95 protein-coding genes, 1 tRNA gene and 1 pseudogene (1 of these 97 cut by a window edge) are annotated in these 115,343 nt (G+C 72.5%); 63 read left to right on the top strand and 34 right to left on the bottom strand.

What is annotated here, in order from left to right:
- The 3 genes from ACZ6KF_RS14165 to ACZ6KF_RS14155 form a co-directional block, all read left to right on the top strand.
- On the top strand, positions 1–26 hold the end of the coding sequence (locus ACZ6KF_RS14165; RefSeq protein WP_356637055.1) for an SAV_6107 family HEPN domain-containing protein. Its footprint begins 547 nt before the window's first position; the window shows 26 of its 573 coding nt (coding positions 548–573); the start codon falls outside the window, past its left edge; its stop codon occupies positions 24–26.
- Positions 27–593: 567 nt separating this feature from the next.
- On the top strand, positions 594–1,421 hold the full coding sequence (locus ACZ6KF_RS14160; protein ID WP_356637053.1) for a methyltransferase: 828 nt from the start codon (positions 594–596) through the stop codon (positions 1,419–1,421).
- Positions 1,422–1,699: 278 nt separating this feature from the next.
- On the top strand, positions 1,700–2,098 hold the full coding sequence (locus tag ACZ6KF_RS14155; protein ID WP_356637051.1) for a DUF3040 domain-containing protein: 399 nt from the start codon (positions 1,700–1,702) through the stop codon (positions 2,096–2,098).
- A gap of 79 nt (positions 2,099–2,177) precedes the next feature.
- Here ACZ6KF_RS14155 and ACZ6KF_RS14150 read toward each other — a convergent pair whose 3' ends face one another.
- The 4 genes from ACZ6KF_RS14150 to ACZ6KF_RS14135 form a co-directional block, all read right to left on the bottom strand.
- Entirely contained in the window at positions 2,178–4,670 is a 2,493-nt protein-coding gene (locus ACZ6KF_RS14150; RefSeq protein WP_469174195.1) for a transglutaminase TgpA family protein, read from the bottom strand.
- Positions 4,667–6,046, bottom strand: a complete 1,380-nt coding sequence (locus ACZ6KF_RS14145; RefSeq protein WP_469174193.1) for a DUF58 domain-containing protein — start codon at positions 6,044–6,046, stop codon at positions 4,667–4,669. Before ACZ6KF_RS14145 ends, ACZ6KF_RS14150 begins: the two co-directional genes overlap by 4 nt.
- Positions 6,046–7,077: an AAA family ATPase gene (locus tag ACZ6KF_RS14140; RefSeq protein ID WP_356634266.1), complete on the bottom strand. Its 1,032-nt coding sequence runs from the start codon at positions 7,075–7,077 to the stop codon at positions 6,046–6,048. The genes ACZ6KF_RS14145 and ACZ6KF_RS14140 overlap by 1 nt, the downstream gene beginning before the upstream one ends.
- 252 nt (positions 7,078–7,329) lie before the next feature.
- Positions 7,330–7,878 carry a beta-class carbonic anhydrase gene (locus ACZ6KF_RS14135; RefSeq protein WP_356634268.1) on the bottom strand — a complete coding sequence of 183 codons (549 nt, stop codon included), beginning with the start codon at positions 7,876–7,878 and terminating at the stop codon, positions 7,330–7,332.
- 424 nt (positions 7,879–8,302) lie between these two features.
- Between ACZ6KF_RS14135 and rsmH the strand changes: the two genes are divergently transcribed.
- From rsmH to ACZ6KF_RS14055, 16 genes are all read left to right on the top strand, one after another.
- Positions 8,303–9,271, top strand: a complete 969-nt coding sequence (gene rsmH / locus ACZ6KF_RS14130; RefSeq protein ID WP_356634270.1) for a 16S rRNA (cytosine(1402)-N(4))-methyltransferase RsmH — start codon at positions 8,303–8,305, stop codon at positions 9,269–9,271.
- Between the two features lie 6 nt (positions 9,272–9,277).
- Positions 9,278–9,727, top strand: coding sequence for a cell division protein FtsL (ftsL, locus tag ACZ6KF_RS14125; protein ID WP_356634272.1), 450 nt, complete (start codon positions 9,278–9,280; stop codon positions 9,725–9,727).
- A gap of 271 nt (positions 9,728–9,998) precedes the next feature.
- Entirely contained in the window at positions 9,999–11,939 is a 1,941-nt protein-coding gene (locus ACZ6KF_RS14120) for a peptidoglycan D,D-transpeptidase FtsI family protein (RefSeq protein WP_469238520.1), read from the top strand.
- A gap of 186 nt (positions 11,940–12,125) precedes the next feature.
- Positions 12,126–13,646 carry a UDP-N-acetylmuramoyl-L-alanyl-D-glutamate--2,6-diaminopimelate ligase gene (locus ACZ6KF_RS14115; RefSeq protein ID WP_356634276.1) on the top strand — a complete coding sequence of 507 codons (1,521 nt, stop codon included), beginning with the start codon at positions 12,126–12,128 and terminating at the stop codon, positions 13,644–13,646.
- Positions 13,647–13,650: 4 nt separating this feature from the next.
- A complete protein-coding gene (locus ACZ6KF_RS14110; RefSeq protein ID WP_356634278.1) occupies positions 13,651–15,081 on the top strand; it encodes a UDP-N-acetylmuramoyl-tripeptide--D-alanyl-D-alanine ligase in 1,431 nt (476 codons plus the stop codon).
- Entirely contained in the window at positions 15,081–16,151 is a 1,071-nt protein-coding gene (gene mraY, locus ACZ6KF_RS14105) for a phospho-N-acetylmuramoyl-pentapeptide-transferase (protein WP_356634400.1), read from the top strand. Before ACZ6KF_RS14110 ends, mraY begins: the two co-directional genes overlap by 1 nt.
- Positions 16,133–17,566, top strand: coding sequence for a UDP-N-acetylmuramoyl-L-alanine--D-glutamate ligase (murD, locus tag ACZ6KF_RS14100; protein WP_469238519.1), 1,434 nt, complete (start codon positions 16,133–16,135; stop codon positions 17,564–17,566). The genes mraY and murD overlap by 19 nt, the downstream gene beginning before the upstream one ends.
- 72 nt (positions 17,567–17,638) lie before the next feature.
- Positions 17,639–18,988: a putative lipid II flippase FtsW gene (ftsW, locus tag ACZ6KF_RS14095; RefSeq protein ID WP_356634283.1), complete on the top strand. Its 1,350-nt coding sequence runs from the start codon at positions 17,639–17,641 to the stop codon at positions 18,986–18,988.
- 6 nt (positions 18,989–18,994) lie between these two features.
- The gene (murG, locus tag ACZ6KF_RS14090) at positions 18,995–20,095 is read left to right on the top strand and encodes an undecaprenyldiphospho-muramoylpentapeptide beta-N-acetylglucosaminyltransferase (protein ID WP_356634285.1); all 1,101 of its coding nucleotides are present in this window, start codon (positions 18,995–18,997) and stop codon (positions 20,093–20,095) included.
- Between the two features lie 23 nt (positions 20,096–20,118).
- Positions 20,119–20,916 carry a cell division protein FtsQ/DivIB gene (locus ACZ6KF_RS14085; RefSeq protein ID WP_469238518.1) on the top strand — a complete coding sequence of 266 codons (798 nt, stop codon included), beginning with the start codon at positions 20,119–20,121 and terminating at the stop codon, positions 20,914–20,916.
- Positions 20,917–21,204: 288 nt separating this feature from the next.
- Complete coding sequence (gene ftsZ / locus ACZ6KF_RS14080) at positions 21,205–22,395, top strand: cell division protein FtsZ (protein ID WP_356634289.1); 1,191 nt, start codon at positions 21,205–21,207, stop codon at positions 22,393–22,395.
- Positions 22,392–23,120 (top strand): peptidoglycan editing factor PgeF, encoded by a 729-nt coding sequence (pgeF, locus tag ACZ6KF_RS14075; RefSeq protein ID WP_469238517.1) that lies wholly within the window; start codon positions 22,392–22,394, stop codon positions 23,118–23,120. The genes ftsZ and pgeF overlap by 4 nt, the downstream gene beginning before the upstream one ends.
- A gap of 6 nt (positions 23,121–23,126) precedes the next feature.
- Positions 23,127–23,846: a YggS family pyridoxal phosphate-dependent enzyme gene (locus ACZ6KF_RS14070; RefSeq protein ID WP_356634293.1), complete on the top strand. Its 720-nt coding sequence runs from the start codon at positions 23,127–23,129 to the stop codon at positions 23,844–23,846.
- 127 nt (positions 23,847–23,973) lie between these two features.
- The gene (locus ACZ6KF_RS14065; protein ID WP_356634295.1) at positions 23,974–24,615 is read left to right on the top strand and encodes a cell division protein SepF; all 642 of its coding nucleotides are present in this window, start codon (positions 23,974–23,976) and stop codon (positions 24,613–24,615) included.
- 50 nt (positions 24,616–24,665) lie between these two features.
- The gene (locus ACZ6KF_RS14060) at positions 24,666–24,956 is read left to right on the top strand and encodes a YggT family protein (protein WP_356634297.1); all 291 of its coding nucleotides are present in this window, start codon (positions 24,666–24,668) and stop codon (positions 24,954–24,956) included.
- A 52-nt stretch (positions 24,957–25,008) separates the two neighbouring features.
- Positions 25,009–26,139 carry a DivIVA domain-containing protein gene (locus ACZ6KF_RS14055; protein ID WP_356634299.1) on the top strand — a complete coding sequence of 377 codons (1,131 nt, stop codon included), beginning with the start codon at positions 25,009–25,011 and terminating at the stop codon, positions 26,137–26,139.
- A 133-nt stretch (positions 26,140–26,272) separates the two neighbouring features.
- On the opposite strand, the gene ileS is transcribed toward ACZ6KF_RS14055, so the two are convergent.
- Positions 26,273–29,410, bottom strand: coding sequence for an isoleucine--tRNA ligase (ileS, locus tag ACZ6KF_RS14050; RefSeq protein ID WP_469158129.1), 3,138 nt, complete (start codon positions 29,408–29,410; stop codon positions 26,273–26,275).
- A gap of 565 nt (positions 29,411–29,975) precedes the next feature.
- Here ileS and ACZ6KF_RS14045 point away from each other — a divergent pair.
- The 4 genes from ACZ6KF_RS14045 (at position 29,976) to ACZ6KF_RS14030 (ending at position 33,277) form a co-directional block, all read left to right on the top strand.
- Positions 29,976–31,166 carry a TraR/DksA family transcriptional regulator gene (locus tag ACZ6KF_RS14045; protein ID WP_469238516.1) on the top strand — a complete coding sequence of 397 codons (1,191 nt, stop codon included), beginning with the start codon at positions 29,976–29,978 and terminating at the stop codon, positions 31,164–31,166.
- Positions 31,167–31,231: 65 nt separating this feature from the next.
- Complete coding sequence (lspA, locus tag ACZ6KF_RS14040; RefSeq protein WP_356634305.1) at positions 31,232–31,813, top strand: signal peptidase II; 582 nt, start codon at positions 31,232–31,234, stop codon at positions 31,811–31,813.
- 43 nt (positions 31,814–31,856) lie between these two features.
- A complete protein-coding gene (locus ACZ6KF_RS14035) occupies positions 31,857–32,801 on the top strand; it encodes an RluA family pseudouridine synthase (protein WP_356634307.1) in 945 nt (314 codons plus the stop codon).
- Positions 32,798–33,277, top strand: coding sequence for a GNAT family N-acetyltransferase (locus tag ACZ6KF_RS14030; RefSeq protein ID WP_469238515.1), 480 nt, complete (start codon positions 32,798–32,800; stop codon positions 33,275–33,277). The genes ACZ6KF_RS14035 and ACZ6KF_RS14030 overlap by 4 nt, the downstream gene beginning before the upstream one ends.
- A gap of 207 nt (positions 33,278–33,484) precedes the next feature.
- Here the strand turns inward: ACZ6KF_RS14030 and ACZ6KF_RS14025 are convergent, their stop codons facing one another.
- The gene (locus ACZ6KF_RS14025; protein ID WP_469158132.1) at positions 33,485–34,609 is read right to left on the bottom strand and encodes a mechanosensitive ion channel family protein; all 1,125 of its coding nucleotides are present in this window, start codon (positions 34,607–34,609) and stop codon (positions 33,485–33,487) included.
- 107 nt (positions 34,610–34,716) lie between these two features.
- Between ACZ6KF_RS14025 and ACZ6KF_RS14020 the strand changes: the two genes are divergently transcribed.
- Positions 34,717–35,286 carry a dienelactone hydrolase family protein gene (locus tag ACZ6KF_RS14020; RefSeq protein ID WP_356634313.1) on the top strand — a complete coding sequence of 190 codons (570 nt, stop codon included), beginning with the start codon at positions 34,717–34,719 and terminating at the stop codon, positions 35,284–35,286.
- 38 nt (positions 35,287–35,324) lie between these two features.
- Here the strand turns inward: ACZ6KF_RS14020 and ACZ6KF_RS14015 are convergent, their stop codons facing one another.
- The 5 genes from ACZ6KF_RS14015 to ACZ6KF_RS13995 form a co-directional block, all read right to left on the bottom strand.
- Positions 35,325–36,329 carry a zinc metalloprotease gene (locus tag ACZ6KF_RS14015; protein ID WP_356634315.1) on the bottom strand — a complete coding sequence of 335 codons (1,005 nt, stop codon included), beginning with the start codon at positions 36,327–36,329 and terminating at the stop codon, positions 35,325–35,327.
- A gap of 339 nt (positions 36,330–36,668) precedes the next feature.
- Complete coding sequence (locus tag ACZ6KF_RS14010) at positions 36,669–38,330, bottom strand: alkaline phosphatase D family protein (RefSeq protein ID WP_469158134.1); 1,662 nt, start codon at positions 38,328–38,330, stop codon at positions 36,669–36,671.
- Between the two features lie 97 nt (positions 38,331–38,427).
- Positions 38,428–39,228 carry a DsbA family protein gene (locus ACZ6KF_RS14005; protein ID WP_356634319.1) on the bottom strand — a complete coding sequence of 267 codons (801 nt, stop codon included), beginning with the start codon at positions 39,226–39,228 and terminating at the stop codon, positions 38,428–38,430.
- Between the two features lie 78 nt (positions 39,229–39,306).
- Positions 39,307–40,002 carry a hypothetical protein gene (locus ACZ6KF_RS14000; RefSeq protein WP_356634321.1) on the bottom strand — a complete coding sequence of 232 codons (696 nt, stop codon included), beginning with the start codon at positions 40,000–40,002 and terminating at the stop codon, positions 39,307–39,309.
- Positions 40,003–40,156: 154 nt separating this feature from the next.
- Positions 40,157–41,485 carry a DUF2252 domain-containing protein gene (locus ACZ6KF_RS13995; protein WP_469238514.1) on the bottom strand — a complete coding sequence of 443 codons (1,329 nt, stop codon included), beginning with the start codon at positions 41,483–41,485 and terminating at the stop codon, positions 40,157–40,159.
- A 193-nt stretch (positions 41,486–41,678) separates the two neighbouring features.
- On the opposite strand from ACZ6KF_RS13995, the gene dnaE reads away from it, so the two are divergent.
- Positions 41,679–45,218 carry a DNA polymerase III subunit alpha gene (gene dnaE / locus ACZ6KF_RS13990; protein WP_356634325.1) on the top strand — a complete coding sequence of 1,180 codons (3,540 nt, stop codon included), beginning with the start codon at positions 41,679–41,681 and terminating at the stop codon, positions 45,216–45,218.
- Between the two features lie 159 nt (positions 45,219–45,377).
- Here dnaE and ACZ6KF_RS13985 read toward each other — a convergent pair whose 3' ends face one another.
- Positions 45,378–45,542 carry a hypothetical protein gene (locus ACZ6KF_RS13985; RefSeq protein ID WP_356634327.1) on the bottom strand — a complete coding sequence of 55 codons (165 nt, stop codon included), beginning with the start codon at positions 45,540–45,542 and terminating at the stop codon, positions 45,378–45,380.
- Between the two features lie 221 nt (positions 45,543–45,763).
- Here ACZ6KF_RS13985 and ACZ6KF_RS13980 point away from each other — a divergent pair, with 221 nt between their 5' ends.
- The 4 genes from ACZ6KF_RS13980 (at position 45,764) to ACZ6KF_RS13965 (ending at position 50,315) form a co-directional block, all read left to right on the top strand.
- The gene (locus tag ACZ6KF_RS13980; protein ID WP_469238513.1) at positions 45,764–46,993 is read left to right on the top strand and encodes an NYN domain-containing protein; all 1,230 of its coding nucleotides are present in this window, start codon (positions 45,764–45,766) and stop codon (positions 46,991–46,993) included.
- A gap of 716 nt (positions 46,994–47,709) precedes the next feature.
- Complete coding sequence (locus ACZ6KF_RS13975) at positions 47,710–48,684, top strand: ABC transporter ATP-binding protein (RefSeq protein ID WP_356634402.1); 975 nt, start codon at positions 47,710–47,712, stop codon at positions 48,682–48,684.
- A 121-nt stretch (positions 48,685–48,805) separates the two neighbouring features.
- Complete coding sequence (locus tag ACZ6KF_RS13970; RefSeq protein WP_356634331.1) at positions 48,806–49,627, top strand: ABC transporter permease; 822 nt, start codon at positions 48,806–48,808, stop codon at positions 49,625–49,627.
- A 34-nt stretch (positions 49,628–49,661) separates the two neighbouring features.
- Complete coding sequence (locus tag ACZ6KF_RS13965; RefSeq protein WP_469158137.1) at positions 49,662–50,315, top strand: AAA family ATPase; 654 nt, start codon at positions 49,662–49,664, stop codon at positions 50,313–50,315.
- Between the two features lie 174 nt (positions 50,316–50,489).
- Here the strand turns inward: ACZ6KF_RS13965 and ybaK are convergent, their stop codons facing one another.
- Genes ybaK through ACZ6KF_RS13950 form a run of 3 tightly spaced genes read right to left on the bottom strand, consistent with a single transcriptional unit; the run spans position 50,490 to position 53,387 of the window.
- Positions 50,490–50,990 carry a Cys-tRNA(Pro) deacylase gene (gene ybaK, locus ACZ6KF_RS13960; protein ID WP_356634335.1) on the bottom strand — a complete coding sequence of 167 codons (501 nt, stop codon included), beginning with the start codon at positions 50,988–50,990 and terminating at the stop codon, positions 50,490–50,492.
- Positions 50,991–51,006: 16 nt separating this feature from the next.
- Positions 51,007–51,747, bottom strand: coding sequence for an LON peptidase substrate-binding domain-containing protein (locus ACZ6KF_RS13955; RefSeq protein WP_469158138.1), 741 nt, complete (start codon positions 51,745–51,747; stop codon positions 51,007–51,009).
- 59 nt (positions 51,748–51,806) lie between these two features.
- Entirely contained in the window at positions 51,807–53,387 is a 1,581-nt protein-coding gene (locus ACZ6KF_RS13950) for an oxidoreductase (protein WP_356634339.1), read from the bottom strand.
- A 195-nt stretch (positions 53,388–53,582) separates the two neighbouring features.
- Here ACZ6KF_RS13950 and hisD point away from each other — a divergent pair, with 195 nt between their 5' ends.
- From hisD to hisF, 8 genes are read left to right on the top strand one after another with little or no spacing between them, the layout of a single operon-like run.
- Entirely contained in the window at positions 53,583–54,908 is a 1,326-nt protein-coding gene (gene hisD, locus ACZ6KF_RS13945) for a histidinol dehydrogenase (protein WP_469238512.1), read from the top strand.
- A gap of 14 nt (positions 54,909–54,922) precedes the next feature.
- Positions 54,923–56,029, top strand: a complete 1,107-nt coding sequence (locus ACZ6KF_RS13940) for a histidinol-phosphate transaminase (protein ID WP_469238530.1) — start codon at positions 54,923–54,925, stop codon at positions 56,027–56,029.
- Positions 56,026–56,619 carry an imidazoleglycerol-phosphate dehydratase HisB gene (hisB, locus tag ACZ6KF_RS13935; RefSeq protein WP_356634343.1) on the top strand — a complete coding sequence of 198 codons (594 nt, stop codon included), beginning with the start codon at positions 56,026–56,028 and terminating at the stop codon, positions 56,617–56,619. Before ACZ6KF_RS13940 ends, hisB begins: the two co-directional genes overlap by 4 nt.
- The gene (locus tag ACZ6KF_RS13930) at positions 56,616–56,780 is read left to right on the top strand and encodes a hypothetical protein (protein WP_356634345.1); all 165 of its coding nucleotides are present in this window, start codon (positions 56,616–56,618) and stop codon (positions 56,778–56,780) included. The genes hisB and ACZ6KF_RS13930 overlap by 4 nt, the downstream gene beginning before the upstream one ends.
- Complete coding sequence (gene hisH, locus ACZ6KF_RS13925; protein WP_469238511.1) at positions 56,777–57,421, top strand: imidazole glycerol phosphate synthase subunit HisH; 645 nt, start codon at positions 56,777–56,779, stop codon at positions 57,419–57,421. The genes ACZ6KF_RS13930 and hisH overlap by 4 nt, the downstream gene beginning before the upstream one ends.
- A 4-nt stretch (positions 57,422–57,425) precedes the next feature.
- On the top strand, positions 57,426–58,151 hold the full coding sequence (gene priA / locus ACZ6KF_RS13920) for a bifunctional 1-(5-phosphoribosyl)-5-((5-phosphoribosylamino)methylideneamino)imidazole-4-carboxamide isomerase/phosphoribosylanthranilate isomerase PriA (RefSeq protein ID WP_469158140.1): 726 nt from the start codon (positions 57,426–57,428) through the stop codon (positions 58,149–58,151).
- Complete coding sequence (locus tag ACZ6KF_RS13915) at positions 58,148–58,552, top strand: RidA family protein (RefSeq protein WP_356634351.1); 405 nt, start codon at positions 58,148–58,150, stop codon at positions 58,550–58,552. The genes priA and ACZ6KF_RS13915 overlap by 4 nt, the downstream gene beginning before the upstream one ends.
- Positions 58,549–59,304, top strand: a complete 756-nt coding sequence (gene hisF, locus ACZ6KF_RS13910; RefSeq protein WP_356634354.1) for an imidazole glycerol phosphate synthase subunit HisF — start codon at positions 58,549–58,551, stop codon at positions 59,302–59,304. The genes ACZ6KF_RS13915 and hisF overlap by 4 nt, the downstream gene beginning before the upstream one ends.
- Positions 59,305–59,317: 13 nt before the next feature.
- Here hisF and ACZ6KF_RS13905 read toward each other — a convergent pair whose 3' ends face one another.
- Entirely contained in the window at positions 59,318–59,953 is a 636-nt protein-coding gene (locus tag ACZ6KF_RS13905) for a TIGR03085 family metal-binding protein (RefSeq protein WP_469158141.1), read from the bottom strand.
- Between the two features lie 82 nt (positions 59,954–60,035).
- On the opposite strand from ACZ6KF_RS13905, the gene hisI reads away from it, so the two are divergent.
- The 11 genes from hisI (at position 60,036) to lgt (ending at position 68,931) form a co-directional block, all read left to right on the top strand.
- A complete protein-coding gene (gene hisI / locus ACZ6KF_RS13900; protein ID WP_356634358.1) occupies positions 60,036–60,431 on the top strand; it encodes a phosphoribosyl-AMP cyclohydrolase in 396 nt (131 codons plus the stop codon).
- An 11-nt stretch (positions 60,432–60,442) separates the two neighbouring features.
- Entirely contained in the window at positions 60,443–61,957 is a 1,515-nt protein-coding gene (locus ACZ6KF_RS13895; RefSeq protein ID WP_469238510.1) for an anthranilate synthase component I, read from the top strand.
- A gap of 25 nt (positions 61,958–61,982) precedes the next feature.
- The gene (locus ACZ6KF_RS13890; RefSeq protein WP_356634362.1) at positions 61,983–62,633 is read left to right on the top strand and encodes a TIGR02234 family membrane protein; all 651 of its coding nucleotides are present in this window, start codon (positions 61,983–61,985) and stop codon (positions 62,631–62,633) included.
- Positions 62,634–62,792: 159 nt separating this feature from the next.
- Positions 62,793–63,077, top strand: coding sequence for an HGxxPAAW family protein (locus tag ACZ6KF_RS13885; protein ID WP_356634364.1), 285 nt, complete (start codon positions 62,793–62,795; stop codon positions 63,075–63,077).
- A 104-nt stretch (positions 63,078–63,181) separates the two neighbouring features.
- On the top strand, positions 63,182–63,604 hold the full coding sequence (locus ACZ6KF_RS13880) for a DUF2752 domain-containing protein (protein ID WP_356634366.1): 423 nt from the start codon (positions 63,182–63,184) through the stop codon (positions 63,602–63,604).
- Positions 63,605–63,744: 140 nt separating this feature from the next.
- Entirely contained in the window at positions 63,745–64,554 is an 810-nt protein-coding gene (trpC, locus tag ACZ6KF_RS13875) for an indole-3-glycerol phosphate synthase TrpC (protein ID WP_356634368.1), read from the top strand.
- Positions 64,555–64,576: 22 nt separating this feature from the next.
- A complete protein-coding gene (gene trpM, locus ACZ6KF_RS13870; RefSeq protein WP_469158142.1) occupies positions 64,577–64,792 on the top strand; it encodes a tryptophan biosynthesis modulator TrpM in 216 nt (71 codons plus the stop codon).
- Positions 64,793–64,853: 61 nt separating this feature from the next.
- Positions 64,854–66,140, top strand: a complete 1,287-nt coding sequence (gene trpB / locus ACZ6KF_RS13865) for a tryptophan synthase subunit beta (protein ID WP_469238509.1) — start codon at positions 64,854–64,856, stop codon at positions 66,138–66,140.
- Positions 66,137–66,952, top strand: a complete 816-nt coding sequence (gene trpA / locus ACZ6KF_RS13860; RefSeq protein ID WP_469158144.1) for a tryptophan synthase subunit alpha — start codon at positions 66,137–66,139, stop codon at positions 66,950–66,952. The genes trpB and trpA overlap by 4 nt, the downstream gene beginning before the upstream one ends.
- A gap of 104 nt (positions 66,953–67,056) precedes the next feature.
- Positions 67,057–67,833 (top strand): DsbA family protein, encoded by a 777-nt coding sequence (locus tag ACZ6KF_RS13855; protein WP_356634374.1) that lies wholly within the window; start codon positions 67,057–67,059, stop codon positions 67,831–67,833.
- Between the two features lie 72 nt (positions 67,834–67,905).
- The gene (gene lgt, locus ACZ6KF_RS13850; RefSeq protein ID WP_469238508.1) at positions 67,906–68,931 is read left to right on the top strand and encodes a prolipoprotein diacylglyceryl transferase; all 1,026 of its coding nucleotides are present in this window, start codon (positions 67,906–67,908) and stop codon (positions 68,929–68,931) included.
- Positions 68,932–69,020: 89 nt separating this feature from the next.
- Here the strand turns inward: lgt and ACZ6KF_RS13845 are convergent, their stop codons facing one another.
- The 7 genes and pseudogenes from ACZ6KF_RS13845 to ACZ6KF_RS13815 all read right to left on the bottom strand — a co-directional run.
- Positions 69,021–69,830 carry an HpcH/HpaI aldolase/citrate lyase family protein gene (locus ACZ6KF_RS13845; RefSeq protein ID WP_469158147.1) on the bottom strand — a complete coding sequence of 270 codons (810 nt, stop codon included), beginning with the start codon at positions 69,828–69,830 and terminating at the stop codon, positions 69,021–69,023.
- Positions 69,827–71,071, bottom strand: coding sequence for a CaiB/BaiF CoA transferase family protein (locus tag ACZ6KF_RS13840; RefSeq protein WP_469158148.1), 1,245 nt, complete (start codon positions 71,069–71,071; stop codon positions 69,827–69,829). Before ACZ6KF_RS13840 ends, ACZ6KF_RS13845 begins: the two co-directional genes overlap by 4 nt.
- Positions 71,068–71,961 carry a ribokinase gene (gene rbsK, locus ACZ6KF_RS13835; RefSeq protein WP_469158149.1) on the bottom strand — a complete coding sequence of 298 codons (894 nt, stop codon included), beginning with the start codon at positions 71,959–71,961 and terminating at the stop codon, positions 71,068–71,070. The genes ACZ6KF_RS13840 and rbsK overlap by 4 nt, the downstream gene beginning before the upstream one ends.
- Positions 71,958–73,343 carry an ADP-ribosylglycohydrolase family protein gene (locus tag ACZ6KF_RS13830; protein WP_469238507.1) on the bottom strand — a complete coding sequence of 462 codons (1,386 nt, stop codon included), beginning with the start codon at positions 73,341–73,343 and terminating at the stop codon, positions 71,958–71,960. Before ACZ6KF_RS13830 ends, rbsK begins: the two co-directional genes overlap by 4 nt.
- Positions 73,331–74,506 (bottom strand): ADP-ribosylglycohydrolase family protein, encoded by a 1,176-nt coding sequence (locus ACZ6KF_RS13825; protein WP_356634384.1) that lies wholly within the window; start codon positions 74,504–74,506, stop codon positions 73,331–73,333. The genes ACZ6KF_RS13830 and ACZ6KF_RS13825 overlap by 13 nt, the downstream gene beginning before the upstream one ends.
- A gap of 8 nt (positions 74,507–74,514) precedes the next feature.
- A complete protein-coding gene (locus ACZ6KF_RS13820) occupies positions 74,515–75,645 on the bottom strand; it encodes an ADP-ribosylglycohydrolase family protein (protein WP_469238506.1) in 1,131 nt (376 codons plus the stop codon).
- Positions 75,646–76,232: 587 nt separating this feature from the next.
- Positions 76,233–77,243: pseudogene (locus ACZ6KF_RS13815) on the bottom strand (ADP-ribosylglycohydrolase family protein); the annotation flags it as partial.
- A gap of 231 nt (positions 77,244–77,474) precedes the next feature.
- Between ACZ6KF_RS13815 and ACZ6KF_RS13810 the strand changes: the two are divergent.
- The 3 genes from ACZ6KF_RS13810 (at position 77,475) to ACZ6KF_RS13800 (ending at position 84,665) form a co-directional block, all read left to right on the top strand.
- Positions 77,475–78,206, top strand: coding sequence for a VIT1/CCC1 transporter family protein (locus tag ACZ6KF_RS13810; RefSeq protein WP_356634390.1), 732 nt, complete (start codon positions 77,475–77,477; stop codon positions 78,204–78,206).
- A gap of 407 nt (positions 78,207–78,613) precedes the next feature.
- Entirely contained in the window at positions 78,614–83,209 is a 4,596-nt protein-coding gene (gene gltB / locus ACZ6KF_RS13805; protein ID WP_469158180.1) for a glutamate synthase large subunit, read from the top strand.
- Positions 83,202–84,665: a glutamate synthase subunit beta gene (locus ACZ6KF_RS13800; RefSeq protein ID WP_469158152.1), complete on the top strand. Its 1,464-nt coding sequence runs from the start codon at positions 83,202–83,204 to the stop codon at positions 84,663–84,665. Before gltB ends, ACZ6KF_RS13800 begins: the two co-directional genes overlap by 8 nt.
- 189 nt (positions 84,666–84,854) lie before the next feature.
- Here the strand turns inward: ACZ6KF_RS13800 and ACZ6KF_RS13795 are convergent, their stop codons facing one another.
- On the bottom strand, positions 84,855–85,769 hold the full coding sequence (locus tag ACZ6KF_RS13795) for a rhomboid family intramembrane serine protease (RefSeq protein WP_469238505.1): 915 nt from the start codon (positions 85,767–85,769) through the stop codon (positions 84,855–84,857).
- Positions 85,770–86,020: 251 nt separating this feature from the next.
- On the opposite strand from ACZ6KF_RS13795, the gene ACZ6KF_RS13790 reads away from it, so the two are divergent.
- Complete coding sequence (locus ACZ6KF_RS13790) at positions 86,021–86,746, top strand: VWA domain-containing protein (RefSeq protein ID WP_356634396.1); 726 nt, start codon at positions 86,021–86,023, stop codon at positions 86,744–86,746.
- Between the two features lie 94 nt (positions 86,747–86,840).
- Here ACZ6KF_RS13790 and ACZ6KF_RS13785 read toward each other — a convergent pair whose 3' ends face one another.
- Positions 86,841–87,746, bottom strand: coding sequence for a hypothetical protein (locus ACZ6KF_RS13785; RefSeq protein ID WP_469238504.1), 906 nt, complete (start codon positions 87,744–87,746; stop codon positions 86,841–86,843).
- 212 nt (positions 87,747–87,958) lie between these two features.
- Here ACZ6KF_RS13785 and ACZ6KF_RS13780 point away from each other — a divergent pair, with 212 nt between their 5' ends.
- From ACZ6KF_RS13780 to ACZ6KF_RS13755, 6 genes are all read left to right on the top strand, one after another.
- Positions 87,959–88,723 (top strand): S1 family peptidase, encoded by a 765-nt coding sequence (locus tag ACZ6KF_RS13780; protein ID WP_356634408.1) that lies wholly within the window; start codon positions 87,959–87,961, stop codon positions 88,721–88,723.
- Between the two features lie 487 nt (positions 88,724–89,210).
- A complete protein-coding gene (locus ACZ6KF_RS13775; RefSeq protein ID WP_469238503.1) occupies positions 89,211–89,678 on the top strand; it encodes a GNAT family N-acetyltransferase in 468 nt (155 codons plus the stop codon).
- Positions 89,679–89,689: 11 nt separating this feature from the next.
- Positions 89,690–90,022 (top strand): chorismate mutase, encoded by a 333-nt coding sequence (locus ACZ6KF_RS13770; RefSeq protein ID WP_356636895.1) that lies wholly within the window; start codon positions 89,690–89,692, stop codon positions 90,020–90,022.
- Positions 90,023–90,135: 113 nt separating this feature from the next.
- Complete coding sequence (gene pepN / locus ACZ6KF_RS13765) at positions 90,136–92,727, top strand: aminopeptidase N (RefSeq protein ID WP_469238502.1); 2,592 nt, start codon at positions 90,136–90,138, stop codon at positions 92,725–92,727.
- Positions 92,728–93,526: 799 nt separating this feature from the next.
- On the top strand, positions 93,527–94,885 hold the full coding sequence (locus ACZ6KF_RS13760; protein WP_356636899.1) for a pyridoxal phosphate-dependent decarboxylase family protein: 1,359 nt from the start codon (positions 93,527–93,529) through the stop codon (positions 94,883–94,885).
- Complete coding sequence (locus ACZ6KF_RS13755; RefSeq protein ID WP_356636901.1) at positions 94,882–96,309, top strand: lysine N(6)-hydroxylase/L-ornithine N(5)-oxygenase family protein; 1,428 nt, start codon at positions 94,882–94,884, stop codon at positions 96,307–96,309. The genes ACZ6KF_RS13760 and ACZ6KF_RS13755 overlap by 4 nt, the downstream gene beginning before the upstream one ends.
- 27 nt (positions 96,310–96,336) lie before the next feature.
- Here the strand turns inward: ACZ6KF_RS13755 and ACZ6KF_RS13750 are convergent, their stop codons facing one another.
- Positions 96,337–98,163 carry a bifunctional metallophosphatase/5'-nucleotidase gene (locus tag ACZ6KF_RS13750; RefSeq protein WP_356636904.1) on the bottom strand — a complete coding sequence of 609 codons (1,827 nt, stop codon included), beginning with the start codon at positions 98,161–98,163 and terminating at the stop codon, positions 96,337–96,339.
- A 251-nt stretch (positions 98,164–98,414) separates the two neighbouring features.
- Between ACZ6KF_RS13750 and pyk the strand changes: the two genes are divergently transcribed.
- Positions 98,415–99,842: a pyruvate kinase gene (gene pyk / locus ACZ6KF_RS13745; protein ID WP_356636906.1), complete on the top strand. Its 1,428-nt coding sequence runs from the start codon at positions 98,415–98,417 to the stop codon at positions 99,840–99,842.
- A gap of 29 nt (positions 99,843–99,871) precedes the next feature.
- Here pyk and ACZ6KF_RS13740 read toward each other — a convergent pair.
- A tRNA-Leu gene (locus ACZ6KF_RS13740) sits at positions 99,872–99,944 on the bottom strand.
- Positions 99,945–100,049: 105 nt separating this feature from the next.
- On the opposite strand from ACZ6KF_RS13740, the gene ACZ6KF_RS13735 reads away from it, so the two are divergent.
- The 3 genes from ACZ6KF_RS13735 to ACZ6KF_RS13725 all read left to right on the top strand — a co-directional run bounded on the left by ACZ6KF_RS13735 (position 100,050) and on the right by ACZ6KF_RS13725 (position 102,248).
- Entirely contained in the window at positions 100,050–100,706 is a 657-nt protein-coding gene (locus tag ACZ6KF_RS13735; protein WP_356636908.1) for an ANTAR domain-containing response regulator, read from the top strand.
- Between the two features lie 122 nt (positions 100,707–100,828).
- Positions 100,829–101,338, top strand: a complete 510-nt coding sequence (locus tag ACZ6KF_RS13730) for a peptidase inhibitor family I36 protein (protein WP_469238501.1) — start codon at positions 100,829–100,831, stop codon at positions 101,336–101,338.
- A gap of 145 nt (positions 101,339–101,483) precedes the next feature.
- The gene (locus ACZ6KF_RS13725; protein ID WP_469174155.1) at positions 101,484–102,248 is read left to right on the top strand and encodes a hypothetical protein; all 765 of its coding nucleotides are present in this window, start codon (positions 101,484–101,486) and stop codon (positions 102,246–102,248) included.
- Positions 102,249–102,334: 86 nt separating this feature from the next.
- Here ACZ6KF_RS13725 and ACZ6KF_RS13720 read toward each other — a convergent pair whose 3' ends face one another.
- The 7 genes from ACZ6KF_RS13720 to ACZ6KF_RS13690 form a co-directional block, all read right to left on the bottom strand.
- Positions 102,335–103,051 carry an ABC transporter ATP-binding protein gene (locus ACZ6KF_RS13720; protein ID WP_469158158.1) on the bottom strand — a complete coding sequence of 239 codons (717 nt, stop codon included), beginning with the start codon at positions 103,049–103,051 and terminating at the stop codon, positions 102,335–102,337.
- Positions 103,048–103,908, bottom strand: a complete 861-nt coding sequence (locus ACZ6KF_RS13715; protein WP_469158159.1) for an ABC transporter ATP-binding protein — start codon at positions 103,906–103,908, stop codon at positions 103,048–103,050. The genes ACZ6KF_RS13720 and ACZ6KF_RS13715 overlap by 4 nt, the downstream gene beginning before the upstream one ends.
- 5 nt (positions 103,909–103,913) lie before the next feature.
- The gene (locus tag ACZ6KF_RS13710) at positions 103,914–105,752 is read right to left on the bottom strand and encodes a branched-chain amino acid ABC transporter permease (RefSeq protein WP_469238500.1); all 1,839 of its coding nucleotides are present in this window, start codon (positions 105,750–105,752) and stop codon (positions 103,914–103,916) included.
- A 5-nt stretch (positions 105,753–105,757) separates the two neighbouring features.
- On the bottom strand, positions 105,758–106,687 hold the full coding sequence (locus ACZ6KF_RS13705) for a branched-chain amino acid ABC transporter permease (protein ID WP_469158161.1): 930 nt from the start codon (positions 106,685–106,687) through the stop codon (positions 105,758–105,760).
- 116 nt (positions 106,688–106,803) lie between these two features.
- A complete protein-coding gene (locus ACZ6KF_RS13700) occupies positions 106,804–108,036 on the bottom strand; it encodes a branched-chain amino acid ABC transporter substrate-binding protein (RefSeq protein ID WP_469158162.1) in 1,233 nt (410 codons plus the stop codon).
- Positions 108,037–109,386: 1,350 nt separating this feature from the next.
- Positions 109,387–109,878, bottom strand: coding sequence for a PaaI family thioesterase (locus ACZ6KF_RS13695; RefSeq protein WP_469158163.1), 492 nt, complete (start codon positions 109,876–109,878; stop codon positions 109,387–109,389).
- Positions 109,879–109,922: 44 nt separating this feature from the next.
- Positions 109,923–112,205, bottom strand: coding sequence for an FdhF/YdeP family oxidoreductase (locus ACZ6KF_RS13690; protein ID WP_469174151.1), 2,283 nt, complete (start codon positions 112,203–112,205; stop codon positions 109,923–109,925).
- Positions 112,206–112,486: 281 nt separating this feature from the next.
- On the opposite strand from ACZ6KF_RS13690, the gene polA reads away from it, so the two are divergent.
- Positions 112,487–115,213, top strand: a complete 2,727-nt coding sequence (polA, locus tag ACZ6KF_RS13685; RefSeq protein ID WP_356636927.1) for a DNA polymerase I — start codon at positions 112,487–112,489, stop codon at positions 115,211–115,213.
- Positions 115,214–115,343: the final 130 nt, after the last annotated feature.

The following is a 115,343-nucleotide window of genomic DNA, read 5'->3' as shown; positions in this document are numbered from 1 at the left end:
GGCGCGACATGCCCGACGCGGGCTGAGGCGGCCTGACGCGGGCCGCGGGGCTGCGATCGCCGGTCGTGCGATGGGTCGGCGGCCCGTCATGGGTGGCCAGGCCGCCGACTGTGGGTTCGGTCGGGTGTGCCGCCGGCCGCGGGACCGGGACCGGCGCCGACCGCCGCGGGCAAGGGCGGCCGGGCGGGGGCGCTCGGAGCGCGGGTCGTGGGGCTGCCGTTCACCGGTCGCGCCGCGGCGGCCGCCCATCCGTCGCGGGCGGCAGGGCCACCGCTTGCGGGATCGGCGGTGCCTGCCGCCGGTCGCGGTGCCGGCAGCGGGCACCGATCACCGCGCCGCCAACCGCGCCGCCAACCGCGCCGCCAACCGCGCCGCCAACCGCGCCGCCAACCGCGCCGACCGGTGCGGCGGCGGCGCGGCGGCCGCAGTGGCCGGCCGCGGGACGGGCCGGGCGGCCCGGAGTGGCCGGGCAGGGGGCCGGAGGCAATAGGGTGGAAGGCGCCTGAAGCCTTCCCCCGGACCGCCGCCGGCCAGGGAAGGCAGCCCGTTCGCTCCGCCCCGCGTGGCGGTGCCGCGCCGAGGAGTCAACTGCCGTGTCGGACCCGATGCGCCCGCCCGTATCCCAGCACAGCCCTCACCCGGCGTCGCTGCGCTCCGACCCCTCCCGCCCTCGCGCCTCGCTCCGTACGGCCGTGGTCTGGGACGTCCTGCGGGACGCCCTGGACCGCCGGGTCAAGGCCACCGGCCGGGAGACCCTGGACGTCCTCGACACCGGCGGCGGCAGCGGCAACTTCGCGGTGCCCGTCGCCCGTCTCGGCCACCGGGTCACGGTCGTGGACCCCAGTCCCAACGCCCTGTTCGCGCTGGAGCGCCGCGCCGCCGAGGCCGGCGTCGCCGACCGGGTGCGGGGCGTGCAGGGCGACGCCCACGGCCTGTTCGACGTGGTCGACCGCGGCGGCCACGACGCGGTGCTCTGCCACGGCGTGCTCGAGTACGTGGACGACCCCGCCGAGGGCCTGCGCAACGCGGTGGCCGCGCTGCGCCCCGAGGGCGTGCTCAGCCTGCTCGCCGCGGGCCTGGGCGGCGCCGTCCTCGCCCGCGCCCTCGCCGGCCACTTCACCGAGGCGAAGCGCGCCCTGGACGACCCGGACGGACGCTGGGGCGCGGGCGACCCGATGCCCCGCCGCTTCACCGCCGAACAGCTCATCGGGCTGGTCGAGGGCGCGGGCCTGAGCGTCGGCGCGGTGCACGGCGTCCGGGTCTTCGCCGATCTCGTCCCGGGCGTGCTGGTGGACACCGAGCCCGGGGCCGTGGACGCCCTGCTCCAGCTGGAGGCGGCGGCGGCCGAACTGCCCGCGTTCCACGCGGTGGCCACGCAGCTTCATGTGCTCGGTGAGACGCGGGGGACCGACGCGACCTGAGCGCCCGCTGTGACGCGCCGCTGATCAGCGCATTGGTTGCGGATGGAGTACGCCACAGGCCCCCCGATCGGGCGTATCCCGCCGTATGATCGAGGGAGACCGCCCGGCATGACGGGACGGCCGCCGGGGAATGGAAACCTCAAGGCGAGCCGGACCGCCCATGGCGGATTCCGGTTGGTCAATTGGCGCAGAGGGGCGGGTTTCACGGGGGCGATTCCCTGCCTATCCTGAAGAGACCCCCCGGGTCGCCCCGGCGACTGCACGATGAGGAGGACTCCGTGCCGCTCTCAGAGCACGAGCAGCGCATGCTCGAGCAGATGGAGCGAGCGCTGTACGCCGAAGATCCCAAGTTCGCGACAGCGCTTGAGGGAAGCGGGCTGCGCACGTACACCCGGCGACGGGTCTACCAGGCGGTCGCGGGCTTCCTCGTAGGTATCGCGCTCCTCATGGCCGGAATGGTCTTCAACGAGGTCTGGTGGCTCAGCGTCGTCGGCTTCCTCGTCATGCTGGGATGCGCGGTGCTCGCCGTGACCGGCTGGCGCAAGGCCCCGAAGCCCGGCGAGCAGGCGGCACCGGGCGCGGGCGCGCCCCCGGGCCGCCAGGGTCGGCAGCGGCGCTCGATGATGGACCGGATCGAGGAGCGCTGGCAGCGCCGGCGCGACGAGCAGGGTCACTGACACTTCCACAACGTGAGGGGTTGCCGCCCGGTGGGCGGCAACCCCTCACGCATGCTCCCGGCGCGGCGGAGCGGCCCGCTCAGCCGCCGCCGCGCTGACCGGACGGACGCAGCGCCGCCGACCTGGCGGCCAGGCCGTTCCTGACCGCCGCCCACCGGTCGCCGAGGTCCCACAGCGCACGAACGGCCGAACGGGGCGCGACCACCGCGCGCACCCGCGTCCGCCAGCCGGCCCTGGCCCGCAGCGCGCCGCGCAGCCCCCGCACCTCGTCGGCGAGCCCGGCCTCGGCCCGCGGCCGCGGCGCGAACAGCACCTGCTCCACGGCGCCCGCCACCCGGTGCACGCCCTGAGCCGTCGGACCGTCCAGCTCGGCCAGACGCGTGATCCGCTCCGCCGCCTTGCGCGGGGTCAGCGCGTCGTCCGGCACGATGCCGTAGTCCCAGGCCGTGTCGGTGAGTTCCCGCCACACCGCCAGGACATGGCCCGCCGCCGCCCGGGCTGCCTGCTCCTCCGAGGGCTGGACGGCGAGCGCCGTCACCTCGACCCCGTCGACGCTCCCCGAACCGCCGCGCTCCCCCCGGGCGAGCGCACCCGGCGCCGACGCCGTGTGCAGCGCGGAGCCCAGCCGCACGGACCGCCGCCTGAGCCGCCACAGCATCGGCAGCAGCAACAGCACGACCACCGTGACCCCCAGCAGCACCCAGGCCGCCGTGCGGTACCAGGGCGGACCACTGTCCTCGGGGGTCTCCGGGGTGAGCGGCAGCACCGCGCCACAGGTGGCCGCCCGCTGGTCCCCGGCCGCGCAGCTCGCGCTCGCCGACGCCTCGGCGGACGGAACCGGCTGCGCGGAGCGGGACGCCTCGGGAAGCTCGGGGGTGCCGGTGCCCGGCAGGTCCGGCATGGTGTACTCGGGCGTCGTGCCGCGGCTGGGGGTCGGCTCGAAGCGGGTCCAGCCCACCCCCTCGAAGTACAGCTCCGGCCAGGCGTGCGCGTCGCGCAGCCCCACCGCCACCGTGTCGTCGGCCTGCGGGGTGCCGGGCGCGAAACCCACCGCGACCCGGGCCGGTATGCCGAGCGTGCGGGCCATCGACGCCATCGTGAAGGCGAAGTGGACACAGAAGCCCCGCTTGTCCTGCAGGAAGGTGACGATCGCCTTCGTCCCGCTGTCGCCGTCCACCTCGGTGTCGTACTGGTACCCGCCGGTGATCGCGAAGTGCTCCTGGAGCGCGACGGCCTGCTCGTAGGGGTTGTCGGCCTCCGCCGTGATCTCCCGTGCCCTGCGCTCCACCACGCCCGGCAGATCGTCCGGCACTTCGGTGAACTCCCGCACCAGGGCCTCGGGCGGCTGAGCGGCCGAGGCCAGCTGATCCGCCGTCGGGCGCAGGTCGAGGCTGGTCACCTCGTAGGTCGCCCCGCGGGTGTTCTGGCCCCGGTCGCCGACGAGGGTCATGCCGACCGGCTCGTACCTCCAGCGGCCGTTCACCTTCACGTCGCGCGGCGGATACGGCATCGGCAGCCAGTCCTGGTCGTACGTGTCGGCGGCCGCGATCGTCGTGCGCACCTCGGTGCGCACGACCTCGGGGCCGAGCCCGGGTGGCGTCGGCAGATCCTCCGGCACGTCGACGACGTTGCGGTGGGACGGCCTCCAGTCCTTGCCGTCGAAGTCGTCCACGGAGACGATCCGCAGATACATGCCGGACCGGTCCTCGCTGTCGGTGCGCAGGGTCAGGACCTGGCGGTCCTCCTCCACCTTGAGGCTGTTGCTCAGACTCACCACCGGGTTGACCGAGGAGATGATGCCGCCGCCCCCGACGCCGGTGCCCGCACCGGTGCCCGCGGCCTCCAGCAGCCCGCCGCTCATCGTGGGCAGGCCGAGCGGCACCACCAGGGCGATGCCCAGCGCCACCACGCCGATCCGCCGCCCGGTGCGCACCGGCGCCACCGGGTCGCCGGGCTCCCGGCCCGGACCGCGCGACGCGCCGCCGAAGACCCGGCCCCACTGGGACAGCCGGTCCCGGCTCTCAGCCAGCAGCATCATCAGATAACCGGCCGCCGCGATCAGGAACCACAGCCAGCCGCCGGCGCCGTCGGCCAGCCCCGCCGCCACCGAGTACAGCGCGAGCAGCGGCAGCCCGGCCGGGGCCGCGCTGCGGAAGGTGACCGCGATGACGTCCACCAGCAGCCCGATCACCAGCACACCGCCGACGACCATCAGCTCGATGCCGTCCGACAGCGGCGCCGGAATGGCATACCGGCTCACGTCGTCGGCGCCCTGCCGGAGCAGGTCGCCGAAGTGCGCGAAGGCCTCGGGACCGGGCAGCACCCCGGCGACCGCGTGACGCCGCGCGAAGACCACGGTCAGCAGCAGCAGCGTGACCAGCGCCTGCACCGTCACCGTCAGCGCACGGGCCAGCGGCACCCGCCGGGCCGCCGCGCCCACACCGGTCTGAACCAGCAGCAGAACCGCCGCCTGGAGGAACCAGCCGGGTGTGTCGACCAGCGGCAGCAGGGCGCACGCGGCCATCAGCGTGGCCGCCATCGCGCACAGCGCCATCCGTGCCCGCGCGCTCATGACCTTCCCTCCCCGTCGGCGTCGTGCGCCGTCACGATGCCCGACCGCTCCCGGTCCGCCTGCCGCCACAGATCGTGCAGCGAGGCGCCCCGCGGCACCGGCACCACCGTCCAGCCCCCGCCGCGCAGCATCCGCAGCGACTCCTCGTTGCCGGCGGGCGGCGCGGCCGCCTCGCCCGGCTGCCGCGTCCAGGCCTCACTGTCCAGCACGAAGGCGACCGCGCCGCCGCCGCGCCGGCTCATCTTGGCCGCCATCGCGGCCTGCTCCTCGTCGAGGTCGCCGAAGAACGCCACCAGCAGCCCCTCGCTGCCGCCGCGCAGCACGTCGTACGCCCGCGACAGACTGGTGCCCTCGGAATGCTCGATCACCGCGAGGGTGTCCATCAGCAGCCCGGCCGCGTCCGCCGACTCCTGGCTGACGCCCGCGTAACCGTCGGCGCCCTCGCCCGGCACGCAGCCGCCGGTGTCCGTCAGCAGCCGCACCGAGAAGCCCCGCTCCAGCAGGTGCACCAGCGCGGACGCGCTGGCCGAGACGGCCCACTCGAAGGCCGAGCCCGGACCCGCGCCCTGGAAGGCCACGCCCCGGGTGTCCAGCAGCACCGTGCAGCGGGCGCGCTGCGGCTGCTCCTCGCGGCGGACCATCAGCTCGCCGTAGCGCGCGGTCGAACGCCAGTGCACGCGGCGCAGGTCGTCGCCGTAGCGGTAGCCGCGCGGGATGACGTCGTCCTCCCCGGCCAGGGCGAGCGAGCGCTGCCGTCCGTCGCCGTGCCCGGCGGAGGACTCGCCGGTCAGCCTGACCGGCGGCAGCGCCTCCACGCGCGGTATCACCGTCAGCGTGTCGAACGTCGAGAAGGCCCGGGTCAGCTCGCACATCCCGAACGGGTCGGTCAGCCGCAGCTGGAGCGGCCCCAGCGGATAGCGGCCGCGCAGGTCGGACCGGACCCGGTAGGACACCTCCCGCCGGCCGCCCGGCTCCACCCGGTCCAGCACGAAACGGGGACGCGGACCCAGCACGTAGGGCACCCGGTCCTGAAGCATCAGCAGGCCCGTGGGCAGCCGCGAGACGTTGTCCATCCGCAGGTGCACCCGGGCCTCGGAGCCGGCGGGCACCCGCGCGGGGGAGAGTCGGCGGCTGCCGGCGACCCGGTAGCGCGTGCGGTACAGCACCGTGGCGCACAGCAGCGGCAGCACCGCAAGCAGCAGCCCCACCCGCAGCAGATCGCTCTGCCCGAGCACGTAGGCGCTCACGGCGGAGGCGACCCCCGCGGCCAGGAAGGACCGGCCGCGGGTGGTCAGGCCGGCCAGCGCCGTGCGCGGGCCGCCGCGGTCGCCCCGGTCCTCGTCGGCGGGCGCCGCGGGCCCTGCCGCCGAGGTCATCACAGCCTCCGCGGCGGCTGCTGGCCGTAGGTCCCGGCGCCCAGGCCGCCGAAGGCGCCCTGCTGGGGCGCCGCGGGCACCGGGGTGCGCTGCAGGATCTCCTGCACGACCTGCTCCGAGGTACGGCGGTTGAGCTGGGCCTGCGCGGTCGGCAGCAGACGGTGGGCCAGGACGGCGACGGCGAGGGCCTGCACGTCGTCCGGCAGCGCGTACTCCCGGCCGCTCAGGGCGGCGGACGCCTTCGCCGCGCGCAGCAGATGCAGCGTCGCGCGCGGGGAGGCGCCCAGTCTCAGGTCCGGGTGGGTGCGGGTGGCGGCGACCAGGTCCACCGCGTAGCGCCGGACGGTCTCGGCGACGTGCACGCCGCGCACCGCCTCCACCAGCTTCACGATGTCGTGCGCGTGCGCCACCGGCTGGAGGTCGTCCAGCGGGCTGACGCCGCCGTGCACGTCCAGCATCTGCAACTCGGCCTCGGGGCTCGGGTAGCCGATGGAGACACGGGCCATGAAGCGGTCGCGCTGCGCCTCGGGCAGCGGATAGGTGCCCTCCATCTCGACCGGGTTCTGCGTGGCCACCACCATGAACGGGCTCGGCAGCTCGTACGTCTGCCCGTCCATCGTGACCTGCCGCTCCTCCATGGACTCCAGCAGCGCCGACTGGGTCTTGGGGGAGGCGCGGTTGATCTCGTCCCCGATCACGATCTGCGCGAAGATCGCTCCCGGCTTGAACTCGAAGTCCCGGCGCTGCTGGTCCCAGATGGACACCCCCGTGATGTCCGAGGGGAGCAGGTCGGGGGTGAACTGGATACGGCGCACCGAACAGTCGATGGACCGGGCCAGCGCCTTGGCCAGCATGGTCTTGCCCACGCCGGGGACGTCCTCGATCAGAAGGTGTCCCTCGGCGAGCAGCACGGTCAGCGAAAGCCGTACGACCTCGGGCTTGCCCTCGATCACTTCCTCCACCGCACTGCGGACCCGCTCCACGGTGGCAGTCAGATCTGTGAGGCTCGCTCGATCGTCATAGGTCGTCACCCGGCCCTCCTCGGCCCGTTACTTTCTCCGGGCCGACGCTCTGCGATGCGGACCGGCCCACCCCGAACACGGACGGCAGGCGGGAAAAGTTCCGCGCGACGTCCACCACCCGCATTCTTGCCGCCGTTATCGATTCGTGTCACTCGCCCGTGGACAACTGGCCGCGACACATCGGCGCTCACGACGTTTTGTCTTGTTCCGGGCCCGGGAATCCTCCGGAAAGCGATCCCGGGCCCGTTCCGTCGTCGGGGTTCAGGCCGGGTCGACCTCGCGCAGCAGACCCGTCTTCACGTCGAAGACGAACCCCCGCACGTCGTCGGTGTGCAGAAGGAACGGCGAGGTGCGCACGCGCTGCATGGACTGCCGTACGTCCTGGTCGACGTCGCGGAAGGCCTCCACCGCCCAGGCGGGGCGCTGGCCGACCTCCATCTCCAGGTCGTGGCGGAACTCCTCGGTGAGGGTCTCCAGGCCGCAGCCGGTGTGGTGGATCAGCACGACGCTGCGGGTGCCGAGCGCGCGCTGGCTGATGGTGAGGGAGCGGATCACGTCGTCGGTGACGACGCCGCCCGCGTTGCGGATGGTGTGGCAGTCGCCGAGGTCCAGGCCCAGCGCGGCGTGCAGGTCGAGCCGGGCGTCCATGCAGGCCACGACCGCCACCTGGAGCACCGGACGGGCGTCCATGCCGGGGTCGGTGAAGGCGGCGGCGTACCTCTTGTTCGCCTCGACGAGGCGGTCCGTCACGGTGTCGGCGCCCGTTATGGCGCCCTCGGAGCCGGCGGGAACCGATGCAGAAGTCGTCATGTCGATGACGTTACTGGTCACGCCACCCGCGGGCCTGCTGTGAGAGCGGACAAAGAACGTCATCACACCTTGTGTGTGACGTAACCCACAAGCGTGACCGTCGCGGGGCCGAGCGGGTGATTCGCCGTCCCCGGGAGCGTGATCCACCGCCGTCGCCGCCACGCGCGGGCCGGTTGATTGACCGCGAGACAGGGTGGACTAAAGTGACGCGAAGCGGGAGGCGAGGCTCTCCCCGCTGGACTGACATCCCGAGGACCCCGGCCGCGACCGGAGTCCTCCCACGTGCGCGGCGCGTACGTGCGGCTCGGCCTCCACCCGCTCCCGGCCGGCCGACGCTCTCGGCGCCGGCAGGTCTCCCCTTCACGAGCGGGCGGGGATCCGGCGGTGCGTACGGCCCGCCGGACCTGAGAGGGCCCCGAAGGAAATGGTGCGCGAAGCGCATTCGAGCCGACACGTCCCGGTGATGCTCCGGCGCTGCCTCGACGTGCTGGCCCCCGCGCTCCAGGAGCCCGGCGCCGTGGTCGTGGACTGCACCCTGGGACTCGGCGGCCACAGCGAGGCGCTGCTCCAGCGGTTCCCCGGCGTCCGGCTGATCGGCCTCGACCGCGACCGCGAGGCCCTGCGGCTGTCCGGCGAACGGCTCGCCCCCTACGGCGAACGCGCCTCGCTCGTCCACGCGGTCTACGACGAACTGCCCGACGTGCTGGCCCGCCTGCGCGTGCCGCGTGTCCAGGGCGTCCTGTTCGACCTCGGCGTCTCCTCCATGCAGCTCGACGAGGCCGGCCGCGGCTTCGCCTACGCGCAGGACGCCCCGCTCGACATGCGCATGGACCAGACGACCGGGATCAGCGCCGCCGAGGTCCTCAACACCTACCCGGCGGGCGAGCTGGTGCGGATCCTGCGCGCGTACGGCGAGGAGAAGCAGGCCAAGCGGATCGTCGCCGCCGTGGTGCGCGAGCGGGAGAAGGAGCCGTTCACCAACAGCGCGCGGCTCGTGGAGCTGATCCGGGACGCGCTGCCGCAGGCCGCCAAGCGCACCGGCGGCAACCCCGCCAAGCGGACCTTCCAGGCGCTGCGGATCGAGGTGAACGGCGAGCTGAGCGTGCTGGAACGGGCCGTCCCGGCGGCCGTGAAGGCGCTGGCGGTGGGCGGGCGGATCGCCGTGCTGTCGTACCACTCGCTGGAGGACCGGCTGGTCAAGCAGGTGTTCGCGGCCGGCGCGGCGACCACCGCGCCGCCCGGGCTCCCGGTGGTGCCCGAGCGGTACCAGCCCCGGCTCAAGCTGCTCACCCGGGGTGCCGAACTTCCCAGCGAGGAAGAGATCGCCGAGAACCGCCGCGCGGCGCCCGCGCGACTGCGCGCGGCCGAGCGCGTCAGGGAGGACGTCGGGTGAGGGCCAGTGAGTAGGAAACCCGAACTGAGGGGGCGGGCCGCCCGGCTCGCCCGGCTGCTGCCGGCCGGCCGGGGCCAGGCCGCGCGCACCCCGTTCGTCCTGCTGGTGGTGCTGCTCCTCGGCGGCGGGCTGATCGGGCTGCTGGTGCTGAACTCCGCGCTCAGCGAGGGCTCGTTCCGCCTGGACGACATCCGCAAGGAGACCAAGAACCTCACCGACGAGGAACAGGCCCTCCAGCGCGACATCGACGCCTACTCCGCCCCCGACGCCCTCCAGCGCCGCGCCCAGGAACTGGGCATGGTCCCCGGCGGCGACCCCGCCTTCCTGTCCCCCGACGGCACCGTCAAGGGCGTCCCGTCCCCCGCGGCCCCCACCCCGGCCGCGGCCCGCCCGCCCGCGGTCCTCCCCCCGGAGGCCCTCCCCACCGCCCCGCCCACCCCGACCTCCGGCAGGTGACGGACGTGACCGACAGGACTTCGCCGCGCCGCCCGGCCCCCGGTGCCGCCGGGCCCCCGGCCTCGCCCGCCGGACTGTGCCCTGCCGCCGCGCGGGGCTGCGCCGCGGCCCCGGTTCCCACCGCCGCGCCCGGCCGGCCCGCGGCCCGTGGCCGCAGGGCGGCCGGCCCGCTGCCGGCCCGTGTCCGTACGGCGGCCCGCCCGCCCGCGGCCTTCCCCCCGGAGGCCCTCCCCACCGCCCCGCCCACCCCGACCTCCGGCAGGTGACGGACGTGACCGACAGGCAACCGCCGCGCCGCCGGGTGCCCGGGCCCGCGCGGCCCGCTCGGCCGGTGCGGCCCGCTGCCGGACGCCGGCCGGGGCGGGCGCCGGCGCGCAGGCCCGCGCCCGCGCTGAGGCTGGGCAGCCCCCGGCCGCGGCTGCGCATGGTCGGGCTCGGGCTGACGCTCGTGCTCTGCGTCTTCGTCGTACGGCTGCTCCAGGTGCAGGCCGTCGACGCCGGCGCCTACGCCGCGAAGGCCGAGCGGAACCGGTACGTGGTGCACACCCTCGCCGCCCAGCGCGGGGAGATCACCGACCGCAACGGCGTCGCCCTGGCGACCAGCGTCGACGCGTACGACATCACCGCCGACCCCACCCTGTTCACCCCCGAGCAGCTCAAGGTCGACGACGGCCCCGAGCAGGCGGCCGCGCTGCTCGCGCCGATCCTCGGGCTCGACCAGCAGGAGCTGACCGACAAGCTCCGCCCCGCGGACAAGAAGCTGCGCTACGTCCGGCTCGCCGTGCGCCAGACGCCGCAGGTCTGGAAGCAGATCCGCGACCTGAGATCCGCGCTCGCCGCCAAGGCCGAGAGCGACCGCAGCACCGTCAACGTCCTCGCCGGCGTCCTCGCCGAACCCAGCAGCAAGCGCGTGTACCCCAACGGCGAGCTGGCCGCCGGGATACTGGGCTGGGTCAACGCCGAGGGCAAGGGAGGCGGCGGCGTCGAGCAGCAGCTGGACGAGCGGCTGGCCGGCGAGGACGGGAAGATCCGCTACGCCCAGTCCGGCGGCCACCAGGTGCCGACCGTCGGCTCCACCGAGACGCCCGCGGTCCCCGGCTCCGACGTCGAGCTGACCATCGACCGCGACATCCAGTGGGCCGCGCAGAACGCCATCGGCGAGCAGGTCGAGAAGTCCCGCGCGGACCGCGGCTACGTCATCGTCCAGGACACCCGCACCGGCGAGATCCTCGCCATGGCCAACTCGCCGGGCTTCGACCCCAACGACCTGTCCACCGCCGACGCCGCCGCCATGGGCAACGCGGCCCTCCAGGACGCCTACGAGCCCGGCTCCACCGCCAAGGTCATGTCGATGGCCGCCGTACTGGAGGAGAACGCCGCCACCCCCCTGACACACGTCGTCGTGCCCAACCGCCTGCACCGGGGCGACCGGTTGTTCAAGGACGACATCGACCACCCGACCTGGTACCTCACGCTCAACGGCGTGCTCGCCAAGTCCAGCAACATCGGCACGATCCTCGCCGTCGGCCAGCTCGGCAAGACCCAGGAGCAGGCCAACGAGGTCCTCTACCGCTACCTGCGCGAGTTCGGCATCGGCGAGTACACCGGCCTCGGCTTCCCCGGCGAGACGAGGGGCATCCTCGCACCGCCGGACACCTGGTCGACCTCCCAGCAGTTCACGATCCCCTTCGGCCAGGGCGTCTCCATCAACGCGATGCAGGCGGCCTCCGTCTACTCGACCATCGCCAACGGCGGCGTCCGCGTCGAACCCACCCTGGTGCGCGGCACCAAGGAGGCCGACGGCCGCTTCATCCCGGCGCCCGAGCCGAAGAAGACCCGGGTGGTGAGCGCCAAGACGGCCAAGACCCTCGCCCGGATGCTGGAGTCGGTCGTCGACGACGAGGAGGGCACCGGCACCCGGGCGCGCATCCCCGGCTACCGCGTCGCGGGCAAGACGGGCACCGCCAACCGGGTGGACCCGGACACCGGCAAGTACCACGGCTACACCTCGTCGTTCGCCGGGTTCGCGCCCGCCGACAAGCCCCGCATCACCGTCTACTGCGCCATCCAGAACGCCACCAGGGGCGACTACTTCGGCGGCCAGATCTGCGGCCCCGTCTACAAGAAGGTGATGGCGTTCGCCCTGAAGACCCTGCAAGTCCCGCCGACGGGAGCGAAGCCCGCCAACATCCCGGTCACCTTCCGACCGTGACACGACAGTGCCGGACAACGCCGTCCGGCACCGAGCCACCAGGAACCACCCGTGACGACGACCACCCCCGATCCCCGGAACCCCGGCACCCCCGGCCCCTCGCTTCGCTCCGGAGCGGGTGCGCCCGGTACGCTCACCGCCGTGCCACACCCTGATCAGTCCCAAACCACCCAGAAGGGCCATCCCGTGACCCATCCGGGACCGCCCCGGCCGGCCCGGGTCTCCGCCACACCCCTCGCGGAACTCGCCGATCAACTGGGTGTCACCGCGCCCGAGACTCCCGCCGAGGTCATGGGCATCACCCACGACTCGCGCGCCGTCCGCCCCGGCGACCTGTACGCCGCGCTGCCCGGCGCCCGCGCGCACGGCGCCGACTTCGTCACCCAGGCCGCCGGCCTCGGCGCCGCCGCCGTGCTGACCGACCCGGCCGGCGCCGAACGCGCCGCGGCGACCGGCCTGCCCGTGCTCACCGTCGACGACCCGCGTGCGCGGATGGGCGAGCTGGCCGCCACCATCTACGGCCGGCCGGGCCGCGACCTGCTGCAGATCGGCATCACCGGCACCTCCGGCAAGACCACCACCGCCTACCTGGTGGAGGGCGGCCTGAAGACCGCCCGCTCCACCGGACTGATCGGCACCGTCGAGATGCGCATCGGCGAGGAGCGCATCAAGTCCGAGCGCACCACCCCCGAGGCCACCGACCTCCAGGCCCTGTTCGCCGTCATGCGCGAACGCGGCGTCGAGGCGGTCGCGATGGAGGTCTCCAGCCACGCCCTGGTCCTCGGCCGCGTCGACGGCTGCGTCTTCGACGTGGCGGTCTTCACCAACCTCAGCCCGGAGCACATGGAGTTCCACTCCGGCATGGAGGACTACTTCCAGGCCAAGGCGCAGTTGTTCACGCCGGAGCGCAGCAGGCTCGGCGTGGTCAACGCCGACGACGAGTACGGCCGCAGGCTCGCCCGCGAGGCCGGCGTCCCCGTCGTCACCTACTCCGCCGAGGGCCACCCCGACGCCGACTGGCGGGCCGAGGACGTCCGGGTGGGGCCGCTGGACTCGCAGTTCACGGTCGTCGGCCCCCGGGGCGAGCGGATCGCCGCCAAGTCCCCGCTGCCGGGCCCCTTCAACGTGGCCAACACCCTCGCCGCGATCGTCGCCCTCGCCGCCGCCGGACTCGACCCGCAGGCCGCCGCCGACGGCGTCGCCGCCGTGCCGGGCGTGCCGGGCCGGCTGGAGCGGGTGGACGCCGGGCAGCCGTACCTCGCGGTGGTCGACTACGCCCACAAGACGGACGCCGTCGAGTCGGTCCTCAAAGCACTGCGCAAGGTCACCGAGGGCAGGCTGCACGTCGTCCTCGGTTGCGGCGGCGACCGGGACACCACCAAGCGCGCCCCGATGGGCGCCGCCGTGGCGCGGCTCGCCGACACCGCCGTACTGACGTCGGACAACCCCCGCTCCGAGGACCCCCTCGCGATCCTCGCCACCATGCTCCAGGGCGCGGCGTCCGTGCCCGCGCACGAGCGCGGCGAGGTCCAGGTCTTCGAGGACCGGGCCGCCGCCGTCGCCGCCGCGGTCGCCCGGGCACGGCCCGGCGACACCGTGCTGGTGGCGGGCAAGGGCCACGAGCAGGGGCAGGACATCGCCGGGGTGGTGCGTCCCTTCGACGACCGCCAGGTGCTTCGCGAAGCCATCAAGAAGACCCAGGGATGAACTTGTGATCGCCCTCTCTCTCGCCGAGATCGCTGAAGTCGTCGGCGGGCAGACGCACGACATACCGGATCCGACGGTGCGGGTGACCGGACCGGTCGTCCGGGACTCGCGGGAGGCGGGTCCCGGAAGCCTGTTCGCCGCCTTCGCCGGCGAGCGCGTCGACGGCCACGACTTCGCGCGGCAGGTGGTGGAGGCGGGCGCGGTCGCCGTGCTCGCCTCCCGGCCCGTCGGCGTGCCCGCGATCGTCGTGGACGACGTCCAGGCGGCCCTCGGCGCCCTCGCCCGGCACGTGGTGGGCAGGCTCGGCGCCACCCTCGTCGGACTCACCGGCTCGGCGGGCAAGACCAGCACCAAGGACCTCATCGCACAGGTGCTGCGCCGCAAGGCGCCGACGGTGTTCACGCCCGGCTCCCTCAACAACGAGATCGGGCTGCCGCTCACCGCGCTCACAGCCACCGAGGAGACGCGGTTCCTCGTCCTGGAGATGGGCGCCCGCGGCATCGGCCACATCCGCTACCTCGCCGGCCTGACGCCCCCGCGGATCGGCCTGGTGCTCAACGTCGGCTCCGCGCACATCGGCGAGTTCGGCGGCCGGGAGCAGATCGCCCAGGCCAAGGGCGAGCTGGTGGAGGCCCTGCCGCCGGCCGAGGAGGGCGGCGCCGCGATCCTCAACGCCGACGACCCCTTCGTGCGCGCCATGGCGTCCCGGACGAAGGCGAAGGTGGTCCTCTTCGGCGAGGCCGACGAAGCGGACGTACGCGCCGAGAACGTCCGACTCACGGACAGCGGACAGCCCGCCTTCAGGCTTCACACACCCTCCGGTGCAAGCGATGTGACCATGCGCCTGTACGGTGAGCACCACGTGTCGAACGCGCTCGCCGCGGCCGCCGTCGCCCATGAGCTGGGCATGTCCGCGGAAGAGATCGCCACCGCGCTCTCCGAGGCGGACTCCCTCTCCCGCTGGCGGATGGAGGTCACCGAGCGCCCCGACGGCGTGACGGTCGTCAACGACGCCTACAACGCGAACCCCGAGTCCATGCGGGCCGCCCTGCGCGCGCTCGTCGCCATCGGCAAGGCCGCACGGGCGAAGGGGGGGCGTACGTGGGCGGTGCTCGGCAAGATGGCCGAGCTCGGGGACGAATCGCTCGCCGAGCACGACGCGGTCGGACGGCTCGCCGTCCGGCTCAACGTCAGCAAGCTCGTCGCGGTCGGGGGCAGGGAAGCCGCCTGGCTGCAACTGGGCGCATATAACGAGGGTTCGTGGGGTGAGGAGTCGGTGCACGTGTCCGACGCACAGGCGGCGGTCGACCTGTTGCGCAGCGAGTTGCGCCCGGGGGACGTGGTGCTCGTGAAGGCGTCCCGTTCGGTCGGTCTGGAGAGCGTTGCCCAGGCGCTGCTGGAGACCGGTGCCGAGGGTGAGGTCAGCGCCCGATGATGAATCAGGTCCTGTTCGCAGGAGTCATTGGCCTCTTCCTGACGCTGATCGGCACCCCGCTGCTGATCAAGCTCCTGGCCCGCAAGGGCTACGGGCAGTACATCCGCGACGACGGCCCGCGCGAGCACGCCAGCAAGCGCGGTACGCCGACCATGGGCGGCATCGCCTTCATCCTGGCCACCGTGGCCGCCTACTTCCTCAGCAAGGTGATCAGCGGGGAGCCGCCGAGGTACTCGGGCGTGCTGGTGCTCGGCCTGATGGTCGGCATGGGCCTGGTCGGCTTCCTGGACGACTACATCAAGATCGTCAAGCGGCGTTCGCTGGGTCTGCGGGCCAAGGCGAAGATGGCCGGCCAGCTGATCGTCGGCATCGCCTTCGCCGTGCTGTCGCTGCAGTTCGCGGACAGCCGCGGGCAGACGCCGGCCTCCACCAAGCTGTCGTTCATCACGGACTTCGGCTGGACCATCGGCCCGGTGCTGTTCGTCGTCTGGGCGCTGTTCATGATCCTCGCCATGTCGAACGGCGTGAACCTCACCGACGGTCTCGACGGCCTCGCCACCGGCGCCTCGGTGCTCGTCTTCGGCGCCTACACGTTCATCGGCGTCTGGCAGTTCCAGGAGTCCTGCGCCAACTCGCAGACGCTGACCAACCCGGGCGCCTGCTACGAGGTGCGCGACCCGCTGGACCTCGCCGTGGTCGCCTCCGCGCTGATGGGCGCCTGCCTCGGCTTCCTGTGGTGGAACACCTCGCCGGCCAAGATCTTCATGGGCGACACCGGTTCGCTCGCGCTCGGCGGCGTGCTGGCGGGCCTCGCCATCTGCTCGCGCACCGAGCTGCTGCTGGCGATCCTCGGCGGCCTCTTCGTCCTCATCACCATGTCGGTGGTCATCCAGGTCGGCTCGTTCCGCATGACGGGCAAGCGGGTCTTCCGGATGGCGCCGCTCCAGCACCACTTCGAACTCAAGGGCTGGTCCGAAGTGCTCGTGGTGGTCCGTTTCTGGATCATCCAGGGCATCTGCGTCATCGTCGGACTGGGCCTCTTCTACGCGGGATGGGCAGCGGAAAAGTGACCTCGACGGCGTCTGCGGAGTTCCAGGGCAAGCACGTCACGGTAGCGGGACTCGGCGTCTCCGGAGTCCCGGCGGCCAGGGTCCTGGCCGGCCTCGGCGCGCACGTCACCGTCGTCAACGACGGCGACGACGAACGCGCCCGCGCCCAGGCCGCCGAGCTGGAGGCGCTCGGCGTCACCGTGCGCCTCGGCGACGGCGCCACCCTGCCCGCAGGCGCCGAGCTGATCGTCACCGCCCCCGGCTGGAAGCCCGACAAGCCCCTGTTCACGGCCGCCGCCGAGGCCGGCGTCCCGGTCTGGGGCGACATCGAACTCGCCTGGCGGCTCAGGGGACCGGACGCCGCCCCCTGGCTCGCGGTCACCGGCACCAACGGCAAGACCACCACCGTCCAGATGCTCGCCTCCATCCTCCGGGCGGCCGGCCTGCGCACGGCGGCCGTCGGCAACATCGGCGTCTCCCTGCTGGACGCGGTGCTCGGCGAGGAGACGTACGACGTGCTCGCCGTCGAGCTGTCGAGCTATCAGCTCCACTGGGCGCCCTCCCTGCGCGCCCACTCCGCCGCCGTGCTGAACCTCGCCCCCGACCACCTCGACTGGCACGGCTCCATGGAGGCGTACGCACGCGACAAGGGCCGTATCTACGAGGGCAATCGGGTCGCTTGCGTCTACAACGCCGCCGACAGGGCCACCGAGGACCTGGTGCGCGCGGCGGACGTCGAGGAGGGCTGCCGGGCGATCGGCTTCACCCTCGGCACCCCTGGCCTCTCCCAACTCGGCGTGGTGGAGGGCATCCTGGTCGACCGCGCCTTCGTCGAGGACCGGCACAAGAACGCGCAGGAGCTCGCCGAGGTCTCCGACGTCAACCCGCCGGCCCCGCACAACATCGCCAACGCCCTCGCGGCGGCGGCCCTCGCCCGGGCCTACGGCGTGCCCGCCGCGGCCGTGCGCGACGGGCTGCGGGCCTTCCGGCCGGACGCCCACCGCATCGCGCACGTCGCCGACGTGGACGGCGTCGCCTACGTCGACGACTCCAAGGCCACCAACACCCACGCCGCCGAGGCGTCGTTGGCGGCATACGAGTCGATCGTGTGGATCGCGGGCGGCCTAGCCAAGGGCGCCACCTTCGACGAACTGGTCGCCAAGTCGGCGAAGCGGCTGCGCGGTGTCGTGCTGATCGGCGCCGACCGCGCCCTGATCCGCGAAGCCCTGGCGCGACACGCCCCGGAAGTACCCGTCGTCGACCTCGACCGGACCGACACTGGGGCGATGCTCCAGGCTGTCCAGGAGGCGCGGCGGCTCGCCGTCGCCGGCGACACGGTGCTGCTGGCCCCCGCGTGCGCCTCCATGGACATGTTCGCCAACTACAACAAGCGCGGTGACGCGTTCGCACAGGCCGTTCGCGAACTCGGCGCCTGACCCGGCCGCCTGCCGGGCGACCTTGGGAGGGACGCGTGGGACCGACTGGGCCGACGTTTCACGGAGGCGCCGATGCCCGGTAGCCGCACCGGCCGCCCGCCCGTACAGCGGGCGGCCCGGCGTCCCGCCGTTCCCCGGCCGCCGCGCGAGAACCCCGTGCAGCGGCTGCACACGCGTCTGCGCAAGGCCTGGGACCGGCCGCTGACCGCCTACTACCTGATCCTCGGCGGCAGTCTGCTGATCACCGTGCTCGGTCTGGTGATGGTCTACTCGGCCTCCCAGATCACCGCGCTGCAGATGTCGTTGCCCGGCTGGTACTTCTTCCGCAAGCAGCTGCTGGCCGCCGTGCTCGGCGCCGTGCTGCTGTTCGCCGCCTCCCGGATGCCGGTCAAGCTGCACCGGGCGCTCGCCTACCCGATCCTCGCGGGCGCCGTCTTCCTGATGGCGCTGGTGCAGGTGCCGGGGATAGGAGTGGCGGTCAACGGCAACCAGAACTGGATCCCCGTCGGCGGCTCCTTCCAGCTCCAGCCCAGCGAGTTCGGCAAACTGGCGCTGGTGCTGTGGGGCGCCGACCTGATGGCCCGCAAACAGGACAAGAGGCTGCTGACGCAGTGGAAGCACATGCTGGTGCCGCTGGTCCCGGCCGCGTTCCTGCTGCTCGGGCTCATCATGCTCGGCGGCGACATGGGCACCGCCATCATCCTCACCGCGATCCTGTTCGGGCTGCTGTGGCTGGCGGGCGCGCCCACCCGGCTGTTCGTGGGCGTGCTGGCCGTCTCCGCGGTCATCGGCGCTTTCCTCATCAGGACCAGCGACAACCGCCTGGAGCGCTTCTCCTGCATCGGCGCCACCGAGATGGGATCCGACGGCTCCTGCTGGCAGGCGGTGCACGGCATCTACGCCCTCGCCTCCGGCGGACTGTTCGGATCCGGGCTCGGTGCGAGTGTGGAGAAATGGGGCCAACTCCCCGAAGCTCACACCGACTTCATCTTCGCCGTCACCGGTGAGGAACTGGGCCTGGCGGGGACGCTGTCGGTTCTCGCCCTGTTCGCCGCTCTAGGCTATGCGGGTATCCGCGTGGCCGGACGCACGGAGGATCCCTTCGTGAGGTATGCCGCGGGAGGTGTGACCACCTGGATCACGGCGCAGACCGTGATCAACATCGGTGCGGTGCTCGGCCTGCTGCCGATCGCCGGCGTCCCGCTCCCGCTGTTCTCCTACGGGGGCTCCGCCCTGCTGCCGACCATGTTCGCCATCGGGCTGCTGATCGCCTTCGCACGCGACGAGCCCGCTGCGCGGGCGGCGCTTGCGATGCGGCAACCCCGCTTTGGTAGAAAGCGGGGGGCTGGGGGCCCGCAGGGGTCCCGGAGATGGAACACGATGCGACGGCGCGCCCCGGCGCGCTCGTCCGGAGAGCGGTGAATTTCGGTGCATGTCGTACTCGCCGGCGGGGGGACCGCCGGCCACATCGAGCCCGCGCTCGCCCTCGCGGACGCCCTGCGCAGGCAGGACCCGACGGTGGGGATCACCGCACTGGGCACGGAGCGCGGACTCGAGACCCGCCTCGTCCCGGAGCGCGGCTACGAGTTGGCGCTGATCCCCGCCGTACCGCTGCCGCGCAAGCCGACCCCCGAGCTGATCACCGTGCCCGGCCGGCTGCGCGGCACGATCAAGGCGGCCGAGCAGATCCTGGAACGCACCAAGGCGGACGTCGTGGTCGGCTTCGGCGGCTATGTGGCGCTGCCCGGCTACCTGGCCGCCAAGCGGCTCGGGGTGCCGATCGTCATCCACGAGGCCAACGCCCGCCCGGGCCTGGCCAACAAGATCGGCTCCCGGTACGCCTCCCAGGTGGCCGTCTCCACCCCGGACAGCAAGCTGCGCGGCGCCCGCTACATCGGCATCCCGCTGCGCCGCTCGATCGCCACCCTGGACCGGGCGGCCGTACGGCCCGAGGCGCGCGCGGCGTTCGGCCTCGACCCCAACCTGCCGACCCTGCTGGTCACCGGCGGCTCGCAGGGCGCCCGCCGGCTCAACGAGGTCGTCCAGCAGGTCGCCCCCTGGCTCCAGCAGGCCGGGATCCAGATCCTGCACGCGGTCGGCCCCAAGAACGAACTGCCGCAGGTCCACCAGATGCCGGGGATGCCCCCGTACGTCCCGGTAAGTTACCTGGACCGGATGGACCTCGCGTACGCCGCGGCGGACATGATGCTCTGCCGCGCGGGCGCGATGACCGTCGCCGAACTCTCCGCCGTCGGGCTTCCGGCCGCCTACGTCCCGCTGCCCATCGGCAACGGCGAACAGCGGCTGAACGCCCAGCCGGTGGTGAAGGCGGGCGGCGGACTGCTGGTCGACGACGCGGAACTCACCCCCGAGTGGGTGCAGCAGAACGTCCTGCCCGTGCTCGCCGACCCGCACCGGCTGTACGAGATGTCCCGCGCCGCCGCCGAGTTCGGCCGCCGGGACGCCGACGAACTGCTCGTCGGCATGGTGTACGAGGCGATCGCCGCACACCGGGCGCATCGCCAGTAACGCTGGACGGAAGGCAGGGGAGCGTGGCCGGACCGACCACCGCCGAGCGCGGTGCACGTCAGCAGGGATCGTCCGGCCCGCCCCCGGCCGCCCGCCGGTGGCGACCGCCCCGGCTCCGTACGATCATCATCCTGGCCGTCGCGCTGGTCGTCCTCGCCGCCGGCGGCGGCTGGCTCCTCTACGGCTCGCAGTGGCTGCGCGTCGAGCGGGTGTCCGTCTCCGGCGCGGACGTTCTGACGCCGGCCCAGGTCCGCCGTGCCGCGGCCGTACCGGTCGGCGCGCCGATGGTCTCCGTCGACACCGGCGCGATCGCGTCACGACTGCGCCGGGAATTGCCCCGAATTGACGAAGTTGAGGTGGTGCGTTCCTGGCCGGACGGAATCACGCTGAAAGTCACCGAGCGCACCGCGGTCCTGGTCATGGAAAAGGGCGGCGAGTTCGTGGAGGTGGACGACGAGGGTGTCCGTTTCGCCACGGTTTCCCGGGCCCCGAAAGGCGTTCCCCTGCTGGAATTGACGGTCTCCCGGCAGGGTTCGGCCGCCGCCAGCCTGCGCCGCTTCGGCGAAGCGCGGCTGGTGCGCGAGGCGGTGCGCGTCGCGGGCGACGTCCCGGCCGCGGTCGCCCGGCTGACCCGGGCCGTCAAGGTCCGTTCCTACGACGACATCGCGCTGGAGCTGACCGACGGCCGAACCGTCGTCTGGGGCAGCGCCGAACAGGGGCGCGCCAAGGGCCGTACCCTGACCGCCCTGCTGAAAGCGGCCCCGCGGGCCCGGCACTTCGACGTCAGCGTCCCCACCGCGCCCGCGTCATCAGCGAGTTGACGCGCATCGGCGCAGGCCACCACCCTGGTTGGGCATCGCTATGCCTGATCACATAGGGTGAAAAGAAAAACGGGAGGTTCGGCGTGTTCGTTGAACGTGCGCCGCTTGTCGACTTAGTGTCCTGTTCAGAAGACTCCAGGGAACAGACACACTGGTAACCCTAAACTTCAACGTTAGGGTTCGGGTCGGCACAACGGACCGTCCCAATCGGCATCAGTCGTCGGATCGCGAGGCGCAGCTGCGTCCCGGTGAACCGGCGCACGTAACTCGAGGCGAGAGGCCTTCGACGTGGCAGCACCGCAGAACTACCTCGCAGTCATCAAAGTCATCGGTGTCGGCGGCGGTGGTGTCAATGCCATCAACCGGATGATCGAGGTCGGTCTCAAGGGCGTCGAGTTCATCGCCATCAACACCGACGCACAGGCGCTGTTGATGAGCGACGCCGACGTCAAGCTCGACGTCGGCCGCGAACTCACCCGCGGACTCGGCGCCGGAGCCAACCCGGCCGTCGGCCGCAAGGCCGCCGAGGACCACCGCGAGGAGATCGAGGAGGTCCTCAAGGGGGCCGACATGGTCTTCGTGACGGCCGGTGAAGGCGGCGGCACCGGCACCGGCGGCGCGCCCGTCGTGGCCAACATCGCGCGCTCCCTGGGCGCCCTGACCATCGGCGTGGTCACCCGCCCGTTCACCTTCGAGGGGCGGCGCCGGGCCAACCAGGCCGAGGACGGCATCGCCGAGCTGCGCGAGGAGGTCGACACCCTCATCGTCATCCCGAACGACCGGCTGCTGTCCATCTCGGACCGCCAGGTCTCCGTCCTCGACGCCTTCAAGTCGGCGGACCAGGTGCTGCTCTCCGGCGTCCAGGGCATCACCGACCTCATCACCACGCCCGGTCTGATCAACCTGGACTTCGCCGATGTGAAGTCGGTGATGTCCGAGGCCGGTTCGGCGCTCATGGGCATCGGCTCGGCCCGCGGCGACGACCGCGCGGTGGCCGCGGCCGAGATGGCCATCTCCTCGCCGCTGCTGGAGGCGTCCATCGACGGCGCCCGCGGTGTGCTGCTCTCCATCTCCGGCGGCTCCGACCTCGGCCTGTTCGAGATCAACGAGGCCGCCCAGCTGGTCAGCGAGGCCGCCCACCCCGAGGCCAACATCATCTTCGGCGCGGTCATCGACGACGCCCTCGGCGACGAGGTGCGGGTCACCGTGATCGCGGCCGGCTTCGACGGCGGCCAGCCGCCCGCCAAGCGGGACAACGTCCTCGGCTCGTCCTCGGTCAAGCGCGACGAACCCGCGCCCGTACGGCAGCCCGAGAGCCGGCCGTCCTTCGGCACGCTCGGCAGCGTCAAGCCCAAGGAGGAGCCGGAGCCGGCGCCCGAGCCGGTGAGCGAGCTGCCGGCCTCCCCGCCGGTCCCGCCGTCGCGGACCTACACCGACAGCGCGGCCGAGGAACTGGACGTACCGGACTTCCTGAAGTGATAGGACAGCGCGAGACCGTGAGCGGCGCGCACTTCGCCTTCACCGACCGGTGGGGCGGGGTGAGCGCCGCTCCGTATGAGGAGCTCAACCTGGGCGGCGCGGTCGGCGACGATCCGCGGTCCGTGCGCACCAACCGGGAACTGGCCGCCAAGTCGCTGGGCGTCGACCCCGGACGGGTGGTCTGGATGAACCAGGTCCACGGCAACGACGTCGCCGTGGTCGACGGTCCCTGGGGCGCGCGCCCGGCGCCGGAGGTCGACGCGATCGTCACGACGGCCCCGGGACTGGCGCTCGCCGTGCTCACCGCCGACTGCGTGCCGGTACTGCTCGCCGACCCGGTCGCCGGGGTCGTCGCCGCGGCCCACGCCGGCCGGCCCGGCATGGTCGCCGGTGTCGTCCCGGCGGCACTGCGCGCGATGGCGGAACTGGGGGCCGACCCAGCCCGGATCGTCGCCCGCACCGGACCCGCCGTCTGCGGTCGGTGCTACGAGGTGCCGGAGCCGATGCGCGCCGAGGTCGCCGCCCTCGAACCGGCGGCGCACACCGAGACGAGCTGGGGCACGCCGGCGCTCGACGTCGGCGCCGGGGTGCACGCCCAGCTCCAACGGCTCGGGGTGCGCGACCGGGCGCACTCCCCGGTGTGCACCCGGGAATCGCACGACCACTTCTCGTACCGCCGCGACCGGACCACCGGACGGCTCGCGGGCTATGTCTGGCTGGACTGATGGGGCATGACGGACCGTAGGGGTGAACTCGCCACGAACCTGGCGAAAGTAGAGGAGCGCATCGCCGCCGCCTGCGCGGCGGCCGGCCGGAAGCGCGAAGAGGTGACGCTGATCGTCGTCACCAAGACCTACCCGGCGAGCGATGTGCGGATCCTGTCGGAACTCGGTGTGCGTCATGTGGCGGAGAACCGGGACCAGGACGCCGCGCCCAAGGCCGCGGCCTGTTCGGATCTGCCCCTGACATGGCATTTCGTCGGTCAGTTGCAGACCAACAAGGTGCGATCCGTGGTCGGTTATGCCGACCTGGTGCAGTCGGTCGACCGGTCCCGGCTCGTCACTGCTCTGTCGAAGGAGGCGGAGCGCGCCGGGCGCGAGGTGGGGTGCCTGATCCAGGTCGCCTTCGACGCGGGGGCGAGCGGGCGTGGGGACCGGGGCGGCGTGGCCCCCGAGGGGATCGGGGAGTTGGCCGGTCTCGTGGCCGCCGCTCCGGGGTTGCGGCTCGACGGTCTGATGACGGTCGCGCCGCTCACCGGGGAGTACGCGGGACGTCAACGCGAGACGTTCGGGCGGTTGATGGATTTGTCGACCGACCTGCGCAGGGACCATCCGGCTGCCACCATGGTCTCTGCGGGGATGAGCGCGGACCTCGAACAGGCCGTCGCGGCCGGGGCGACACATGTGCGCGTCGGTACGGCGGTACTCGGAGTCCGTGCCGGGCTCGGGTAACGTCGCCAAGAAGTCGGACCACAGCAGAAAATATGGTCATTACCGTCGAAGGGCGGCGTAAGACCTCGTGGATCGCGGGCACTTGGCAGTCGTCAGCCGATCCACCACAGAGCGGAGGACTCAGAGCATGGCCGGCGCGATGCGCAAGATGGCGGTCTACCTCGGCCTCGTGGAGGACGATGGGTACGACGGCCGGGGATTCGATCCCGACGACGACTTCGAACCCGAACTCGACCCCGAGCCCGAGCGGGACCACCGGCGGCACGAGCCGTCCCACCAGTCGCACCTCGCACATCAGTCCCAAAGGGATGAAGAGGTGCGAATCGTGCAGCCTCCGGCGCCCCGTGAGCCGGTGGCGAGATCCTCTTCGCTGTCCGCGGAATCCGGACGTCCCGCGCGCATCGCGCCCGTGGCGTCCATCACACAAGAACGTCAGCCCCTGGAGAAGAACGCGCCGGTGATCATGCCCAAGGTCGTGTCGGAACGAGAGCCTTACCGGATCACCACGCTTCACCCGCGGACGTACAACGAAGCCCGTACCATCGGGGAACACTTCCGTGAGGGCACGCCGGTGATCATGAATCTGACTGAGATGGACGACACAGACGCCAAGCGACTTGTCGACTTTGCGGCCGGTTTGGTGTTTGGTCTTCACGGCAGCATCGAGCGGGTGACGCAGAAGGTGTTCCTGTTGTCGCCTGCTAACGTCGATGTCACGGCGGAGGACAAGGCCCGCATCGCAGAGGGCGGGTTCTTCAACCAGAGCTGAGACGTACCGACCAAGAAGCAGTGGGAACAGGGGAGAGGGAAACATCGGCCATGAGCGTGTTCGCGCAGGTGATCTACATCGCGCTGATGGTTTTCCTCATCGTGCTGATCTTCCGGTTGGTCATGGACTACGTCTTCCAGTTCGCCCGCTCGTGGCAACCCGGCAAGGCGATGGTGGTCGTTCTGGAGGCCACCTACACTGTCACCGATCCACCGTTGAAGCTTCTGCGGCGGTTCATCCCGCCGTTGCGTCTCGGGGGCGTGGCGCTCGACCTGTCCTTCTTCGTACTGATGATCATCGTTTACATCCTCATCTCGATCGTGGGAAGCCTCGCGAGGTGACTGTGAGCGATACGGTCTTGCCGACTGCCGATGACTACGTTGAGGTGAAGAGATGCCGTTGACCCCCGAGGACGTGCGGAACAAGCAGTTCACGACCGTCCGCCTCCGAGAAGGCTATGACGAGGACGAGGTCGATGCCTTCCTCGACGAGGTCGAAGCCGAACTGACCCGCCTGCTCCGCGAGAACGAGGACCTGCGCGCCAAGCTGGCCGCGGCGACCCGTGCGGCCGCGCAGAACCAGCAGAACATGCGCAAGCCCCCGGAACAGCAGGACCAGCAGGGCGGGATGCCCCAGCAGGGCGGCATGCCGCAGCAGGGCATGCGAGGTCCCGGCGCTCCCGTGCCCGCCGGGATATCGGGCCCGCCGCAGCAGCAGATGGGCGGCCCCATGGGTGGCCCGCCCCAGCTGCCGAGCGGTGCCCCGCAGCTGCCCGCCGGCCCCGGCGGTCAGGGTCCGCAGGGTCCCGGTCCGATGGGCCAGGGTCCCGGTCCGATGGGCCAGGGTCCGGGCCCGATGGGCCAGCCCCCCATGCAGCACATGGGCGGTCCGATGGGCGGCCCCATGGGTGGTCAGGGTCCCGGTGGCGACAGCGCCGCGCGCGTGCTGTCGCTGGCCCAGCAGACCGCCGACCAGGCGATCGCCGAGGCCCGTTCCGAGGCCAACAAGATCGTCGGCGAGGCGCGTTCGCGTGCCGAGGGCCTGGAGCGCGACGCGCGCGCCAAGGCCGACGCGCTCGAGCGGGACGCGCAGGAGAAGCACCGTGTCGCGATGGGCTCCCTGGAGTCCGCCCGCGCCACGCTGGAGCGCAAGGTCGAGGACCTGCGCGGCTTCGAGCGCGAGTACCGCACGCGTCTGAAGTCGTACCTGGAGTCGCAGCTGCGCCAGCTGGAGACCCAGGCGGACGACTCCCTCGCCCCGCCGCGTCAGCCCGCTGCCGCGTCCCTCCCGCCGTCCCCGGCGCCCTCGATGGCCCCGGCCGGCGCGAGCGCCCCGTCCTACGGCGGCGGCAACCAGGGCATGGGCGGCGCGCCCGGTCCCGGTGGTCCGTCCTACGGCGGTCAGCAGCAGATGTCCCCGGCGATGACCCAGCCGATGGCTCCGGTCCGTCCGCAGGGTCCGTCGCCGATGGGCCAGGCGCCCTCGCCGATGCGCGGCTTCCTGATCGACGAGGACGACAACTGACGGTCATCGGTACGGCGTAGCAGTCGGCAGTGTTCAGGGCGGGGCCCCGGATCTCGGATCCGGGGCCCCGCCCTTTCGCGTGCGCGTCCCGTGTGGGGGCGCCCTTTGGCCCGGGCGCCGGGGGCTTGTGCCGTTACGCCTTGCGCAGGCGGAACGCGAGCGTCAGGCCCTCGTCCGTGAACGGGGCGCCGTAGCTGTCGTCGGCCTCGCCCTGGGCGAAGTCCGTGGCGAGGACCTCGTCGGCGATCAGCCCGGCGTGCCCGGTGAGGGCCGCCACCGTCGCCGGGTCCGTCGCCGTCCAGCGCAGGGCGATCCGGTCGGCGACGTCGAGGCCGCTGTTCTTGCGGGCCTCCTGGATCAGCCGGATCGCGTCACGGGCGAGGCCCGCGCGGCGCAGCTCCTCGGTGATCTCCAGGTCCAGGGCGACCGTCGCACCCGCGTCCGACGCCACCGACCAGCCCTCGCGCGGGGTCTCGGTGATGATCACCTCGTCCGGGGCGAGGGCGACGGTCTCGCCGTCGACCTCCACCGAGGCCGTGCCCTCGCGCAGGGCGAGGGACAGCGCGGCGGCGTCGGCGTTCGCGACGGCCTTGGCGACGTCCTGGACGCGCTTGCCGAACCGCTTGCCCAGCGCGCGGAAGTTGGCCTTGGCGGTCGTGTCCACCAGGGAGCCGCCGACATCGCCGAGCGACGCCAGGGACTCGACGTTCAGCTCCTCCGTGATCTGCGTGTGCAGCTCGGGGTCGAGCGCCTCGAAGCCGGTCGCCGCGATCAGCGCGCGCCGCAGCGGCTGGCGGGTCTTGACGCCCGACTCGGCGCGGGTGGCGCGGCCCAGCTCCACCAGGCGGCGGACCAGGACCATCTGCCGGGACAGCTCCGGGTCGATCGCGGTGAGGTCGGCCTCCGGCCACGCGGACAGGTGCACCGACTCCGGGGCGCCCGGCGTCACCGGTACGACCAGGTCCTGCCAGACCCGCTCGGTGATGAACGGGGTCAGCGGCGCCATCAGCCGGGTGACCGTCTCGACGACCTCGTGCAGCGTGCGCAGGGCCGCCTTGTCGCCCTGCCAGAAGCGGCGCCGGGAGCGGCGGACGTACCAGTTGGACAGGTCGTCGACGAACGCGGACAGCAGCTTGCCGGCGCGCTGGGTGTCGTAGCCCTCCAGCGCCTGGGTGACCTGGTCGGTGAGCGCGTGCAGCTCGGACAGCAGCCAGCGGTCCAGCAGCGGGCGCTCGGCCGGGGCCGGGTCGGCGGCGGAGGGGGCCCAGTTCGACGTGCGGGCGTACAGGGCCTGGAACGCGACCGTGTTCCAGTACGTCAGCAGGGTTTTGCGGACGACCTCCTGGATGGTGCCGTGGCCGACGCGACGGGCCGCCCAGGGGGAGCCGCCGGCCGCCATGAACCAGCGCACCGCGTCGGCGCCGTGCTGGTCCATGAGCGGGATCGGCTGGAGGATGTTGCCCAGGTGCTTGGACATCTTGCGGCCGTCCTCGGCGAGGATGTGGCCGAGGCAGACGACGTTCTCGTACGACGACTTGTCGAAGACCAGCGTGCCGATCGCCATCAGGGTGTAGAACCACCCGCGCGTCTGGTCGATGGCCTCGCTGATGAACTGCGCCGGGTAGCGGCGCTCGAACAGTTCCTTGTTCTTGTACGGATAGCCCCACTGCGCGAACGGCATCGAACCCGAGTCGTACCAGGCGTCGATGACCTCGGGCACGCGCGTGGCCGTCTTCTCGCACTCGGGGCAGGCGAAGGTGACGTCGTCGATGTACGGGCGGTGCGGGTCGAGGCCCGACTGGTCCGCGCCGGTCAGCTCGGTCAGCTCCGCCCGGGAGCCGACGCAGGTGAGATGGCCGTCCTCGCAGCGCCAGATCGGCAGCGGGGTGCCCCAGTAGCGGTTGCGGGACAGCGCCCAGTCGATGTTGTTGTTCAGCCAGTCGCCGAAGCGGCCGTGCTTGACGGTGTCCGGGAACCAGTTGGTGTTCTCGTTCTCCTGGAGCAGACGGTCCTTGACGGCCGTGGTGCGGATGTACCAGGACGGCTGGGCGTAGTAGAGGAGCGCGGTGTGGCAGCGCCAGCAGTGCGGGTAGCTGTGCTCGTACGGCAGATGCTTGAAGAGCAGGCCGCGGTCCTTGAGGTCCTCGGTGAGACTCTCGTCCGCCTTCTTGAAGAAGACGCCGCCGACCAGGGGGACGTCCTCCTCGAAGGTGCCGTCGGGGCGCACCGGGTTGACGACGGGCAGGCCGTAGGAGCGGCAGACCTTGAGGTCGTCCTCGCCGAAGGCGGGGGACTGGTGGACGAGGCCGGTGCCGTCCTCGGTGGTGACGTAGTCGGCGTTGACGACGAAGTGGGCCTCGGCGTCGAAGGGGATCAGCTCGAAGGGGCGGCGATAGGTCCAGCGCTCCATCTCGGCGCCGGTGAAGGACTCGCCGGTGGTCTCCCAGCCCTCGCCGAGCGCCTTGGCGACGAGTGGCTCGGCGACGACGAGCTTCTCCTCTCCGTCGGTCGCGACGACGTAGGTCACCTCGGGGTGGGCGGCGACGGCGGTGTTGGAGACCAGGGTCCAGGGGGTGGTCGTCCACACCAGGAGGGCGGCCTCGCCGGCGAGGGGCCCGGAGGTGAGGGGGAAGCGGACGTAGACGGAGGGGTCGACGACCGTCTCGTAGCCCTGGGCCAGCTCGTGGTCGGACAGGCCGGTGCCGCAGCGGGGGCACCAGGGGGCGACGCGGTGGTCCTGGACCAGCAGGCCCTTCTTGAAGATCTCCTTCAGCGACCACCAGACGGACTCGATGTACTCGGGCTCCATGGTCACGTACGCGTCGTCGAGGTCGACCCAGTAGCCCATGCGGGTCGTCAGCTCGGTGAAGGCGTCGGTGTGACGGAGCACGGACTCGCGGCACTTGGCGTTGAACTCGGCGATGCCGTACGCCTCGATGTCCTTCTTGCCGGAGAACCCCAGCTCCTTCTCGACCGCCAGCTCCACGGGGAGGCCGTGGCAGTCCCAGCCGGCCTTGCGGGAGACGTGGTAGCCGCGCATGGTGCGGAAGCGGGGGAAGACGTCCTTGAAGACGCGGGCCTCGATGTGGTGGGCGCCCGGCATGCCGTTGGCGGTGGGCGGACCCTCGTAGAACACCCACTCGGGGCGGCCCTCGGACTGCTCCAGGCTCTTGGCGAAGATCTTCTGCTCGCGCCAGAAGTCGAGCACGGCGTGCTCGAGGGCGGGCAGGTCGACCTGGGCGGGCACCTGGCGGTACGTAGGCGTTGTCATCAGCGCGCTTCCTCCGGCGGACTTGCTGCCTTCCGTCGGAGGGACGAGAGCCTTGTGCTGTACGCCGTGTGCGGCGCGCTCCCGCGGTACCACCCTCCTTGGCCCCCCGCCGCGCGGTGTGCGCCGGGTGAGCCCCCTCGTTGGGGTCGCGATGCCGGTTCTACTCGCCCGCCTCGTCGGCCCGGCTTTCTTCCGGCGGCTCCGGGGTGATCTTCACGTCGCGCTCGCCCCCGGGCTCCCACCGTCCCCGGGTCGCTCTGGGCTGCGTACGCCGCTACTCGTCCCCATCCACGCTTCTCGCTCCGCCCAGTGTACGGCGCGGGACGGACAGCGGCCGACCGGTTTCCGGGGCGGGTGTGACGACCCGAACGGTCGACTGCACGATTTTCGTCCCGGGGGAGGCGGGGGTGGCCGGATTACCCGGCGGGGAGCTGGGCACAACGCATGCATGCCGCCCGAGCGGCGGTCTTCGGGGCGGCGAGCCCCGTTGCCGCCCGACTCGAGTCGATTTATCGTCCCAGCACGATGCGCGTGCAAGATCACCACATGTGAAGGGGGCGCGGCCATGGTGGCGAAGAAGACCGCCGTGCAGCAGCCGGCGTCCGGCAGATCCTCCGGCGGCACGGCCGGGGAGACGGGTGGGAAGAGGAGCACGCGGGGGACGGCGAAGCGGGCGGCGTCCGAGGCGCCGGCTGCGGGGAAGCGCGGGTCCGGGAAGGCGACGGGGGCGGAGACGGAGAAGAAGCGGTCGGCCGGGAGGGTGGCCGAGGCGCCGCGCGGGGAGGCGGTCCCCCCGGGGACGACGGGCGGGGAACCGGCGGGGGAGAAGACTGCCACCGCGAAGACGGCCACCGTCAAGACGTCCTCCGCGAAGACAGCGGCTGCTACGACGCCGGCTGCCGAGATGGCCACCGCGAAGTCGGCCACCGCCGAGTCGGCCGTCGTCAAGCCCGGCGGCGAGGCAGTGGCCGCCGGGAAGCCGTCAGGGAAGGGTGCGGCGGGCGGCAGCAAGAAGGCGGCCGCCGGGAAAACGGGCGGCGACGCCGGCGCCGCGGGAGGGACGGCAGCCGGGAAGGCGCCCCGCAGGCGTGCGGCGGGTGCCGCGGCCGGCGGGAAGGGAGCCGACGCGGGGGAGAGCGGCGGCGGGCGTTCCCGGGGCGCGGGGGCGGGTAAGGATGCGGGGGGCGAGGGGGCGGCGGCGCCTTCGGGCGGGGCCGGCGGGCGTACGGGCAAGAAGGCGGGTGCGGCGCAGGCCGCGGAGCAGACGGGAGCCACGACGGTGGTTGCGAAGAAGACTCCTGGCCAGGCCACGGCGGCGAAGACCGCCGTTCCGAAGGCACGGGTCGCCGCGGCGGAGCCGGGCGACCTCGCGGTGCGCCCCGGCGAGGACCCCTGGACCCCGGAGGAGGTCGCCGAGGCCCGCGCGGAGCTGACGTCGGAGGAGGAGCGGCTGCGCACCGAGATCGCCTCCTCGGAGGCGTCCCTCGTCGGCCTGATGCGCGACTCCGGCGACGGTGCCGGCGACGACCAGGCGGACACCGGCACCAAGAACATCACGCGAGAGCACGAGCTGGCCCTCGCCGCCAACGCGCGCGAGATGCTCGACCAGACCGAGCGCGCCCTGCAGCGCCTGGACGCGGGGACGTACGGTCTGTGCGAGAACTGCGGCAAACCCATCGGCAAGGCCAGGATGCAGGCCTTCCCACGGGCCACCCTGTGCGTGGAGTGCAAGCAGAAGCAGGAGCGCCGGTACTGATCCGGCCGCGCGCGGGGCGTGCCGTACCCTCGTGCTCAGTCAGGCACCTAGGTTGAGGGACTCACGTGGCAGAGGTGGAGCGCGTCATCGGTACGCCGGACGACGATGCGGAGCAGGGCCAGCGGTCCGAGGGCGAGCGGTCCGACGCCGAGCGGCCCCGCGGCAAGCGGCGGATCGCCGTGCTGTTCGCGGTGGCGGCGGTCGCGTACGCCTTCGACCTGGTCAGCAAGATGATCGTGGTCGCCAAGCTGGAGCACCACGAGCCGATCGAGATCATCGGCGACTGGCTGCGGTTCGAGGCGATCCGCAACGCGGGCGCGGCCTTCGGCTTCGGCGAGGCGTTCACCGTCATCTTCACGGTGATCGCGGCGGCCGTGATCGTCGTGATCGCCCGGCTCGCGCGCAAGCTGTACAGCCTGCCGTGGGCGGTCGCGCTCGGCTTGCTGCTCGGCGGCGCGCTCGGCAACCTCACCGATCGCATCTTCCGTTCGCCCGGCGTGTTCGAGGGCGCGGTCGTGGACTTCATCGCGCCCAAGCACTTCGCCGTGTTCAACCTCGCCGACTCGGCGATCGTGTGCGGCGGCATCCTGATCGTGCTGCTGTCCTTCAAGGGGCTGGATCCGGACGGGACCGTCCACAAGGACTGAGCACGCGTTCGGGCTCACCGGAGCGGTCCGGCATACTCGACGGGTGAGCACGATTCCCGAGATCCGTACCCTGCCCGTGCCCGACGGCCTGGAGGGCGAGCGCGTCGACGCCGCCATCTCGCGCATGTTCGGCTTCTCCCGCACCAAGGCGGCCGAGCTCGCCGCGGCCGGGAAGGTCACGGTCGACGGGTCGGTGGTCGGGAAGTCCGAGCGGGTCAGCGGCGGCGCCTGGCTGGAGGTCGAGATGCCGGCCGCGCCCGCCCCGGTGCAGGTCGTCGCCGAGCCGGTCGAGGGCATGGAGATCGTGCACGACGACGAGGACGTCGTGGTCATCGTCAAGCCCGTCGGCGTCGCCGCCCACCCGAGCCCGGGCTGGACCGGCCCGACCGTCATCGGCGGCCTCGCCGCGGCCGGGTACCGGATCTCCACCTCCGGCGCGGCCGAGCGCCAGGGCATCGTGCACCGCCTCGACGTCGGCACCTCCGGCCTGATGGTCGTCGCCAAGTCGGAGTACGCGTACACGTCGCTCAAGCGCCAGTTCAAGGAGCGCACGGTCGACAAGCGCTACCACACCCTGGTCCAGGGCCACCCGGACCCGACCAGCGGCACCATCGACGCCCCCATCGGCCGCCACCCGCAGCACGACTACAAGTGGGCGGTCACCGCCGAGGGCAAGCCCTCCGTCACGCACTACGACCTCATCGAGGCGTTCCGCGCGGCCTCCCTGCTGGACGTGAAGCTGGAGACGGGCCGCACGCACCAGATCCGCGTCCACATGGCCGCCCACCGCCACCCGTGCGTCGGCGACCTCACCTATGGCGCCGACCCCACGCTCGCCAAACGGCTGGGCCTGACCCGCCAGTGGCTGCACGCCGTGCGCCTGGGCTTCGAGCACCCCGGCGACGGGCAGTGGGCGGAGTTCTCCTGCGACTACCCCGAGGACCTCCGGCAGGCCCTGGACCAGGTCCGTGAGGAGACCTACGGATGAGCCCCGCGGTCCCGCCCGCCTACACCGTCCGCGTCGCCGAGGATCCCGCCGACCGCGAGGCCTGCTTCGCCGTGCGCAAGCAGGTCTTCGTCGCCGAACAGGGCGTGCCGGAGGACATCGAGTACGACGCCTACGACGCCGGCGCGCTGCACGTGCTGGCCGTGCGGGAGGACGGCGTGCCGCTCGGCACCGGCCGGCTGCTGCACGGCGACGGGGTCGCCGCCAAGACCGGCGGCGACCCGGCGGTGGGCTCGCTCGGCCGGCTGGCCGTCGCCAAGGAGGCGCGCGGTCTGGGCGTGGGCGTCGCGCTGGTGCGGGCCATCGAGGACGCGGCTCGCGCCCGCGGGCTCGCCGCCGTCGACCTGCACGCCCAGACGCATGCGCTCGGCTTCTACGAGCGCCTCGGCTACGAGGCGTACGGACCGGAGTTCCCGGACGCGGGGATCGCGCACCGGGCGATGCGCCGCGCCCTGTAGCCGACGGCGCGCGAGCCGTGCGGCCCGGCGCGGGTCCTTCGCCGTGCGCGGGGTTGCCGGGGTTGTCGTCCCAGCCCTCCCAGGTCGGCGCCACTTCGCCCGGAGCGCGCGGTGCGGCCCCTCCGCCCGCGTGCGCCCGCCGGAAGTCCGTGGGCGGAGGGACCGCCCCCGTGCCCCGCATCCGAGCGCGCCGCCCGTACGCCCCCCTCAGCCGCGCTCCACACGCGACGGCGTCTCCACCGCGCGCCGCGCGGACGAGCCGTCGGGGGACGGGCGCCGGCCATTGAGGCCGGGGCGCAGGACGGCGTCGGCGGTGTTGACGCGGGGCAGGGCGTACGGGTGCTCCTTGACCAGCCAGCCGATCATCTGCTCGCGGACCGTGACCCGCGCCGTCCAGATGTCGTCCGCGTCCTTGGCGGTCACCAGGGCGCGCACCTCCATGGTGTTCGGCGTGGTGTCCGTCACGTCCAGCCCGTAGGCGCGGCCGTCCCAGGCCGGGCACTGGCGCAGGATGTCGCGCAGTTTCTCGCGCATCGCCTCCACCGGCGCCGAGTGGTCCAGCTGCCAGTAGACGGTGCCGGTCATCTGCGGGGTGCCGCGCGACCAGTTCTCGAACGGCTTGGACGTGAAGTACGACACAGGCATGGTGATCCGGCGCTCGTCCCAGGTCCGCACCGTCAGATAGGTCAGCGTGATCTCCTCGACGGTGCCCCACTCGCCGTCCACGACGACCGTGTCCCCGATGCGCACCATGTCGCCGAAGGCGATCTGGAACCCGGCGAACATATTGCTCAGCGTGGACTGCGCGGCCACACCGGCGACGATGCCGATGATGCCGGCGGAGGCCAGCAGCGAGGCGCCCGCCGCACGCATCGCCGGGAACGTCAGCAGCATCGCCGCCACGGCCACCACGCCGACGACCGCCGCCACCACCCGTGTGATGAGCGTCACTTGGGTGCGCACCCGGCGCACGCGCGCCGGATCACGCCGGGCGTGCGAACTGGCGTACCGCGTGTAGGAGGTCTCGACGACCGCGGCCGCGATCCGGATCACCAGCCAGGCCGCCGAGCCGATCAGCACCAGCGTCAGGAACCGGCCGATGCCGACCCGGTGGTCCTGGAGCAGCTGCGCGGAGTCGAACGAGCCTCTCAACAGGGCCGCGCAGAGCAGGAGCTGGTAGGGGATCCGGCCGCGGCGCAGCAGGCCCCACAGCGGTGTGTCGTGGTGCCGTGCGTCCGCCTTGCGCAGCAGGCGGTCGGTGGCCCAGCCGATCACCAGGGTGAGCAGGACCGAGCCGCCGATGACGATCAGGGGGCGGAGTATGTTCTCCATGCCCACGAACGTAACCGGGACGGGGCGGCACTGAACATGTGAATTCGCCGCGGTTCGGGGCAGTGCCCGCACCGGCGTTGTCACACCCGGCTGGCACCATGTCTGCCATGAACGTCATGCTCTTCCACTCGACCTACGGTCTTCGCCCCGCCGTGCGCGACGCGGCGGACCGGCTGCGCGCGGCCGGGCACGAGGTGTGGACGCCCGACCTGTTCGAGGGCCGCACCTTCGAGACGGTCGAGGAGGGCATGGAGTTCAACGCCGGCATCGGCAAGGAGGAACTGCTCAGACGGGCCGTGCTGGCCGCCGCGCCCTACTCGGAGCGGGAGCTGGTGTACGCCGGCTTCTCGCTCGGGGCGTCCGTGGCGCAGACGCTGGCGCTGGGCGACGAGAAGGCTCGCGGACTGCTGCTTCTGCACGGCACGTCCGACATCGCGCCCAACGTCTCGGCGGACGGCCTGCCGGTCCAGCTGCACGTCGCCGAGCCGGACGCGTTCGAGACGGACGACTGGCTGAGTTCCTGGTATCTCCAGATGACCAGGGCGGGCGCGGACGTGGAGGTCTACCGGTACGCCGGGGCCGGTCATCTGTACACCGACCCCGGCCTGCCCGACTACGACGAGGAGGCCGCCGAGGCCACCTGGCGGGTGGCGCTCGGCTTCCTCGACTCGCTGTGACGCACGCCGTGGCGTTGGCGTGACGTGCTGTCAGCCGCTCAGCCCGCGGCGCGGTACGCGGCCCAGTGCTGCTGCATGCGCGTCACCTGTCCCGCGCTGAACTGGTACATGCAGGCGTCGTACGTGTAGTCCATGAAGTTGTGGATCGGGTCGGCGCCGGCCGAGCGGGCGCAGGTGTCCCGGCCCTCCGGGCACTGGTAGGCGGGGCTCTTCTCGGCCGGGGTGTCGGAGACGTAGTCGCCGCTGCCGTTGCAGCCGCCCTGGAACGTGTGGTACAGCCCGAGCCAGTGGCCGACCTCGTGGGTCGCGGTGTCGCCCTGGTCGTAGTTGGCGGCCGAGCCGCCGGGCAGCGAGGCGTCCAGCAGGACCACGCCGTCCATCGTCGGGTTGGACGCGTAGGAGCTGGGGAAGGTGGCCCAGCCGAGCAGCCCGCCGCCGAGGTTGGCGGTGTAGACGTTGAGGGTGCCCGCGCCGCCCCTGCGCAGGGCGGTCTTCATCGCCTTCTCCTCCGGCGAGCCGGAGTTGAGGTTGTACCAGGCGGCGTTGTCCGTGTAGTCGGTGCCGGCCAGCGTGAACTGGAAGCCCGAGTCGGTGTTGCCGGTGCCCTGGCCCGCGTACGCCGAGTTCAGCACGTTCATCTGGGCGTTGACGTCGGCCGACGTGAGCTGGCCCTTCGCGCCGTCGTGGATGACGTGGAAGTAGACCGGGATCGTGGTGGACGCCGTCGCAGAAAGGTTTCGGCGGCTGGACGGCAATTTGTCGAGCTTCTTGCGCAGATCGGCGTTCATCGCCTCGGCCCTGGCCGCGCTGATCTCGTTGGGCTCGGCGGCGTGCGCCTCGGACCCGTGGCCGGGGTGGGCCTCGCGGGCGGCGGTGTGGGTGTCGTCGGCGCACTCCTCGGTCGAGGCGGAAGCGGCGGGGACGCCGGCCGCGGCGACGCCCGTGGGGGCCGACAGCGGGGTGAGCAACAGGGTTCCGGTCACGACGGCCGTGCCGACGAGACGTCTGCGCGTGAGGGGGGATATCCGGGCAAGCGCACGCATACGGGCTCCTAGCGGATGCGGTGGGGAGAGCGGCACAGGGATCTTTCCTGGCCACCGCCGGGAGATTACGTGGACATGCCGAGTCTGGGAAGAGTGGTGATCGGGCCGATCGAATTCCCGGCGAACACGGGCGATTGGGGAAACGGAACGCCCCGGTCCCTCCGGGCGGAGGGGCCGGGGCGTAACACGGGCGGCCGTGGGGAGGGTGGTTGGTCCGGATTCGAGTCCCGGTGCGCACCACCCGTCCCAGCGATGTGATCCGGCCTTAACGACCGTCGGTCGGACTGCCGTTGGCCGGAAAGGGCCTCTCGGTCACCCCGCGGTCGCCGTGGGGCGCGCTCACACGGGGTCGTAGGTGCGCTCCACCTTCTGGGTGCCGCTGCGGGTGCGGTACGAGCGGGCCCACTTGGAGGTGGCGTCGGCCTTGGTGCGGTCGGACAGCACGTAGTAGTCCATCTGCGCGCGCTCGGCGGTGATGTCCAGCACGCCGTAGCCGTGGCGGTCGGTGTCGACCCAGTGGACGTGCCGGTTGGCGGCCCGGATGACCGGCGCGGCGAGGGCGGAGACGGCGCCCTCGGGGACGTTCACCAGGTCGTCCAGGTTGTCGGAGGTGACCGACGTGACGACGAACTCGGTGGCGGCCGACGCGGACAGCGGATACGTCCCCGCGTTCACCGGCACGTCGTTGGCCCACGCCATGTGGATGTCGCCGGTCAGGAAGACGGTGTTGCGGATCGCGTTCGCGCGCAGATGGGCCAGCAGTTCGCGGCGGTCGTCGGTGTAGCCGTCCCACTGGTCGGTGTTGATGGCGAGGCCCTCCTGCGGCAGGCCCAGCAGCTTGGCCAGCGGCTTGAGCAGCTCGGCGGAGAGCGAGCCGATGGCGAACGGCGCGATCATCACCGAGTTGCCGACCAGCCGCCAGGTGGTGTCGGAGGAGGAGAGGCCCGCCTTGAGCCAGTCGAGCTGGGCCCGGCCGGTGAGCGTGCGGTCGGCGTCGTCCACGCCGCCGTTGCCCATGGAGACCTGCTGCGAGCGGAAGGACCGCAGGTCCAGCAGGGACAGGTCGGCGAGCTTGCCGAAGCGCAGCCGCCGGTAGGTGGTGCCGGCGATCGCCGGGCGCACCGGCATCCACTCGAAGTAGGCCTGCTTGGCGGCGGCCTGACGCCCCGAGTAGGCGCCCTCGGCGCCCTCGGTGTGGTTCTCGGCGCCGCCGGCCCAGGCGTCGTTGGCGATCTCGTGGTCGTCCCAGATGGCGATCACGGGCGCGGCGGCGTGCAGGGCCTGGAGGTCCGGGTCGGTCTTGTAACGGCCGTGCCGGGTGCGGTAGTCGGCGAGGGAGAGGATCTCGTGCGCGGGCGCGTGCGGGCGCACCACGGTGCCGCGGGTGCCGTACTCGCCGGCGCCGTACTCGTAGATGTAGTCGCCCAGGTGCAGCCAGGCGTCCAGGTCGCCGCGGGCGGCGAGGTGGCGGTAGGCGGAGAAGTGGCCGGCCTCCCAGTTGGCGCAGGAGACCACGCCGAAGCGCAGTCCGTGGACGGCGGCGTTCGCGGCGGGGGCGGTGCGGGTGCGGCCCGTGGGCGAGTCCACGCCGTCGGCGGAGAAGCGGAACCAGTAGTCCGTGGCGGGCGCCAGGCCGCGTATGTCCGCCTTGACGGTGTGGTCGGTGGCGGCGGACGCGGTGGTGGAGCCCTTGGCGACGACGTCGGCGAAGCCGCGGTCCGTGGCGACGGTCCAGGAGACGGTCACGTCCGGGCCGAGGCCCGAGCCGGGGGTCGCCTCCGCGGTGGGCGTCACGCGGGTCCACAGCAGGACGCCGTCCGGCAGCGGGTCGCCGGAGGCGACGCCGTGCAGGAAGGCGGGGGTCACCGTCGCCGCGCGGGCGGGCAGCGCGGCGGCCAGCGGGGCGCCGAGCACGGCTCCGGCGGCGGCGGCCTTGACGACCGTACGGCGGCGCGGAGCAGGCAGGTTGGGGCTCGTGTGGGAGCTGTTGCGACTGGTCACGGGCGATCAGATTACTGATCGGTAAGCCGCTCGGTAAGACGACGGACAGGACAGGGCGGGCGAACCCGGAAGAGTTCGCCCGCCCTTACGCCGTGCGTTACTTGGTGACGCCCGCGTCCTTGAGCGCCTTCTCCCAGTCGGCGACGCTGCCCGGGTTGCTGATCACCTTGTCGTTGATCTTTATGGTCGGGGTCGAGTCGACGCCCTCGGCGTCGTCGAACGACTTGCTCATCCGCATCGCCCAGGCGTCGTAGGTGCCCTTCTCGACGGCGTCCTGGAACTTCTTGTTGTTCTTCAGGGCGTCGACGGTGTCGGCCACCTTGATCAGGTACTCGTCCTTGGCGAACTCGTCGGTGGACTCGGCCGGGTGGTGCTCCGCCGAGTACAGCGCCGCCTTGTAGTCGAGGAACGCGTCGGTGCTCACGTTCAGCGCGGCCCCGAGCGCGCTCAGCGCGTTCTTCGAACCCTCGCCGCCGAGGTTGCCGTCGAGGAAGGTGCCGAGGGTCAGGGAGAGCTTGTAGTCGCCGTCCTCCACGCCCTTGTTGACGGTCTCGCCGATGTTCTGCTCGAAGGAGGCGCAGGCCGGGCAGCGCGGGTCCTCGTACAGGTGGACGACGTGGTCGGTCTCGGAGTCGCCGATGAGGATGGTCGTGCCGTCCTTGCCCGAGGTGTTGGCGGGGGCGACCACCTTCGCGTCGGCGACCTCCTCCCAGTGCGTCGGCGCGTTGCCCTGGACGACGGCGTAGCCGATGCCGCCGGCCACCGCGAGGACGCCGACGACCGAGCAGGCGACGACGATCTGCCGCTTCGCCTTCTCGCGCTTGGCCTGACGCTCGCGCTCCTGGCGCAGACGCTCACGGGCGGCCGCCTTGGCGGCCTGGTTGTTCCGCTTGCTCATGGTGATGGTCTCCGTGTGGGACGCGCACATGTCGTACGCGGTTGCGTGTGGGGGTGGAATGCGTGCTCGGGGCGCCGCTCAGACGAGGGCGGGGGAGCACGGCGGGCCACGCCGTCCCAGGGAGTGTGCGAGCAGCAGTTCGCGCTTGGGCGCCGCGCGGCGGACGGGCCGGGGCGCCGGCCGGGCGGGCGCGACGGGCCGGGGGGTGCGCGCGGCGGTGGCCAGCAGCAGCGGCCGGAAGGTGGTGGTGGCTGCCGCCCGCAGCAGCTGGGCCAGCGCGCGCTCGCCGCGGTCGAGCCAGGCGGCGGCGAGCAGGCCGACGCCGACGTGGGCGCCGAGCAGCAGCCAGGCGGTCTGGGGGTGCGCGTCGGCGAGCAGGGCGGCGAGCCGGTCGGTGGCCGTGGAGGTGGTCCCGGCCATCCGCGCCAGTGGGGCGCCGACCTCCCCGGCGCACAGCACGTCCAGGCCGACCGAGCGCAGCGGGCCGGCGACGGGGCCGCCCGCCCGGCCGTAGCAGGCGTGCTGGCCGGCCGTGAACACCGTGTCGGCGGCCAGCTCCAGCGGGATCAGCACGGCGGCGATCCGGCCGAAGCCGCGCTCCCGGCCGGCCAGGGCGTACGCGAGGACGAACACCGCGGCGGCGATGACGGTCACCGTGCTCAGCGGCAGCGGGGCTCCGGACAGCAGCACGTGCGACGCGGTGCTGAGCGTCACGACGACCGCCGTGAACAGCGCCGCGCGTACGGCCCTGAGCTGTCTCCCGGATATGTCCATGGCAGTGGAGAGTGTGACACGGACCGCCTAAGGGACTCCTAAAGGGTTCCTGTGAGCGGCCCGCGCCGGGGCGAGGGCGGGTCCGAACGGGGCGAGGGGGGTCCGGAACGGGGCGAGGGCCCGGCGAGGGCGGGGCGGGAGTCGCCGGGGCCGGTCAGAGGCCGGGGATGCGGCCGTTGCGGAACAGGTCGAGGAAGGTCTGGTGGTCGGCACGCGCGCGTGCGCCGTAGCTGTGCGCGAAGTCCACCAGCAGCGGCGCGAAGCCCTCCTCGTCGGCCGCGATGGCCGCGTCGATGGCCCGCTCCGTGGAGAACGGCACCAGCTCCGAGTGACCGCTGTCGTCGTCGGCGGCCGAGTGCATGCTGGCCGTGGCCCGGCCGAGGTCGGCCACCACCGCGGCGATCTCCTCCGGGTCGTCGATGTCGCCCCAGTCCAGGTCGACGGCGTACGGCGACACCTCGGCGACCAACTGCCCGCGCCCGTCCAGCTCGGTCCAGCCCAGCCACGGGTCGGCGTGCGCCTGGAGGGCGCGCTGGGAGATCACCGTGCGGTGGCCCTCGTGCAGGAAGTACTCGCGGATCGCCGGGTCCGTGACGTGCCGGGAGACGGCCGGGGTCTGGGCCTGCTTGATGTAGATCACGACGTCGTTCTCCAAGGCGTCGCTGTGCCCCTCCAGCAGGATGTTGTACGACGGCAGCCCCGCCGAGCCGATCCCGATGCCGCGCCGCCCCACGACGTCCTTGACCCGGTAGGAGTCCGGGCGGGCCAGCGACGTCTCCGGCAGCGTCTCCAGATAGCCGTCGAAGCCGGCCAGCACCTTGTAGCGGGTGGCCGCGTCCAGCTCGACGGAGCCGCCGCCCGGGGCGAACCGGCGCTCGAAGTCCCGGATCTCGGTCATCGAGTCCAGCAGCCCGAACCGGGTCAGCGAGCGGGCGTCGCGCAGCGCGTCCAGCAGCGGCCCCTCGGCGGTGTCCAGGGTGAACGGCGGCACCTCGTCGTTCTTGGCTCCGGTGGCCAGGGAGTGCACGCGCTCGCGGTAGGCGGCGGCGTAGATCCGCACCAGCTCGGTGATCTGCTCGTCGCTGAGCGCCTTGGCGTAGCCGACGAGGGCGATGGAGGCGGCGAAGCGCTTGAGGTCCCAGGTGAAGGGGCCGACGTACGCCTCGTCGAAGTCGTTGACGTTGAAGATCAGCCGGCCGGTGGCGTCCATGTACGTGCCGAAGTTCTCGGCGTGCAGATCGCCGTGGATCCACACCCGCGAGGTGCGCTCGTCCAGATACGGCCCGCCGCGCTTCTCGTCCGCGAGGTCGTGGTAGAAGAGGCACGCCGTGCCCCGGTAGAACGCGAACGCCGAAGCGGCCATCTTCCGGAACTTCACCCGGAACGCGGCCGGGTCGGCGGCCAGGAGTTCGCCGAACGCGGTGTCGAGGACGGCGAGGATCTCCTCGCCGCGTCGCTCGTCGCTGAGCTGCGGAAACGACATCGCCGGGTGCCTCCTGGTACGGGGTGGTGCCTCACCTGTGCGGACGCTGCGTCCGTCACCTTCCAACGTCCGAAGGTACGCCGGAGTGCCCGCACGATGTCAGCGGCGAGGCATAGACTTCGCAGCTGTCCCCCGGACCGTCCCCGGACGGTCGGGACCCCGTCGACGTCCGTTTGCCCTGGAGGCCGAAACCGTGTCAAAGCCGCCGTTCACGCACCTGCACGTCCACACCCAGTACTCGCTGCTGGACGGTGCCGCGCGGCTGAAGGACATGTTCAACGCCTGCAACGAGATGGGCATGACGCACATCGCCATGTCCGACCACGGCAACCTGCACGGCGCCTACGACTTCTTCCACTCCGCGCAGAAGGCCGGCATCACCCCGATCATCGGCATCGAGGCGTACGTCGCCCCCGAGTCCCGGCGCAACAAGCGCAAGATCCTCTGGGGCCAGCCGCACCAGAAGCGGGACGACGTCTCCGGCTCCGGCGGTTACACCCACAAGACGATGTGGGCGGTGAACAAGACCGGCCTGCACAACCTCTTCCGCCTCTCCTCGGACGCCTACGCCGAGGGCTGGCTGCAGAAGTGGCCCAGGATGGACAAGGAGACCATCTCGCAGTGGTCCGAGGGCATCGTCGCCTCCACCGGCTGCCCCTCCGGCGAGGTGCAGACCAGGCTGCGCCTCGGCCAGTTCGACGAGGCCCTCAAGGCCGCCGCCGACTACCAGGACATCTTCGGCAAGGACAAGTACTTCCTGGAGCTGATGGACCACGGCATCGACATCGAGCACCGGGTCCGTGACGGACTGCTGGAGATCGGCCGCAAGCTCGGCATCCCCCCGCTGGTCACCAACGACTCCCACTACACGTACGCGCACGAGGCCGGCGCCCACGACGCGCTGCTGTGCATCCAGACCGGCAAGAACCTCTCGGACCCGGACCGCTTCAAGTTCGACGGCACCGGCTACTACCTGAAGTCCACGGACGAGATGTACGCCATCGACTCCTCGGACGCCTGGCAGCAGGGCTGCGCCAACACGCTCCTGATCGCCGAGATGGTCGACACCACGGGCATGTTCGAGAAGCGCGACCTCATGCCCAAGTTCGACATCCCCGAGGGCCACACCGAGGTCACCTGGTTCAAGGAGGAGGTCCGCCGCGGCATGGAGCGCCGCTACCCCGGCGGCATCCCCGAGGACCGGTGGAAGCAGGCCGAGTACGAGATGGACGTCATCATCTCGATGGGCTTCCCGGGCTACTTCCTCGTCGTCGCCGACTTCATCATGTGGGCCAAGAAGCAGGGCATCGCGGTCGGCCCCGGCCGGGGCTCCGCGGCCGGCTCGATCGTCGCCTACGCCATGGGCATCACCGACCTCGACCCCATCCCGCACGGCCTGATCTTCGAGCGGTTCCTCAACCCCGAGCGCATCTCCATGCCCGACGTCGACATCGACTTCGACGAGCGCAGGCGCGTCGAGGTGATCCGGTACGTCACGGAGAAGTACGGCGCCGACAAGGTCGCCATGATCGGCACGTACGGCACCATCAAGGCGAAGAACGCCATCAAGGACTCCGCGCGCGTGCTGGGCTACCCGTACGCCATGGGCGACCGCCTGACCAAGGCCATGCCGCCGGACGTCCTCGGCAAGGGCATCCCGCTCTCCGGCATCACCGACCCGAGCCACCCCCGCTACTCCGAGGCGGGCGAGATCCGGGCGATGTACGAGAACGAGCCCGACGTGAAGAAGGTCATCGACACCGCGCGGGGCGTGGAGGGCCTGGTCCGGCAGATGGGCGTGCACGCGGCCGGCGTGATCATGTCCAGCGAGACCATCACCGACCACGTCCCCGTCTGGGTCCGGCACACCGACGGCGTCACCATCACCCAGTGGGACTACCCGAGCTGCGAGTCGCTCGGCCTGCTGAAGATGGACTTCCTGGGCCTGCGCAACCTCACCATCATGGACGACGCCGTCAAGATGGTGAAGGCCAACAAGGGCATCGACATCGACCTGCTGTCGCTGCCCCTGGACGACCCCACGACCTTCGAACTGCTGCAGCGCGGCGACACCCTCGGCGTCTTCCAGTTCGACGGCGGCCCCATGCGCTCGCTGCTGCGGCTGATGAAGCCCGACAACTTCGAGGACATCTCCGCCGTGTCGGCCCTGTACCGGCCGGGCCCGATGGGCATGAACTCCCACACGAACTACGCGCTGCGCAAGAACGGGCAGCAGGAGATCACGCCGATCCACCCCGAGCTGGAGGAGCCGCTCAAGGAGGTCCTGGACGTCACCTACGGCCTGATCGTCTACCAGGAGCAGGTGCAGAAGGCCGCCCAGATCATCGCGGGCTACTCGCTCGGCGAGGCCGACATCCTCCGCCGCGTGATGGGCAAGAAGAAGCCCGAGGAACTGGAGAAGAACTTCGTCATCTTCCAGGCCGGCGCCCGCAAGAACGGCTACAGCGACGAGGCCGTCCAGGCGCTGTGGGACGTGCTGGTGCCGTTCGCCGGCTACGCCTTCAACAAGGCGCACTCGGCGGCGTACGGACTGGTGTCGTACTGGACCGCCTACCTCAAGGCGAACCACCCCGCCGAGTACATGGCCGCCCTGCTCACGTCCGTCAAGGACGACAAGGACAAGTCGGCGATCTACCTCAACGAGTGCCGCCGCATGGGCATCCGGGTCCTGCCGCCGAACGTCAACGAGTCCGAGGCCAACTTCGCCGCGCAGGGCGACGACGTGATCCTCTTCGGCCTGTCCGCGGTCCGCAACGTCGGGCAGAACGTCGTCGAGTCGATCATCAAGTGCCGCAAGGCGAAGGGGAAGTACGCCTCCTTCCCCGACTACCTCGACAAGGTCGACGCGGTCGTCTGCAACAAGCGCACCACGGAGTCGCTGATCAAGGCCGGCGCCTTCGACTCGATGGGCCACACCCGCAAGGGCCTGACGGCGCAGTACGAGCCGATGATCGACAACGTGGTCGCGGTCAAGCGCAAGGAGGCCGAGGGCCAGTTCGACCTCTTCGGCGGCATGGGCGAGGACACCGGCAGCGAGCCCGGCTTCGGGCTGGACGTGGAGTTCTCCACCGACGAGTGGGAGAAGACGTACCTGCTCGCCCAGGAGCGCGAGATGCTCGGCCTGTACGTCTCCGACCACCCGCTGTTCGGCCTGGAGCACGTGCTGTCCGACAAGGCCGACGCGGGCATCGCCCAGCTCACCGGCGGCGAGCACGCGGACGGGGCGGTCGTCACCATCGGCGGCATCATCTCCGGCCTCCAGCGCAAGATGACCAAGCAGGGCAACGCCTGGGCGATCGCCACCGTCGAGGACCTCGCCGGTTCCATCGAGTGCATGTTCTTCCCGGCGACCTACCAGCTGGTGTCCACCCAGCTCGTCGAGGACGCCGTGGTGTTCGTCAAGGGCCGGCTCGACAAGCGCGAGGACGTGCCGCGGCTGGTCGCGATGGAGCTGATGGTCCCCGACCTGTCCATGGCCGGGACCAACGCCCCCGTCGTCCTCACCATCCCGGCCACCCGGGTCACCCCGCCCATGGTCAGCCGTCTCGGTGAGATCCTCAGCCACCACAAGGGCGACAGCGAGGTCCGGATCAAGCTCCAGGGCCCGACCAGGACGACCGTGCTGCGCCTGGACCGGCACCGGGTCAAGCCGGACCCGGCGCTCTTCGGCGATCTGAAGGTGCTGCTGGGACCGTCCTGCCTGGCCGGCTGAGCGGCCGTCGTGACACGAGGGGCGCACCCCGGCAGCGGGTGCGCCCCTCGTCGTGCGTCCGGACCGCGGCGGCCCGGTCCGCCACCGATCCGATGTGGCCGACCGGGTGCGGCCGACCGCGTCGTGGTCGATCAGCCGTGGCCGATCAGCCCGGGCCGATCAGTTGTGGCCGAAACGCTTGTGCCGGCCCTTGGGGCTCATGGCGCCCGGCGTCACCTGTGTGGTGCGCTCCTCGGCGGGCGGCTCCATCACGGACGGCTGGGCATCCTGCCGGGCGCGCTCGGATCGCGGCTGCTTCCGGTCACGGTTCTTGTTCTTGGCCATGGGGTGCCTCCTGTGGGGTATCTAAAGGCCAGGGCCGGGACCAGATTCACATAGCCCGACACGGACCGCATGTCGGATAATTACCGTCTGTGACAAGGGGCATGGCCGGTCGAAACCGCGAAACGCCACGCCGAAGATCCAGTTCCGGCCGTTAACCCACGCGTGGTCGGGCAGACTCGAAGCAAGCCGGAAGCAAACCTCCCGGAAAGAGGGTGGATCGCGTGGACCGCTGCATCGTCCTGGTGGACGCCGGGTATCTGCTGGGGGCCGCGGCGAGTCTCCTCGCCGGGGAACCCTCACGGTCCCGGATCACCGTGGACCACGCCGCCCTCATCCAGGGGCTGCGCGAGCGCGCCGAGTCCGACACGCGGCAGCCGCTGCTGCGCATCTACTGGTTCGACGGCGCCCCCGACCGCGTCCCGCAGCCCGAGCACCGAAGACTGCGCGTGATGCCCCGCGTCACGGTCCGCCTCGGCGCCCTGACCCGCAGCGACGGCCGCTGGAACCAGAAGGGCGTCGACGCCGCCATGCACGCCGAGCTGACCGAGCTGGCCCGCAACCGCGCCTGCTCCGACGTCGTGCTGGTCACCGGCGACGGCGATCTGCTGCCGGGCATGATGGCCGCCAAGGAGCACGGGGTCGCCGTGCACCTGTGGGCCGTTCAGGCCGCCGACGGCGACTACAACCAGTCCGAGGACCTGGTCGCCGAGGCCGACGAACGGCGGGTGCTGGACCGCGCCTGGATCACTCAGGCCGTACGGGCCAAGGAGCTGTCCGGGGTGTGCGCGCCGCCGCCCGCGCCGCGTCCCGAGATCGCGGCGATCCTCTCCGCGCCGCTGCCCGAGTCCGCTCTCGCCACCACGCCCGAGCGGACCACCGAGCCGAGCCCGCACCGGACGCCGGCCGCCGCCGGGCACAACGGCTCCACCGAGCGCCCGCCGACCGTCAAGGGCGTGCCCACCCCGAAGGACCTGGCCGCCCTGCGCGCGCACGGCAGCCAGGCCCAGCCCGCCGACCGGCAGCCGCCGACCGCGACCCTGCGCTGGTCCTCCGACAAGGGCTGGGTCGACCGGCCCGGCGCCGCAGCCGAGCCGCCCGAGGTCGCCTCCATGCCGACGCTGGCCCAGCTGACCACGGCCGAGCAGCGCTGGGCGGACCGCGAGGAGGACATCACCACCGTCGGCGGCGACCCCTACGAGGTCGGGCAGGTGTTCGCTCGGCGGTGGATGTCCCGGCTCGGCGACCAGACCCATCTGCAGCGGCTCTCCGGAATGTACCCGCGCATTCCGCACCGCATCGACGGCGAACTGCTGCGCTACGCCGCCCGCTTCGGGCTGCTCGCCCACAAGGACGACCAGATCGACGAGCACGACCGGTACGCGATCCGGGCCGGTTTCTGGCGCGAGGTCGACGTCCGCACGGCGGCGGAGCAGGCGCCTGCGGCGGAGTGACGGCAGCACGGGCGCGCGGCGGGCGCGTACGGGGCGGGGCGCGGTACGGGTCCCGTGCGTCGAAAGCCCGCACCCGTGGCCCGGAGCGCGCCGGCGGCGGCGCCCGAGTGGCGGTCTGTGCCCGCGGGGAAGCGTCCCGGAGGTGGCGGCGGGCCCGCCCCGCGGTGGGGTGGCCCGTGGCCGTGGGGTGGCGGTGCACGGGGGCCTGCGGGGGAGCACGAGGCCGTGAGGGCCTGACCGGCGGCGCCTGCGGCCGGGGAACGCGCGTGGCCGAGTGGCGGCCTGCGCCCGTCCGGCAGGGCATGTCCCACGGCGTGAACTGCCGCGTCCCCGCCCCCGCCCGGCCCTCGTCCCGCCCCCGCCCCGCCCTCGCCTCGCGGCTCGCGGAGAGGGCGGGCGGCCCCGTTCCGCCGTGGCGGAGGGGAGAAGTGGCGGCCCCGCCCGTGCGCGACAGCGCGCCCGCGGCGGCGCGACGGCCCGGGCGGGCCGCCTCACGCCGCCCGTCGTGGAGCGGTGGCGGAGGGGCGCTCGAGTCCCGGGGGAGCCGTGGTCGAGCGGTGGTGGAAGCCGCGGTGCACTGCTGCCGTGATTGATCTGCGTTGCGGCCGAATTCTCCCCGGGGGCCGCCCCCGGGGCGAGCGGGGGCCGGGGACCCCGTAGTCTCGTTCCTTGTGAGTACGCGCATGGCACAGGACTTCGGGACCGGTGGGGAGGTCGTGTGTGCGGTGCGCGGGCTGACGAAGACCTATCCGGCGGTCCGCGCGCGGCGCGGCGCGCCGGGGACCCCCGAGGTGCGTGCCACCGACGACGTACGGCTCGACGTACGGCGCGGTGAGATCTTCGGGCTGCTCGGACCCAACGGGGCCGGCAAGTCCACCCTCGTCCGGCAGATCACCGGGCTGATGCGGCCCGACGGCGGGAGCGTCGAGATCCTCGGCCACGACATCGTGCGCCACCCTGAGCGCGCCTCGCGCATCCTCGCCTACCTCGGTCAGGAGTCCACGGCCCTGGACGAGCTGACGGTGTCGCTCGCGGCCGAGACGACCGGGCGGCTGCGCGGCCTGGACGCACGCCGGGCGCGCGCCGAGCGCGACGAGGTACTCGACGAACTGGGTCTGACCGGGATCGCCGGGCGCCCCCTGAAGAAGCTGTCCGGCGGGCAGCGGCGGCTGGCCTGCTTCGCGGCGGCGCTGGTCGGGGAGCGTCCGCTGCTGGTGCTGGACGAGCCGACCGCCGCCATGGACCCGGCGGCCCGGCGGGCGGTGTGGTCGGCCGTCGACCGGCGGCGCGCCGAGCGCGGCACGACCGTGCTGCTGGTCACCCACAACGTCATCGAGGCCGAGACGGTCCTGGACCGGGTCGCCGTCCTCGACCGCGGCCGGGTGATCGCCTGCGACACCCCGGCCGGACTGAAGGAACAGGTCGCCGGCGAGGTACGGGTCGACCTGGTGTGGCGGGAACGGGCGCCGCTGGACGTGCCCGAGGTCGCCGCGCTGCGCGACCGGGCGGAGGAGTCGGGACGCCGCTGGACGCTGCGGCTGGCCCCCGAGGAGGCCCGCGCGGTCGTCTCCACCGTGACCGGCGGGGCCGCCTTCGCCGCGCTGGACGACTTCACGCTCACCACGCCCAGCCTGGAGGACGTGTACATGGCGCTGGGCGGGGCGGCCCGGCAGGGGCTGGTGAAGGCGTGAGCGCGCGCACGGCGGCACGGGCCCGCGAGGCAGCACGCCTGAGCGTCGGGACCGCGGCATCCGTACCCGTACGGAACAGGACGGCCGCCCCAGTGGACACCGGGAGAGGGAGCACCGCGACGTGAGTGTCGTACCCGCAGAGGCTCTGCCGGGCAGTGCCCGGGCCGTCGAGGGCCCCGCCCGGCGCGCGGCCGAACTGGCCCCGGCGGCCCGGCTGTGGCCGTCGCTGGCGGCCGTGTACCGGGCGCAGCTGTCCCGGGCGCGGGTCGCGCGCATACCGCTGCTGTTCGTCGCCACCTTCCAGTCCGTCGGCATCATGATCATGATGCGCGGCGTGGTGGACGGCGCGGGCGAGGCGCGGTTCGTGGTGGCCGGCTCCTCGGTGGTGGTCGTCGCCTTCGTCGCGCTGAACCTGCTCGCGCAGTACTTCGGGCAGCTCAGGGCCACCGGAGGGCTCGACCACTACGCCACGCTGCCGGTGCCGCCCGCGGCGGTGGTGCTGGGGGCGGCCGGGGCCTACGCGTCGTTCACCGTGCCGGGGACGATCGTCACGGCCGTCTTCGGGTGCCTGCTGTTCGGGTTGCCGCTGACCCATCTGTGGGTGCTGCTGGCGGTGATCCCGCTGGCCGGGGCCGCGCTCGCCGGGCTCGGCGCGGCGTGCGGGCTGCTCGCGCCGCGGCCCGAGCTGGCCACGCTGCTCGGGCAGCTGGGCATGTCGGGGGCGTTGCTGCTGGGTGTGCTGCCGCCCGACCGGATGCCGGGGATCGTCCGCCTGGTGCGGGAGCTTCTGCCGTCGACGTACGGCGTCGAGGCGTACGCCCGGACCTTCGCCGCCGAGCCGGACTGGGCGCTGGTCGCGGGGAACCTCGCGGTGTGCGCCGGGGTCGGGATGATCTCGCTGGCCGTGGCCACCCTGGCGTACCGGCGGGCTGCCGTCCGGTGACGCGCCGGGCGGGCGGGCCTGGCACGATGTCAGGGTGACAGCACCGTTGACGCCGCCTCCACAGCCGCACGAACCGTCCTCGCACCAGCCGTGGTCGCCTTCGCCCGCCGACGCGGCGCCCCCGGTCCCGGCCGTGGACGACGGCGCCGGGATACGCGCCGAGGTGCGCGAGGCCGTGCTGATCACGGTGGCCGTCGCCCTCGCCGGGCTGGTGCTCGGCCTGCTGTGGAACCTGCTCGCGCCCCGCGTCCCGCTGGTCGGCGACGTCGTGGACGGCGGCTGGGTGGTGTACCTCAAGGACACCGAGGGCGAGCAGTCGATCGGCGTCGACGGAACGTTCACCCTGCTCGCTCTGGCCTTCGGCGCCGTCAGCGCGGTGGCCGTGTTCCTGCTGCGCCGGCGCGGGGGAGTGCCGGGCGTGGTCGCGCTGGCCGTCGGCGGCCTGCTGGGCTCGCTGGTCGCCTGGCGAGTGGGCGTCTGGCTGGGGCCCGCCGAGGACGTGCTGGCCCACGCGAAGGAGGTCGGCCGGGGAACGGCGTTCTCCGCGCCCCTCAAGCTCTCGGCCAAGGGCGCCCTGCTGGCCTGGCCCATGGCGGCCCTGCTGACCCACCTGGGCCTGATGGCCCTGTTCACGTCCCGGGAGCCGGACCCCGTGGGACCCCTTCCCTACGGCCCGCCCCCGAAGTAGCCGGAAGCAGCCTCCTGCCCTACGACCGGCCCGAAGCAACCCTCCACCTGCACGACCGGCTCCCCAGGCAGCCGCAAGCAGCCGCAAGCAGCCGCAAGCAGCCGCCAGCCGCGGGGCCGGCGCGGCCCGGTCGCTCCCCTCCGGGCGCGGCAGCGGGCCGGAACGGTCGGGGCGTCAGGGGCGGCCGATCGGGGCCACGGTCGCGTCCGTCAGTTCGGCCAGGGCCGACGGAGACAGCTCCACCTCCAGGCCGCGGCGGCCCGCCGAGACGCAGATGGTGGCGTGGGCGCCCGCCGAGGCGTCCAGGACCGTGGGGAGCTTCTTGCGCTGGCCCAGCGGGGAGATGCCGCCGCGCACATAGCCGGTCGTGCGCTCCGCGAGGGCCGGGTCGGCCATGGTCGCGCGCTTGCCGCCCACCGCAGACGCCAGGGCCTTCAGGTCCAGGGAGCCGGCCACCGGCACCACCGCCACCGTCAGGGCGCCGTCCACGTCCGCCACCAGCGTCTTGAACACCCGGTCGGGGGACACGCCCATCGCCTCGGCCGCCTCCTCGCCGTAGGAGGGGTGGGCCGGGTCGTGGTCGTAGGAGTGGATCGTGTGCTCCACCCCCGCCGCGGTCAGCGCCACCGTCGCGGGCGTGCCGCCGGACTGCTGCTTCTTGGACTTCTTCGCCATCCGCTCGTCACCAGGTTCAGTTGAGGCTCGTAGGGTTCCGCGTCAGGTCCGACGCGGGCAGTGACGGCAGGGTACGGATGATCGCCGTCTCCGAGCGCAGCAGCCTCAGCTCGTCGCGCAGCCGCGAGGCGGTGTCCGGCGCCTGCAGCAGCCGCTGCTTGGTCGGCGTGTCCAGCATCATCGCCGCCGCCACCAGGTACGACACCACCGACGGCTCGTCCGGCAGCTCCGCACCCGTCGTCAGCGACCGCTCCCGCGCCCCCGCCAGCCGCTTCTGGTACTGCCGGAAAGCCCGCAGCACCCCCTCGGCCAGCGCCCCCGCCTCGTCGCCGGGGTCCTCCTCCAGCTCCTCCAGCTCCGCCGTCAGATACGGCCCCGACGCGTCCACCGACAGCAGCCGCACCCGGGTCGTGCCCGTCGCCAGCACCTCGAACGTGCCGTCCGCCCGCTCCCGGATCGTCGCCGCGTCGGCCACGCAGCCCACGCCGTGGAACGCCTTCACCGGATCGGCGCCGAAACCGGCCGCGGGACCCCGTTCGGGCCGGGCCGTCGGGTCGGGCATGCCGGGCGCGGTCGCCGCCACCTCGTGTCCGTCGCGGATCGCCACGACGGCGAAACGCCGCGGCTCGTCCTCCGGCGTCTTCGACAGGGCGCGCATCATCGCGCGATAGCGCTCCTCGAAGACGTTCAGCGGGAGGACGAGTCCCGGGAACAGCACCGAGTTCAGGGGGAAGAGCGGCAGCCGGACGGTGGTCACGACGCAAGAGCCTAATGGTCGGCGCGGCGCGCGCGTCCGCCCCGCCCCCGCCCGGCCCCTCAGCTGCGCCGCAGCAGCCGGGTCGCGCCCGCCGCGACCGTCGTCGCCAGGACCCAGCCCAGCAGGATCATCGCAGCCGCCAGCCACTGCCAGCCGCCGCTCAGATGCCAGAACCCGGTCTGCCCCAGCTCGATCACCGGAAGCAGCAGGTCCAGGGCGAACAGCGCCGGATTCCACGGGGGGTGGCCGTCCCGCCCGCCCGTCTCCGGCCGCCCCGCCGACGCGAACGCCAGCGACCCCGCCGCCCACAGCACCGCCATCCACACCGCGGCCCGCCCCGGCCGGTACCCGTAGGCCACCGTCCAGTCCTGGGCGTACCCCCAGAGCTTCGCGGCCGGCGGCAGCGTCTCGCGGCGCCGCCGCTGCTTGGCGAGCAGCACCTCGCGGGCGTCCTCGTCCTCGCCGCACGCCCGCAGCACCGCGGCCAGCCGCTCGTACGGCTCCGGGTTGTACTCGGCGGTCGCCGCGGCCACCCACCGCAGGCGCTCGGCCAGCGAGAAGGGGCCGCGCGGCACGAGCGTGTCGTAGGCGAAGCCGGGCATGTGCAGACCGCCCGGCGCCGGCCAGCTGCTCGCCCGGTCGACCAGGTTGCCCACCCGCGCCCCGGACAGCACGACCGAGCCCCGCTTCGGCCGCTCCCCGAGGAACCGCAGCTCCGGCACCTGCACCCGGCGCAGCGACAGCTCCTGCTCGTCGGTCAGGACGAAACGCGCGCCGTCGAAGTCCACCGCGTCCCCGAACCGCCCGTCGTCCAGCCGCACCCCGCCCTGGCACTCGAAGTTCTGCACCCGGGTGCCCTGCGCCGGAGTGGTCCCGCTCAGCTGCGGGCCGCCGATGCCGGCCGGCGTCAGATAGAGCGTGCGCCCGACGCTCAGCTGCGGGGCGTTGAGCGCGCGGCGCGTGTACGGGTTGAGCAGCCGCGCCCCGCGCAGGCTCAGCGAGCCGCCGACCGTCGCACTGCGCAGGCTCACCTCGCCGTGCGCCTCCAGCATCTCGGACTGCAGGTCCTGCCCGACGCCGATGCCGTCCGCCGCGATCGCCCGCCCGTTGCGGTCCCGGTACACCACGGCCTGGTTGAGCAGCAGGTCGGTGCCTATCTGCGCGTCGGTCAGCCGGATCCCGGCGTGGAACCGGCAGCGCGGCAGGTGCAGATCGCCCTCGGTGTGCATCCGCGCCGCCTCCAGCCGCGGCACCGAGCAGTTCACCAGCCGCACGGTCTTGAACTGGGTCTCCGGCAGCAGCACCTCCCGCTCGAAACGGCAGTCGTGCAGCTCCACGTACGGCACGACCGTGCCGCCCGCCAGATCCAGCGTGCCGCTGACCCGCACGCCCACCAGCTTCAGCGCGGACACCCGGCCCGCCAGCGCCGGCGGCCCGTCCAGCAGCAACCAGCACACGATGCGCGCCCGCACGGTCCGCCCGTCGTCCCACTCGCGCGCCCCGTGCGGGTCGTCCTCCTCGGTGTCACCGCTGCGCAGGTCGTACACCGTGCCGTTGCGGAACGCCTGCCACATCCCGGCCTCCGCGGCGGTCAGCCCCTCCGGCAGCTCCCCGTCGCGGACGCCGGCCCCGTCGGTCACGATGGTCCCTCCTTCCTCCCGCGTTCCTCACGCGCCTCACTTCCCTCGTACAGCTGTTCATGCCCGTTCGGTGACGCCTTGAACACTCAACGTGACCATCTCTTTGGGTGACGGTCACCCCGCGTGAGCGGAGTCTCGTATCAGCCATTGGGACACGCGGACGACGCCCCTGCCGGGTCTGCGAGAATTGAGGGCGTGATCTCCCGAATCGATCTGCGCGGCGACGCCCTCCCGGAGGGTCCCGCCCTGCGCGACCTGCTGCCCCGAGCCGACTTCGACGTTGCGGCCGCCCTGGAGAAGGTGCGGCCGATCTGCGAGGCCGTGCATCATCGGGGCGACGCGGCGCTGATCGACTTCGCCGAGAAGTTCGACGGCGTCACGCTCGACCAGGTGCGGGTCCCGGCCGCGGCGCTGGAGCGCGCCCTGGAGGAACTGGACCCGGCCGTGCGCGCGGCCCTGGAGGAGTCCATCCGCCGCGCCCGCCTCGTCCACCGCGCACAGCGCCGTACGACCCACACCACCCAGGTCGTGCCCGGCGGCTCCGTGACCGAGAAGTGGGTCCCCGTCGAGCGGGTGGGGCTGTACGCGCCCGGCGGCCGGTCGGTCTACCCGTCCTCCGTGATCATGAACGTCGTGCCCGCCCAGGAGGCCGGCGTCGGTTCGGTGGCGCTCGCCTCCCCGGCCCAGGCCGAGTTCGGCGGGCTCCCGCACCCGACGATCCTCGCCGCCTGCGCCCTGCTCGGCGTGGACGAGGTGTACGCCGCGGGCGGCGCCACCGCCGTCGCGATGTTCGCGTACGGCACCGAGTCCTGCCCGCCCGCCAACATGGTCACCGGCCCCGGCAACATCTGGGTCGCCGCCGCGAAGCGCTACTTCACCGGCCGGATCGGCATCGACGCCGAGGCCGGCCCCACCGAGATCGCGGTGCTGGCCGACGCCACCGCCGACCCGGTGCACGTCGCCGCCGACCTGATCAGCCAGGCCGAGCACGACCCGCTGGCCGCCGCCGTGCTGGTCACCGACTCGCCCGGACTGGCGGACGCCGTCGAGAAGGAGCTGGAGCCGCAGGTCGCGGCCACCAAGCACGTCGACGACCGGATCGTCCCGGCCCTGGCGGGCCGGCAGTCCGCCATCGTCCTGGTCGACGGCGTCGAGGAAGGGCTGCGGGTGGTCGACGCCTACGGCGCCGAGCACCTGGAGATCATGACCGCCGACGCGGCGGCCGTCGCCGACCGGGTGAAGAACGCCGGTGCGATCTTCATCGGCCCCTGGGCCCCCGTCTCGCTCGGCGACTACGCGGCCGGCTCCAACCACGTCCTGCCCACCGGCGGCTGCGCCTGCCACTCCTCCGGCCTGTCCGTCCAGTCCTTCCTGCGCGGCGTCCACATCGTGGACTACACGCGGGAGGCGCTCGCCGAGGTCGCGCACCACGTCGTGACGCTGGCCGAGGCGGAGGACCTGCCCGCGCACGGCGCGGCGATCAAGGCGAGGTTCGACTGGAAGGTTCCCGAGGGCAAGTGACCGCCAACATCCCCATGTCCCCATGGGACGAGCTCCCCGTCCGCGACGAGCTGCGCGGCAAGTCCCCCTACGGCGCGCCCCAGCTGGACGTGCCGGTACGGCTGAACACCAACGAGAACCCCTACCCGCTGCCCGAGCCGCTCGTCGAGCGGATCGCCGAGCGGGTGCGCGAGGCGGCCCGCCACCTCAACCGCTACCCGGACCGGGACGCGGTCGAGCTGCGCACCCGCCTCGCCGCGTACCTGACCGACAGCACCGGCCACCCGGTCGGCCTCGCCAACGTCTGGGCGGCGAACGGCTCCAACGAGGTCATCCAGCAGCTGCTGCAGACCTTCGGCGGACCCGGCCGCACCGCGATCGGCTTCGAGCCGTCGTACTCGATGCACGGCCTCATCGCGCGCGGCACCGGCACCGGCTGGATCTCCGGACCCCGCAACGACGACTTCACGATCGACCTCGCGGCGGCCGAGAAGGCCATCGCCGAGCACCGGCCGGACGTCGTCTTCGTCACCACCCCGAACAACCCGACCGGCACCGCCGTGCCGCCCGAGACGGTGATCGCGCTCTACGAGGCCGCGCAGGCCGCCAAGCCGTCGATGGTGATCGCGGACGAGGCGTACGTCGAGTTCAGCCACGGCGACTCGCTGCTGCCGCTGATCGAGGGCCGCCCGCACCTGGTGATCTCCCGCACCATGTCCAAGGCGTTCGGCGCGGCGGGCCTGCGCCTGGGCTACCTCGCCGCGCACCCGGCCGTCGTCGACGCCGTCCAGCTGGTCCGGCTGCCCTACCACCTGTCGGCCGTCACCCAGGCGACCGCGCTGGCCGCCCTGGAGCACACCGACACGCTGCTCGGATACGTGGAACAGCTGAAGGCCGAACGGGACCGCCTGGTGGGCGAACTGCTCGCGACCGGCTACGAGGTCACGGCCTCGGACGCCAACTTCGTGCAGTTCGGCCGCTTCGCCGACGCCCACGAGGCGTGGCGCAGGATCCTCGACCGGGGCGTCCTGGTCCGGGACAACGGCGTGCCCGGATGGCTGCGGGTCACCGCCGGAACCCCCGAAGAGAACGACGCGTTCCTCGACGCGGTCCGTGAGCTGAAGAAGGAGATGAACGCATGAGCCGCGTGGGACGCGTGGAACGAGTCACCAAGGAGACCTCGGTCCTGGTCGAGATCGACCTCGACGGGTCCGGCAAGGTCGACGTGGCGACCGGCGTCGGCTTCTACGACCACATGCTCGACCAGCTCGGCCGGCACGGTCTGTTCGACCTCACCGTCAAGACCGAGGGCGACCTGCACATCGACTCCCACCACACCATCGAGGACACCGCCCTCGCGCTCGGCGCCGCCTTCAAGCAGGCCCTCGGCGACAAGGTGGGGATCTACCGCTTCGGCAACTGCACGGTCCCCCTGGACGAGTCCCTCGCCCAGGTCACCGTCGACCTCAGCGGCCGGCCGTACCTCGTGCACACCGAGCCGGAGAACATGGCGCCGATGATCGGCGCGTACGACACCACCATGACCCGGCACATCCTGGAGTCCTTCGTCGCCCAGGCCCAGATCGCGCTGCACGTGCACGTGCCCTACGGGCGCAACGCCCACCACATCGTGGAGTGCCAGTTCAAGGCGCTCGCCCGGGCCCTGCGCTACGCCTCGGAGCGCGACCCGCGCGCGGCCGGCATCCTCCCCTCCACGAAGGGCGCGCTGTGAACGGGCTGTCGACGCTGCTGATCGTCGTCGGGCTGTTCTTCCTCGGCGGCGTCTACTCCTTCGTCAAGCAGGAGATGCCCAAGGGCCTGATCGTGCTGCTCTCCGTCGGCGCCGCGATGTGCCTCGTCGCCGGCGTCCTGCGGCTGGAGGTGTGGAATTGACCGGCAACACCAAGCGGGTCGTCGTCTTCGACTACGGCTTCGGCAACGTCCGCTCCGCCGAACGCGCCCTCGCGCGCGTGGGCGCCGACGTCGAGATAACCCGTGACTTCGACAGGGCCATGAACGCCGACGGCCTGCTCGTCCCCGGCGTCGGCGCCTTCGCCGCCTGCATGCGCGGGCTCAGGGAGGCCCGCGGCGACTGGATCGTGGACCGCAGGCTCGCCGGCGGGCGCCCCGTCATGGGCATCTGCGTCGGCATGCAGATCCTCTTCGGGCGCGGCATCGAACACGGCGTCGAGACCGAGGGCCTGGACGAGTGGCCCGGCACGGTCGGACCGCTCCAGGCCGACATCGTGCCCCACATGGGCTGGAACACCGTCGACGCGCCGGCCGGCTCCGAGCTGTTCGCCGGCCTGGACGCGGACGCGCGCTTCTACTTCGTCCACTCCTACGCCGTCCACGACTGGACGCTGGAGGCGCACAACCCGGCGATGACCGCCCCCAGGGTCACCTGGTCGACCCACGGCAAGCCCTTCTTGGCCGCCGTGGAGAACGGCGCCCTGTGGGCCACGCAGTTCCACCCCGAGAAGTCCGGCGACGCCGGCGCGCAGCTGCTCACCAACTGGATCGGAACCCTGTAGAGACATGGCCAAGCTCGAACTGCTCCCCGCCGTCGACGTCCGCGACGGCCAGGCCGTCCGCCTCGTGCACGGCGAGTCCGGCACGGAGACCTCGTACGGCTCCCCCCTGGAGGCCGCCCTCGCCTGGCAGCGGGCGGGCGCCGAGTGGCTGCACCTGGTGGACCTGGACGCCGCCTTCGGCACCGGCGACAACCGCGAGCTGATCGCCGAGGTCACCGGCGCGATGGACATCAAGGTCGAGCTGTCCGGCGGCATCCGCGACGACGACACCCTCGCCGCCGCCCTCGCCACCGGCTGCACCCGCGTCAACCTCGGCACCGCCGCCCTGGAGACCCCCGAGTGGGTCGCCAAGGTCATCGCCGAGCACGGCGACAAGATCGCCGTCGGTCTCGACGTCCGCGGCACCACCCTGCGCGGCCGCGGCTGGACCCGCGACGGCGGCGACCTCTACGAGACGCTGGAGCGCCTCGACAACGAGGGCTGCGCGCGGTACGTGGTCACGGACATCGCCAAGGACGGCACCCTGCAGGGCCCCAACCTGGAGCTGCTGCGGAACGTCTGCGCCGCCACCGACCGGCCGGTCGTGGCCTCCGGCGGGGTGTCCTCCCTGGACGACCTGCGCGCCATCGCCGAACTGGTGCCCCTCGGTGTCGAGGGCTCCATCGTCGGGAAGGCGCTGTACGCGAAGGCGTTCACCCTGGAAGAGGCCTTGGAGGCTGTGTCGCGATGACGTCCGATGCCGTGCGGCGTGTGCAGAGCGGAAGTCCCTGGGAAGAGAGTTTCGGTTTCGCGCGCGCCGTCGCGGCGGGCGACCGCGTGCTGGTGGGGGGCACCACGTCCTTCAAGGGCAGCGTGCTCCACGGGGAGGGCGACCCCTACGAACAGGCGAAGACCGCCTTCGCCGGCGCCGTCGAGGCGCTCGGCGAGTTCGGGCTCGGCGTCGAGTCCGTGATCCGCACGCGGATGTACCTGACCCATGCGCGGGACGTCGAGGACGTGGGCCGGGCCCACAAGGAGTTCTTCGACACCGTCCGGCCCGTCTCCACCCTGCTGGTCGTGGAGGGCTTCGTCGACCCGCGCATCCTGGTCGAAGTGGAAATAGAAGCATTCAGAGGAGCCGTGGATTCATGACCCTGGCGGTCCGAGTCATCCCCTGCCTGGACGTGGACAACGGCCGGGTCGTCAAGGGCGTGAACTTCCAGAACCTGCGCGACGCGGGCGACCCCGTCGAGATGGCCAAGGTGTACGACGCCGAGGGCGCCGACGAGCTGACCTTCCTCGACATCACCGCGTCCTCGGGCGACCGGGAGACCACGTACGACGTGGTGCGCCGCACCGCCGAGCAGGTGTTCATCCCGCTCACCGTCGGCGGGGGCGTGCGGGCCGCCGAGGACGTCGACAAGCTGCTGCGGGCCGGCGCCGACAAGGTGGGCGTCAACACCGCCGCCATCGCCCGCCCCGACCTGATCCGCGAGATCGCCGAACGGTTCGGGCGCCAGGTGCTGGTGCTGTCCGTGGACGCCCGCCGCACCGAGTCCGGCTCCTTCGAGGTCACCACGCACGGAGGTCGCCGGGGCACCGGCATCGACGCCGTCGAGTGGGCGCACCGGGCCGCGGAGCTGGGCGCGGGCGAGATCCTGCTCAACTCCATGGACGCCGACGGCACCAAGGACGGCTACGACCTGGAGATGATCGCGGCCGTCCGCAAGCACGTCACCGTCCCGGTGATCGCCTCCGGCGGGGCCGGCGCGCTCGCCCACTTCCCGCCCGCCATCGAAGCGGGCGCCGACGCGGTCCTCGCCGCCTCCGTGTTCCACTTCGGCGACCTGCGCATCGGCGAGGTCAAGGACACCCTCCGCGCGGCCGGCCACCCGGTGCGCTGACCCCGCGCGGGCCTCACAGGCCCAGCTGCCTGCCCGCCCGCAGCCGCTCGATCGCCTCCTGCTCGCCGTCCACGTCGACCTCGGCGGCGCTCATCCGGCCGTGCAGGAACAGCAGCAGCTCCGACGGCTCGCCGGTCACCGTCACGACCGGCGTGCCCCGGTGCGCGACCGCCGTCCGGCCGTCCGGGCGGCGCAGCACCAGACCCGTCGGCGCGCTGCGGCCCATCAGCCGGGAGGTGCGCTCGAGCCGGGTCCACAGGGCGTCCTGGAAGACCGGGTCCAGCGGGCGGGCCGTCCAGTCGGGCTGGGCCCGGCGCACGTCCTCGGCGTGGACGTAGAACTCGACGGTGTTGGACATCTCGTCGATCTGTTTGAGCGAGAAGGGCGAGAAGCGCGGCGGCCCGGTGCGGACGAGCCGGATCAGCTCCTCGTACGGCTTCGCGGCGAACTCCTCCATCGCCTTCTCCAGGCGCGGAGCGAGCTGCTTGATCAGGATGCCGCCGGCGGCGTCCGGGCGTCGCTCGCGCACCACGACGTGCGCGGCCAGGTCCCGGGTCCGCCAGCCCTCGCACAGGGTCGGCGCCTCGGGACCGGCGGTCTCCAGCAGGTCGGCGAGCAGAAGCCGTTCACGCTTGGCGAAAGTCGACATGCCGTCAGCCTACGGCCGCCCCGCGGGTCCGGACAGTGGACGACGTGCCGTCACTGCCGGTGGGAGGCGGCACAATGGCCCCATGACCAGCACGCCGCCGCCCAGCAGCCTCGACCCGGAGATCGCCGCGCGCCTCAGACGCAGCGCGGACGGCCTCCTGCCCGCCATCGCCCAGCAGTACGACACCGGCGAGGTGCTGATGCTGGGCTGGATGGACGACGAGGCCCTGCACCGCACGCTCACCACGGGCCGCTGCACCTACTGGTCGCGCAGCCGGCAGGAGTACTGGGTCAAGGGCGACACCTCCGGGCACTTCCAGTGGGTGAAGTCCGTCGCCCTCGACTGCGACGCCGACACCGTGCTGGTCAAGGTCGACCAGGTGGGCGCCGCCTGCCACACGGGCGCGCGCACCTGCTTCGACGAGGACGTGCTGATCGAGGACGCCTCGGACGCCGGCGCGCCGGCCCGGGATCGATAAGGTCGGCCGCCATGGATCTCGAGACGTTCCGCAAGCTCGCCGCCGACCGCCGCGTCATCCCCGTGACCCGCAAGCTGCTGGCCGACGGCGACACCCCCGTCGCGCTCTACCGCAAGCTCGCCGCCGAGCGGCCCGGCACGTTCCTCCTGGAGTCCGCCGAGAACGGACGTTCCTGGTCCCGGTACTCCTTCGTCGGCGTGCGCTCCGCCGCGACCCTCACCGCGCGCGACGGACAGGCCCACTGGCTCGGCGAGCCGCCCGTCGGCGTCCCCACGGGCGGCGATCCGCTCGCCGCCCTGCGCGCCACCATCGAGGCCCTGCACACCCCGCACCAGGAGGGCATGCCGCCCTTCACCGGCGGCATGGTCGGCTACCTCGGCTACGACATCGTCCGCCGGCTGGAGAAGATCGGCCCCGGCGAGCGGGACGACCTGCGCCTGCCCGAGCTGACCATGCTCCTCACCAGCGACCTCGCCGTGATGGACCACTGGGAGGGCTCCGTCCTGCTGATCGCCAACGCGATCAACCACAACGACCTCGACTCCGGCGTCGACGAGGCCTACGCCGACGCGGTCGCCCGCCTCGACGCCATGGAGGCGGACCTGTCCCGCGCGGTGGCCCAGCCGCCCGCCGTGCTGCCGCCCTCCCAGCTGCCCGAATACAGCGCGCTGTGGGGCGGCGCCGACTACCGGGCCGCCGTCGAGGACATCAAGGAGCGCATCCGGGCCGGCGAGGCCTTCCAGGTCGTGCCCTCCCAGCGGTTCGAAACGGAGTGCACCGCGAGCGCGCTGGACGTCTACCGGGTGCTGCGGGCCACCAACCCCTCGCCGTACATGTACCTGCTGCGCTTCGACGGCTTCGACGTCGTCGGCTCGTCCCCCGAGGCGCTGGTCAAGGTGGAGGACGGCCGGGCGATGGTCCACCCCATCGCCGGCACCCGGCACCGCGGCGCCACCCCGCAGGAGGACCAGGCCCTCGCCGACGAGCTGCTCGCCGACCCCAAGGAGCGCGCCGAGCACCTGATGCTGGTCGACCTCGGACGCAACGACCTCGGGCGGGTGTGCGAACCGGGCTCGGTGGAGGTCGTGGACTTCATGTCCATCGAGCGGTACTCGCACGTCATGCACATCGTCTCCACGGTGACCGGGCGGGTGGCGCCCGGCCGCACCGCCTTCGACGTGCTCACCGCCTGCTTCCCGGCCGGCACCCTCTCCGGAGCGCCCAAGCCGCGCGCGATGCAGATCATCGACGAGCTGGAGCCGTCCCGGCGCGGCCTGTACGGCGGCTGCGTCGGCTACCTCGACTTCGCGGGCGACTCCGACACCGCCATCGCCATCCGCACGGCCCTGCTGCGCGACGGCACCGCCTACGTCCAGGCGGGCGCCGGCGTCGTCGCCGACTCCGACCCGGCCGCCGAGGACCAGGAGTGCCGCAACAAGGCCGCGGCGGTCCTGCGTGCCGTGCACACGGCGAACCGGCTGAAGAAGTGGGGCGCTTCTCACGCCGCCGCCGTGAACCCCGGGTGACGGTCCGTCCCCGCGGCACGCGATAGTGGAGTACGTGACTGCTGTTCCCACCCCCCGTTCCGAAGGTCCAGGACCCGCGAGGGCCGGCCGGCGGAGTCTCGCGCTCGCCCTGCTGTGCGGCGCCCTCGGCGCGGCCGTGGTGCTGCTGGCCACCCGGCAGCAGTGGGCGCAGGGCACCGCCGCGGTGGCCGGCGGCGCCTTCCCGCTCACCGCGAGAGGCAGCGACGTCACCGGCGTCCCCGCCGCCCTCGCGATCGTGGGCCTGGCCGCCCTCGTCGCCGTCTTCGCCGTCCGCCGGGCCGGCCGGATCGCCGTCGCCGCGCTGCTCGCCCTGTGCGGCGCCGGCACCGTCGCCGCGGCCCTCCTCGGCGCCTTCGACGGCTCCGCGCTGGACGAGAAGGCCGCACGGGCCTCCGGCGACACCGCCGCCACCGTCGACGCGCTCAGCCACACCGCGTGGCCCTACGCCGCCGCCGCGGGCGGGGCGCTGATCCTCGTCGCCGGACTGCTCGCCCTGCGCTACGGCAGCCGGTGGCCCGCCATGTCCGGCCGCTACGAGCGCTCCGGCGCCCCCCGCCCGCGCCGGGGCGCCCCCGCGGCCGACTCCGACCGCCCCGAGGACCTGTGGAAGGCCCTCGACCGCGGCGAGGACCCGACCGGCGCCGGTCCCGCCTGACGACACCGCGCGGGCAGTGTGGCGAAACAGACGCCGCCGGTGGCGACCCCCGGGCTCGGCGCCGCACGCGCGTACGGGACAATGGCAGCGAGCGGCAGGCTCACCCACGCACACGGCAACCCGGCCCGCAGGGCACACACGGCAAACGAGGAGCAAGCAATGGCGGACAGCAGCCACGGGCACGGTCACACCCCGGCCGCCTGGACCGGTGTCATCATCGCCTTCATCGGTTTCTGCGTGGCGGGCGCCTTCATGGTGATGGCCAACCCGCTGGGGTTCTGGGCCGGCATGGTGCTGATCGTCCTCGGCGGCGTCGTCGGCATGATCATGCGCGCCATGGGCCTCGGCGCCCCCAAGGCCCAGCCGCTGAAGATGGTGGAGACCGCCGCGCCGTCCGCCAAGCCGCAGGTCGGCAAGCGCGAGCCGGTCGGCGCCGAGGGCTGAGCCGCCGCACGGCCTCCCGCCGCGACCCCGCCGAGGGGCGGCCCGGCACCGCGCCGGGCCGCCCCTCGCGCGCGCCGCGGCCGGGCGCAGGGCACAATGCCGAGGTGAACGCCGACAGCCGCGCCCTCGCCCCGATCGCGGTCCGCCTGGCCCGGCCCGCCGCCGTGCTGGCGGGCGTCGCCGGCGCCTTCGCCTACGTGGGCGCCGTCGACCCGGGCGAACCGGGCCACTACCCCGCCTGCCCGCTGCTGAGGTTCACCGGCCTGTACTGCCCCGGTTGCGGCGGCCTGCGCAGCGCGCACGCCTTCGTGCACGGCGACCTCCCGGCGGCGCTGCAGGCCAACGCGCCGGCCGTCGTCGGCTATCTGGTCCTCGCCGTGCTGTGGACCGTCTGGGTGGTCCGTGCGGCGCGCGGCCGTCCCCTCCGGCTCGATCCCCGGCCCGCCGTGCTGTGGTCGGCGGGGGCGCTGCTGCTGGTCTTCACCGTCGTGCGGAACCTGCCGTTCGGCGGCTGGCTGCACCCCTGACGGCCCGGCGCGGCTGTCCATCCACTGGGACCGGCGTCAACCGAATGCGGGGCATGCGCCCCGCTCCGGATACCATCGCAGTGACCATCGGTTTCGCCCCAGAGAATCGAATGCCCACCGTCTGGAAGGGGGCCGCTCGCGTGAGTGTGCTCGACGAGATCATCGACGGAGTCCGTGCCGACCTCGCGGAGCGGCAGGCGCGCGTGAGCCTCGACGAGCTCAAGGAGCGCGCGGCGAAGGCCCCCGCCGCCAAGGACGGGGCCGCCGCCCTGCGCGGCGACGGCGTCAAGGTCATCTGCGAGGTCAAGCGCTCCAGCCCCTCCAAGGGCGCGCTCGCCGCGATCGCCGACCCGGCCGGCCTCGCCGCCGACTACGAGGCGGGCGGCGCGGCCGTCATCTCCGTCCTCACCGAGCAGCGTCGCTTCGGCGGCTCGCTGGCCGACCTCGAGGCCGTCCGCGCCCGCGTGGACATCCCCGTGCTGCGCAAGGACTTCATCGTCACCTCGTACCAGCTGTGGGAGGCCCGCGCGTACGGCGCCGACCTCGCGCTGCTGATCGTCGCCGCCCTCGACCAGCCCGCCCTGGAGTCCCTCATCGAGCGCGCCGAGTCCATCGGGCTCACCCCGCTCGTCGAGGTCCACGACGAGGACGAGGTCGACCGTGCGGTGGACGCCGGCGCCAAGGTCATCGGCGTCAACGCCCGCAACCTCAAGACGCTCGAGGTCGACCGCACCACCTTCGAGCGGCTCGCCCCGGACATCCCCGACCACCTCGTCAAGGTGGCCGAGTCCGGCATCCGCGGCCCGCACGACCTGATCGCCTACGCCAACGCCGGCGCCGACGCCGTCCTGGTCGGCGAGTCCCTGGTCACCGGCCGCGACCCCAGGTCCGCGGTGGCCGACCTGGTGGCGGCGGGCGAGCACCCCGCACTGCGCCACGGGCGTGGCTGATCCTTCGATAGGCTTGGCCGCGATGACTCTCACGACGACGACCGTGGACCGGCACGCCCGCCTCGCGCGCGGCTGCCGCCCCCGTGGTTGCCGCGCGCCCGCACGCAGGGTGCACGGGCGCCGGGTGAGGTACGTCATCGGAGACGAGCCGGGCCAGGTGAACGGGCGTCGATGGCAGCGCCCCGACAGGGGCGCGGAGAACCGCGCGACCGGTCACCACGGTCCCGCGGCCGGCTGACGACATCCCTCCCGCCCCACGGCGATCGGTGCACTCGACACACTCACCGTGAGGTTCACTCATGCCCAGCGAGTTCTTCATCCCCGACCCCCAGGGTCAGGTGCCGAGCCCCGAAGGCTACTTCGGCGCGTTCGGCGGCAAGTTCATCCCGGAGGCCCTCGTCGCCGCCGTCGACGAGGTCGCCGTCGAGTACGACAAGGCCAAGGCCGACCCCGAGTTCGCCCGCGAACTCGACGACCTGCTGATCCACTACACCGGCCGCCCCAGCGCCCTCACCGAGGTGGCGCGGTTCGCCGAGCACGCCGGCGGCGCCCGGATCTTCCTCAAGCGCGAGGACCTCAACCACACCGGCTCCCACAAGATCAACAACGTGCTCGGGCAGGCCCTGCTCACCAAGCGCATGGGCAAGACCCGGGTCATCGCCGAGACCGGCGCCGGCCAGCACGGCGTCGCCACCGCGACCGCCTGCGCGCTGTTCGGCCTCGACTGCACCATCTACATGGGCGAGATCGACACCCGGCGCCAGGCCCTCAACGTCGCCCGCATGCGCATGCTCGGCGCCGAGGTCATCGCCGTGAAGTCCGGCAGCCGCACGCTCAAGGACGCCATCAACGAGGCCTTCCGCGACTGGGTCGCCAACGTCGACCACACCCACTACCTGTTCGGCACCGTCGCCGGACCGCACCCCTTCCCGGCCATGGTCCGCGACTTCCACCGGGTCATCGGCGTCGAGGCCCGCCGCCAGCTCCTGGAGCGCGCCGGCCGCCTCCCCGACGCGGCCGTCGCCTGCGTCGGCGGCGGCTCCAACGCCATCGGCCTCTTCCACGCCTTCATCCCCGACGCGGACGTCCGCCTCATCGGCTGCGAGCCCGCCGGACACGGAGTGGAGACCGGGGAGCACGCGGCCACCCTCACCGCCGGCGAGCCCGGCATCCTGCACGGCTCCCGCAGCTATGTCCTCCAGGACGAGGAGGGCCAGATCACCGAGCCCTACTCGATCTCCGCCGGCCTCGACTATCCCGGCATCGGCCCCGAGCACTCCTACCTCAAGGACACGGGCCGCGCCGAGTACCGCGCCGTCACCGACGACGCCGCCATGCAGGCCCTGCGCCTGCTCTCGCGCACCGAGGGGATCATCCCGGCCATCGAGAGCGCCCACGCGCTCGCCGGGGCCCTGGAGGTCGGCCGCGAACTGGGCCCCGACGGCCTGATCGTCGTCAACCTCTCCGGGCGCGGCGACAAGGACATGGACACCGCCGCCCGCTACTTCGGCCTGTACGACACCGACGCCGAGGTCGCCGCCGACGAGGCCGGCGGCGCCGCCGAGATCGAGGGGGACGCCAAGTGAGCGGCAACATCCAGCTGTTGAGCGACACCCTGGCGGCGGCCAGGGCCGAGGGCCGCTCCGCCCTCATCGCCTACCTCCCGGCCGGGTTCCCCACCGTGGACGGCGGCATCGAGGCGGTCAAGGCCGTCCTCGACGGCGGCGCGGACGTCGTGGAGGTCGGGCTGCCGCACAGCGACCCCGTCCTCGACGGCCCCGTCATCCAGACCGCCGACGACATCGCCCTGCGCGGCGGCGTGAAGATCGCCGACGTGATGCGCACGGTGCGGGAGGCCCACGCGGCCACCGGCAAGCCGGTGCTCGTCATGACGTACTGGAACCCCATCGACCGCTACGGCGTCGAGCGGTTCACCGCCGAGCTGGCCGAGGCGGGCGGCGCCGGGTGCATCCTGCCCGACCTGCCCGTGCAGGAGTCGGCGCCGTGGCGGGAGCACGCCGACAAGCACGGCCTCGCGACCGTCTTCGTCGTCGCGCCCAGCAGCCGCGACCAGCGTCTCGCCGAGATCACCGAGGCGGGCAGCGGATTCGTCTACGCCGCCTCCCTGATGGGCGTCACGGGCACCCGCGAGTCGGTCGGCGCGCAGGCCCAGGACCTGGTGGAGCGCACCCGCGCCACCACCGACCTGCCGGTCTGCGTCGGCCTCGGCGTCTCCAACGCCGCCCAGGCCGCCGAGGTCGCCGGCTTCGCCGACGGCGTGATCGTCGGCTCCGCCTTCGTCAAGCGGATGCTGGACGCGCCGGACGACGCGGCCGGCGTTGAGGCCGTGCGGGCGCTCGCCGGCGAGCTGGCGAAGGGCGTGCGCGGACAGGCGTGACGCCCGGCGCACGCCGTCAGGCGTAAGGGAAATATCGGTCACTCGAACGGGTGGACCTGGGACCGGGGAGGCGCGGTGCGCCTCCCCGGTTCGTTCTGCGGGGTGTGAGCGAGAAGAACCGTGACGGTAAGCGCCGCACCGCCCGAGAGCGGCTGGCGGCCGAGCGAGAGAAGCAGAAGGCCGCCGAGAAGCGCAGGCGCGGCCTGGTGGTGGGCGGGGCGGTGGTCTGCGTCCTCGCCCTCGCGGCGGTGATCGGCGTCATCGCCGCCAACGCCGGCAAGGACGAGGAGGAGAGCGCGGGCCCCCTGGTGGCGCCCTCGGGGGCCAACGGCGAGGACAGCCTGGCCATCCCCGTCGGCAAGGACACCGCCAGGTCGACGCTCACGGTCTGGGAGGACTTCCGCTGCCCTGCCTGCAAGTCCTTCGAGACGACGTACCGCTCGACCGTCCACGAACTCACCGACGCCGGGCAGCTCAAGGTCGAGTACCGGCTGGCGACCATCATCGACGGCAACATGGGCGGCAGCGGCTCCCGCAAGGCCGCCAACGCCGCGGCCTGCGCGCAGGACGCCGGCAGGTTCGTCCCCTACCACGACGTGCTGTTCGACAGCCAGCCGCCCGAGCCCGAGGACGACTTCGCCGACGAGGACCGGCTCATCGAACTGGCCGGCAAGGTCGAGGGACTGGACACCCCGGCCTTCCGCACCTGCGTCAAGGACGGCACCCACGACGCCTGGGTCGACAAGTCCGCCGAGGCCTTCACCAAGGGCGGCTTCACCGGCACGCCCACCGTGCTGCTCAACGGCAAGAACATCTACGAGGACCGGTCGATGACGCCCGCCAAGCTGAAGCAGCAGGTGCAGCGGGCCGCTCAGGGGTGAGCGCCCCGTTATGGAGCCGTTGCCGGGCCGCCCGCCGCCGGGCGCGCCCGGCACGGTAGCGTCGACCCTGCCATGGAACTTGCCTACATTCCCAGCCCGTCGAGCGGTGTGCTGCACCTCGGCCCCGTTCCGCTGCGCGGCTACGCGTTCTGCATCATCATCGGCGTCTTCGTGGCCGTATGGCTCGGCAACCGCCGCTGGATCGCCCGCGGCGGTCGGGCCGGCACGGTGGCCGACATCGCGGTCTGGGCGGTGCCGTTCGGCCTGATCGGAGGCCGGCTCTACCACGTGATCACGGACTACCAGCTGTACTTCAGCGAGGGCCGTGACTGGGTGGACGCCTTCAAGATCTGGGAGGGCGGCCTCGGCATCTGGGGCGCGATCGCGCTGGGCGCGGTGGGCGCGTGGATCGGCTGCCGCCGTCGCGGGATCCCGCTGCCGGCCTACGCCGACGCCGTCGCCCCCGGCATCGCGCTCGCCCAGGCCATCGGCCGCTGGGGCAACTGGTTCAACCAGGAGCTGTACGGCCGGGAGACCGACCTGCCGTGGGCCGTGCACATCACCTCCACGGCGGACGGCCGGGTGCCGGGCTACTACCACCCGACGTTCCTCTACGAGTCGCTGTGGTGCATCGGCGTCGCGCTGCTGGTCATCTGGGCCGACCGGCGCTTCAAGCTGGGCCACGGGCGGTCCTTCGCCCTGTACGTCGCGGCGTACTGCGCGGGCCGGTTCTGGATCGAGTACATGCGCGTGGACGACGCCCACGAGATCCTGGGCCTGCGGCTGAACAACTGGACCGCGCTGGTGGTGTTCCTGCTCGCCGTGGTGTACATCGTGGTCTCGGCGAAGAAGCGGCCGGGCCGGGAGGACGTGATCGAGCCGGGGGCGCAGACCTCCGACGGCGACGCCGAGGGCGCTTCCGGTGATGCCGGGGACGCCGACGAGACCGCCGCCGGGGCCGACGGCAAGTCCGACGCCGCCGAGGCCGAGGGCGACGCCGGGTCCACGACGGACGGCGGTGCGCAGGCCGAGACCGGCGCGCAGCCGGGGTCGAGCGACGTGGCCGAGGACGGGGCCGGGTCCGCGAAGAAGGCGTGACACCCGGGCCCGACGGCCGCACATCGTACGGGGAGGGCGTCCGGAGTCGTTCCGGGCGCCCTCCCCGCATGTCACCGTCGGCGTCGACGTCAGCGGCGCTGCGCCAGCGCCAGTGTGCGCCGTGCCGCCTTCACCACCGCCGCGTCCACGAAGCCGCCGTCCGGCAGGGCCTGCGCGCCCGCGTCGACGGCCGCCGCCTCGACGATCGACGCGGCCCGCTCGATCTCCCGCGCGGTCGGCAGATAGGCCCGCTCGATGACCGGCAGCTGACGGGGATGGATCGCCGCCCGGCCGAGGAACCCCAGCGCCCGCCCGTGCGCGCACGACTCCCGCAGCCCTTCCAGGTCCCGCACGTCCGGATGCACCGACTGCGGCGTCGGCGCGAGCCCGGCCGCCCGGGCGGCGACGATCACCCGGCAGCGCGACCAGTCCAGGCCCCGGTCGTCCCCCGCGCCGAGATCGGCCCGCAGGTCCGCCTCGCCCAGGGCGACGCCGCGCAGGGCGGGATGGGCGGCGGCGATCGGGTAGGCGTGCTCGACGGCCAGGGCCGTCTCCAGCAGGGCGTACAGCGGCACCGGCCCGGTCGTGCCGGCGACGTCCACCACCTGCCGGGGCGACGTCACCTTCGGCAGCCGCAGCCCGGACAGGCCCGGCAGCGCCGCCAGCGCCGTCAGATCGGCCGCCGCCCCGGGGCCGTCGAGGGCGTTCACGCGGACGTGGACCGGCGTCGCGTGCGCCTCGGCCAGCAGCTCGGCGGTGGCCCTTCTGGCGTACTCCTTGCGGTGCGGGGCGACCGCGTCCTCCAGGTCGACGATCACCACGTCGGCGCCGGCGGCGAGCGCCTTGGCGACGACGTCGGGCCGGTCGCCGGGGGCGTAAAGCCAGGTCAGCGGGGTCACAGGGCGCCCTCCTCCCGCAGGGCCGCCACCTCGGCGCCGGTGAGGCCGAGTTCGGCGAGGACCGCGTCGGTGTCCGCGCCGTGCGGGCGGCCCGCCCAGCGGATGGCGCCGGGCGTGGCGGAGAGCCGGAACAGGACGTTCTGCATGCGCAGCGGGCCCAGTTCCGGGTCCTCGACCGTGGTGATCGTGTCGAGCGCCCGGTACTGCGGGTCCGCCATCACGTCCCGGACGTCCTGCACCGGCGCGACGGCCGCCTCCGCCTTCTCGAACGCGGCCAGCACCTCCTCGCGGGTGCGGGCGGCGATCCAGCCGCCGACCGCCTCGTCCAGCACGTCGGCGTGGGCGGCCCGCCCGGAGCCGTCGGCGAACCACGGCTCGTCGATCAGGTCGGCTCGGCCCACCAGGCGCACCACCCGCTCGGCGACCGACTGCGCCGACGTGGACACCGCGACCCAGCTGCCGTCGGCGGTGCGGTAGGTGTTGCGCGGGGCGTTGTTCTGGGAGCGGTTGCCGGTGCGCGGCTGGAGGTGGCCCAGCTGGTCGTACCAGAGGGGGTGGGGGCCGAGGACGGTGAGGATCGGCTCGATGATCGCCATGTCGACCACCTGCCCCTCGCCGGTGCGCCCACGCGCGGCCAGCGCGGTCAGGACGGCGTACGCGGTCGCCAGACCGGCGATGGAGTCGGCGAGGCCGAACGGCGGCAGGGTCGGGGGCGCGTCCGGCTCGCCGGTGATCGCGGCGAAGCCGCTCATCGCCTCGGCGAGGGTGCCGAAGCCGGGCCGGTGCGCGTAGGGGCCGAACTGGCCGAAGGCGGTGACCCGGGCGAGCACCAGACGGGGGTTGGCGGCGGACAGTTCCGGCCAGCCCAGGCCCCACTTCTCCAGGGTGCCGGGGCGGAAGTTCTCCACGATCACGTCCGCGCCGGCGGCGAGCCGCAGCAGGGTGGCACGGCCGCCGGGCGTGGACAGGTCGAGGGTGATGGCGCGCTTGTTGCGGCCGAGCAGCTTCCACCACAGGCCCACGCCGTCCTTGGCCGGGCCGTGGCCGCGGGAGGGGTCGGGGCGGGTGGGGTGCTCGACCTTGATCACCTCCGCGCCGAAGTCGCCGAGCAGGGTGGCGGCGAGCGGGCCGGCGAAGAGGGTGGCGAGGTCCAGGACGCGCAGTCCGCCCAGGGGCGGTGCGCCCGGTGCGCCCGCGCCGTTCACCGCGTGGGTGGGGTTCGTTCCGTTCGTGCCGCTCATGACGTGAACCGTGCCTCGATCTCCGAGCGGTACGGCATCGACGCCGACGCTCCCTCGCGCTGGACGGACAGTGCGGCGGCCGTCGCGGCCCAGGCCAGCGCCTCGGGCATGGGCCGGCCCTCGCCGACGGCCACCGCGAGGGCGCCGACGAAGGTGTCGCCGGCGCCGGTGGAGTCGACGGCGGCGACCCGGGGCGCGGGCACGGTCACCGGCTGCGCGCCCCGGGCCGCGTAGAGGCTGCCGGCCGCGCCGAGGGTGACGACCACCTCGGGGACCCGGTCGAGCAGGGCGCCGGCCGCCTCCAGCGGGTCGGTGCGGCCGGTGAGGGCGGTCGCCTCGTGCTCGTTGGGCACCAGCAGGTCGGTGGCGTCGAGGAGTTCGGCGGGCAGCGGCCGGGCCGGGGCGGGGGTGAGGATCGTACGGACGCCGTGCGCGCGGGCGACGGTCGCGCCCGCGACGACCGCGGACAGGGGGATCTCCAGCTGGAGCAGGAGCGCGTCGGCGCCGGCGATCAGCCCTTCGTCGCGGGGGACGAGCCGGTCGACGGCGCCGTTGGCGGCGGGGATCACGACGATCGCGTTGCCGCCCTCGTCGTCCACGACGATGTGGGCGGTGCCGGACGGTCCCTCGGTGGTGCGCAGATGGTCGGTGTTGACGCCGGAGTGTTCGAGGGTGGAGCGCAGCCGGGAGCCGAAGGCGTCGTTGCCGACCGCGCCGATCATCGAGACGGTGCCGCCGGCGCGGGCGGCGGCGACGGCCTGGTTGGCGCCCTTGCCGCCGGGGATGGTGCGGAACTCCCGGCCGGTCACGGTCTCCCCGCGCTGCGGGGCCTTCTCGACGTAGGCGACGAGGTCCATGTTGGTGCTGCCCAGCACGACGATGTGGGTCATGGGCGGGGGGCCTCCTGGTGGATGAGGTCGGCCGTCAGGTCGGCGAGGGTGTCGAAGCCGGTGCCGTGGAAGTCGGCGACGGAGGTCGACAGGCGGTTCTTCAGCGGGGCGGTCCAGTGCTCGGGCAGCGCCCGCGGGCCGGCGGTGAGCAGCGCGGCCACGCTGCCCGCCGTCGCCCCGTTCGAGTCGGTGTCCCAGCCGCCGGAGACCGCGCGGCAGATCGAGCCGGTGAAGTCGCCGTCCGCGTGGGTGAGGGCGGCGGAGATCAGGGCGGTGTTGGGCACGGCGTGGACCCAGTGGTAGGCGGCGGCGTGGGTGGCGTGGAGTTCGTCCACGACCGTGTCGAAGTCCTCGGTGGTCTCGGCGAGCCGGATCGCGTGCCGGACGGCCCGGGCGAGCCGGGAGCGCGGCGGGACCACGGTCAGGCCGGTGCGCAGACAGGCGTGGACGTCGCCGGGGCCGGTCGAGACGGCGGCGGTGGCGACGGTCGCCGCCGTGAACATGGCGGCGTAGACGCCGTTGGCGGTGTGGGTGAGGACGGCGTCGCGGTGGGCCTGCGCGGCGGCGGACGCGGGGTCCCCGGGGTTGGTCCAGCCGTGTACGTCGGCGCGGATGAGGGCGCCGATCCACTCGCGGAAGGGGTTGCGGTGGCGGGCGGTGCGCGGGGGCTCGATGCCGCTCAGGAGGTTGCGGTAGGCGACGCGTTCGGCGGTGAAGGCGCGGCCGGCGGGCAGCTCGTCCAGCCAGAGGCGGGCCACGTCGTCGGTGGTGAAGCCGGGGCCGTGACGCCGGAGCAGCAGCAGGTTGAGCAGGGGGTAGTTGAGGTCGTCGTCCTCGGGCATGCCGTCGATGTTCTCGGCCAGCGAGGTGCCCGCCGAGCGCCGGTTCCAGGGGTACTTCGCGGCGAGGTCGGCGGTCACGCCGCGGGCGGTGAAGTAGCCGGACAGGGGCCGGTTGCCGGTGGCGTGGGCGAGCAGGCGGATGCCCTCCAGGGGAAGTTTCTCGACCGGCTTGCCGAGCAGGCAGCCCACGGCCCGGCCCAGCCAGGCGGCGTGCAGCCGGGCACGGTCCGGGACAGGGGCGCTGGAGACGGGCCCGGCGGGCCAGTTGGGGCACAGGGCCCTGATCCGCTCCAGCCCGGTCGGCTCGTGCTCCGCCAACCGGCTGGGCAGGTCGGCGAGTTCGTCGAGCAGGTCCTCCGCGAGCAGCCGCAGGTACCGGGAAGCCGGCTGCTCGGACGCGCCCGCCCGCAGCGGGGCGTCGTGGCCGCCGGCCGCGGCCCAGCGCCTGGCGACGGCCTTCGGCTCGCGGCCGTCCTGCCGGGCCTGGCGCAGTTCGTGGCCGATCAGGTCCTCGGGCTGGACCCAGGTCAGTCGCAGCATTCGACGCCTCCCAGCGCGGCGAACATCTCCTCGTGCGCGCGGCGCCGCTCCACGTCCCGCGCGAACACCTCCCGGGCCACCGCGGCGAGTTCGCGCGCGGGCTCCCACAGGTCGATCCGGCTGGCCTCGGCCACCGTCTTCGCCCACTCCCGCGGCACCGGCGAACCGAGCGCGCCCGCGAGCGCGCCGGCCATGGTGGCGATCGAGTCGCAGTCCCGGCCGTAGTTCACCGAACCGAGCACCGCGTGCCGGAAGTCGCCGCCCGCCACCACCAGCATGCCCAGCGCGACGGGCAGTTCCTCGATCGAGTGCAGCCGTGAGGGCCGCCGGGCGCCCAGCGACGGCGACCGGTAGTCGGGGCCGACGGTGTCGTACGGCGCCACCGCCTCCCGCAGCGGCACCAGCGCCGACTCGAAGTCCGAGTAGCGGCAGGCCGCTTCGCAGACCCGCTCGATCGCCGCCCGGGTGCCGTCCTTCGCCAGTGACAGACACGCCGCCACCACCGAGTCCGCCGTCGCCCCCGGAGCGCAGGCCGCGGCCACCGCCGCCGCGAACACGCCCGCCGCCTCCCGGCCGTACGACGACTGGTGCGCGCCCGCGACGTCCAGCGCCTCCGCGTACGCGGCCCGCGGGTCGGCCGCGTTGACCAGGCCGACCGGCGCCATGTACATCGCGGCCCCGCAGTTGACGATGTTGCCGGCGCCCGCCTCGCGCGGATCGGCGTGGCCGTAGTGCAGCCGGGTCACGAGCCACTTCTCGGCGAGGAAGATCCGCTGCAACGGCAGCGCCTCGGCCTCCAGTTCGGGGATCCAGCGCGGGTTCGTCATCAGGTCGGGCACCAGGTGCTCGGCGACGGCGTAGGCGTCGAGGTGGTCGCGGACCGTCGCGTACACCCGGACCAGCGCGTGGGTCATCAAGGTGTCGTCGGTGACGTGGCCGTCGCCCTTGTGGTACGGGGCGATGGGCCGGGCCGTGCGCCAGGCGTCGCCGTTCCAGGGGCCGACGACGCCGTGCACCCGGCCGCCGTGCCGCTCGACGATCTGCTGCGGCGAGTAGCCCTCGACGGGCCCGCCGAGTGCGTCGCCGACGGCCGCGCCGACCAGCGCGCCGGTGATCCGCTCGTCCAGGGTGTGCGCTCGGCCTGGTTCTCCTTTGGGCGTCATGCCCCGAATCATCCTCCTGGTGGGGCCGGTTGTGCGGCTTCCAGGAGTTCGGCGAGTTCCACCAGGTCGGTGCCGGTGAGGCGGGGCAGGACGCAGCCGGAGAGCAGTCGGCAGGCGTCGCGCCAGGACGCCGGGACCGCCGCGCCGCCGCCGAGCGCTCCGGTGAGGGCGCCGGCCAGGGCGGGGGCCGAGTCGGCGACCCGCGACAGACAGGCCGCCGCGGGCACCGCCTCGGCGATCCGGCCGTGCGCGGCGCTCGCCAGCGCCAGGGCGACGGGCACGGTCTCGGCGGCGGCGACGCCGTAGCTGTAGACGTGGTCGACGATCTGGTGCTCCAGCGGCGGGAGGAGCGCGAAGGCGCTCCCGGCGTCCGCCGCCAGCCGCAGCGCGTGGCGGGCGTTGCGGCCGATCTCCGTCTCCTCGGGCAGCTCGGCCACGGCCGCCGCGACGCACTCCCCGGCGCCGGCGCCGGCCAGCGCGAGGGACACCGCGGCGGCCATCGCGCGGGCGCCGTGGACGCCGTCGCCGTCCTGGGTGTAGCGGGCGTCGAACTCGGCGAGCGCGGCGGCGGACGCCGGGTCGCCGGGGTGGGCCACGGCCAGCGCACAGGCCCGGACGCACGCCGCGTCGTCGAAGTAGTGCGGGTTGTCGTGGCCGGTGGCGGGCGGGCGCAGCCCGGTGGCGAGGTTGCCGAGACCGGCCCGCACGGAGATGCGGGCGCGCAGCGGCAGCACCGCGGACTCGGTCCCCGCGGCGCGTTCGGCGGCCGCCGCGACCTCGCTCGCCACGGCCGACCAGGTCAGGTCGATGGCCGCGCGGATCCGGCGCTCCCGGCTCAGGTCGCCGAGCGCGCCGTCGTCGCCCGCGCGCAGCACCGCCTCGGCCGCGAACGCCGCCCACTCGGCGTCGTCGGAGGGCCCGAGGCGCAGCGGGCCGGGGGGCTGGTTGAGGGCGATGGGCACGGGCAGGGTGGTGGTGGCGTTCTGCTCGGCGAAGGCGTCCAGCTCGCGGGTGAGCCGCCGGGTCCACTCGGGCATCCGCGCGGCCCGGTGCCGGGCTGCGGGCCAGCCGGCGGCGTCCCCGGCGGCGAGCCCGAGCAACAGCCCCTCGACACGCCGCCCGGCCCGTGCGCCGCTCACGGCCGCGCCTCGTCCCGGTCGGAGACGAGGACGTAGTCGGCGGGGTCGGGGGCGGAGTCGGGCCCGGCGGGCGGGCCGGTGTCGGCGGGGACGGGGGCAGGCCCGGAGGAGGGGGCAGGCCCGGGGGCGGGGGCCGGCTCGTGCACGAGGTTCGCGTTCCGTGCGGGGGCGGGTTCGTGCGGGGTGTTCGCGTCAGGGGGTGAGCAGGCGGCGACGTCCGGGACGACGGCCGGCCCGCCTGCGGGATGCGGCTCGCGCAGGGGATCCGGTACCGGTGCCTGGTCCGGCCGGCGGGCGGGATCCGGCACCTGTCGGGCGTCCGCACCGGGTCCCGCGCCGGCCGTGGGGAGGGCGGTCGGGGCGGGAGCGGCGCCCGCACACGGCACGGTTTCCGCCTCGTGCCCGTGAGTCGGCTCGGGCACGGGTGCTGCCTGTGGCCGGGCTGCTGCTTGCCGTGCGGCTGCTGCTTCCCGTGCGGGTGCTGCCTCTGGTACGGCTGCTGCTCCCCGTACGGCTGCTGCTCCCCGTACGGCCGCTGCCCCCCGCACACGCGCCGCCCCCCGCCGGGAAATCCGCTCCTCTGCGCCTCCCTCCGCCGCCCCCGCCCCCGGTGTCAGCAGGTCCGCCACCTCCAGCACATGGTGGCCCGCCATCGACGGAAGACAGGTGCCGCGGGCCGGGCCGATGGCCGACGCCCACTCGGGCGGGATCGCCGAGGCGCCCAGCGTCGCCCCGGCCAGGGCTCCCGCGACCGCACCCGTGGTGTCGGCGTCGCGGCCCATGTTGACGGCGGTGAGCACGGCCTCCCGGAAGTCGCCGTCGGCCGACGCGTACGCCCCGAAGGCGAGGGCGACCGCCTCGGGGGCGAGGTCGGTCCAGGGGTAACCGCCGATGACGACCGCGGAGCGCACCGCCCGTTCACCGCGGTGGGCGACGGCCACGGCCCGGCGCAACGAGCGTGCCGTCCAGGAGTCGTCGGGCAGGACCGCCAGCGCGGAGGCCACCACCACGCCGGCCGGCGCGCCCGCCATCGCCGCCGCGACCCCGGCGGCGACCGCCTGGCCGCCGTAGATGCCCTCGCCGTCGTGGCTGACCGAGCCGTCGACGGCGACGAGCCGGGCCGCCTCGGCGGGGCGGCCCGCGGCGAACACCCCGAACGGGGCCGCCCGCATCGCCAGCCCGTCGCTCCAGGCGTGGCGGTGCTGGGCGGAGACCGGCGCGGCCAGGCCCCGGCGGAGGTTCTCCAGCGTGCCGCGCTCACTGAAGCCCGCGCCCCGGAAGGGCCCCTCGGCGCGGTCGGCGATCCAGGCGTGCCAGGCCGCCTCCGCGTGGGCGGGGGTGAGGGCGCAGCCGTGCCGGGCCAGCAGCAGGCCCGAGAAGATCGCGTACTCGGTGTCGTCGGTGCCCGCGGGCTCCTCGGCGACGTAGCCGGTGATGCGGCCCCAGCGGGCGCGGATCTGGGAGGGCGTGAGGTTCTCGGCGGGTGCGCCCAGGGCGTCGCCGACGGCGAGGCCGAGCAGGGCGCCGCGGGCCCGGTCGCGGAGCCGGGCGGCGTCCCCGGGGGCGGGGACCGAGGGAACGCAGGCGATCGATGCCATCGCTTCTCCTCTCCTTTGCGGATCTCTCCCCGGTGCCGTCCGCGGCGCAGCCCGGCCGGTGCCGCTGTCACCCGGTCGACATCTGAGCCTGATCCCGGACGGATGAGCGACGGAGGGTAAAACCGCAGGTTAGCCCAGCCTTTCCTTGCTGGCGGGAGGCCTTCGGGAGGTCTACTCTGGTTGGAGTCGAAAAGTAGAACGAGTCCAAAGAAGCGTTTGGGGGGCCGGAACATGGCCATCATCGAGACCGAGGCGGCGCTGCACGAGGCGCACCGCGACAACCACACCCACCGCGACGTCAACGGCGGCTGGCTGCGCCCCGCCGTGTTCGGCGCGATGGACGGCCTGGTCTCCAACCTCGCCCTGATGACCGGCGTCGCCGGCGGATCGGTGAGCCACCGGGCCGTCGTGCTCACCGGCCTCGCGGGCCTCGCCGCCGGCGCCTTCTCCATGGCGGCCGGCGAGTACACCTCCGTCGCCTCCCAGCGCGAGCTGGTCGAGGCCGAGCTGGACGTGGAGCGGCGCGAACTGCGCAGGCACCCCAAGGACGAGGAGGCCGAGCTGGCCGCCCTCTACCAGACCCGCGGCGTCGAACCCGGCCTCGCCCGCGAGGTGGCCCGGCAGCTGTCCCGGGACCCCGAGCAGGCACTGGAGATCCATGCCCGCGAGGAGCTCGGCATCGACCCCTCCGATCTGCCCTCGCCGGCCGTCGCCGCGGTGTCCAGCTTCGGCTCCTTCGCGCTGGGCGCCCTGCTTCCCGTCCTGCCGTATCTGCTCGGCGCGAGCGCCCTGTGGCCCGCCGTACTGCTGGCGCTCGCCGGGCTCTTCGGGTGCGGGGCCGTGGTCGCCAAGGTGACCGCGCGCAGCTGGTGGTTCAGCGGACTGCGGCAGCTCGCCCTCGGCGGCGCGGCGGCCGGTGTGACGTACGCCCTGGGCACTCTGTTCGGGGTGGCCGTAGGATAGGTGGCTGGAACTTATGCATGGGACCGCATAACTAGTCGTTACTCGGTGGTTTCGAACGCTTAACCGCCGGGCATGACCCGTAAGCGCTGTGGGCAATGAGGCCCGCGGCGCGCCCACACGGGGCCGGCGGCGCTGCCTCCCCGTCCCTGGACCGACGGACACCGATCTGTCCTGCTCGGTCCCCCCATACTTCGCCGCCCGTGGCGGTACCCCCGCCGCCACCCGCGGCGTCCGCATGTTGGAACGGAGTATCCGGTTCCCGAGAATCGCTCCATCATGTAACCTGCACGAAATTTTGATCTCATCGCAGATCTCGCAGAGGGCCAGCGTCGTCCCTCGGCACCTTCCCCCAGAGCCCGCGAGGCCTGGGAGGACACCACCGCCACATGACGACGACGGGAGAGCCGATGCGTACGCCGCGCCAGCCGTCCCAGCAGTCCGCGAATGGCCAGAACTGGTCCTTCATGGATGCTCGCCCTGCTGCGCAGGGTATGTACGACCCCCGCAACGAGCACGACGCCTGCGGCGTCGGCTTTGTGGCCACCCTCACCGGCGAGGCGAGCCATGCGCTGGTCGAGCAGGCGCTCACGGTTCTGCGCAACCTGGAGCACCGAGGGGCCACCGGCTCCGAGCCCGACTCCGGCGACGGCGCGGGCATCCTCTCCCAGGTGCCGGACGCCTTCTTCCGCGAGGTGGCCGGATTCGAGCTGCCCGAGGCCGGCGGCTACGCCGTGGGCACCGCCTTCCTGCCCGAGGACGGCCTCGACGCCGCCCTCGCGCGGATCGAGGCGATCGCCGCCGAGGAGAGCCTGACCGTCCTCGGCTGGCGCGAGGTCCCCGTCGCGCCCGAGCTGCTCGGCGCCACCGCCCGCTCGACGATGCCCGCCTTCCGCCAGATCTTCGTCACGGACCACGCCTCCCGCGGCATCGAGCTGGACCGCAAGGCGTTCCTGCTGCGCAAGCGCGCCGAGCGCGAGGTCGGCGTCTACTTCCCGTCGCTGTCCGCGCGGACCATCGTCTACAAGGGCATGCTGACCACCGGCCAGCTCGAGCCCTTCTTCCCGGACCTGTCCGACCGCCGCTTCGCCTCCGCGATCGCGCTCGTCCACTCGCGCTTCTCCACGAACACCTTCCCCTCGTGGCCGCTCGCGCACCCGTACCGCTTCGTCGCGCACAACGGTGAGATCAACACCGTCAAGGGCAACCGCAACTGGATGCGCGCCCGGGAGTCCCAGCTGTACTCGGAGCTGTTCGGCGCCCCGGAGAAACTGGAGAAGGTCTTCCCGGTCTGCACCCCGGACGCCTCCGACTCGGCCTCCTTCGACGAGGTCCTGGAGCTGCTCCACCTCGGCGGCCGCACGCTGCCGCACTCCGTGCTGATGATGATCCCGGAGGCGTGGGAGAACCACGACTCCATGGAGCCGGCCCGGCGCGCCTTCTACCAGTTCCACTCCACGATGATGGAGCCCTGGGACGGCCCCGCCTGCGTCACCTTCACCGACGGCACCCAGGTCGGCGCGGTCCTCGACCGCAACGGCCTGCGCCCCGGCCGCTACTGGGTCACCGACGACGGCCTCGTCGTCCTCGGCTCCGAGGTCGGCGTCCTCGACATCGACCCCGCCAAGGTCGTCCGCAAGGGCCGCCTGCAGCCCGGCAAGATGTTCCTCGTCGACACCGCCGAGCACCGCATCATCGAGGACGACGAGATCAAGGCCGCCCTCGCCGCCGAGAAGCCGTACGCCGAGTGGCTGGAAGCCGGCGAGATCGAGCTGTCGGACCTGCCCGAGCGCGAGCACATCGTGCACACCCACGCCTCGGTCACCCGCCGCCAGCAGACCTTCGGCTACACCGAGGAAGAGCTGCGCGTCATCCTCGCCCCGATGGCCAAGGCCGGCGCCGAGCCCATCGGCTCCATGGGCACCGACTCGCCCATCGCCGCCCTCTCCGAGCGCCCCCGGCTGCTCTTCGACTACTTCACCCAGCTGTTCGCGCAGGTCACCAACCCGCCGCTGGACGCCATCCGCGAGGAACTGGTCACCTCCCTGCGCTCCTCGCTGGGCCCGCAGGGCAACCTGCTGGAGCCGACCGCGGCCTCCTGCCGCTCCGTCGTGCTGCCCTTCCCCGTGATCGACAACGACGAGCTGGCCAAGCTCATCCACATCAACCACGACGGCGACATGCCCGGCATGAAGGCCGCCACCCTGTCCGGCCTGTACCGGGTCGGCGGCGGCGGCGAGGCCCTCGCCGCGCGCATCGAGGAGATCTGCGCCGAGGCCGACGCGGCGATAGGCAACGGCGCCCGGCTGATCGTCCTGTCGGACCGCCACTCGGACGCCGAGCACGCGCCGATCCCGTCGCTGCTGCTCACCGCGGCCGTCCACCACCACCTCATCCGCACCAAGCAGCGCACCCAGGTGGGTCTGCTGGTGGAGGCCGGGGACGTCCGCGAGGTGCACCACGTCGCGCTGCTCATCGGCTACGGCGCCGCCGCCGTCAACCCGTACCTGGCGATGGAGTCCGTCGAGGACCTGGTCCGCGCAGGGACGTTCCTGCCCGGCATCGAGCCCGAGCAGGCCATCCGCAACCTGATCTACGCCCTCGGCAAGGGCGTCCTCAAGGTCATGTCCAAGATGGGCATCTCCACCGTCGCCTCCTACCGCGGCGCCCAGGTCTTCGAGGCCGTCGGCCTGGACGAGGCCTTCGTGGAGAAGTACTTCAACGGCACCGCCACCAAGATCGGCGGCGTCGGCATCGACGTCATCGCCCAGGAGGTCGCCGCCCGCCACGCCAAGGCCTACCCGGCCTCCGGCATCGCCCCCGCGCACCGCGCGCTGGAGATCGGCGGCGAGTACCAGTGGCGCCGCGAGGGCGAACCGCACCTGTTCGACCCGGAGACGGTCTTCCGCCTCCAGCACTCCACGCGCGCCGGCCGCTACGACATCTTCAAGAAGTACACCGAGCGCGTGAACGAGCAGTCCGAGCGGCTGATGACGCTGCGCGGCCTGTTCGGCTTCAAGTCCGACCGGCAGCCGATCCCGCTGGACGAGGTCGAGCCGGTCGGCGAGATCGTCAAGCGCTTCTCCACCGGCGCCATGTCGTACGGCTCCATCTCCAAGGAGGCGCACGAAACCCTCGCCATCGCCATGAACCAGCTGGGCGGCAAGTCCAACACCGGTGAGGGCGGCGAGGACCCGGAGCGCCTGTACGACCCGGCGCGCCGCTCGTCGATCAAGCAGGTCGCCTCCGGCCGCTTCGGCGTCACCAGCGAGTACCTCGTCAACTCCGACGACATCCAGATCAAGATGGCCCAGGGCGCCAAGCCCGGCGAGGGCGGCCAGCTGCCCGGCCACAAGGTCTACCCGTGGGTCGCCAAGACGCGTCACTCGACGCCGGGCGTGGGCCTCATCTCCCCGCCGCCGCACCACGACATCTACTCCATCGAGGACCTGGCCCAGCTGATCCACGACCTGAAGAACGCCAACCCCCAGGCGCGCATTCACGTCAAGCTGGTCTCCGAGGTCGGCGTCGGCACCGTCGCCGCGGGCGTCTCCAAGGCGCACGCCGACGTGGTGCTGATCTCCGGCCACGACGGCGGCACCGGCGCCTCCCCGCTCACCTCCCTCAAGCACGCGGGCGGCCCCTGGGAGCTGGGCCTGGCCGAGACGCAGCAGACCCTGCTGCTCAACGGCCTGCGCGACCGGATCGTCGTGCAGACCGACGGCCAGCTCAAGACCGGCCGCGACGTCGTCATCGCCGCGCTCCTCGGCGCCGAGGAGTTCGGCTTCGCGACCGCCCCGCTGGTCGTCTCCGGCTGCGTCATGATGCGCGTCTGTCACCTGGACACCTGCCCGGTCGGCATCGCCACCCAGAACCCCACCCTGCGGGACCGGTTCAACGGCAAGGCCGAGTACGTCGTCAACTTCTTCCGGTTCATCGCCGAAGAGGTCCGCGAACTCCTCGCCGAGCTGGGCTTCCGCTCCATCGAGGAGGCCGTCGGCCACGCCGAGGCGCTCGACGTCACCCGCGCGGTCGACCACTGGAAGGCGCAGGGCCTCAACCTGGAGCCGCTGTTCCACGTGCCCGAGCTGCCCGAGGGCGCCGTGCGCCACCAGGTGATCGCGCAGGACCACGGCCTGGAGAAGGCGCTCGACAACGAGCTGATCCGGCTCGCCGCCGACGCGCTGAACGCCGCCTCCGCCGAGGAGGCCCAGCCGGTGCGCGCCCAGGTCGCCATCCGCAACATCAACCGCACGGTCGGCACCATGCTCGGCCACGAGGTGACGAAGAAGTTCGGCGGCGCGGGCCTGCCCGACGACACCATCGACATCACCTTCACCGGTTCCGCCGGCCAGTCCTTCGGCGCCTTCCTCCCGCGCGGCGTCACGCTGCGCCTGGAGGGCGACGCCAACGACTACGTCGGCAAGGGTCTGTCCGGCGGCCGGATCGTCGTCCGCCCGGACCGGGGCGCCGACCACCTCGCCGAGTACAGCGTCATCGCGGGCAACACCCTCGCGTACGGCGCGACCGGCGGCGAGCTGTTCCTGCGCGGCCGGGTCGGCGAGCGGTTCTGCGTCCGCAACTCCGGCGCGCTGGTCGTCTCCGAGGGCGTGGGCGACCACGGCTGCGAGTACATGACCGGCGGTCACGCGGTGGTCCTCGGCGAGACGGGCCGCAACTTCGCGGCCGGCATGTCCGGCGGCGTCGCGTACGTCATCGACCTCGACCGGGACAACGTCAACTCCGGCAACCTCGACGCGGTCGAGGCCCTGGACGACACGGACCGGCAGTGGCTGCACGACGTGGTGCGCCGCCACGCCGAGGAGACCGGCTCCACGGTCGCCGGCAAGCTCCTGGCCGACTGGGACGCGTCCGTGCAGCGCTTCAGCAAGATCATTCCCCGCACGTACAAGGCAGTGCTCGCCGCCAAGGACGCCGCCGAGCGAGCCGGTCTCTCCGAGACCGAGATCACCGAGAAGATGATGGAGGCGGCGACCAATGGCTGATCCCAAGGGCTTTCTCAACCACGGCCGCGAGGTCGCCAGGTCCCGCCCCGTCGAGGAGCGCGTCCGGGACTTCAAGGAGGTCTACGTCCCCGGCTCCCTGCTGCCGATCATCAGCAAGCAGGCCAGCCGGTGCATGGACTGCGGCATCCCGTTCTGCCACAACGGCTGTCCGCTGGGGAACCTGATCCCCGAGTGGAACGACTACGCCTACCGCGAGGACTGGTCCGCCGCGTCCGAGCGGCTGCACGCCACCAACAACTTCCCGGAGTTCACCGGCCGCCTGTGCCCGGCCCCGTGCGAGTCCGCGTGCGTGCTCGGCATCAACCAGCCGCCGGTCACCATCAAGAACGTCGAGGTCTCGATCATCGACAAGGCGTGGGAGACCGGGGACGTCGCCCCGCAGATCCCCGAGCGCCTGTCCGGCAAGACCGTCGCCGTCGTCGGCTCAGGCCCCGCGGGTCTGGCCGCCGCCCAGCAGCTGACCCGGGCCGGCCACACGGTCGCCGTCTACGAGCGCGCGGACCGCGTCGGAGGCCTCCTCCGGTACGGCATCCCCGAGTTCAAGATGGAGAAGCGGCACATCAACCGCCGTATCGAGCAGATGCGCGCGGAGGGCACCCGCTTCCGCACCGGCATCGAGATCGGCCGCGACCTCAAGGCGACGGACCTGGCGAAGCGGTACGACGCCGTGGTCCTGGCCGTCGGCGCCACCACCGCCCGCGACCTGCCCGTGCCCGGCCGGGAACTCAAGGGCATCCACCAGGCGATGGAGTACCTGCCGCTGGCCAACAAGGTCCAGGAGGGCGACTACGTCGTGCCCCCGATCTCGGCCGAGGGCAAGCACGTCGTCGTCATCGGCGGCGGCGACACCGGCGCCGACTGCGTGGGCACCGCCCACCGCCAGGGCGCGGCCTCGGTGACGCAGCTGGAGATCATGCCCCGCCCGAACGAGGAGCGGGACCCGATCTCCCAGCCGTGGCCGACGTTCCCGCTGCTCTACAAGGTCACCTCCGCGCACGAGGAGGGCGGCGAGCGGGTCTACTCCGTCTCCACCACCCACTTCGAGGGCGACGAGGACGGCAACGTCCAGTGGCTGCACCTGACCGAGGTGGAGTTCGTCGACGGGAAGCTGACCCCGAAGCCGGGCACCGAGCGCAAGATCCCCGCCCAGCTGGTCACCCTCGCCATGGGCTTCACCGGCACCGACCGGGAGAACGGCCTGGTCGAGCAGTTCGGCCTGGAACTGGACGAGCGCGGCAACATCGCCCGCGACGCCGAGTACCAGACCAACGTGCCGGGCGTGTTCGTCGCCGGCGACGCCGGCCGCGGCCAGTCCCTCATCGTGTGGGCGATCGCGGAGGGCCGCTCGGCCGCCCGCGGCGTCGACCGCTACCTGACCGGCGCCAGCGATCTGCCGGCCCCGATCCGCCCGACCGACCGCGCCCTGGCGGTCTGACCCGGGTCCACCCACGTCCCGTACAACGGCGTACGGAACACGGACGGCGTCCGCCCACCAGTCCCCGACCGGACGACAGGGCGGGCGCCGTCGCATGTCCGCGCGCGCCGGGTGTGCGCCCGGGTGACGACGACCGCGGCGGCCACCGACGGCGAAGTGGCGGGGGAGCAGGCCACCCGGTGCGGTCGCTCAGTACCCCCGAAGCTGCTGCACCTTCGCCCACGCCGCGACCAGCAGCAGGACGAGCAGCGCCGCGCACGCGCCCGCGTGGACCGCGGTACGCCGGGCCCGGGGCGCGTGGGCGAACGCCAGGGCCACCGCGCCGCCGGTCAGCAGTCCGCCCAGGTGGCCCTGCCAGGAGGTGAGGGCCGCGGAGATCATCAGCCACAGCAGCAGGCCCGCCATGAACCGGTTGACGGCGTTCATGTCGGCGCCCAGCCGGCGGGCCATGACGTAGTGGGCCGCGCCCAGACCGAAGATCGCGCCCGACGCTCCGACGGTGAGCGTGCCCGGGGCGAGCAGCAGCACCAGCACCGAGCCGCCCAGCGCCGACAGCAGGTACAGGGCGGCGAACCGGAGCCGGCCGAGCTGCGGCTCCATCACCCGGCCCAGGTTCCACAGCGCGACCGTGTTCATCACGATGTGCAGGATGCCGAACGTCCCCTCGGTGGGCGGCATGTGCAGGAACGGCCCGGTCAGCAGCCGGTACCACTCGCCCCCGGCCAGCCCTTCCGTCTCCAGCACCCCGAAGAACGCGCCGTCGTAGACGTAGTGCACGCCGTCGGGCCCGACCAGTCCCGCGCCCAGCATCCCGAACCGGTCCACGATCTGCGGGCGCACCAGCTCGGCGAGGTACGCGAGCACGTTCAGCGCGATCAGGACGTACGTCACCTCGGGCACCGCCGAGATCCGGCCGCCGAACACCGTGCGCGCCCGCCGCACCGAGCGCGCGCCCTCCTTCACGCACTCCGGGCAGTGGTGGCCGACGGCCGCCTCGTGCATGCAGGCGGGGCAGATCCAACGGTCGCAGCGGGTGCAGCGGACGTGGCACTCCACGTCGGGGTGGCGGTAGCACGTGGTGACGGTGGAATCGGAGGGTTCCACGGGCCGGCTCCTGGAGAGTGTCGGGGACGGGCTGCGAGCCGGTGGGGACGGCGGTGATCAACATAACCAACGCGGGGGAGTGCCGGGATCGGTGGGTTCGCGGTGCTCGGGGCGGCGCGTGGTCTTGGAGACGCTTGGCGGCCATGCCGGATCCGGGGGACCCGCGGGGTCCCGGGGCGCAGGTGCCGTACCCTCGGGGTCCGGTCGGCCGGGACCGGCGAGGTACGGGGATCGACAGGGAGCGGGGCGGGATGGCGGCGATCAGTCTGCGCAGGATCGAGGAGACCGCGCCCGCGCTCGTGAGCCTGTACAAGAGCGCCGGTTCGTCCCTCGCCCGGCACGGCATGGAGGGGCAGCGGGCCGCCGTCTACCTCGTGGTCGACTACTCCGGCTCCATGAAGCCGTACTACAAGGACGGCGCCGTGCAGGCCCTCGCCGACCGGGTGCTCGGGCTCGCCGCCCACCTGGACGACGACGGGCGGGTGCCGGTGGTGTTCTTCTCCACGGACATCGACGCCGAGACGGAGATCGAGCTCGCCGGCCACCGGGGCTGCGTCGAGCGGATCGCGGCCGGCCTCGGGCACATGGGCAGGACCAGCTACCACCTGGCCATGGACGCCGTCATCGACCACTACCTCGACAGCGGGGCCGCCGACCCCGCGCTGGTGGTCTTCCAGACCGACGGCGGACCGATCAACAAGCTCGCGGCGGAGCGGTACCTGTGCAAGGCGTCCACTCTCCCGATGTTCTGGCAGTTCATCGGCTTCGGAGACCCCGGCAGCAGGCAGTTCGACTTCCTGCGCCGCCTGGACGACCTGCCGGTGCCGGGGAAGCGGGCGGTCGACAACGCCGGCTTCTTCCCCGCGGGCGCCGACCCGCGGAAGGTCTGCGACGCGGAGCTGTACGACCGGCTGGTGGGGGAGTTCCCGGCGTGGCTGGCGGCGGCGCGGGAGCGGGGGATCGTCCGCGCGGGCTGAGAGTCGCGGCGAGTTCCGGGATGCCCGGAGAGGCGTCCTGGTGACCAGGTGACCAGGTGACCAGGTGACCAGGTGACCGGGTGTCCTGGGTCTGCTAGGTGTCGCACTCCAGCACCGTCCGGCACAGCCCGCACCGCGCCCGCACCCGGCCCCGTACCGGCACCCCGATCCGCTGGTGACACGTCGGGCAGGGGAACGACACCCGTAGCTGCCCGCCGTCCGGCGACGGCCGCGGGGCGAAGGCGTACGGCGCTCCGGCCGGCGCCGGGACGGGGCGGCCCGACTGCGCCCGCCTTCGGTCACGGGCGTAGCGGAGCCGGCCCGACCGGCCCGCCGCCGTCAGCGGGGGCTGCCGCCCGTCCCGCAGCGCGAGCGCCCTGCCCTCCACGTACGCCGTGTACGCCTGCGGGCTGGTGAACCACGGCGCCGGGTCCTCCGCGAAGACCAGCGACCGCTTGGCGAGGACGTACCCGAACTCCTCCGGGGTGAGATAGCCGAGCTTCTGGCTGGACGCCGCGTCCTCCCGGTAGGCGTCCAGCAGCAGCCATCCCGCGCCCAGGTACGTCGTCACCGTGTCGGTGAGGATCTCGTTGTCGCGGACGCCGGGGAAGGACAGGTCCAGGCGGTGCAGGTAGACGTGCGTCACCTCGTGGGCCAGGGCGGCGCCGATGTCCCGGCGATGGGTGCGGAAGCGGTCGTTCAGCTCGACGAAGTACTCGGGCCCGGCGGCGAGTTCGACGTTCGCGGCATGGTCCATGGCGCGGAAGCCCACGACGAACCGGGCATCGGGCAGCCGGAAGTGACGCACCAGTTCCCGCGCCACCCGCTGGGCGCCCGGATGGAGGTCGTCGGCGTCGCCGAACGCCACGTCGACCGGGGCCACGCTGGTCGCGAACGTGCGCACGGTGTCGGGGGACAGACGGCGGTAGAGCGCGGTGACGGCCGCCCGCACCGTCTCCAGGTGGGGGTAGCCGTGCTCGACCGGTCCGTCGTTCGCCACGTCCGTACCTCCAGCAGGCCGTGACCGTCGATGGGCCGTGGCCGCCGATTTCCACTCTACGAGGGTGAGAGCGGCATTTCCCCGGATCGGTTCCGTCCGAAGGGCGTGAGATCCGCCCTTGTCATGACCCCTCCTGGGTCTTCATACTGCGAGCCGCCCAATTGCCCACGAAGGGAAGTACGTTGACGCAAAATGCGACGAAATCTGGCCGTCTGTCCCTGGCCAGGAAAGCCGCGGCAGCCGGTGCCGTCGCTCTCGCGGTAGCCAGTCTCCAGCCGGTCGCGGCGCACGCGGCGGACGCGCGCATCATCGGTGGGACGACCGCCGCCCAGAACGAGTTCCCCTTCATGGTGCATCTCTCGATGGGCTGCGGCGGCGCGCTCTACAAGAAGGACGTCGTGCTGACGGCCGCCCACTGCCTGCCGGGCTCCGGTACCAACACCAGCATCGTCGTCACCGCAGGCGCCGCCGACCTGAACTCCTCCTCCGCGATCCGCGTGAGGTCGACCAAGGTCAAGCTCGCCCCCGGCTACGACGGCTACGGCAAGGACTGGGCGCTGATCAAGCTCGCCAAGCCGATCGACAAGCCCACGCTGAAGATCGCCACGACCAACCGGTACAACCGCGGCACGTTCACCATCGCGGGCTGGGGCGACACCCGCGAGGGCGCCGGCACGGGCACGACCAAGCTGCGCAAGGCCAGCGTGCCGTTCGTCAGCGACCGCGCCTGCAAGTGGCACTACGGCAGCCGGCTGATCGCCAAGGAAGAGCTGTGCGCCGGCTACCAGAGCGGCGGCATCGACACCTGCCAGGGCGACTCCGGTGGCCCGATGTTCCGCAAGGACGACGCCGGCAAGTACATCCAGGTCGGCATCGTCAGCTGGGGCGACGGCTGCGCCCGCACGGGCGTCCCCGGCGTCTACACGGAGGTCAGCCACTTCGCGGGCGACATAGCCCGCGCGGCGTCGGCACTCTGACCGACGCCGACGGCGGGGCCGGTCCTCCGGGACGGCTCCGCCGCACGGGGCCCGGCGGCCGGGCGACGAGCCCGGCCGCCGGGCCTTCGGCTTTGGCCGTGGGCGCGGTGCCGCCGGACGCCGCGGGCTTTCCGGACCCTTCGGGGCGTCGCTGCGGCCGCTTGGCCGTCGGTTTCGGTCGTCCGGTGGCGGGTCGGCTGCTTGGCCGTCGGTTTCGGTCGTCCGGTGGCGGGTCGGCTGCTTGGCCGTCGGTTTCGGTCGTCCGGTGGCGGGTCTGCTGCCTGGCCCTCGTTCCGGTCGTCCGGTGGCGGGTCGGCTGCTTGGCTCTCGGCTCCTGCCGCTTCGGTGCGAGCCCGGTGATGCCGTCCCGGCCCTCCGGCGAGAACCCCCCCGGCCCACCCCGGCGAAGCTCCCGGCCCCCGGCGAACCCCCCGCCCCCGGACGAAATCCGCTCGCCCGCACGCCCCCGCCCCGGCAGAATCCCCGCGTGATCGGCGAACAGCAGGACCCCGTGCCCACCTCCCTGCGGGTCGGCGGCGAGAACGACGAGCTGCGGCGGCTCGACGACGAACTCACCGCGTTCAACGCCGCGGCGACCGGAGCCGGGGAGCCCGTGGAGTTCTCCGTCGACGTCACCGATGACGCCGGCGACCTCGTCGCAGGGCTCACGGGATGGATCTGGGGCACCCTCTGCGCCGTGGACATGCTGTGGGTCCGCGAGGACCGGCGGCACGCAGGCCGGGGACGCCGGCTGATGCGCGCCGCGGAGGCGGAGGGCGCCCGGCGCGGCTGCACCGACATGGTCGTCTCCTCGTTCGCCTTCCAGGCCCCCGGCTTCTACCGCGGCCTCGGCTTCCGGGAGACCGGCCGTACCGAGGGCATCCCCGGAGGCCACCACGACGTGCACTTCCACAAGCCCGTCCGCGCCGCGCCGGGGCCCGCCCCCGCCACGTAGGGTGGATGCCCATGACGACCAGCAGCACCACCTCCGAGGACGTGGCCGCCGAACTCGCCCGTCTGCGCGACAGCATCGACAACATCGACGCGGCCGTCGTCCACATGCTCGCCGAGCGCTTCAAGTGCACCCAGCAGGTCGGCCGCCTCAAGGCCCAGCACCGGCTGCCGCCCGCCGACCCCTCCCGCGAGGCCCGCCAGATCGCCCGGCTGCGCGCCCTCGCCGAGAGCGCCAAACTGGACCCGGCCTTCGCCGAGAAGTTCCTGAACTTCATCATCGCCGAGGTCATCCGGCACCACGAGCGCATCGCCGAGGACACCGGCGCCACCCCCGGCACCGACTGACCCGCGGGCCCGGCCGGTACCGCGTCCGGGCCCGCGGTACGCCCCGGCGCGGGCCGGCACCCGCGACCGTGTTCCCGACCGCCCCTGTCCCGGCGTCCGGGGCATCGGGCAGCATGTGCAGCATGTCCGTACTGACGCGCGACGAAGCGCAGACCCGTGCCCGGCTCCTCGACGTCCACCGCTACACGATCGACCTCGATCTGACGACCGGTGACGAGACCTTCGACTCCCGCACCGTGATCACCTTCAGCGTCCGCCCGGACCAGGACGTCACGGACACGTTCGTGGAGCTCAAGCCCGCCGAACTGCGCTCGGTCACCCTGGACGGACAGCCCCTGGACCCCGCCGCCCTCGACGGCGACCGCCTGCCGCTGAAGGACCTCGCCCCCGGCGAACACGAACTGCGCCTCGACACCGCCATGCGCTACTCGCGCACCGGCGAGGGCATGCACCGCTTCACCGACCCCGCCGACGGCGAGACCTACCTCTACACCCAGCTCTTCCTCGACGACGTCCAGCGCGTCTTCCCCGCCTTCGACCAGCCCGACCTCAAGGCCGTCTTCGACGTCACGGTCACCGCCCCCCGCCACTGGACCGTCCTCGCCAACGGCGTCACCGAACACCTCGGCGACGGCCGCTGGCGCGCCGCGACCACCCCGCCGATCTCCACCTACCTCGTCGCCGTCGCCGCCGGCCCCTGGCACTCCGTGCGCACCGAGCACCGCGGACTGCCGTTCGGCATCCACTGCCGCCGCTCCCTCGCCCCCCACCTCGACGCGGACGCCGCGGAAATCGTCGAGATCACCCGGCAGTGCTACGACCGCTACCACGAGAAGTTCGAGGAGCCCTACCCGTTCGACTCCTACGACCAGGCCTTCGTCCCCGAGTTCAACGCCGGCGCCATGGAGAACCCCGGACTGGTCACCTTCCGCGACGAGTTCGTCTACCGCTCCGCCGTCACCGACACCGAGCGCCAGACCCGCGCCATGGTCATCGCCCACGAGATGGCCCACATGTGGTTCGGCGACCTCGTCACCCTCGCGTGGTGGGACGACATCTGGCTCAACGAGTCCTTCGCCGAGTACATGGGCTACCAGACCCTCACCGAGGCCACCCGCTTCACCGGCACCTGGACCGACTTCGGCGTCGTCCGCAAGCCCTGGGGCTACGACGCCGACCAGCGGCCCTCCACCCACCCCGTCGCCCCCGAGGCCGTCGACGACACCGCCGCCGCGCTGCTCAACTTCGACGGCATCTCCTACGCCAAGGGCGCCTCCGCCCTGCGCCAGCTCGTCGCCTGGCTCGGCGAGAAGGACTTCCTCGCCGGCATCAACACCCACATCGCCCGGCACCGCTTCGGCAACGCCACCCTCGCCGACTTCATCGACTCCCTGGCCCGCAACACCGATCGCGACGTCCACGCCTGGGCCGACGCCTGGCTGCGCACCACCGGCGTCGACACCCTCGTCCCCGAGGTGCGCGCCGACGACGCCTCCTGGCACCTGGACGTCGGCAACGAGGGCAGCCCCGGCACCCGCTCCGGCCCCGATCCGTCCCGCGACCGCGACGGCACGCGGCGCCCGGCCACGCTTCCCCGACCGCCCGCCCGCCGCCCCCACCACCTCGCCATCGGCCTCTACGACCCCGAGCCCGGCAACCCCCGCGGCCTGACCCTGCGCCGCCGCATCCAGGAGGACCTCCCCGCGAGCGGCGACCTCCGCCTCGCCTTCCACGGCCCCCGCCCCGCCCTCGTCCTCCTCAACGACGGCGACCTCACCTACGCCAAGATCCGCCTCGACGCCGGATCGCTCGACACCGCCCTGCGCGCCCTGTCCGGCCTGCCCGACCCGCTCACCCGCGCCGTCGTCTGGAACGCCCTGCGCGACGCCGTCCGCGACGGCGAACTGCCGCCCAGCGCCTACCTCGACGCCGCCCGCGCCCACATCCCGTACGAGACCGATCTCGCCCTCGTCCAGGGCGTCCTCGGCTTCGCCCGCACGCAGATCGCCGACCGCTACCTCGCCCCCGACCGGCGGCCCGCCGCCCTCGCCACCCTCACCGAGCTGTGCCGCGACCTGATCCGCCGCACCGAGGACGGCGACAACCCCGGCCTGCGCCTGATCGCCGTACGCCACCGCATCGACTGCGCCGCCCACCCCGACACCATCGCCGCCTGGCTCGCCGACGGCATCGTGCCCGGCGGCCCCGAACTCGACCCCGAGCTGCGCTGGCGCATCCTCGGCCGCCTCGCCGTCCTCGGCGCCACCGACGAGGCCGCCATCGCCGCCGAACTCGACCGCGACCCGAGCGCCACCGGCCGCGAAGGCGCCGCCCGCTGCCGCGCCGCCCTCCCCGAACCGGAGGCCAAGCGGGCCGCCTGGGACGCCATGTTCGCCGGCGACGACCTGTCCAACTACCTCTTCACGGCCACCGCCCAGGGCTTCTGGCAGCCCGAACAGGCCGACCTGGTAAGGGAGTTCGTGCCCCGCTACTTCCAGGACGCCGTCGCCGTCGCCGAACGCCGCGGCCCCGCCATCGCCGACGCCGCCGGCCGCTGGGCCTTCCCCGCCCACGCCGTCGACGACGACACCCTGAACCTGGGAGAGCGGTGCCTGCGCGAGGACGACCCGATCCCGGCCCTGCACCGCAAGCTGAGCGACCAGCTCGACGACCTCGCCCGCGCCCTGCGCGTGCGCAAGGGGTAGGCAGGGCGCCGGGCAGCGGCGCGGCCCGCTGCACGCCGCGGACGCGGGGCGGCGGGGTTCCTGTGTACGGCCTCGCCGGGCTCTCGGGGCGCGCAGGGGGGTGGCCGGGAGCCGGGCCTGCGTGCGCGGCGGCGCGCTGCCCGCCGGGTGGTCGCGGGGCCGTGGCGCTCCCGCGCACGCGCTCGCCCGTGCTCTGCCGGTGCGCGAGGCGTGGGCAGCGGGACCAACCCGCAGCGGCCCCCGGCCTGCGGACCGGAGGCCCTCGCGCTCCCGCGCACCCCCGCGTGCGCCCACGACGCCGCCGGGACGGGCAGCGGTCCGCCCCTGCCGCGGACCGCTGCCCGCCCGTGGTCCCGAGCCGGAGCGCCCCCGTCCCGCGTCCGGCGTCGGCCGCGACGAGGGTGCGCCCGCCCTCGGTACGGAGCCGTCCACCCCGCCCGCCGAGGCGCTGGCAGCCGACGCCGCAGCCGGACGGTTGGACGGCGCATTCCGCCGCACCGGAGGGCCGACCGGAAACGGAATCCGCGTCGGCAGCAGGCCGCCCTGTGGGAGGCGGTGCGCCGAGCGGCGACGTCACGCGAGGCGGGAGCCGTCCCGGCCGACGGACCTGCGCCTGACCACGACAGGAGGCGCGGGCAGGCTCGTACGCGGCTCCCGCAGGCGGCCGGCCGGCGCGCACACGCCCCCGTCGGCCACCACGATTCCCTCCTTCGGGTCTCCCTCCGGACTCTCCCGGGCGTGCCGCCTCCCGCGGGCCCAAGCTGGGTGCTCCCGGCCCACGCCCGCCCCGGAGGACCCCGTGCGCATCCCGCCCCTCGCGTCAGGACCCCAAGGCGCCGACGCGCTGCGGCCGTTGCTCGCCACCGTCCTCGACGCCCTGGACGCCGGAGCCCGCGCCCGCGGCGGCCCACTGCCCTCCGGCGGACCCGAGGCCGTCGCCGCCCGGATGCGGGAGGCGCTCGGCGACGTCCTGCCCGAGGACGGCGACCCCGACGCCCTGCGCCGCATCGTCCACGCCCTCGCCGCCGGCGCCGCCGACCCCGCGCACCCCCTGTGCGCCGCCCATCTGCACTGCCCGCCCCTCGCCGTCGCCACCGCCGCCGACCTCGCCGCGAGCGCCCTCAACCCGTCCCTCGACTCCTGGGACCAGGCCCCTTCCGCCGCCGCCCTCGAAGCCCTGGTCACCCGCGCCCTCGCCGCCGAGACGGGCGCCGCCGACTGCCTCGTCACCACCGGCGGCACCGAGTCCAACCTCCTCGCCCTGCTCCTCGCCCGCGAGGCGCACGGTCCCGCGGTGCGGCTCGTGCACGGAGCCAACGCCCACCATTCCCTGCCCCGCGCCGCCTGGCTTCTCGGCCTGCCCCGCCCCGTCGCCCTCCCCACCCCCGGCGGCACCCTGGACCCCGACTCCCTCGGCACGGCCCTCGCCGCCCTCCCCGGTCCCGTCCTCGTCGCCGCCACCGCCGGCACCACCGACGCCGGGCTCATCGACCCCCTCCCCGAGATCGCCGCCCACTGCCACGCCCACGGCGCCCGCCTGCACGTCGACGCCGCCTACGGGGGAGGACTCCTGTTCAGCGCCCGGCGCCGCAACCTCCTCGCCGGCCTCGACGCCGCCCACACCGTCACCCTCGACCTGCACAAACTGGGCTGGCAGCCCGTCGCCGCCGGACTCCTCGCCGTCGCCCGCGCCGACGACCTCGCCGCCCTGCGCCAGCGCGCCGACTACCTCAACGCCGACGACGACACCGAGGCCGGCCTCCCCGACCTGCTCGGCCGCTCCCTGCGCACCACCCGGCGGCCCGACGTCCTCAAGACCGCCGTCACCCTCAAGACCCTCGGCCGCCGGGGCTTGGGCGCCCTCGTCGACCAGGTCTGCGACCACGCCCAACACCTCGCCGACCTCGTCGCCGCCGGCCCCGGTCTCGAACTCCACGCCCGGCCCACCCTCAGCACCGTCCTCTTCCGGCCCGCCCACGCCGACGACACCACGGTCGCCGCGATCCGCCGGCGCCTCCTGCACACCGGCGACGCCGTCCTCGGCCGCGCCCGCGCCGACGGCCGCCTCTGGCTCAAGGCCACCCTCCTCAACCCCCACACCCGGCCCCCGGACCTGGCCGCCCTGCTCACGCTCGTGGAAGGAACCAGCCCTCGATGAACCAGCCCTCGGCGACCCACCCGACGTCCCAGCCCTCGGCGACCCACCCCCCGACGACCCAGCCCCCCACCCCCCGCGACCTCGTCGGCATCGGCATCGGCCCCCTCAACCTCTCCCTCGCCGCCCTCGCGCACCCCCTCACCCACCTCGACACCGTCTTCTACGAACAGCGCCCCGCCTTCCACTGGCACCCCGGCCAGCTCGTCGACGGCACCACCCTCCAGGTCCCGTTCCTCGCCGACCTCGTCACCCTCGCCGACCCCACCAGCCCCTGGACCTTCCTCAACCACCTCAGACACCGCGACCGGCTCTTCCCCTTCTACTTCGCCGAGCGCTTCCACGTGCCCCGCGCCGAATACGACGCCTACTGCCGCTGGGTCGCCGAGAGCCTGCCCGCACTCCACTTCGGCCACCGCGTCGACGCCGTCCGCTGGAACCCCCGCCGCGAACTCTTCGAGGTCGACCACACCCGCCTCGGCCCCACCGGCGAAGCCGAGTCCACCGGCCGCACCCGCGCCCGCAACATCGCCCTCGCCCTCGGCACCGCACCCCACGTCCCCGAACCCCTGCGGCACCTCGCCACCGCCCCCGACGGACCGCCCGTGCTGCACGCCACCGACTACCTCCACCACCGCGACGCCGTGCTCGCCGCCGGGCACGTCACGGTCGTCGGCTCCGGACAGTCGGGCGCCGAGATCTTCCTGGACCTGCTCCGCCACCGCCCCGCCGGCCGCGAACGCCTCCACTGGATCGGCCGCACCCCCGCCTTCGCCCCCATGGAGTACTCCAAGCTCGGCCTGGAGCACTTCACCCCCGACTACGCCCGCTACTTCCACGCCCTCGCCGAACCCGTCCGCGACCGCCTCGCCACCACCCAGTGGCAGCTCCACAAGGGCGTCGACGCCGGCACCCTCGCCGCCATCCACGACGAGCTGTACGCGCGGACCCTGCACGGCGACTGGCCCGACGCCGTCCTCACCCCCGGCGTGCGCGTCCTCGGCGCGGCCCGCACGACCGCCGCCCGGATCGAACTCCACCTCGAACACATCGAACAGCGCACCCGCACCCGGCTCACCACCGACGCCGTCGTCCTCGCCACCGGCCACCGTGAACGCCCCCTCGAACACCTCCTCGCCCCCCTCGCTCCCCACCTCCGCCGCGACGACGCCGGTCGCCCCCGCGTCGACGAGGACTTCCGCCTCGACCTCGACCCGACGGTCACGGGCAGCGTCTTCGTGCAGAACGCCGGCCTGCACACCCACGGCGTCGGCGCCCCCGACCTCGGCCTCGCCGCCTGGCGCGGCGCCCACATCCTCAACACCCTCACCGGCAAGGAGACGTACCCCCTGCCCCGGCGCACCGCCTTCACCACCTTCGGCCTGGAACGGCAGCAGCCTCACACCCCGCCCACGGACGGAGTGTGAGGCTGCTGCCGGGCCGGCGGGCGCGGATCAGAACACCGGCGTGCCCTCACGCGTCAGCCGCCAGTCCACCGACGCGAAGTCCTTCGGGTCCAGCACACCCTTCGCCGTCACCCACTCCGCGATCCGCGTGCGGATCTCCGTCGACTCCGACCACAGCTCCTGCGCCGACGCGACATGCGGGAACGCGCCGCCGCCGTTGGCCCGGTAATTGTTCACCGCGAACACGAACCGCTGCGCGTCGTCCAGCGGAGCGCCCGCGTACGCCAGGTTCCTGATCCGCGAACCGGCCGGCCGCGCGATGTCGATGTCGTAGGTCAGCCCCGACACGTAGTCGTAGTTGTAGTCCGGCCGGCCGCCCGCGTTGGTCAGCCTCGCCACGTCGACCTCCGCGCCCGCCGGGGTCTGCACGAAGTACTCCGCCGAGTACTCCAGGTACGCCCGCACCTGCGCGCCCGTCATCACCTTGGCGACCAGGGTGTTGTCGTACACGTACAGGCTCGACAGGTCCCGGATCGTCACCTCGCCCGCCGGGATCTCGGACGTCCGCGAGAACGGCGACGCCTGCGCCAGCACCGGCAGCGACGCGTACTCGGTGCCCGCCAGCGCGGCCCTGACCACGTCCTCCTGCACCTTGGTGATCAGGTCGATGATCGGGGCGTCCTTGTAGCGGGCGTCCACCGTCGTCAGCGTCTCGGTCGCGGTGCCCACGACCTGGTTGACGTAGTCCACGACCGCCGCGTGCTCGTCGTCCAGCAGCCGGGCGATCTCCGGGTCGTCCGCCACCGTGTTCGAGTTGCGCAGCGACGCCTTGACCGACTCCACCTGCCAACGGCCCTTGGAGAACACCAGCTCGAAGTCGAACAGCGTCAGCCGCTCCGCGTAGCACAGCGGTTCCGACAGCACGACGGTCCTGCCGGTCTCCTCGTTCGTGACCAGCAACTCCTCGATCTCCGTGTGCGCGTGACCGACCAGGATCGCGTCGATCCCCGGCACCTGCCGCGCCACGTTCGCCGCCGCGTTCTCCACGTACGGCAGCTGGTCACCGTAGGACGACGTGCCGGACGAGCCGCTGTGCGCCGACACGACCACCACGTCCGCGCCCATCGACCGCAGCTTCGGCACCCACTTCGCCGCCTGCTCCTCCAGCCCCGGGAACACCAGCTTGCCCTGCACGTACGCCTTGTCCCAGATCGCGATGCCCGGGTTCGTCAGCCCCAGCACCGCCACCTTCACCGGCGGCGCCCCCGGCACCCGGAACGTCTTCATGAAGTACGGCGGGAAGGCCGGCCGCAGCGTCTTCGCGTCCACCGCGTTCGCCCCGAGCAGCGGGAAGTCGCACTGCTCCTCGAACTTGCGCAGCGTTTCGAGGCCGTAGTTGAACTCGTGGTTGCCGAGCGCCACGGCGTCGTACCCGATGGCGTTCATCGCCTGCGCCATCGGGTGCACCGGACCGCCCTCGGCGGTGATCGGGTCGACCTTGGCGAAGTAGTACGTCAGCGGCGTGCCCTGGATGGTGTCGCCCGCGTCCAGCAGCAGCGTGTTGCGGGCGCCCTTCTCCTCTCGCACCTGCTTCACCAGCGTGGCGATCCGCGCCAGGCCCTTGGCGTTGCCCTTCGCGTCGGAGTACTCGGCGTCCTTGAAGTAGTCCCAGTTGAAGACGTTGCCGTGCAGGTCGGTCGTGCCCATGACGGTGAAGGAGTACCGCTTGGCCGGCTTGGGGCGCCTGTCCGCCGTCTCGGCGGCCTCCGCGGCCGACGCCGCCACCGTGCCGGCGATCGCGGCCGCCGCCCCGGTGGCGGCGGACTTCTTCAGGAACTTCCGGCGGTTCAGGCGGTTCGGGCGGTTCAACGGCATGTCGTGCTCTCTCCTCCAACAGTCACCACGCGCGTGGATAACGCGCGTAGATTCTGACCCGCGCATGACGTACGGGAACAGGTCCGCCACGTTGCGATCCGGTGACCGAAGCCGTGGACACGGCGGGCCGACCTGCTCATCGGAGCGGGCTACCGCACATCCAGTATTTGTCAACACCCCTTCACGCAAAGGTTGTTGAGTGGTCATGCCGGGCCAATTCTCTACTGGCCGGTAAGCCCTAGGCTCGAAACATGCGCCGAGCGAAGATCGTTTGTACTCTGGGTCCCGCCACCGACTCCTACGACCAGATCAAGGCACTGGTCGAAGCCGGAATGGACGTCGCACGCCTCAACCTCAGCCACGGCAGCCACGCCGAACACGAGGACCGCTACCGGCGCGTGCGCAAGGCCGCCGACGAGGCCGGCCGCAGCGTCGGCATCCTCGCCGACCTCCAGGGCCCCAAGATCCGCCTCGGCCGCTTCACCGAGGGCCCCGTCCTCCTCGAACGCGGCGACACCTTCACCATCACCGTCGAGGACGGCGTCGGCGGCGACCGCGACATCTGCGGCACCACCTACAAGGGCCTCGCCGGCGACGTCAGCCCCGGCGAACGCATCCTCGTGGACGACGGCCGGGTCACCCTCGAAGTCACCGAGGTCGACGGCCCCCGCGTCCGCACGACCGTCGTCGAAGGCGGCATGGTCTCCGACCACAAGGGCCTCAACCTCCCCGGCGTCGCCGTCTCCGTCCCCGCCCTCTCCGACAAGGACGAGGCCGACCTGCGCTGGGCGCTGCGCGCCGGCTGCGACGTCATCGCCCTCTCCTTCGTGCGCAGCGGACGCGACATCGAGGATGTCCACCGCATCATGGACGAGGAGGGCCGCCGCCTCCCCGTGATCGCCAAGGTGGAGAAGCCGCAGGCCGTCGACAACATCGAGGACATCGTCGCCGCCTTCGACGGCATCATGGTCGCCCGCGGCGACCTCGGCGTCGAAATGCCCCTGGAGCAGGTGCCGATCGTCCAGAAGCGCGCCGTCAAGCTCGCCCGGCGCAACGCCAAGCCGGTGATCGTCGCCACCCAGATGCTCGACTCGATGATCGAGAACTCCCGCCCCACCCGCGCCGAGGCCTCCGACGTCGCCAACGCCGTCCTCGACGGCACCGACGCGGTGATGCTCTCCGGCGAGACCAGCGTCGGCAAGTACGCCATCCAGACCGTGCGCACGATGGCCAAGATCGTCGAGGCGGCCGAGCAGGACCTCCTCGCCAAGGGACTGCCCCCGCTGACCGAGCACAACAAGCCCCGCACCCAGGGCGGCGCCGTCGCCCGCGCCGCCGCCGAGATGGGCGACTTCCTCGGCGCCCGCTTCCTCGTCGCCTTCACCCAGTCCGGCGACACGGCCCGCCGCCTGTCCCGCTACCGCTCCCCGATCCCCCTGCTCGCCTTCACCCCCGACCCGGCGACCCGCTCGCAGCTCAGCCTGACCTGGGGCGTGGAGACGTTCCTCGGCCCGCACGTGGACTCGACGGACGCGATGGTCGACCAGGTGGACGAACTGCTGACCAAGTACGGCCGCTGCGAGCCGGGCGACACGGTGGTCATCACGGCGGGCTCCCCGCCCGGGATGTCGGGCACGACGAACCTGGTGCACGTGCACCACATCGGGGAGAAGCGCTGAGTTTGGTGACCTTGAAAAAGAAGGAAAAGTACCCCGGGTCGGATTCGAACCGACGCTGGATGGTGTTTGAGACCATTGCCTCTACCGCTGGGCTACCGGGGCTTCCTTTGAAATGAAGGTCAGCGGTCACCCGCCGTGCCCCCACTTTACCGCAGCTGGGTACGCTCTTGGGAGCAGTACCGGCCTGCCTCGCACCAAGGAGCCCACGTGACCGCCCCCGAGTCGCCCCAGCCCGTAGACGCGCCCGACGACGACAAGTCTCACGTGCCGCCGCTGACGACCCGCGTCGTCATCGCCGAGGACGAGGCGCTGATCCGGCTCGACCTCAAGGAGATGCTGGAGGAAGAGGGCTACACGGTCGTCGGCGAGGCCGGTGACGGCGAGCAGGCCGTGGAACTGGCCCGGGAGCACCGGCCGGACCTGGTGATCCTCGACGTGAAGATGCCGAAGCTGGACGGCATCTCCGCGGCCGAGAAGATCGCCGAGGAGTCGATCGCCCCGGTGCTGATGCTGACCGCGTTCTCGCAGCGGGACCTCGTGGAGCGGGCGCGGGACGCCGGTGCGATGGCGTACCTGGTGAAGCCGTTCAGCAAGAGCGACGTCGTGCCGGCGATCGAGATGGCCGTCTCCCGGTACACGCAGCTCAAGGAGCTGGAGAAGGAGGTCGCCGACCTCTCCCAGCGACTGGAGACGCGCAAGCTGGTGGACCGGGCCAAGTCGATCCTGCAGACGGAGTACGGCCTGACGGAGCCGGCGGCGTTCCGCTGGATCCAGAAGACGTCGATGGACCGCAGGATGTCGATGCAGCAGGTCGCGGAGGCGGTCATCCAGGACGCGGCGGAGAAGAAGGCGGAGAAGGGCTGAGGGGCGGCGGCGTGCTCCCGGGAGGGATGGGCGCAATGCTCCCCATATGCCCCTCCCGCAGCAAGTTGCATGCGTCAGGAAATCCAATTCCCGTATGAATCTCGTGTGGTTCAATCGTGGGGTTGCGTGACGGTGAGATGTCGCGCCGCGTCATCCGCCGCTATCCCACCAAGGGGATTCTCATGGGTAAGCGCCGCAAGGTCGCCGCGTTAGGCCTGACTGCCGCCGGCACGATGGGCTTGGTGCTCGGGTCTGCCCCGCAGTCGCAGGCATACGCCTCGGTGAGTTGTCCCACCTACGAGACGTACTGCATGAACTTCTACTACAACAGTGGGCTTTCCGGATCGTTCACTGTGTTCGTGGGGTTCGATCACTACAGTCTGAACGACTACAAGTTCCTGACCACCGGTAGTGGAAAAGGTCTGTACGTCAAGAACAATGCTGCTTCCGCGGTGAACAACTCCCGCTATGACCTGAACATCTACTTCAACAGCGGCTTGGCGGGCGCTTGCGACTCCATTCCGCCGTTCGGTGACACGAACTCCGGTCCCAACGACCGTCTGGTGAACACGTACAACAACAACGCATCCTTCGGTTATGGCCGGTACAACGGCAACTGCTACAAGTTCTGATTCCGTGCGGAGCCTGGCACCGGTCTGCGTGACGCTGGCCGCTCTCCTGCTCGGCTGTTCCTCGGGCAGCGGTACGGACGAGGGTGCTGGCCCTGGCGGGGCGGCACGGAGTCCCGCTCCCTCCGCTGCCGCTCCCGAGCGACCGGTGACGTTCGCCGACCGGCTGCCTCTCGCCCGTTACAGCTACACCGCGACCCAGAACAGTGTCATCGAGTCGGCGCAGCATGTGCTCACTCGGCGCTGTATGCGCGCGTACGGGTTCACGTACGAGCCACCCGAGCCGGCTGGGGGCGTGGTGGAGTCCGCCGACCGCCGTTACGGCCTGTCGAGTGGGGACGAGGCGGCGCGATTCGGCTATCACCCGAACCGTAATGCCTTCTCCGAGGAGCGGCTCGACCTTTCGGAGGACGCTCTACGGGTGTTCTACGGAAAGCGGGGCGCGATAAGCGGTGAAAAGATCGTGCACAACGGCCTCGTAGTTCCGGACAAGGGTTGTTTCGGCCAGTCGGTGGCGGAATTGTCGGAGCGCTACGACGATCCGGACGGTGCGGCGATTGCCAGCCGTATCGCCACCGAGAGCTATGCAGCATCCTTGGCCGATCCGTCGGTGAAGGAAGGATTCCGTGAGTGGTCCGCCTGTATGCGGAAGTCCGGTTTCCGGTATGGCTCGCCGATGGACCCGCTGAACGGTTCGGAGTTCCAGGGGGGCACGATTACCGAGGGTGAGAAGAGGGCGGCGGTTGCGGATGTGCGGTGCAAGGAGGAGACCGGTCTGCTCGACGTCTGGTTCGCAGCGGAGTCGACGATTCAGAAGTCGGCGATTGCGAAGAATCGCAAGGCCTTGGAAGCGCTGAGAACGGCCCATCGGGAGAAGGCGGAGGCAGCACGTCGCATTGTCGCGGACGGCTAGACCGTTTGTCGTTTCGAGGTGAAAGACGAAAGGTTGTGGCCCTGCCGCAGGACGGCAGGGCCACAACCTTTTGTACGGAAGGGCGGTCAGTCCTCGCCGAGGTAGGCCTTGCGGACCGACTCGTCGTGGAGGAGGTCCTGGCCCGTGCCGGACAGGACGATCTTGCCGACCTCCATGACGTGCCCGTGGTCGGCGAGTGAGAGCGCCGCCTGGGCGTTCTGCTCGATGAGCAGGATGGTGGTGCCCTGGGACTTGAGTTCCTGAATGGTCGCCATGATCTTCTGCATCATGATGGGCGACAGTCCCATGGAGGGCTCGTCGAGCATGAGCAGCTTGGGCTGGGACATCAGGGCGCGGCCCATGGCGAGCATCTGCTGTTCGCCGCCGGAGAGGGTGCCCGCGGCCTGCTTCCGGCGTTCCCCGAGGATGGGGAAGAGGTCGTAGGCGCGCTGGATGTCCTTCTCGATGCCTTCCTTGTCGTTGCGCAGGTAGGCGCCGAGGCGGAGGTTGTCCTCGATGGTCATCCGGGGGAAGATGTGCCGCCCCTCGGGTGAGTGGGCGAGGCCCAGGGAGACGACCTTGTGGGCGGGGATCTTCCTCAACGACCTGCCCTCGAACCGGATGTCGCCGGAGACCGGCTGAAGCAGTCCGGAGAGGGTGCGCAGGGTGGTGGTCTTCCCGGCGCCGTTGGTGCCGATGAGGGTGACGACCTCGCCGGCGTCGACCTTGAACGAGATGCCCTTGACGGCCTCGATCTTGCCGTAGGCGACTCGGAGGTCCTCGACTTCGAGGAGCGCGGTCACTTGTCGTCCCCTTCCGTGGTGCTGTGCGCCTCGGCGGCTTCGACCTCGGCGACCTCCTCGCCGCCGGGGGCGCCCTCGAAGGGGGTGCCGAGGTAGGCGGCGATGACGCGTTCGTCGGCCTGGACCACTTCGGCGGGGCCTTCGACGATCTTCTCGCCCTGGACGAGCACGGCGACCCGGTCGCAGAGGTTCATGATGAACCGGATGTCGTGCTCGATGACGAGGACGGCGATGCCCTTGTCGCGGATGGCGAAGATGAGTTCCTCGGCGGCGCGAGTCTCCTGCGGGTTCATGCCGGCCGTGGGCTCGTCGAGGAGGAGCAGGCCCGGGTCGCTCGCCAGTGCCCGGGCGATCTCCAGCTTGCGCTGTTCGCCGTAGGGCAGGTTGCGGGCGAGGTGGTTGGCCTTGGCGGCCAGGCCGGTGAACTCGAGGAATTCCATGGCCCGGGCGTGGGACTCCTGCTCGGCCCGCTTGAAGGAGGGCAGTCGCAGCAGTGCGGACCACAGGCCCTCCTTGGTCCGGGTGTGCCGGCCGACGAGCACGTTCTCCAGGACGGTCATGTTGGCGAAGAGCCGGATGTTCTGGAAGGTGCGGGCGATGCCGGCCTGGGTGACCAGGTGGGGCTTGGGCGGCAGGACGGTGCCCTTGTAGGCGACCTTGCCCTCGGTGGGCACGTACAGGCCGGTGAGGCAGTTGAAGAAGGTCGTCTTGCCGGCGCCGTTGGGCCCGATGAGTCCGACGATCTCGCCGCTGTTGACGGTGAGGTCGACGCCGCGCACGGCGGTGAGGCCGCCGAAGCGCATGGTGACGCCGCTGGCGTCGAGGACCGTTGTGGTGGTGGGTGCGGTGGTGGTCATGGCGGTCACGCCCCTGCCTTGGTGACGCCGGTCGCGGCTGCGGGCAGTGGCTTGTCCTCCGGTACGTCGAGCTGTCCGGTTTCGTGGAATTCGAGCTGCTTCCTGCGGTCGGCGACGAGGCCTTCGGGGCGGATGCGCATGAGGAGCATCAGCGCGACGCCGAAGAGCAGCAGCTGGTACTCCGCCATGAACTGCAGCTTGGCCGGGATGAGGTAGAGCAGCGCGGCGCCGATCAGCGGGCCGCTGATGGTGCCCATTCCGCCGAGGATGACGGCGGCGAGCAGGAAGGCGGAGTTCGGCGGGACGGAGCCGGCGAACTGGTACTGCTCGGGGGTGACGCTGTAGGACACGTGCGCCTGGACCGTGCCGGCGAGGCCGGCGAGGGAGGCGCCGAGGGCGAAGGCGAGGAGCTTGAGACGGAAGCCGTTGATGCCCATGGCGGTGGCGGCCGTCTCGTCCTCGCGGATGGCGACCCACGCGCGGCCGATGCGGGACTCCGCCGAGCGGCGGAAGACCATGACGACGATCGCGGTGAACAGCAGCATCAGCAGGTAGTAGTTGCCGGACCGGGTCAGCTCGTGGCCCAGGACGTTGTGCGGCAGTCCGAGGTTGAACCCGAAGAACTCCAGGTCCGGGATGTTGGGAATGCCGTTGGAGCCGTTGGTGACGTCCGGTCCGCTGTTGCCGTTGAGGTTGTTCACGGTGATGCGGAAGATCTCACCGAACCCGAGCGTCACGATGGCGAGGTAGTCGCCGCGCAGCCGGAGGGTGGGAGCGCCGATGACCACGCCGAAGATCAGCGAGGCGGCGGCGCCGGTGAGGACGGCGGCCCAGAAGGGGAACTGAACGCCGCCGATGGTCGACTGGGGGGAGCCGGAGACCAGGGCGGCGGCGTAGGCGCCGACGCCGAGGAAGGCGACGTAACCGAGGTCGAGGAGGCCGGCGAGGCCGACGACGACGTTCAGTCCCAGGGCGACCGTGGCGAAGATCAGGATGTTGGCGCCGATGAGGGCGAACTGATCGTTGCTCTGGGTGAAGGGGAAGCAGATCGCCGCGGCGAACGCCGCCGTGAGGGTGACGTTGCGGTGCTTGGCGGTGAGTGCGGACAGCCGCTTGAGGAGGCCCGCGCGGTGCACGGCGACGAAACCGAAGCCCGCGATGATCAGGAAGCCGATGAACAGCTCGGAGTACTCGGTGCCGATGCCGTATGCGAAGGCGTACATGCCGACGCCGAAGCCCGCGGCGATGATGAGGATCTCGGCCCAGGAGGGGAGTTCCTTGGCGCGGGACGGTTCGGGCGCCGTGAGGGCGTGACGGAACCGGTCCCAGACGCTGTCGGTGTCCTGGGGGTCGCGGGGCAGGTCGGCGGGGAGGCCGAGGGCGCCGATCACGGCGACGAGGGCGCCGATGCCGGAGAGCCAGGCGCCGGGCTCGAGGTTCACCACGCCGCCGAGCTCGTAGCTGATGGCGCCGATGGCGTAGCCCGTGGTGCCGAGGACGCCGAGGGAGGCGAGGAGGACGGGGCTGTTGGTGCCGCCGGGGGTGAGCCAGCCCAGACCGCGGATGCCGTAGCCGGAGAGGGCGAACAGCAGGGTCAGTACGGCGCCGACGAGGGTGAGGACCTGGAGGCCGCCGGGGTAGCCGGTGACGGTGAGGTTGCCCGGGAACTCGTCGGTCCACGTCCAGGCGAGGAAGGTGCCGGCGAGGGCGAGGACGGAGCCGCCGACCGTCACCGCGCGCGCCGCGGTGGGCGGCAGGGGGACGACCGTGGTGGCCGGGGCGGCCGTGGTGGCGGACACGCTGGAGGTGTCGGTGGTCTTGTCCATGGGAGTTTCGGTGGTCATGCGTATCACGCCCGATCCGCGACGCGTTCGCCGAGCAGGCCCTGGGGCCTGATCAGGAGGACGAGGATGAGCAGGCTGAACGCCCAGACATCCTTCCAGGCGCCGCCGCCGAAGAGTTCCATGCCGGGGATCTCGGCGATGTAGCCGGTGGCGAGGGACTCGGCTACACCGAGGACCAGGCCGCCGAGCATGGCGCCGTAGATGTTGCCGATGCCGCCGAGTACGGCGGCCGTGAAGGCCTTGAGGCCCATCAGGAAGCCCATCCGGAAGCCGACCTGGCCGTTCTTGAGGCCGTAGGCGACGGCGGCGATGGCGGCGAACGCGGCACCGATGGCGAAGGCCATGACGATGATGCGGTCGGTGTTGACGCCCATCAGTTTGGCGGTGTCGGGGTCCTGGGCAGTGGCCTGCATGCCGCGGCCGGAGCGCGTCTTGTTGACGAACAGGCCGAGGGCGACCATGCACAGGGGAGCGGCGATGAGGACGAAGAGGTCGCCGCGCTGGATGTTGGCGCCGAGCACGTCGATGGGGCCGCCTTCGAACTGCGGGAAGGAGCGGTCCTTCTTGGCGTCCGGGTACCACATCCACACGGCCTGCTGGAGGACGAGGGACAGGCCGATGGCGGTGATCAGGGGTGCCAGGCGTGGTGCGGTGCGCAGCGGCCGGTAGGCGAACCGTTCCGCGGCGGTGGCGACCGCGACCGCGACGATGATGCCGCCGATGATCATCAGCGGGACGGCGGCGCCGAGGGCGAAGCCGTCGGGGAGTACCAACCAGACGGTGAGGGCCCCGAAGCCCCCGACCATGAAGATCTCGCCGTGGGCGAAGTTGATGAGCTGGACGATGCCGTAGACCATCGTGTAGCCGATCGCGATGAGTCCGTACATCGCGCCGAGGATGAGTCCATTGGCCAGCTGTTGCGGCAGTTCGTTCACCGCAGGGCCTCCGTGGGAGTGGTTCGGATATGGCGCCGCGCGGGAGCGCTGATGGGCGCTCCCGCGCGGCCTGGATCAATGTGTGAGGTGGGGGAGTGCTCTTACTCGTCCTCTGCTCAGCCCAGCTTGGCCTGACCGCTGTAGACCGGCGCCCACTCGTTGTTCTTGATCTCGTACGCGGTCATGGTGTGGTTGGTGGTGTCGCCGAACTCGTCGAAGGAGATCGGACCGGTGACGCCGTCGAACTTGATCTTGCTCATCGCGTCCAGGACCGCCTTGCGGCCGTCGGACGGGAGCTCCCCGTCGTTGCCCTCGACCGCGAGCTTGACGGCCTCGATGATGGACCAGGTGGCGTCGTAGGTGAGACCGCCGTAGACCTGGTACGGGTCCTTGTAGCCCGCCGCCTCGTAGTCCGCGATGAACTTCTTGGCGGACTCGAGCTGCTCCACGGGCTCGCCGACGGAGGTGCCGAGGTCGCCTTCGGCCTTCTTGTTCAGCTCGGGGTAGTCGGTGGAGACAATGCCGTCGCCGCCCATGAGCGGGATGTTCTGGCCGCTGTCCTTGAGCTGCTGGCTCAGGGGGGCGGCGGCCGGGTACTCACCGCCGTAGTACAGGGCCTCGGCACCGGTCTTCTTGATCTTGGCCACGACGGAGTTGAAGTCGCGGTCGTCGGGGTTGACGTGGTCCTCGCCGACGATCTTGCCGCCGAGCTTGGTGAAGTTCGTCTTGAAGGAAGCGGCCAGGCCGGCGCCGTAGGTCTTCTGGTCGTCGATCAGGTAGACCTTCTTCTTGCCGGCCTTGGTGAAGAGGTACTCGGCGGCGAAGGCGCCCTGGATCTCGTCCGTGGTGGCCGTACGGAAGAACGTCTTGAACTGGCGGACCGAGTTTCCGGTCTTCCAGCCGTCGCCCTGGGTCAGCTCGGTGCCGGTGTTGGCCGGGGAGACCTGGACGAGGCCGGCGTCGTTGAGCGGCTTCTGCATCTGCTGCGAAACGCTGGAGTTCAGCGGGCCGACGACGCCGAGCACGTCCTTGTTGCTGATGAACTTCTGTGCGTTCTGCTGGCCGACGGACGGCTGGGCCTGGTCGTCCAGGGCCTCGATCTTGAACTCGACGCCCTTGACGAACTCGTCCTTGTTGGCCGTGTTCGCGGCGAGTTCGGCGGAGTTCTTGATGCCGAGGCCGAGAGCGGAGAGGTCACCCGTGAGGGGGGCGTCGACGCCGATCACGACAGTGGTCTTGTCGCCCCCGCCGCCGCTGCTGCTGTTGTCGTCGCGCGAACCGCAGGCGGTGAGGGTGAGCGCTCCCGCCGCCAGCGCGGCGGTTATGGCGATGAGCGAACGTTGACGCACGATGAGTCCTTTCCATGGCGCGGCCCTTCCCCGTGGAAGAAGCCGAGTCGAGCGCTGGGGCCGAAGAACGCCCTTGGCGTCGATTCCGACGGCGCGGTGACTGGCGGTGACTCTAGGCGGGTGGAGGTTACGTGGAGGAGTGTCTGGCCAAGGCTGTGACGCTCTTGTTATGACACGACGTAATGCAGAGCGGTACTGAGCGGGTGGAAGTGCGGAATTCCGGCTGATTCGCCCTGTCCGTATGGTGAGACATGCAGGACGGGACCCGAGTTCTATCAGGAGTGTTCTTGATCTTTGGTGGTGTCGGATCCTGGGACGGGGTCGTTGCCGAGGGCTACTTGAAGGGCGCTTGAGGGGGCGCGGGCATAGTGCCCACCCCGGCGGAAACTGTGCGCCTCTATTGCGTGCGCATTACGCAGCGTTACGTTCAGGAAAGGGACTCCGGTGTTCCGCGGCGGTTTTCGGCAATCGGTCGCCCGCATGACGATGATCACCTTCTGTGGGATTCCCGTGATCGTCCGGAATGAGGGGCACGGAAACGGCGTCGGGGAATGACCGGTGTGCGGCTGATCGACGCGCGTCACGGCGGCGGGTGCCGGGCGGGAGGCGCCCGTGGCGGAGGCGGCGGCGAGTGCGCCGACGGCCGGGCCGGTCGGGGGCGGGTGGTGGTGCCGGGCGCACGGCCGCGTGAGGCGACCGCGCCTCGGCCGACCGGGCGGACGTGTCCCGTATGCGCCCGTGCTTCCGCCCGGCTCGGCGAGCTCTGGGCGGCTCAACTGCACGGCCCCTCGCCCGGATCGCCGTCGCGGTCTCGCGGGGTGCGGCGTCCGTGGGGCCGACGGGCGGTCAACTCGCCGTTGCCGTACGGACCTTGGCGCTTCCGCCGGGTGCCGGTGGCATCCACTGTGTCCGTCGGGATCGTGGACCGGATCGTGGACCGGCCCATCGAGCGGCGGTCGCCGCAGGCGTTCCGGTCGAGCATCTCGCGCGACCGGCGGGCGAGGGCAGGGTTCTTCGGGCGGGGCTGCGGACGGCGGCAGTGCCGGAGCGGCGGTGCGTACCGGGTTCCCGGTGCCCGCCGTGCTTCCGCCGTGTGTGCCGGGGTCGGCGCATGGGGTGGCCGGGGCGCCGAACGGCAGCACCGGCCCGAACGCCGCCCCCGGTTCGCGGGGCCCTGCCGTTGCCATACCCGGACGCTAAACGGCCCGGGCCCTTGGCGGCAACTTCCCGGTGCGCGAAGGGACTTGGGGCACGCTCGAAGCCGGCCCGGTCCACTGCGCCGGCGCCCCACGGGGTCCGCTCAGCCCGTGGCCCTGTCCGGCCCGCTCTGGCGGCGCCCCGCCCGCCTGCTCAGCCGGTGGCCGCGCCCGGCTGCTGCGCCTCGCCCGGGTTCGCGTCGCGCAGCAGGCAGGTCAGCCGGGCGGTGCAGACGCGGCGGCCCTGCTCGTCGCTGATCACGGTCTCGTACGTCGCCGTGGAGCGCCCCCGGTGCACCGGCGTCGCCACGCCGGTGACCATGCCCGAGCGCAGGCCCCGGTGGTGCGTGCAGTTCAGGTCGACGCCGACGGCGATCTTGGTGGAGCCGCCGTGCAGCATCGCGCCGACGGAGCCGAGGGTCTCGGCCAGCACGGCCGAGGCGCCGCCGTGCAGCAGGCCGTACGGCTGGGTGTTGCCCTCCACCGGCATGGTGGCGACGACGCGGTCCGCCGAGGCCTCCAGTATCTCGATGCCCATGCGCCGGCCCAGATCCCCGGCGGAGAACAGGGCGGGCAGGTCGATGCCGAGCGCCGCGTACTCGTCGATGACCTCTTGCGGGAACTTCACGGTGTGCTGCTCGCCCATGGGGCCCGGCTCCGTTTCGTCGGTCGCGCTGGCTGAGCGGTCGCTCAGTCGGCTGCCGATTGTTCCAGACGGACGACCACGGACTTGCTGGCCGGGGTGTTGCTCGTGTCGGCGGTCGCGTCCAGCGGCACCAGGACGTTGGTTTCCGGGTAGTAGGCGGCGGCGCAGCCCCGCGCGGTCGGGTAGTGGACGACCCGGAAGCCGGGCGCCCGCCGCTCCAGGCCGTCCCGCCACTCGCCGACCAGATCGACGTAGGACCCGTCCGCGACCTTCAGCTCGGCGGCGTCGGCCGGGTTCACCAGGACCACCCGGCGGCCGTTCCTGATGCCCCGGTAGCGGTCGTCGAGGCCGTAGATCGTGGTGTTGTACTGGTCGTGCGAGCGCAGCGTCTGGAGCAGCAGCCTGCCCGGGGGCAGCCGCGGGTACTCGACGGGGGCCGCGGTGAAGTTGGCCTTGCCGGTGGCGGTGGGGAAGCGGCGCTCGTCGCGCGGGGCGTGCGGCAGGACGAATCCGGCCGGGTCGGCCACGCGCGCATTGAAGTCCTCGAAACCGGGGATCACCCGCGCGATGCGATCCCGGATCGTCGCGTAGTCCCTCTCGAACTCCTCCCACGGGACGCGGCTCTTCCCGCCGAGCACCCGGCGGGCCAGCCGGCACACGATCGCCGGCTCGGACAGCAGGTACGGGCTCGCGGGCTCCAGACGGCCACGGGAGGCGTGCACCATGCCCATGGAGTCCTCGACGGTCACGAACTGCTCGCCGCCGCCCTGGACGTCGCGCTCGGTGCGGCCGAGGGTGGGCAGGATCAGGGCGCGCGCTCCGGTGACGACGTGGCTGCGGTTGAGCTTGGTCGACACGTGCACGGTCAGCCGGGCGCGCCGCATCGCCGCCTCGGTGACGTCCGTGTCGGGGGAGGCGGAGACGAAGTTGCCGCCCATCGCGAAGAACACCTTGGCCTGCCCGTCGCGCAGCGCGCGGATGGCGCGTACGACGTCGTAGCCGTGGCGGCGCGGGGGAGCGAAGCCGAACTCCTTCTCCAGGGCGTCCAGGAAGGCGGGCGCGGGCCGCTCGAAGATGCCCATCGTGCGGTCGCCCTGCACGTTGGAGTGGCCGCGCACCGGGCACACGCCCGCGCCGGGCCGGCCGATGTTGCCGCGCAGCAGCAGGAAGTTGACGATCTCGCGGATGGTCGGCACGGAGTGCTTGTGCTGGGTGAGGCCCATGGCCCAGCAGACGATGGTGCGCCGCGAGCCGAGGACCATCGCGAAGGCCTTCTCGACGTCCGCGCGGGTGAGGCCGGTCGCGGCGAGCGTCTCGTCCCAGTCGGCGTCCCGGGCGGCGTCGGCGAACTCCTCGTAGCCGTGGGTGTGGGCGCGGACGAACTCCTCGTCGACGGCTCCCTCGGTCTGGACGATCAGCTTGTTCAGCAGACGGAAGAGGGCCTGGTCGCCGCCGATGCGGATCTGCAGGAACAGATCGGTCAGTGCGGCCCCGCCGGCCACCAGCCCCTTGGCGGTCTGCGGGTTCTTGAAGCGCTCCAGGCCCGCTTCCGGCAGCGGGTTGACGCTGATGATCCGCGCACCGTTCGCCTTGGCCTGCTCCAGGGCGGTGAGCATGCGCGGATGGTTGGTGCCCGGGTTCTGCCCGGCGACGATGATCAGGTCCGCCTTGTGCAGGTCCTCCAGCAGGACGCTGCCCTTGCCGATGCCGATGGTCTCGGTCAGCGCCGAGCCCGACGACTCGTGGCACATGTTGGAGCAGTCGGGCAGGTTGTTGGTGCCCAGCTCGCGCGCGAACAGCTGGTAGAGGAACGCGGCCTCGTTGCTGGTGCGGCCCGAGGTGTAGAAGACGGCCTCGTCGGGGGAGCGGAGCGCGGCGATCTCCTCGGCGACGATGTCGAACGCCCGCTCCCAGGTGACCGGCTCGTAGTGTTCGCCGCCCTCGGGCAGGTACATGGGGTGCGTGAGACGGCCCTGCTGGCCGAGCCAGTAGCCGCTGCGGGTCGCGAGGTCGGCGACCGGGTGCGCGGCGAAGAACTCCGGGGTGACCCGGCGCACGGTGGCCTCCTCGGCGACCGCCTTCGCGCCGTTCTCGCAGAACTCCATCGTGTGCCGGTGTTCCGGCTCGGGCCAGGCGCAACCGGGACAGTCGAAGCCGTCCTTCTGGTTGACGCTGAGCAGCGTCAGCGCGGTGCGCTTGAGGCCCATCTGCTGCTGGGCGTGGCGCAGGCTGTGTCCGATGGCCGGCAGCCCGGCGGCCGCATGCCGAGGGCCCGCCACGTGCGGCGCGTCCTGCACGGGATCGCTCTTCGGCGGCTTCGAGGCCATCGCACGCTCTCCTTCGACTCGGCCGGGAGCAACCCGTCCACGGCTCCTCCTCCGATACTCGCACGCACCACCGACAATGCACCGGGGCCGACGTGCGGGGGCGAGGCCAATGGTCGCGCGGCGGCGGGGCAGGTGAGGAGGGGGACGGCCGGGCGCGGCTGACGGGCGTCGCGCCGCCGACGTGCGGCCCGCCGCCCGCGCGCGGTGCCCGCCGGCGGTGCCGCGGCAGTGGCGGGGGCGGTGGGGCGTCGTTGTCAGTGGGCCGTGGCAGGATCGGGGGCGTGGCAGAGACAGCATCGAAGAAGACCGACAGCAACCCCGGCGGCAGCCGTCCGCGGCTGATGCTCATGGACGGGCACTCGCTGGCCTACCGCGCGTTCTTCGCGCTGCCCGCGGAGAATTTCACGACCGCGACCGGCCAGCCGACGAACGCGATTTACGGCTTCGCGTCGATGCTGGCCAACACGCTCCGCGACGAGGCGCCCACGCACTTCGCGGTGGCCTTCGACGTGTCCCGCAGGACATGGCGCTCCGAGGAGTTCACCGAGTACAAGGCGAACCGCTCCAAGACCCCGGACGAGTTCAAGGGCCAGGTCGAACTGATCGGCGAGCTGCTCGACGCGATGCACGCGCAGCGTTTCGCCGTCGACGGCTACGAGGCGGACGACGTCATCGCCACCCTCGCCACCCAGGCCGAGGCCGAGGGTTTCGACGTGCTGATCGTCACGGGCGACCGCGATTCCTTCCAGCTGGTGAGCGACCACATCACGGTGCTCTATCCGACCAAGGGCGTCTCCGAGCTGACCCGGTTCACCCCGGAGAAGGTCGTGGAGAAGTACGGGCTGACGCCCGCGCAGTACCCCGACTTCGCCGCCCTGCGCGGAGACCCCTCCGACAACCTGCCGGGCATCCCCGGCGTCGGTGAGAAGACCGCCGCGAAGTGGATCAACCAGTTCGGTTCCTTCGCCGAGCTGGTCGAGCGGGTCGACGAGGTCAAGGGCAAGGCCGGGCAGAACCTGCGCGACCACCTGGAGGCGGTGAAGCTGAACCGCCGCCTCACCGAGCTGGAGCGCCACGTCGAGCTGCCGAAGACCGTCGCCGACCTGACCCGCGCCCCGTACGACCGCAAGGCCGTCGCCATGGTGCTGGACACCCTGGAGATCAGGAACCCCTCCCTGCGCGAGCGCCTCTTCGCCGTCGACCCCGGCGCCGAGGAGGCCGAGGTGACCCCGATCGCGGCGGACGGCGTCGAACTGGACGGCACGGTGCTCGCCACCGGCGAGGTCGCCGCCTGGCTCGCCGAGCACGGCACGGACGTCCTCGGCGTCGCCACCGTCGACACCTGGGCCCTGGGCGCCGGCTCGGTCGCCGAGATCGCCCTCGCCGCGCCCTCCGGAGCGGCGGCGTGGTTCGACCCGTCGCAGCTGGACGAGACCGACGAGGCCGCGTTCGCCGACTGGCTGGCCGACGCGGACCGGCCCAAGGTGTTCCACAACGCCAAGGGCGCCATGCGCGTCTTCGCCGAGCACGGCTGGAGCGTCGAGGGCGTCACCATGGACACCGCCCTGGCCGCCTACCTCGTCAAGCCGGGCCGCCGTTCCTTCGACCTGGACGCGCTGTCCATGGAGTACCTGCACCGCGAGCTGGCCCCCGCCGCCGCGGCCGACGGCCAGCTCGCCTTCGGCACGGACGACGGCGCCGAGGCCGAGGCGCTCATGATCCAGGCCCGCGCCATCCTCGACCTGGGCCAGGCATTCGAGGGCCGTCTGGAGGAGGTGGGCGCCGCCGACCTGCTGCGCGACATGGAGCTGCCGACCTCCGCGCTGCTCGCCCGCATGGAGCGGCACGGCATCGCCGCCGACCGGGCCCACCTGGAGGCCATGGAGCAGATGTTCGCCGGCGCGGTCCAGCAGGCGGTGAAGGAGGCGCACGCCGCGGCGGGCCACGAGTTCAACCTGGGCTCGCCCAAGCAGCTTCAGGAGGTGCTCTTCGGCGAGCTGGGCCTGCCGAAGACGAAGAAGACCAAGACCGGCTACACCACCGACGCCGACGCCCTGGCCTGGCTCGCCGCCCAGACGGACAACGAACTGCCGGTCATCATGCTCCGCCACCGGGAGCAGGCGAAGCTGCGCGTCACCGTCGAGGGCCTGATCAAGACGATCGCGACGGACGGACGGATCCACACCACCTTCAACCAGACGGTCGCCGCGACCGGCCGGCTGTCCTCCACCGACCCCAACCTGCAGAACATCCCCGTGCGCACCGACGAGGGCCGGGCCATCCGCCGCGGCTTCGTCGTCGGCGAGGGCTTCGAGTCGCTGCTGACCGCCGACTACAGCCAGATCGAGCTGCGGGTGATGGCCCACTTGTCGGAGGACGAAGGGCTGATCGAGGCGTTCACCTCCGGCGAGGACCTGCACACCACGGCCGCCTCACAGGTGTTCGGGGTCGCCCCGGCCGCGGTCGACGCGGAGATGCGCCGCAAGATCAAGGCCATGTCGTACGGCCTGGCGTACGGGCTGTCGGCGTTCGGCCTGTCCCAGCAGCTGAACATCGAGGCCGCGGAGGCGCGCGCCCTGATGGACGCGTACTTCGAGCGGTTCGGCGGCGTACGGGACTATCTGCGCCGGGCGGTCGACGAGGCCCGGGCGACGGGCTACACGGCGACCCTCTTCGGCCGCCGCCGCTATCTGCCCGACCTCAACAGCGACAACCGCCAGCGCCGGGAGGCGGCCGAGCGGATGGCCCTCAACGCGCCGATCCAGGGCACGGCGGCGGACATCGTGAAGATCGCCATGCTCAAGGTCGACCAGGCACTGCGCGCCGCGGACCTGAACTCGCGCATGCTGCTCCAGGTCCACGACGAAATCGTCCTGGAACTGGCCCCCGGTGAGCGCGAGGCGGTGGAGACCCTGGTCCGCCGCGAAATGGCGGGCGCCGTCCAGCTCAGGGCCCCCCTGGACGTCTCCGTGGGCGTCGGCCCGGACTGGGAGTCGGCGGCCCACTGACACCGTCCGCCGACCGCGTTGGGGGGGGGGGGGGGGGAGGGGGAGGGGGGGGGGGGAGAGGGGGGGGGGGGGGGGGGGGGGGGGGGGGGGGGGAGAAGAGAGAGGGGAGGGGGGGGGGGGGGGGGGGCCT

The organism is Streptomyces sp. NPDC046379, assembly GCF_055587785.1.
This window is presented reverse-complemented; position numbering and strand designations above follow the sequence as displayed.

What these genes read in the sequence shown, in the direction of transcription:
- ACZ6KF_RS14150 (WP_469174195.1), bottom strand. Translation starts at nt 4,670, where the DNA reads ATGAGCGCGCGGGCACGGATGGCGCTGTGCGCGATGGCGGCCACGCTG.
- ACZ6KF_RS14145 (WP_469174193.1), bottom strand. Translation starts at nt 6,046, where the DNA reads ATGACCTCGGCGGCAGGGCCCGCGGCGCCCGCCGACGAGGACCGGGGC.
- ACZ6KF_RS14135 (WP_356634268.1), bottom strand. Translation starts at nt 7,878, where the DNA reads ATGACGACTTCTGCATCGGTTCCCGCCGGCTCCGAGGGCGCCATAACG.
- rsmH (WP_356634270.1), top strand. Translation starts at nt 8,303, where the DNA reads ATGGTGCGCGAAGCGCATTCGAGCCGACACGTCCCGGTGATGCTCCGG.
- mraY (WP_356634400.1), top strand. Translation starts at nt 15,081, where the DNA reads ATGAATCAGGTCCTGTTCGCAGGAGTCATTGGCCTCTTCCTGACGCTG.
- murD (WP_469238519.1), top strand. Translation starts at nt 16,133, where the DNA reads ATGGGCAGCGGAAAAGTGACCTCGACGGCGTCTGCGGAGTTCCAGGGC.
- ftsW (WP_356634283.1), top strand. Translation starts at nt 17,639, where the DNA reads ATGCCCGGTAGCCGCACCGGCCGCCCGCCCGTACAGCGGGCGGCCCGG.
- ACZ6KF_RS14070 (WP_356634293.1), top strand. Translation starts at nt 23,127, where the DNA reads ATGACGGACCGTAGGGGTGAACTCGCCACGAACCTGGCGAAAGTAGAG.
- ACZ6KF_RS14065 (WP_356634295.1), top strand. Translation starts at nt 23,974, where the DNA reads ATGGCCGGCGCGATGCGCAAGATGGCGGTCTACCTCGGCCTCGTGGAG.
- ACZ6KF_RS14060 (WP_356634297.1), top strand. Translation starts at nt 24,666, where the DNA reads ATGAGCGTGTTCGCGCAGGTGATCTACATCGCGCTGATGGTTTTCCTC.
- ACZ6KF_RS14055 (WP_356634299.1), top strand. Translation starts at nt 25,009, where the DNA reads ATGCCGTTGACCCCCGAGGACGTGCGGAACAAGCAGTTCACGACCGTC.
- ileS (WP_469158129.1), bottom strand. Translation starts at nt 29,410, where the DNA reads ATGACAACGCCTACGTACCGCCAGGTGCCCGCCCAGGTCGACCTGCCC.
- ACZ6KF_RS14045 (WP_469238516.1), top strand. Translation starts at nt 29,976, where the DNA reads ATGGTGGCGAAGAAGACCGCCGTGCAGCAGCCGGCGTCCGGCAGATCC.
- ACZ6KF_RS14030 (WP_469238515.1), top strand. Translation starts at nt 32,798, where the DNA reads ATGAGCCCCGCGGTCCCGCCCGCCTACACCGTCCGCGTCGCCGAGGAT.
- ACZ6KF_RS14025 (WP_469158132.1), bottom strand. Translation starts at nt 34,609, where the DNA reads ATGGAGAACATACTCCGCCCCCTGATCGTCATCGGCGGCTCGGTCCTG.
- ACZ6KF_RS14020 (WP_356634313.1), top strand. Translation starts at nt 34,717, where the DNA reads ATGAACGTCATGCTCTTCCACTCGACCTACGGTCTTCGCCCCGCCGTG.
- ACZ6KF_RS14015 (WP_356634315.1), bottom strand. Translation starts at nt 36,329, where the DNA reads ATGCGTGCGCTTGCCCGGATATCCCCCCTCACGCGCAGACGTCTCGTC.
- ACZ6KF_RS14005 (WP_356634319.1), bottom strand. Translation starts at nt 39,228, where the DNA reads ATGAGCAAGCGGAACAACCAGGCCGCCAAGGCGGCCGCCCGTGAGCGT.
- ACZ6KF_RS14000 (WP_356634321.1), bottom strand. Translation starts at nt 40,002, where the DNA reads ATGGACATATCCGGGAGACAGCTCAGGGCCGTACGCGCGGCGCTGTTC.
- ACZ6KF_RS13995 (WP_469238514.1), bottom strand. Translation starts at nt 41,485, where the DNA reads ATGTCGTTTCCGCAGCTCAGCGACGAGCGACGCGGCGAGGAGATCCTC.
- ACZ6KF_RS13985 (WP_356634327.1), bottom strand. Translation starts at nt 45,542, where the DNA reads ATGGCCAAGAACAAGAACCGTGACCGGAAGCAGCCGCGATCCGAGCGC.
- ybaK (WP_356634335.1), bottom strand. Translation starts at nt 50,990, where the DNA reads ATGGCGAAGAAGTCCAAGAAGCAGCAGTCCGGCGGCACGCCCGCGACG.
- ACZ6KF_RS13940 (WP_469238530.1), top strand. Translation starts at nt 54,923, where the DNA reads ATGTCCCCATGGGACGAGCTCCCCGTCCGCGACGAGCTGCGCGGCAAG.
- hisB (WP_356634343.1), top strand. Translation starts at nt 56,026, where the DNA reads ATGAGCCGCGTGGGACGCGTGGAACGAGTCACCAAGGAGACCTCGGTC.
- priA (WP_469158140.1), top strand. Translation starts at nt 57,426, where the DNA reads ATGGCCAAGCTCGAACTGCTCCCCGCCGTCGACGTCCGCGACGGCCAG.
- ACZ6KF_RS13915 (WP_356634351.1), top strand. Translation starts at nt 58,148, where the DNA reads ATGACGTCCGATGCCGTGCGGCGTGTGCAGAGCGGAAGTCCCTGGGAA.
- hisF (WP_356634354.1), top strand. Translation starts at nt 58,549, where the DNA reads ATGACCCTGGCGGTCCGAGTCATCCCCTGCCTGGACGTGGACAACGGC.
- ACZ6KF_RS13905 (WP_469158141.1), bottom strand. Translation starts at nt 59,953, where the DNA reads ATGTCGACTTTCGCCAAGCGTGAACGGCTTCTGCTCGCCGACCTGCTG.
- hisI (WP_356634358.1), top strand. Translation starts at nt 60,036, where the DNA reads ATGACCAGCACGCCGCCGCCCAGCAGCCTCGACCCGGAGATCGCCGCG.
- ACZ6KF_RS13895 (WP_469238510.1), top strand. Translation starts at nt 60,443, where the DNA reads ATGGATCTCGAGACGTTCCGCAAGCTCGCCGCCGACCGCCGCGTCATC.
- ACZ6KF_RS13885 (WP_356634364.1), top strand. Translation starts at nt 62,793, where the DNA reads ATGGCGGACAGCAGCCACGGGCACGGTCACACCCCGGCCGCCTGGACC.
- trpM (WP_469158142.1), top strand. Translation starts at nt 64,577, where the DNA reads ATGACTCTCACGACGACGACCGTGGACCGGCACGCCCGCCTCGCGCGC.
- trpB (WP_469238509.1), top strand. Translation starts at nt 64,854, where the DNA reads ATGCCCAGCGAGTTCTTCATCCCCGACCCCCAGGGTCAGGTGCCGAGC.
- lgt (WP_469238508.1), top strand. Translation starts at nt 67,906, where the DNA reads ATGGAACTTGCCTACATTCCCAGCCCGTCGAGCGGTGTGCTGCACCTC.
- ACZ6KF_RS13840 (WP_469158148.1), bottom strand. Translation starts at nt 71,071, where the DNA reads ATGAGCGGCACGAACGGAACGAACCCCACCCACGCGGTGAACGGCGCG.
- rbsK (WP_469158149.1), bottom strand. Translation starts at nt 71,961, where the DNA reads ATGACCCACATCGTCGTGCTGGGCAGCACCAACATGGACCTCGTCGCC.
- ACZ6KF_RS13830 (WP_469238507.1), bottom strand. Translation starts at nt 73,343, where the DNA reads ATGCTGCGACTGACCTGGGTCCAGCCCGAGGACCTGATCGGCCACGAA.
- ACZ6KF_RS13825 (WP_356634384.1), bottom strand. Translation starts at nt 74,506, where the DNA reads ATGACGCCCAAAGGAGAACCAGGCCGAGCGCACACCCTGGACGAGCGG.
- ACZ6KF_RS13810 (WP_356634390.1), top strand. Translation starts at nt 77,475, where the DNA reads ATGGCCATCATCGAGACCGAGGCGGCGCTGCACGAGGCGCACCGCGAC.
- gltB (WP_469158180.1), top strand. Translation starts at nt 78,614, where the DNA reads ATGCGTACGCCGCGCCAGCCGTCCCAGCAGTCCGCGAATGGCCAGAAC.
- ACZ6KF_RS13800 (WP_469158152.1), top strand. Translation starts at nt 83,202, where the DNA reads ATGGCTGATCCCAAGGGCTTTCTCAACCACGGCCGCGAGGTCGCCAGG.
- ACZ6KF_RS13790 (WP_356634396.1), top strand. Translation starts at nt 86,021, where the DNA reads ATGGCGGCGATCAGTCTGCGCAGGATCGAGGAGACCGCGCCCGCGCTC.
- ACZ6KF_RS13770 (WP_356636895.1), top strand. Translation starts at nt 89,690, where the DNA reads ATGACGACCAGCAGCACCACCTCCGAGGACGTGGCCGCCGAACTCGCC.
- pepN (WP_469238502.1), top strand. Translation starts at nt 90,136, where the DNA reads ATGTGCAGCATGTCCGTACTGACGCGCGACGAAGCGCAGACCCGTGCC.
- ACZ6KF_RS13755 (WP_356636901.1), top strand. Translation starts at nt 94,882, where the DNA reads ATGAACCAGCCCTCGGCGACCCACCCGACGTCCCAGCCCTCGGCGACC.
- ACZ6KF_RS13750 (WP_356636904.1), bottom strand. Translation starts at nt 98,163, where the DNA reads ATGCCGTTGAACCGCCCGAACCGCCTGAACCGCCGGAAGTTCCTGAAG.
- pyk (WP_356636906.1), top strand. Translation starts at nt 98,415, where the DNA reads ATGCGCCGAGCGAAGATCGTTTGTACTCTGGGTCCCGCCACCGACTCC.
- ACZ6KF_RS13715 (WP_469158159.1), bottom strand. Translation starts at nt 103,908, where the DNA reads ATGACCACCACCGCACCCACCACCACAACGGTCCTCGACGCCAGCGGC.
- ACZ6KF_RS13710 (WP_469238500.1), bottom strand. Translation starts at nt 105,752, where the DNA reads ATGACCACCGAAACTCCCATGGACAAGACCACCGACACCTCCAGCGTG.
- ACZ6KF_RS13695 (WP_469158163.1), bottom strand. Translation starts at nt 109,878, where the DNA reads ATGGGCGAGCAGCACACCGTGAAGTTCCCGCAAGAGGTCATCGACGAG.
- ACZ6KF_RS13690 (WP_469174151.1), bottom strand. Translation starts at nt 112,205, where the DNA reads ATGGCCTCGAAGCCGCCGAAGAGCGATCCCGTGCAGGACGCGCCGCAC.